The sequence below is a fragment of the Mycolicibacterium iranicum genome (genome assembly GCF_014190915.1).
Lineage (GTDB): Bacteria > Actinomycetota > Actinomycetes > Mycobacteriales > Mycobacteriaceae > Mycobacterium > Mycobacterium iranicum_B.
In genome coordinates, this window is the sequence record NZ_JACHVU010000004.1 from 401266 (window position 1) to 515139 (window position 113874).

At 66.7% G+C, this 113874-nt stretch carries 110 protein-coding genes, 2 tRNA genes and 1 pseudogene (2 of these 113 cut by a window edge); 52 read left to right on the forward strand and 61 right to left on the reverse strand.

Going from position 1 to position 113874, the window contains the following annotated elements; genetic code table 11:
* The 3 genes in view from FHR72_RS12270 to FHR72_RS12280 are tightly spaced (at most 47 nt apart) and all read right to left on the reverse strand, a layout consistent with a single transcriptional unit that may run on beyond the window.
* A protein-coding gene (locus tag FHR72_RS12270) for a MarR family winged helix-turn-helix transcriptional regulator (RefSeq protein WP_183468230.1) crosses the window boundary here: on the reverse strand, positions 1-353 show its 5' portion. Its footprint begins 133 nt before the window's first position; 353 of the gene's 486 nt are visible here — the first part of the coding sequence; the start codon lies at positions 351-353; its stop codon lies off the left edge, out of view.
* 47 nt (positions 354-400) lie between these two features.
* A complete protein-coding gene (locus tag FHR72_RS12275) occupies positions 401-880 on the reverse strand; it encodes a cupin domain-containing protein (protein ID WP_311736129.1) in 480 nt (159 codons plus the stop codon).
* Positions 853-1935, reverse strand: coding sequence for a GGDEF domain-containing protein (locus FHR72_RS12280; protein WP_183468231.1), 1083 nt, complete (start codon positions 1933-1935; stop codon positions 853-855). Before FHR72_RS12280 ends, FHR72_RS12275 begins: the two co-directional genes overlap by 28 nt.
* A gap of 163 nt (positions 1936-2098) precedes the next feature.
* Here FHR72_RS12280 and FHR72_RS12285 point away from each other — a divergent pair, with 163 nt between their 5' ends.
* The gene (locus tag FHR72_RS12285; protein ID WP_183468232.1) at positions 2099-3097 is read left to right on the forward strand and encodes an acetyltransferase Pat; all 999 of its coding nucleotides are present in this window, start codon (positions 2099-2101) and stop codon (positions 3095-3097) included.
* Positions 3097-3930 (forward strand): shikimate 5-dehydrogenase, encoded by an 834-nt coding sequence (locus FHR72_RS12290; protein WP_183468233.1) that lies wholly within the window; start codon positions 3097-3099, stop codon positions 3928-3930. Before FHR72_RS12285 ends, FHR72_RS12290 begins: the two co-directional genes overlap by 1 nt.
* A gap of 1 nt (position 3931) precedes the next feature.
* On the opposite strand, the gene FHR72_RS12295 is transcribed toward FHR72_RS12290, so the two are convergent.
* A complete protein-coding gene (locus FHR72_RS12295; protein WP_183468234.1) occupies positions 3932-4648 on the reverse strand; it encodes an LpqN/LpqT family lipoprotein in 717 nt (238 codons plus the stop codon).
* A 195-nt stretch (positions 4649-4843) separates the two neighbouring features.
* Here FHR72_RS12295 and FHR72_RS12300 point away from each other — a divergent pair, with 195 nt between their 5' ends.
* From FHR72_RS12300 to FHR72_RS12310, 3 genes are read left to right on the forward strand one after another with little or no spacing between them, the layout of a single operon-like run.
* On the forward strand, positions 4844-6319 hold the full coding sequence (locus tag FHR72_RS12300; RefSeq protein WP_183468235.1) for a PE-PPE domain-containing protein: 1476 nt from the start codon (positions 4844-4846) through the stop codon (positions 6317-6319).
* A 35-nt stretch (positions 6320-6354) separates the two neighbouring features.
* Positions 6355-7014 (forward strand): DUF5642 family protein, encoded by a 660-nt coding sequence (locus FHR72_RS12305; protein ID WP_183468236.1) that lies wholly within the window; start codon positions 6355-6357, stop codon positions 7012-7014.
* 28 nt (positions 7015-7042) lie between these two features.
* Entirely contained in the window at positions 7043-7711 is a 669-nt protein-coding gene (locus FHR72_RS12310) for a DUF5642 family protein (RefSeq protein ID WP_183468237.1), read from the forward strand.
* Here the strand turns inward: FHR72_RS12310 and FHR72_RS12315 are convergent.
* Entirely contained in the window at positions 7708-8316 is a 609-nt protein-coding gene (locus FHR72_RS12315; protein WP_183468238.1) for an alpha-ketoglutarate-dependent dioxygenase AlkB, read from the reverse strand. The two genes, FHR72_RS12310 and FHR72_RS12315, sit on opposite strands and share 4 nt — an antisense overlap.
* Before the next feature lie 33 nt (positions 8317-8349).
* Complete coding sequence (soxR, locus tag FHR72_RS12320; RefSeq protein WP_183468239.1) at positions 8350-8784, reverse strand: redox-sensitive transcriptional activator SoxR; 435 nt, start codon at positions 8782-8784, stop codon at positions 8350-8352.
* Between the two features lie 46 nt (positions 8785-8830).
* Between soxR and arcA the strand changes: the two genes are divergently transcribed.
* Positions 8831-10039 (forward strand): arginine deiminase, encoded by a 1209-nt coding sequence (gene arcA, locus FHR72_RS12325; protein ID WP_183468240.1) that lies wholly within the window; start codon positions 8831-8833, stop codon positions 10037-10039.
* A 40-nt stretch (positions 10040-10079) separates the two neighbouring features.
* Here the strand turns inward: arcA and FHR72_RS12330 are convergent, their stop codons facing one another.
* Positions 10080-10949 carry a putative endonuclease domain-containing protein gene (locus FHR72_RS12330; RefSeq protein WP_183468241.1) on the reverse strand — a complete coding sequence of 290 codons (870 nt, stop codon included), beginning with the start codon at positions 10947-10949 and terminating at the stop codon, positions 10080-10082.
* Positions 10950-11074: 125 nt separating this feature from the next.
* Positions 11075-12625, reverse strand: a complete 1551-nt coding sequence (locus FHR72_RS12335; protein ID WP_183468242.1) for a dolichyl-phosphate-mannose--protein mannosyltransferase — start codon at positions 12623-12625, stop codon at positions 11075-11077.
* Between the two features lie 24 nt (positions 12626-12649).
* On the opposite strand from FHR72_RS12335, the gene rsmI reads away from it, so the two are divergent.
* The gene (gene rsmI / locus FHR72_RS12340; protein ID WP_183468243.1) at positions 12650-13486 is read left to right on the forward strand and encodes a 16S rRNA (cytidine(1402)-2'-O)-methyltransferase; all 837 of its coding nucleotides are present in this window, start codon (positions 12650-12652) and stop codon (positions 13484-13486) included.
* Here rsmI and FHR72_RS12345 read toward each other — a convergent pair.
* The 5 genes from FHR72_RS12345 to metG form a co-directional block, all read right to left on the reverse strand.
* Positions 13436-14695, reverse strand: a complete 1260-nt coding sequence (locus tag FHR72_RS12345; RefSeq protein ID WP_183468244.1) for an aminodeoxychorismate synthase component I — start codon at positions 14693-14695, stop codon at positions 13436-13438. The two genes, rsmI and FHR72_RS12345, sit on opposite strands and share 51 nt — an antisense overlap.
* Before the next feature lie 7 nt (positions 14696-14702).
* On the reverse strand, positions 14703-15599 hold the full coding sequence (locus FHR72_RS12350; protein WP_183468245.1) for an RNA polymerase sigma-70 factor: 897 nt from the start codon (positions 15597-15599) through the stop codon (positions 14703-14705).
* Positions 15596-16768: an NAD(P)/FAD-dependent oxidoreductase gene (locus FHR72_RS12355; RefSeq protein WP_183468246.1), complete on the reverse strand. Its 1173-nt coding sequence runs from the start codon at positions 16766-16768 to the stop codon at positions 15596-15598. Before FHR72_RS12355 ends, FHR72_RS12350 begins: the two co-directional genes overlap by 4 nt.
* Before the next feature lie 104 nt (positions 16769-16872).
* On the reverse strand, positions 16873-18222 hold the full coding sequence (gdhA, locus tag FHR72_RS12360) for an NADP-specific glutamate dehydrogenase (RefSeq protein ID WP_183468247.1): 1350 nt from the start codon (positions 18220-18222) through the stop codon (positions 16873-16875).
* Between the two features lies 1 nt (position 18223).
* Positions 18224-19759 (reverse strand): methionine--tRNA ligase, encoded by a 1536-nt coding sequence (gene metG / locus FHR72_RS12365; RefSeq protein WP_183468248.1) that lies wholly within the window; start codon positions 19757-19759, stop codon positions 18224-18226.
* Between the two features lie 27 nt (positions 19760-19786).
* On the opposite strand from metG, the gene FHR72_RS12370 reads away from it, so the two are divergent.
* The 8 genes from FHR72_RS12370 to FHR72_RS12405 all read left to right on the forward strand — a co-directional run bounded on the left by FHR72_RS12370 (position 19787) and on the right by FHR72_RS12405 (position 28401).
* Entirely contained in the window at positions 19787-20638 is an 852-nt protein-coding gene (locus FHR72_RS12370; protein WP_183468249.1) for a TatD family hydrolase, read from the forward strand.
* Between the two features lie 93 nt (positions 20639-20731).
* Positions 20732-21859: a resuscitation-promoting factor gene (locus tag FHR72_RS12375; RefSeq protein ID WP_311736133.1), complete on the forward strand. Its 1128-nt coding sequence runs from the start codon at positions 20732-20734 to the stop codon at positions 21857-21859.
* Entirely contained in the window at positions 21856-22812 is a 957-nt protein-coding gene (gene rsmA / locus FHR72_RS12380) for a 16S rRNA (adenine(1518)-N(6)/adenine(1519)-N(6))-dimethyltransferase RsmA (protein ID WP_183468250.1), read from the forward strand. The genes FHR72_RS12375 and rsmA overlap by 4 nt, the downstream gene beginning before the upstream one ends.
* A 244-nt stretch (positions 22813-23056) precedes the next feature.
* Entirely contained in the window at positions 23057-24025 is a 969-nt protein-coding gene (locus FHR72_RS12385; protein ID WP_183468251.1) for a 4-(cytidine 5'-diphospho)-2-C-methyl-D-erythritol kinase, read from the forward strand.
* A 320-nt stretch (positions 24026-24345) separates the two neighbouring features.
* The gene (locus tag FHR72_RS12390; RefSeq protein ID WP_183468252.1) at positions 24346-25980 is read left to right on the forward strand and encodes a fatty acyl-AMP ligase; all 1635 of its coding nucleotides are present in this window, start codon (positions 24346-24348) and stop codon (positions 25978-25980) included.
* A 147-nt stretch (positions 25981-26127) separates the two neighbouring features.
* The gene (locus FHR72_RS12395) at positions 26128-26523 is read left to right on the forward strand and encodes a hypothetical protein (RefSeq protein WP_183468253.1); all 396 of its coding nucleotides are present in this window, start codon (positions 26128-26130) and stop codon (positions 26521-26523) included.
* A gap of 64 nt (positions 26524-26587) precedes the next feature.
* Complete coding sequence (locus FHR72_RS12400; protein ID WP_183468254.1) at positions 26588-27550, forward strand: efflux ABC transporter ATPase subunit, DrrA-related; 963 nt, start codon at positions 26588-26590, stop codon at positions 27548-27550.
* Entirely contained in the window at positions 27547-28401 is an 855-nt protein-coding gene (locus FHR72_RS12405; RefSeq protein ID WP_183468255.1) for an ABC transporter permease, read from the forward strand. Before FHR72_RS12400 ends, FHR72_RS12405 begins: the two co-directional genes overlap by 4 nt.
* 4 nt (positions 28402-28405) lie before the next feature.
* Here the strand turns inward: FHR72_RS12405 and FHR72_RS12410 are convergent, their stop codons facing one another.
* Together FHR72_RS12410 and FHR72_RS12415 are read right to left on the reverse strand one after the other, a co-directional pair.
* On the reverse strand, positions 28406-28900 hold the full coding sequence (locus tag FHR72_RS12410; protein WP_183468256.1) for an SRPBCC family protein: 495 nt from the start codon (positions 28898-28900) through the stop codon (positions 28406-28408).
* Positions 28897-29241, reverse strand: a complete 345-nt coding sequence (locus FHR72_RS12415; RefSeq protein ID WP_183468257.1) for an ArsR/SmtB family transcription factor — start codon at positions 29239-29241, stop codon at positions 28897-28899. The genes FHR72_RS12410 and FHR72_RS12415 overlap by 4 nt, the downstream gene beginning before the upstream one ends.
* Positions 29242-29333: 92 nt before the next feature.
* On the opposite strand from FHR72_RS12415, the gene FHR72_RS12420 reads away from it, so the two are divergent.
* Complete coding sequence (locus tag FHR72_RS12420; RefSeq protein ID WP_183468258.1) at positions 29334-30362, forward strand: 4Fe-4S binding protein; 1029 nt, start codon at positions 29334-29336, stop codon at positions 30360-30362.
* 30 nt (positions 30363-30392) lie between these two features.
* On the opposite strand, the gene pth is transcribed toward FHR72_RS12420, so the two are convergent.
* From pth to FHR72_RS12460, 8 genes are all read right to left on the reverse strand, one after another.
* Positions 30393-30971, reverse strand: coding sequence for an aminoacyl-tRNA hydrolase (pth, locus tag FHR72_RS12425; protein ID WP_183468259.1), 579 nt, complete (start codon positions 30969-30971; stop codon positions 30393-30395).
* A gap of 12 nt (positions 30972-30983) precedes the next feature.
* On the reverse strand, positions 30984-31664 hold the full coding sequence (locus tag FHR72_RS12430) for a 50S ribosomal protein L25/general stress protein Ctc (protein WP_183468260.1): 681 nt from the start codon (positions 31662-31664) through the stop codon (positions 30984-30986).
* Positions 31665-31813: 149 nt separating this feature from the next.
* Entirely contained in the window at positions 31814-32683 is an 870-nt protein-coding gene (locus tag FHR72_RS12435) for an oxidoreductase (RefSeq protein WP_183468261.1), read from the reverse strand.
* Between the two features lie 56 nt (positions 32684-32739).
* Positions 32740-33393 carry an LpqN/LpqT family lipoprotein gene (locus FHR72_RS12440; protein ID WP_183468262.1) on the reverse strand — a complete coding sequence of 218 codons (654 nt, stop codon included), beginning with the start codon at positions 33391-33393 and terminating at the stop codon, positions 32740-32742.
* Positions 33390-33743 carry an arsenate reductase (glutaredoxin) gene (gene arsC / locus FHR72_RS12445; protein ID WP_183468263.1) on the reverse strand — a complete coding sequence of 118 codons (354 nt, stop codon included), beginning with the start codon at positions 33741-33743 and terminating at the stop codon, positions 33390-33392. The genes FHR72_RS12440 and arsC overlap by 4 nt, the downstream gene beginning before the upstream one ends.
* A 1-nt stretch (position 33744) precedes the next feature.
* Complete coding sequence (locus FHR72_RS12450; protein ID WP_183468483.1) at positions 33745-34725, reverse strand: ribose-phosphate diphosphokinase; 981 nt, start codon at positions 34723-34725, stop codon at positions 33745-33747.
* Positions 34726-34834: 109 nt separating this feature from the next.
* The gene (gene glmU / locus FHR72_RS12455; protein ID WP_183468264.1) at positions 34835-36289 is read right to left on the reverse strand and encodes a bifunctional UDP-N-acetylglucosamine diphosphorylase/glucosamine-1-phosphate N-acetyltransferase GlmU; all 1455 of its coding nucleotides are present in this window, start codon (positions 36287-36289) and stop codon (positions 34835-34837) included.
* A 112-nt stretch (positions 36290-36401) separates the two neighbouring features.
* Positions 36402-36473: transfer RNA gene (locus FHR72_RS12460), tRNA-Gln, on the reverse strand.
* A 104-nt stretch (positions 36474-36577) separates the two neighbouring features.
* Between FHR72_RS12460 and FHR72_RS12465 the strand changes: the two genes are divergently transcribed.
* Positions 36578-37171: a TetR/AcrR family transcriptional regulator gene (locus FHR72_RS12465; RefSeq protein WP_183468485.1), complete on the forward strand. Its 594-nt coding sequence runs from the start codon at positions 36578-36580 to the stop codon at positions 37169-37171.
* A gap of 3 nt (positions 37172-37174) precedes the next feature.
* Here the strand turns inward: FHR72_RS12465 and FHR72_RS12470 are convergent, their stop codons facing one another.
* The 3 genes from FHR72_RS12470 to FHR72_RS12480 are packed head-to-tail and all read right to left on the reverse strand — an operon-like array spanning position 37175 to position 39462.
* Entirely contained in the window at positions 37175-37690 is a 516-nt protein-coding gene (locus FHR72_RS12470) for a hypothetical protein (RefSeq protein WP_183468265.1), read from the reverse strand.
* Positions 37687-38214 (reverse strand): hypothetical protein, encoded by a 528-nt coding sequence (locus FHR72_RS12475; RefSeq protein ID WP_183468266.1) that lies wholly within the window; start codon positions 38212-38214, stop codon positions 37687-37689. The genes FHR72_RS12470 and FHR72_RS12475 overlap by 4 nt, the downstream gene beginning before the upstream one ends.
* Positions 38215-39462 (reverse strand): C2 family cysteine protease, encoded by a 1248-nt coding sequence (locus FHR72_RS12480; RefSeq protein WP_183468267.1) that lies wholly within the window; start codon positions 39460-39462, stop codon positions 38215-38217.
* Between the two features lie 145 nt (positions 39463-39607).
* Here FHR72_RS12480 and mfd point away from each other — a divergent pair, with 145 nt between their 5' ends.
* The gene (mfd, locus tag FHR72_RS12485) at positions 39608-43207 is read left to right on the forward strand and encodes a transcription-repair coupling factor (RefSeq protein ID WP_183468268.1); all 3600 of its coding nucleotides are present in this window, start codon (positions 39608-39610) and stop codon (positions 43205-43207) included.
* 63 nt (positions 43208-43270) lie between these two features.
* Complete coding sequence (locus FHR72_RS12490; protein ID WP_183468269.1) at positions 43271-44320, forward strand: nucleoside triphosphate pyrophosphohydrolase; 1050 nt, start codon at positions 43271-43273, stop codon at positions 44318-44320.
* A gap of 90 nt (positions 44321-44410) precedes the next feature.
* Here FHR72_RS12490 and efeB read toward each other — a convergent pair whose 3' ends face one another.
* The 3 genes from efeB to efeU are packed head-to-tail and all read right to left on the reverse strand — an operon-like array spanning position 44411 to position 47770.
* A complete protein-coding gene (gene efeB / locus FHR72_RS12495; RefSeq protein ID WP_183468270.1) occupies positions 44411-45727 on the reverse strand; it encodes an iron uptake transporter deferrochelatase/peroxidase subunit in 1317 nt (438 codons plus the stop codon).
* Positions 45708-46871 (reverse strand): iron uptake system protein EfeO, encoded by a 1164-nt coding sequence (gene efeO, locus FHR72_RS12500; RefSeq protein ID WP_183468271.1) that lies wholly within the window; start codon positions 46869-46871, stop codon positions 45708-45710. The genes efeB and efeO overlap by 20 nt, the downstream gene beginning before the upstream one ends.
* Positions 46868-47770 carry an iron uptake transporter permease EfeU gene (efeU, locus tag FHR72_RS12505; protein ID WP_183468272.1) on the reverse strand — a complete coding sequence of 301 codons (903 nt, stop codon included), beginning with the start codon at positions 47768-47770 and terminating at the stop codon, positions 46868-46870. The genes efeO and efeU overlap by 4 nt, the downstream gene beginning before the upstream one ends.
* 178 nt (positions 47771-47948) lie before the next feature.
* On the opposite strand from efeU, the gene FHR72_RS12510 reads away from it, so the two are divergent.
* The 5 genes from FHR72_RS12510 (at position 47949) to FHR72_RS12530 (ending at position 52313) form a co-directional block, all read left to right on the forward strand.
* Entirely contained in the window at positions 47949-48698 is a 750-nt protein-coding gene (locus FHR72_RS12510; RefSeq protein ID WP_183468273.1) for a lytic transglycosylase domain-containing protein, read from the forward strand.
* A 72-nt stretch (positions 48699-48770) separates the two neighbouring features.
* On the forward strand, positions 48771-50081 hold the full coding sequence (gene eno / locus FHR72_RS12515; protein WP_183468275.1) for a phosphopyruvate hydratase: 1311 nt from the start codon (positions 48771-48773) through the stop codon (positions 50079-50081).
* A gap of 3 nt (positions 50082-50084) precedes the next feature.
* Positions 50085-50891, forward strand: a complete 807-nt coding sequence (locus tag FHR72_RS12520) for an FtsB family cell division protein (RefSeq protein ID WP_183468278.1) — start codon at positions 50085-50087, stop codon at positions 50889-50891.
* Positions 50884-51378 carry a DUF501 domain-containing protein gene (locus FHR72_RS12525; protein WP_183468279.1) on the forward strand — a complete coding sequence of 165 codons (495 nt, stop codon included), beginning with the start codon at positions 50884-50886 and terminating at the stop codon, positions 51376-51378. Before FHR72_RS12520 ends, FHR72_RS12525 begins: the two co-directional genes overlap by 8 nt.
* Positions 51375-52313: a Ppx/GppA phosphatase family protein gene (locus tag FHR72_RS12530; RefSeq protein WP_183468281.1), complete on the forward strand. Its 939-nt coding sequence runs from the start codon at positions 51375-51377 to the stop codon at positions 52311-52313. The genes FHR72_RS12525 and FHR72_RS12530 overlap by 4 nt, the downstream gene beginning before the upstream one ends.
* Before the next feature lie 11 nt (positions 52314-52324).
* Here FHR72_RS12530 and FHR72_RS12535 read toward each other — a convergent pair whose 3' ends face one another.
* Entirely contained in the window at positions 52325-52792 is a 468-nt protein-coding gene (locus FHR72_RS12535; RefSeq protein ID WP_183468284.1) for a DUF4383 domain-containing protein, read from the reverse strand.
* 73 nt (positions 52793-52865) lie between these two features.
* A complete protein-coding gene (locus FHR72_RS12540; RefSeq protein WP_183468286.1) occupies positions 52866-54758 on the reverse strand; it encodes a propionyl-CoA synthetase in 1893 nt (630 codons plus the stop codon).
* Between the two features lie 37 nt (positions 54759-54795).
* Between FHR72_RS12540 and FHR72_RS12545 the strand changes: the two genes are divergently transcribed.
* Entirely contained in the window at positions 54796-55668 is an 873-nt protein-coding gene (locus FHR72_RS12545; RefSeq protein ID WP_183468288.1) for an alpha/beta fold hydrolase, read from the forward strand.
* A 159-nt stretch (positions 55669-55827) separates the two neighbouring features.
* Here FHR72_RS12545 and FHR72_RS12550 read toward each other — a convergent pair whose 3' ends face one another.
* Genes FHR72_RS12550 through FHR72_RS12575 form a run of 6 tightly spaced genes read right to left on the reverse strand, consistent with a single transcriptional unit; the run spans position 55828 to position 63845 of the window.
* Positions 55828-56520 (reverse strand): response regulator, encoded by a 693-nt coding sequence (locus FHR72_RS12550; RefSeq protein WP_183468290.1) that lies wholly within the window; start codon positions 56518-56520, stop codon positions 55828-55830.
* Positions 56517-59060 carry a DUF4118 domain-containing protein gene (locus tag FHR72_RS12555; RefSeq protein WP_183468292.1) on the reverse strand — a complete coding sequence of 848 codons (2544 nt, stop codon included), beginning with the start codon at positions 59058-59060 and terminating at the stop codon, positions 56517-56519. Before FHR72_RS12555 ends, FHR72_RS12550 begins: the two co-directional genes overlap by 4 nt.
* Positions 59061-59081: 21 nt before the next feature.
* A complete protein-coding gene (locus tag FHR72_RS12560; RefSeq protein ID WP_183468293.1) occupies positions 59082-59942 on the reverse strand; it encodes a potassium-transporting ATPase subunit C in 861 nt (286 codons plus the stop codon).
* 2 nt (positions 59943-59944) lie between these two features.
* A complete protein-coding gene (kdpB, locus tag FHR72_RS12565) occupies positions 59945-62074 on the reverse strand; it encodes a potassium-transporting ATPase subunit KdpB (RefSeq protein WP_183468295.1) in 2130 nt (709 codons plus the stop codon).
* Positions 62071-63744, reverse strand: a complete 1674-nt coding sequence (gene kdpA, locus FHR72_RS12570) for a potassium-transporting ATPase subunit KdpA (protein WP_183468297.1) — start codon at positions 63742-63744, stop codon at positions 62071-62073. The genes kdpB and kdpA overlap by 4 nt, the downstream gene beginning before the upstream one ends.
* On the reverse strand, positions 63744-63845 hold the full coding sequence (locus FHR72_RS12575; RefSeq protein WP_183468299.1) for a potassium-transporting ATPase subunit F: 102 nt from the start codon (positions 63843-63845) through the stop codon (positions 63744-63746). Before FHR72_RS12575 ends, kdpA begins: the two co-directional genes overlap by 1 nt.
* Before the next feature lie 299 nt (positions 63846-64144).
* Between FHR72_RS12575 and FHR72_RS12580 the strand changes: the two genes are divergently transcribed.
* A complete protein-coding gene (locus FHR72_RS12580; protein WP_183468301.1) occupies positions 64145-64816 on the forward strand; it encodes a hypothetical protein in 672 nt (223 codons plus the stop codon).
* Between the two features lie 2 nt (positions 64817-64818).
* Here the strand turns inward: FHR72_RS12580 and FHR72_RS12585 are convergent, their stop codons facing one another.
* Together FHR72_RS12585 and FHR72_RS12590 are read right to left on the reverse strand one after the other, a co-directional pair.
* The gene (locus FHR72_RS12585; RefSeq protein ID WP_183468303.1) at positions 64819-65079 is read right to left on the reverse strand and encodes a hypothetical protein; all 261 of its coding nucleotides are present in this window, start codon (positions 65077-65079) and stop codon (positions 64819-64821) included.
* A 72-nt stretch (positions 65080-65151) separates the two neighbouring features.
* Positions 65152-65427, reverse strand: coding sequence for a DUF4235 domain-containing protein (locus FHR72_RS12590; RefSeq protein ID WP_183468305.1), 276 nt, complete (start codon positions 65425-65427; stop codon positions 65152-65154).
* Positions 65428-65533: 106 nt separating this feature from the next.
* Between FHR72_RS12590 and FHR72_RS12595 the strand changes: the two genes are divergently transcribed.
* Entirely contained in the window at positions 65534-66049 is a 516-nt protein-coding gene (locus FHR72_RS12595; protein ID WP_183468307.1) for a DUF6328 family protein, read from the forward strand.
* Positions 66050-66082: 33 nt separating this feature from the next.
* A complete protein-coding gene (locus tag FHR72_RS12600; RefSeq protein ID WP_183468309.1) occupies positions 66083-66937 on the forward strand; it encodes an SDR family oxidoreductase in 855 nt (284 codons plus the stop codon).
* Positions 66938-66943: 6 nt separating this feature from the next.
* Here FHR72_RS12600 and FHR72_RS12605 read toward each other — a convergent pair whose 3' ends face one another.
* Both FHR72_RS12605 and FHR72_RS12610 read right to left on the reverse strand, forming a co-directional pair.
* Entirely contained in the window at positions 66944-67642 is a 699-nt protein-coding gene (locus tag FHR72_RS12605; protein ID WP_183468311.1) for a pyrimidine reductase family protein, read from the reverse strand.
* On the reverse strand, positions 67639-68145 hold the full coding sequence (locus FHR72_RS12610; RefSeq protein ID WP_183468312.1) for a flavin reductase family protein: 507 nt from the start codon (positions 68143-68145) through the stop codon (positions 67639-67641). Before FHR72_RS12610 ends, FHR72_RS12605 begins: the two co-directional genes overlap by 4 nt.
* A gap of 206 nt (positions 68146-68351) precedes the next feature.
* Here FHR72_RS12610 and FHR72_RS12615 point away from each other — a divergent pair, with 206 nt between their 5' ends.
* The 3 genes from FHR72_RS12615 (at position 68352) to FHR72_RS12625 (ending at position 70959) form a co-directional block, all read left to right on the forward strand.
* Positions 68352-69533, forward strand: coding sequence for a zinc-dependent alcohol dehydrogenase (locus FHR72_RS12615; protein ID WP_183468314.1), 1182 nt, complete (start codon positions 68352-68354; stop codon positions 69531-69533).
* Between the two features lie 78 nt (positions 69534-69611).
* Positions 69612-70634, forward strand: a complete 1023-nt coding sequence (locus tag FHR72_RS12620) for a DNA topoisomerase IB (protein WP_183468316.1) — start codon at positions 69612-69614, stop codon at positions 70632-70634.
* 67 nt (positions 70635-70701) lie between these two features.
* Positions 70702-70959: a DUF7218 family protein gene (locus FHR72_RS12625; protein WP_183468318.1), complete on the forward strand. Its 258-nt coding sequence runs from the start codon at positions 70702-70704 to the stop codon at positions 70957-70959.
* 9 nt (positions 70960-70968) lie between these two features.
* Here the strand turns inward: FHR72_RS12625 and FHR72_RS12630 are convergent, their stop codons facing one another.
* Complete coding sequence (locus FHR72_RS12630; RefSeq protein WP_183468320.1) at positions 70969-71148, reverse strand: hypothetical protein; 180 nt, start codon at positions 71146-71148, stop codon at positions 70969-70971.
* A 91-nt stretch (positions 71149-71239) separates the two neighbouring features.
* Here FHR72_RS12630 and FHR72_RS12635 point away from each other — a divergent pair, with 91 nt between their 5' ends.
* Together FHR72_RS12635 and FHR72_RS12640 are read left to right on the forward strand one after the other, a co-directional pair.
* On the forward strand, positions 71240-71863 hold the full coding sequence (locus FHR72_RS12635) for a flavodoxin family protein (protein ID WP_183468322.1): 624 nt from the start codon (positions 71240-71242) through the stop codon (positions 71861-71863).
* Positions 71864-71887: 24 nt separating this feature from the next.
* On the forward strand, positions 71888-72199 hold the full coding sequence (locus tag FHR72_RS12640) for a DUF308 domain-containing protein (protein WP_183468324.1): 312 nt from the start codon (positions 71888-71890) through the stop codon (positions 72197-72199).
* Here the strand turns inward: FHR72_RS12640 and FHR72_RS12645 are convergent.
* Entirely contained in the window at positions 72178-73446 is a 1269-nt protein-coding gene (locus FHR72_RS12645) for an amidohydrolase (RefSeq protein ID WP_183468487.1), read from the reverse strand. The genes FHR72_RS12640 and FHR72_RS12645 overlap by 22 nt on opposite strands.
* A 540-nt stretch (positions 73447-73986) precedes the next feature.
* Between FHR72_RS12645 and FHR72_RS12650 the strand changes: the two genes are divergently transcribed.
* Together FHR72_RS12650 and FHR72_RS12655 are read left to right on the forward strand one after the other, a co-directional pair.
* Positions 73987-74943 (forward strand): AAA family ATPase, encoded by a 957-nt coding sequence (locus FHR72_RS12650; protein WP_183468325.1) that lies wholly within the window; start codon positions 73987-73989, stop codon positions 74941-74943.
* A gap of 140 nt (positions 74944-75083) precedes the next feature.
* A complete protein-coding gene (locus tag FHR72_RS12655; RefSeq protein WP_260155992.1) occupies positions 75084-77552 on the forward strand; it encodes a S8 family peptidase in 2469 nt (822 codons plus the stop codon).
* A gap of 115 nt (positions 77553-77667) precedes the next feature.
* On the opposite strand, the gene FHR72_RS12660 is transcribed toward FHR72_RS12655, so the two are convergent.
* The 5 genes from FHR72_RS12660 to FHR72_RS12680 all read right to left on the reverse strand — a co-directional run bounded on the left by FHR72_RS12660 (position 77668) and on the right by FHR72_RS12680 (position 85584).
* Complete coding sequence (locus FHR72_RS12660; protein ID WP_183468329.1) at positions 77668-77886, reverse strand: KTSC domain-containing protein; 219 nt, start codon at positions 77884-77886, stop codon at positions 77668-77670.
* 32 nt (positions 77887-77918) lie between these two features.
* Positions 77919-79685 carry an ATP-binding protein gene (locus tag FHR72_RS12665; RefSeq protein WP_221193410.1) on the reverse strand — a complete coding sequence of 589 codons (1767 nt, stop codon included), beginning with the start codon at positions 79683-79685 and terminating at the stop codon, positions 77919-77921.
* 97 nt (positions 79686-79782) lie between these two features.
* The gene (locus FHR72_RS12670) at positions 79783-80994 is read right to left on the reverse strand and encodes an SIR2 family protein (RefSeq protein WP_183468333.1); all 1212 of its coding nucleotides are present in this window, start codon (positions 80992-80994) and stop codon (positions 79783-79785) included.
* 512 nt (positions 80995-81506) lie between these two features.
* Positions 81507-84629, reverse strand: coding sequence for an MMPL/RND family transporter (locus FHR72_RS12675; protein ID WP_099961894.1), 3123 nt, complete (start codon positions 84627-84629; stop codon positions 81507-81509).
* Between the two features lie 319 nt (positions 84630-84948).
* Entirely contained in the window at positions 84949-85584 is a 636-nt protein-coding gene (locus tag FHR72_RS12680) for a TetR/AcrR family transcriptional regulator (RefSeq protein WP_011856886.1), read from the reverse strand.
* 104 nt (positions 85585-85688) lie between these two features.
* On the opposite strand from FHR72_RS12680, the gene FHR72_RS12685 reads away from it, so the two are divergent.
* Positions 85689-86558, forward strand: a complete 870-nt coding sequence (locus tag FHR72_RS12685; protein ID WP_011856885.1) for a metal-dependent hydrolase — start codon at positions 85689-85691, stop codon at positions 86556-86558.
* Between the two features lie 133 nt (positions 86559-86691).
* Here FHR72_RS12685 and FHR72_RS12690 read toward each other — a convergent pair whose 3' ends face one another.
* The 3 genes from FHR72_RS12690 to FHR72_RS12700 form a co-directional block, all read right to left on the reverse strand.
* The gene (locus tag FHR72_RS12690; protein ID WP_183468335.1) at positions 86692-87582 is read right to left on the reverse strand and encodes an alpha/beta fold hydrolase; all 891 of its coding nucleotides are present in this window, start codon (positions 87580-87582) and stop codon (positions 86692-86694) included.
* Positions 87583-87640: 58 nt separating this feature from the next.
* Positions 87641-88093 carry a PaaI family thioesterase gene (locus tag FHR72_RS12695; protein ID WP_082957820.1) on the reverse strand — a complete coding sequence of 151 codons (453 nt, stop codon included), beginning with the start codon at positions 88091-88093 and terminating at the stop codon, positions 87641-87643.
* Positions 88094-88275: 182 nt separating this feature from the next.
* Positions 88276-89472 (reverse strand): cytochrome P450, encoded by a 1197-nt coding sequence (locus FHR72_RS12700; RefSeq protein ID WP_067773639.1) that lies wholly within the window; start codon positions 89470-89472, stop codon positions 88276-88278.
* A 73-nt stretch (positions 89473-89545) separates the two neighbouring features.
* On the opposite strand from FHR72_RS12700, the gene FHR72_RS12705 reads away from it, so the two are divergent.
* Entirely contained in the window at positions 89546-90142 is a 597-nt protein-coding gene (locus FHR72_RS12705) for a TetR/AcrR family transcriptional regulator (RefSeq protein WP_067773641.1), read from the forward strand.
* Positions 90139-91189: pseudogene (locus FHR72_RS12710) on the forward strand (LLM class flavin-dependent oxidoreductase). Before FHR72_RS12705 ends, FHR72_RS12710 begins: the two are co-directional and overlap by 4 nt.
* Positions 91190-91237: 48 nt before the next feature.
* On the opposite strand, the gene FHR72_RS12715 reads toward FHR72_RS12710, so the two are convergent.
* From FHR72_RS12715 to FHR72_RS12725, 3 genes are all read right to left on the reverse strand, one after another.
* Positions 91238-91711 (reverse strand): DUF6188 family protein, encoded by a 474-nt coding sequence (locus FHR72_RS12715; protein WP_067773643.1) that lies wholly within the window; start codon positions 91709-91711, stop codon positions 91238-91240.
* A 78-nt stretch (positions 91712-91789) separates the two neighbouring features.
* Positions 91790-92461, reverse strand: a complete 672-nt coding sequence (locus tag FHR72_RS12720) for a TetR family transcriptional regulator (protein ID WP_067773645.1) — start codon at positions 92459-92461, stop codon at positions 91790-91792.
* Positions 92458-92970, reverse strand: coding sequence for a PaaI family thioesterase (locus FHR72_RS12725; RefSeq protein ID WP_067773704.1), 513 nt, complete (start codon positions 92968-92970; stop codon positions 92458-92460). The genes FHR72_RS12720 and FHR72_RS12725 overlap by 4 nt, the downstream gene beginning before the upstream one ends.
* Positions 92971-93073: 103 nt before the next feature.
* On the opposite strand from FHR72_RS12725, the gene FHR72_RS12730 reads away from it, so the two are divergent.
* The 3 genes from FHR72_RS12730 to FHR72_RS12740 all read left to right on the forward strand — a co-directional run bounded on the left by FHR72_RS12730 (position 93074) and on the right by FHR72_RS12740 (position 95480).
* The gene (locus tag FHR72_RS12730) at positions 93074-93766 is read left to right on the forward strand and encodes a TetR/AcrR family transcriptional regulator (protein ID WP_183468337.1); all 693 of its coding nucleotides are present in this window, start codon (positions 93074-93076) and stop codon (positions 93764-93766) included.
* Between the two features lie 502 nt (positions 93767-94268).
* A complete protein-coding gene (locus tag FHR72_RS12735) occupies positions 94269-94592 on the forward strand; it encodes a YegP family protein (RefSeq protein WP_030133890.1) in 324 nt (107 codons plus the stop codon).
* 9 nt (positions 94593-94601) lie between these two features.
* Positions 94602-95480, forward strand: a complete 879-nt coding sequence (locus tag FHR72_RS12740; RefSeq protein WP_050597092.1) for a TIGR02391 family protein — start codon at positions 94602-94604, stop codon at positions 95478-95480.
* Between the two features lie 69 nt (positions 95481-95549).
* Here the strand turns inward: FHR72_RS12740 and FHR72_RS12745 are convergent, their stop codons facing one another.
* From FHR72_RS12745 to FHR72_RS12755, 3 genes are all read right to left on the reverse strand, one after another.
* A complete protein-coding gene (locus FHR72_RS12745; RefSeq protein WP_067215230.1) occupies positions 95550-96860 on the reverse strand; it encodes a hypothetical protein in 1311 nt (436 codons plus the stop codon).
* A 128-nt stretch (positions 96861-96988) separates the two neighbouring features.
* Positions 96989-97321: a helix-turn-helix domain-containing protein gene (locus FHR72_RS12750; RefSeq protein WP_064403599.1), complete on the reverse strand. Its 333-nt coding sequence runs from the start codon at positions 97319-97321 to the stop codon at positions 96989-96991.
* Complete coding sequence (locus FHR72_RS12755; RefSeq protein ID WP_042509754.1) at positions 97311-98351, reverse strand: tyrosine-type recombinase/integrase; 1041 nt, start codon at positions 98349-98351, stop codon at positions 97311-97313. The genes FHR72_RS12750 and FHR72_RS12755 overlap by 11 nt, the downstream gene beginning before the upstream one ends.
* 414 nt (positions 98352-98765) lie before the next feature.
* Between FHR72_RS12755 and FHR72_RS12760 the strand changes: the two genes are divergently transcribed.
* Both FHR72_RS12760 and FHR72_RS12765 read left to right on the forward strand, forming a co-directional pair.
* Entirely contained in the window at positions 98766-99125 is a 360-nt protein-coding gene (locus tag FHR72_RS12760; protein ID WP_183468339.1) for a helix-turn-helix transcriptional regulator, read from the forward strand.
* A 262-nt stretch (positions 99126-99387) separates the two neighbouring features.
* Positions 99388-100251, forward strand: coding sequence for a hypothetical protein (locus FHR72_RS12765; RefSeq protein ID WP_183468341.1), 864 nt, complete (start codon positions 99388-99390; stop codon positions 100249-100251).
* A 3-nt stretch (positions 100252-100254) separates the two neighbouring features.
* Here FHR72_RS12765 and FHR72_RS12770 read toward each other — a convergent pair whose 3' ends face one another.
* The 3 genes from FHR72_RS12770 to FHR72_RS12780 all read right to left on the reverse strand — a co-directional run bounded on the left by FHR72_RS12770 (position 100255) and on the right by FHR72_RS12780 (position 102699).
* Positions 100255-100725 carry a transposase gene (locus FHR72_RS12770; RefSeq protein WP_183468343.1) on the reverse strand — a complete coding sequence of 157 codons (471 nt, stop codon included), beginning with the start codon at positions 100723-100725 and terminating at the stop codon, positions 100255-100257.
* Between the two features lie 80 nt (positions 100726-100805).
* Positions 100806-102368 carry an AICE element replication initiation protein gene (locus tag FHR72_RS12775; RefSeq protein ID WP_183468345.1) on the reverse strand — a complete coding sequence of 521 codons (1563 nt, stop codon included), beginning with the start codon at positions 102366-102368 and terminating at the stop codon, positions 100806-100808.
* A 133-nt stretch (positions 102369-102501) separates the two neighbouring features.
* Entirely contained in the window at positions 102502-102699 is a 198-nt protein-coding gene (locus tag FHR72_RS12780; RefSeq protein ID WP_183468347.1) for a helix-turn-helix transcriptional regulator, read from the reverse strand.
* Positions 102700-102886: 187 nt separating this feature from the next.
* Between FHR72_RS12780 and FHR72_RS12785 the strand changes: the two genes are divergently transcribed.
* Positions 102887-104110 carry a tyrosine-type recombinase/integrase gene (locus tag FHR72_RS12785; RefSeq protein WP_183468349.1) on the forward strand — a complete coding sequence of 408 codons (1224 nt, stop codon included), beginning with the start codon at positions 102887-102889 and terminating at the stop codon, positions 104108-104110.
* A gap of 8 nt (positions 104111-104118) precedes the next feature.
* Positions 104119-104192: transfer RNA gene (locus FHR72_RS12790), tRNA-Leu, on the forward strand.
* Positions 104193-104503: 311 nt separating this feature from the next.
* On the opposite strand, the gene FHR72_RS12795 is transcribed toward FHR72_RS12790, so the two are convergent.
* Complete coding sequence (locus FHR72_RS12795) at positions 104504-105868, reverse strand: hypothetical protein (protein ID WP_183468351.1); 1365 nt, start codon at positions 105866-105868, stop codon at positions 104504-104506.
* Between the two features lie 545 nt (positions 105869-106413).
* On the opposite strand from FHR72_RS12795, the gene FHR72_RS12800 reads away from it, so the two are divergent.
* The 7 genes from FHR72_RS12800 to FHR72_RS12830 form a co-directional block, all read left to right on the forward strand.
* Positions 106414-106809 carry a nitroreductase family deazaflavin-dependent oxidoreductase gene (locus FHR72_RS12800; protein ID WP_183468353.1) on the forward strand — a complete coding sequence of 132 codons (396 nt, stop codon included), beginning with the start codon at positions 106414-106416 and terminating at the stop codon, positions 106807-106809.
* Between the two features lie 144 nt (positions 106810-106953).
* On the forward strand, positions 106954-107706 hold the full coding sequence (locus FHR72_RS12805) for a dienelactone hydrolase family protein (protein WP_183468355.1): 753 nt from the start codon (positions 106954-106956) through the stop codon (positions 107704-107706).
* A 166-nt stretch (positions 107707-107872) separates the two neighbouring features.
* The gene (locus FHR72_RS12810) at positions 107873-109270 is read left to right on the forward strand and encodes an amino acid ABC transporter substrate-binding protein/permease (RefSeq protein ID WP_260156018.1); all 1398 of its coding nucleotides are present in this window, start codon (positions 107873-107875) and stop codon (positions 109268-109270) included.
* Complete coding sequence (locus tag FHR72_RS12815; RefSeq protein WP_183468359.1) at positions 109267-110040, forward strand: amino acid ABC transporter ATP-binding protein; 774 nt, start codon at positions 109267-109269, stop codon at positions 110038-110040. Before FHR72_RS12810 ends, FHR72_RS12815 begins: the two co-directional genes overlap by 4 nt.
* A gap of 43 nt (positions 110041-110083) precedes the next feature.
* On the forward strand, positions 110084-111613 hold the full coding sequence (locus FHR72_RS12820; protein WP_183468361.1) for an HNH endonuclease signature motif containing protein: 1530 nt from the start codon (positions 110084-110086) through the stop codon (positions 111611-111613).
* A gap of 166 nt (positions 111614-111779) precedes the next feature.
* Positions 111780-113438 carry an acyl-CoA synthetase gene (locus FHR72_RS12825; protein WP_183468363.1) on the forward strand — a complete coding sequence of 553 codons (1659 nt, stop codon included), beginning with the start codon at positions 111780-111782 and terminating at the stop codon, positions 113436-113438.
* A gap of 123 nt (positions 113439-113561) precedes the next feature.
* Positions 113562-113874: the beginning of a formate/nitrite transporter family protein gene (locus FHR72_RS12830; protein WP_183468365.1), read on the forward strand. 551 nt of this gene lie beyond the right edge of the window; the window shows 313 of its 864 coding nt (coding positions 1-313); its start codon is at positions 113562-113564; its stop codon lies off the right edge, out of view.

The following is a 113874-nucleotide window of genomic DNA, read 5'->3' on the forward strand; positions in this document are numbered from 1 at the left end:
CGCAGCGCCGCGCCCTTCTCGGTCAGTTGCACGTCGGTGGACCGTTCGTCGGCGGCATTGCGGGCCCGAACGATGAGGCCGAGCGCTTCGAGACGCTTCAGCATCGGCGACAGGGTGGCCGGATCCAGCTGCAGCGTGTGCGCGATCGCCTTGACGGACAACGCTTTCCGCGGTGCCGCCGGCTGATTGCGGTGGTCCCACAACGTCAGCATCACCAGATACTGCGGGTGGGTGAGCCCCAGCGGTTCCAGCAGTGGGCGATAGACCGCCAGCACCGCGCGGTTCGTCACCGCCAGCGCGAAACAGACCTGCCGCTCCAGCGCGAGGGGATCGGTGTCGGCGGAGACGGTCACCCTTACATGGTGCCCTAATTATTAGTGGGCTAGCAATGTCGGGTGGGTCACGCGCCGGTCGGCGGTGGGGTGCCGATCAGGACGGCGCTGAGCCGGCAGCCGTCCGGCCCGCCCCGCCACGCGTGGTCGACGCCCGCGAGCACCACCTGGTCGCCCGCCTGGAGGCGGTGCGCGCCGTCGTCGAGGACGAGGTCGACGCTGCCGGAGAGCACTGTCTGCAGGTCGAGGGTGTCGGTGTGGTGCATCGGCGTCTCGGAATCCGGACCCAGTTCGACGACCATCCACCGGACGAGCCCGGGGGCGATGCCCTGGTCGATCAGCGGCGCGTTGCCCGCCGGCCGGGCCGGGGGCGGGCTGGCCTCGGTGGCGTACGGGATGCCCATTGCGAAACCCGGCGCGAGCTGGTCCAGCGCCGCGTCCTGCTCGCTGACCACACACGACCTACCGTCCGAATCGACCCCCGTGATCAGCGTCCGCACTGTTCCTCGCTCCCTGAGATTCATGATGTCGAGCCGGGTGACGGCCACACCCCGTGATGATGACATTGATTGCCGCCGTTACGTTTTGCACGGTACATCGCCATGTCGGCGGCGGCGATGAGATGGTCGATGGCGTCGTTGCTGCGCGCCGACTCCCCGTGCAGTTCGGCGAATGCGGTGCCGACGCTCGCGGTCACCTTCGCCGGGAGGGCGGCGATCGCGTCGCACACGTCCTGGTACCGCAGCATCGCCCTCGGTGAGGGGGCGACGTCGGCGATCAGGAACTCCTCACCCCCGCTGCGGGTGATGACGGCCGTGGGTGTTGCCGTCGCGCGCAGTGCGTCGGCCACCGAGACGAGTGCCTGATCCCCGGCGAGGTGGCCGTGGGCGTCGTTGAGCGCTTTGAAGTTGTCGAGATCGACCAGCGCCACCAGCAGGTAGCGGTCGGAGTCGTAACGCCGCGCGAGCAGGCTGGTCATCTGCCGGCGGAACGCCCGCCGGTTCAGCAGCCCGGTCAGTGGGTCCAGGTCGGCGTCGACGAGGTCGCCCCGCAGGGCGCGCAGCAGGCTGTGGATCGCGACCGGCATCGCAATGTTGGCCTGCACGACGAGGAAGAAGTCGACGGCGCCCAGCGCGAGGCGGCCTTGGGCCGCGAGCTCGATCGCCTGGCTCAGGGCCACCGCGACCGCGACGAACACGAAAGCCAGCACCAGCCGCGTCGAGTGGAAGAACGCGACGTAGGCGCCGATGGTCGTGAAGGCGATGCATCCGAGCAGCGAGGCCAGCGGATCCGGATAGGCCAGGCACGCCAACGTGATCGATGCGGCCGTCGTCGCCGCGAACGCGCTCGACTGCACCCGGGAGGGCCACCGCCACAACCACAGCGCCCCGCCGGCCACCCCGCCCAGCACCGCCAGCCACATCATCGCCCGGGCTGGGTCGCTTTGCGGGCCGCCGGCCCCGGCCAACAGGATCAACAGGGCGGCGGCCATCGACAGCGCCGTGGCGGCCACGAAGAGGCGAACCGTGAGCGTCGCGCCGCGCGCGTCGAGGAACCCGCTGAACCACTCGTAGTGGCCCGCCTCTGGGTGATCCCGTTGCATTCACCACCATCTCGTCGCCGGTGCGCTTCACGCCATCAAACAGTGCCCGGGTTACCGGCGGGGGTGCTTCCCGGCGATCGCGATGCAATTCACAGCCCGGGGTTTGCTGACGGACCTGCCGCATCCTTGCCCGACGTTCCGACGCTTCCGTAGCCTCGAGAGTGTGTCCGGCCTGACCGCAGTTCGCGCCGATGACCTCGCGCCGCTGGCCGTCTTCCACGGGATCAGCACCGAGGCCCTGGTGCCGCTCGCCGCACACCTGCGCCCGCTGACCGCCGCCCCCGGCCAGGTGCTCATGCAGCAGGGGGAGCTGGCGGTGTCGTTTCTGCTGATCGGGTCCGGGCGGGCCGAGGTGACCCACACCGGGCAGGACGGCCACGAGACCGTCGTCTCGTTGGAGCCCGGTCTGATCGTGGGTGAGATCGCGCTGCTGCGCGACGCGCGCCGCACCGCCACCGTGGTGGCCACCGAGCCGCTGACCGCGTGGGTCGGCGGGCGCGAAGCGTTCGCCACGATGCTCGAGGTGCCGGGCGTGATGGACCGGTTGGTGCGGACCGCGCGGCAGCGCCTGGCGGCGTTCATCACGCCGATCCCGGTCCAGGTCCGCGACGGCAGCGTGTTCCATCTGCGGCCGGTGCTGCCGGGCGACAACGAACGCACCACCAACGGGCCGGTCGAGTTCTCCGGCGAGACCCTCTACCGGCGCTTCCAATCGGTGCGGTCGCCGTCGAAGTCGTTGATGGCCTACCTGTTCGAGGTCGACTACCTCGACCACTTCGTCTTCGTGCTGACCGACGGCCCGGACGGCCCTGTGGTGGCCGACGTGCGCTTCGTGCGCGACGCCAAGGACCCTGCCGAGGCCGAGATCGCCTTCATCGTCGGGGACGCCTACCAGGGCAAGGGGATCGGCACGTTCCTGATGGCCGCGATCTCCGTGGCCGCGGGCTACGACGGGGTACAGCGTTTCACCGCGCGTGTGCTCAGCGAGAACTATCCGATGCGGTCGATCCTCGACCGGTTCGGCGCGCGATGGCACCGTGACGATCTGGGTGTGGTGACCACCGAGATCCCGGTGCCCGCCGTTGAGGACCTGCCGCTGAGCCGCGACCTGGTGCAGCAGATCCGGGACGTGGCGCGCCAGGCGATCCGGGCGGTCGGCTGATGCCAGGCGGTGGCCGCAGGCCTGCGCTGAACAAGGACACCCGGCTGTGTATCTCGCTGTCGGGGCGGCCGAGCAACATCGGCACCCGCTTCCACAACCACCTGTACGACGTGCTCGGCCTGGACTACCTCTACAAGGCGTTCTCGACCACCGACATCGTCGCGGCCATCGCGGGGGTGCGCGCACTGGGCATCCGCGGATGTTCGGTGTCCATGCCGTTCAAAGAGGACGTGCTCGCCCTCGTCGACGAGATCGAGCCGTCGGCCGACGCGATCCGATCGGTCAACACGATCGTCAACGACGACGGAACGCTCACCGCCTCGAACACCGATTACCTTGCGGTGCAACGTCTCATCGGCGAGTACGGGCTGAACCCCGACGACCCCGTGCTCATCCGGGGCAGCGGCGGCATGGCCAAAGCGGTGGGAGCCGCCTTCGTGGGCGCCGGCTTCGGCGCCGGTTACGTCGCGGCCCGCAACGCCGAGAGCGGGCCGACCCTGGCCCGGCGGCTGGGATACGAGTATGTCCCCGAGGTCGGGTCGGTGACCGCGCCCATCATCGTCAACGTCACCCCCATCGGCATGGCCGATGGCCCCGATGAGCACGACGTCGCGTTCGGGGATACGACGATCGCCGCGGCGCACACGGTGTTCGATGTCGTGGCGATGCCGTCGGAGACGCCGCTGATCGCGGCGGCCCGGGCGGCAGGAACACGGGTCATCACCGGCGCCGAGGTGATCGCCCTGCAGGCCGCCGAGCAGTTCGAGCGCTACACCGGGGTGCGTCCGAGCGCCCAACAGATCGCGGAGGCCTCGGCCCTGTCGCGAGCCTGACTCAGGGCGTGATCGTCGCCTGCTCGTCGATCGCCGACGTGGCGTCCATCAACGGCATCGCCAGATCTTCGGTGCCCTCGGCGGTCACCTTGACCACGAACACCCCGTCCTGGATGGGCACCACCGCGGTCTTCTGCGCGATCAACCACGTGACCCCGTCCCTGGTGTAGAAGCCGCCGATCTGGGTGGCCTCATATCCGCCGAGGGTGCTCTTCTTGCCGGTGGGCGCACCCTCGTAGCCGGGAAGGCTGCGGGTCTCGGCGGGCGCGTACTCCAGCACCTTGGCCTGGTCCACGTTGCCGGTCAGTTTCACCACCCGCGCGACGATCATGGGAGGGGTGGGCGACGGGGGCTCGCCGGTGTAGACGATCGCGTCGAACGCGCCTTCGGGCGCCCGGTCACCGGCGGCCTCCCAGCCGGACGGCCGCGGCAGCGTGATCGTCGGTGCTCCGGGATCGCCCGGCAGCACGGGCGCCACGGTGATGCCGTTCTGTTCGGCGTACTGCTCGATGGTCATGCCGGGGTCCTGCGCCGGCGGCGTGGACGCGGGCGGCGGCGCCGACTCTGCGGGGCTGGAGGTCGCCGACGACTCCGGCGCCGTCTGCGAGGTGTCGTCGGCCTTGGTCGCTTCGCCGGCCGTGTCCGACCCGCAGGCCGCCAATCCGATTCCGAGTGCGACTGCGGTCGCGGCGAACCCTGCCCGCCTGGCGATGGTCATGTCATCTCCTGTCCGTCGGCCGAAGCCGGATCGCAGCGCAGCATATCGAGCGGAGGCCGACAATTCCGGTTCCTCGCGCCCGCGCCGACACCGAGGGGCCCCGCAGTCTTCCTCGATGTTTGCCGAAACCGCCCGGGCGCGCCGCGCCGGTGGTACATGTTGCCTGTACCGGCATGACACGTTGGGGGTCGGGACATGGCATGGATGCTTCGCCCGCTCATCTCGGTCTTCTCCGTGCTCACCGGCGTGGTGGCGCTGTCTCTGGCATGGCTGCTGCCGCCCGGAGTGCTCGCGCTGGCCGCCAACACGACCGCGCTCGTCATGGGCGGCACATTCCATCCGCTGCTGGGCCCGACGGATTCGCCGCAGTTCGTCACCGCCTACCTCGACAACGCTGTGACCGGTCACCTCGATCCGGCGTTCGGCGCCGAGTCGGGGGCGGTGACCAACGCGGTGGCGGTGTACACGCCCGAGGAGTTTTTCCCGCTCGGGCGGCTCACCTTCGAGAAGTCGCTCGCCGAGGGGCTGGCGAACCTCGGGAGATGCGTCGCCGCACAATCCGGATGTGTGTTCAACGACGACCCCGGCGTGCAGGCCGCGGTCGGCTCGGTCGCGCCGCAACCCGGCGACACCCTGCGAGTGTTCGGGTATTCGCAGAGCGCGGCGATCGCGTCTCTGCTGAAGCGCGAACTGATCGCCCACCACGGCCCAAACTCGCCGGCCGTGTCGTTCGTGCTGAGCGCAAACCCGATGCGGCCCAACGGCGGCATCCTGATGCGGTTCCGCGGCTGGCCGACCATCCCGATCCTGGGCATCCCGTTCCCGGGCGCCAGTCCCACCGACAGCCCGGACGGCGTCTATCAGACCGTCGACATCGTCCGGCAGTACGACGGCCTCGGCGGTGACTTCCCGGTCCGCCCGCTCAACCTGGTCGCCACCCTCAACGCGCTCCTCGGCTACGGCATGATGCACGGCGAGACGGTCGATGTCCCGTTGTCGGAGGCCCATTTCCAGGGACGCGAGGGCGACACCCGCTACTACCTGATCCAGACCGATCTCGTCCCCTTGCTGCAACCGTTCCAGTTCTTCGTCCCCAAGCCCATCCTGAAGGCGTTCGACGCCCCGCTGCGGGTGATCATCGAGGACGCCTACGACCGCGACGTCGGCCCCGGTGTCCCCACCCGGGCCAGCTGGCGTCCGTTCGGAGATGTCGTCGGCATGGCGGCCCGGCTCCTTGCGTCGCTGCCGGTCGCGGTGGACAACCTGACCGAAGGCTTCGGGTTGGGCCGCGTGCTCGGGACCGCCGCGCCGGGCACATTCGGGGTGGGCAGGCCCGGACTGCCCGCAGACGATTCCGAGGTTGACACGGAAAACACTGAGAGCGAACGAGTTTCGAGTTCCGTCGCCGAGGGCACCGAGGCCGCGGCGCCTGACCGTGGTGCCCCCCAGGACGAGGCGGCCGACGTGTCCGTCGACGAGACGGCCGTGCCGGGGACCGAACCCGCAGACCCCGCCGACGGCGGTGCGGGCGAGCAGCTTCCGGACGTCGACGAGCCGGCGGAGACCTCTACGTCGGAGGCGTCTGAGGGGGACGCTCCGGATGCTTCCCTCGGCGGTCCTGCCGACGGGGTGTCGGGTGAACCCGGGGACGACGCGGCGGACGCAGCCTGAGGCCGCCGGGCCTCCCTGCGTGATATCAACAGCGCGTGAGGCTCATCGCCGCGTGCGGGTTGGCGCTGGTCTGCGTCGCGTGCGCGGAGGCGCCGGAACCCGCACCGGCCCCGACCGCCCCGGAGCCGGTCAACCTGACGATCAACCCCGCCCGGATCGACCGGGCCCGCGACGCGCTTCCCGGCGGCTACGAAGTCACCGGCTACACCGGAGCGCCGACGCCGTTCGCCACCTGGGGCTTCCGCGAGGTGCCGGTGTCGGATCCGCCGCAGTGCGCCGCGCTCGGGGCGCCGCCCACCGATCCCGCGACCGCGCGGGGGTGGTCGGCCTCCGGGCCCGGCGGCATCGTCTTCGCCGTCGTGGCCCGGGCCGCGCCGACACCCGCGCCCGACCCCGCGATCGACGCGGCGTGCGCGCGGTGGACGGTGACCTCGGGGCAGACGTCGGGCACCGTGGACACCCTCGCCGGGCCCGACATCCGGGCCGCCACCACGACCGGGATGCGCACATCGGCCGTCACCACCGTCGAGGGCGGCACCGAAACACGGTCACACGCGGACACATTCGTCGCCCACCTCGACGACTTTGTCTGCTTCGTCGCGGTCGTGACCGACCCGGGCTCGCCTCAGCCGGCCCTCGCGCCCGCGTTCGCCTCGGATCTGCTCACCGAAACCGTCTCGACGTTGCGGGGCTGAACGCTGCGGCACCGGTACATTGGCGGCGATGTCGAACCCCCCGAAACATCTGGCGATCACCACGGCGGCGATGGTCGGGCTGTCGGCGGCGTGTAGCGCGGCACCGGAGGATTACTCCCGGGCCGACATCGCCCGGGTGGCCGAGGTGAAATCCAGCTTCGCGCCGCCGTTCACCGTGAACACCGTCGGTCCCGCGGCGATCGATCCCACGGTGCTCACGGCCCAGAAGTTGCCTCCCGGCCTCACGTTCGACCCCGCAGACTGCGGGAAGGCCGCGGAGTCCAACACCGTTCCCGAAGGTGTGAAGGGCAACATGGCGGCGACCACCGCCGAGGGTGACGGCGTGCGTTACATCGTCATCGCCGTCGAGACGTCGGAGGCGGTCCCGCTCAACACCCCGAGTGACCAGTGCGGCAAGGTCACCTTCGCCGGGGCCGGGGTCCGGGGCCTCGTCGAGGTGGTGGAGGCGCCGCAGATCGACGGGGTGCACACGGTGGGAACGCACCGGGTGCTGCAGACGGTGACCGCCGAAGGTCCCCGCACCGGCGAGCTCTACAACTACGTCGCGAACTTCGGCAACTTCATCGTCATCGTCACGGCCAACCCGCTCGTCGTCGCGGACCGCCCGATCGCCCAGATCGACACCGGACGGGCCCGCGAACTCGTCACCCAAGCGGTCGACCTCGTCCGGGGCTAGCGGACGTCGTGCGGCCGGAACTGGATGCTGATGCGGGGTCCGGTCGGCCGCGTGGTCTTGGGGACCGAGTGCTCCCACGTGCGCTGGCAGGAGCCGCCCATCACCAGCAGGTCGCCGTGGCAGTGCCGAAGCCGCAGTGACGGGCCCCCGCCGCGCGGTCGCAGCGCGAAAACCCTTGTCGCACCGAGACCGACGATCGCCACCATCGTGTCCTCGGTGCTGCTGCGGCCGATGTTGTCGCCATGCCAGGCGACACTGTCGTCTCCGTCGCGGTACAGGCACAGTCCCGCGGTGACGAACGGTTCGCCGAGCTCGCCGGCATAGGTGTCGTTGAGCCGCCGGCGGAGTTGTTTGAGCCGCGGGTGCGGGACCGTGTCCGCGACCAGGTTGTGAAAGCTGACCAGCCGCGGCACGTCGAGCACACGGTCGTACATCTGGCGTCTCTCGGCGCGCCACGGGATCTGATCGCGGAGTTCTGCGAAGAGGGTGTCGTCGGGGGTGTCGTCCTGGGACAGCCACCCGGAACGCACTTCGAGCCAGGCGCCGTTGCCGAGGTCGCGCCGGTCGGACTGCTCGAAGAGTGAGCTCTGCAAAGCCTGCTCCATGGTGCGCAGTCTATCGCACACGCGTTCGAAATCTCAGAGCCGAACCGCGCCGGGTCCTTCCTCGGCCAGGACGTCGCCCGGGTTGGCCAGGGCGCACACCTTCAGGCTCAGGCATCCGCAGCCGATGCAGCCGGTGAGGTTGTCGCGCAGGCGCTGCAAGTGCAGGATCCGCTGGTCGAGGTCGTCGCGCCAGCCGGCTGACAGACGGGCCCAGTCCTTGCTGGTCGGCACGCGGTCGGAGGGCAGCGTGGCCAGGGCCTCGCGGATGCGTGCCAGCGGGATGCCGAGGCGCTGAGACATCCGGATGAAGGCGACGCGGCGCAGCGTCTCGCGCGAATACCGCCGTTGGTTGCCGCCCGTACGGCGACTGGTGATGAGGCCCTCGCGTTCGTAGAAGTGCAGCGCGGACACCGCGACCCCGCTGCGCACCGCCATCTCGCCCGGCGTCAATTCCTGCGGCCACTCCATGACCTCAACCCTAGTTGAGGTGGCGGAGGGGGTTACGGTGCTAGGCGTGATGGATGCGGCGCTGGGATGCAACTCAGAGGTGGGCCGGCTGCGGGTGGTCATCCTGCACCGGCCGGGGCCGGAGCTGCAGCGCCTCACACCGCGCAACAACGACACGCTGCTCTTCGACGGGCTGCCGTGGGTGGCCAGGGCGCAGCAGGAACACGACGCGTTCGCTGACCTTCTGCGCTCCCGCGGCGTCGAGGTGCTGCTGCTGGGCGATCTGCTGACCGAGGCGCTGGCCAAGAGCGGCGCGGCCCGTATGCACGGGATCTCGGCGGCCGTGGATTCGCGGCGACTGGGCGTGCCGCTGGCCCAGGAGCTCTCGGCCTATCTGCGTACCCTGGACGCCCCGTCGCTGGCCCGGATCCTGATGGCCGGCATGACGTTCGACGAGCTTCCGTTCGGCGAGAACGAGCTCTCCCTGGTCCGTCGCATGCACCACGGCGGCGACTTCGTCATCGACCCGCTGCCGAATCTGCTGTTCACCCGCGACTCGTCGTTCTGGATCGGGCCGCGGGTGGCGATCACGTCGCTGTCGATGCACGCCCGCGTGCGCGAGACCTCGTTGACGGACCTGATCTACGCCCACCATCCGCGCTTCCTGGGGGTGCGCCGGGCCTACGAATCGCGGTCGGCGCCGATCGAGGGTGGCGACGTCCTGCTCCTCGCCCCGGGTGTGGTGGCGGTGGGAGTGGGGGAGCGGACGACACCTGCAGGCGCGGAAGCGTTGGCGCGCAGCCTGTTCGACGACGATCTGGCCCACACGGTGCTGGCGGTGCCGATCGCGCAGGAGCGTGCGCAGATGCATCTGGACACCGTGTGCACGATGGTCGACACCGATGCCGTGGTGATGTACCCGAACATTCAGGATTCGTTGACCGCGTTCACGATCCGTCGCGAGTCCGGCGGTGTGTCGATCGGGCGGGCCGCACCCTTCGTCGACGCGGCCGCCGACGCGATGGGTATCGGCAAGCTGCGTGTCATCGACACCGGACTGGACCCCGTCACCGCCGAACGCGAGCAGTGGGACGACGGCAACAACACGCTCGCGCTCGCCCCCGGTGTGGTGGTGGCCTACGAGCGGAACACCGAAACCAATGCGCGCTTGGCGGATTCGGGCATCGAGGTGTTGCCGATCTCGGCCTCGGAGCTGGGCACTGGCCGCGGCGGGCCCCGCTGCATGTCCTGCCCCGCCGGCCGCGACCCCCTCTGACTTCCGCCGAACTGAGATTCCCGGTCGTGGTCGCGGCCCCTCACACGACCATGGCGCCCGGCTCGCGTGCGAGCCCGCGCTCAGTCCACGCCCGCCGGACGCGTTCGATCACGTCATGCGGCCTATCCTCGGCGATCACCTTGACGTGCAGGTAGCCGCAATCGCGCAGACGCCGGAGTCGCCGCTCGTCCCACACGTACTGGTCACGGTCGGTCCGGTGCTGATCGCCGTCGTATTCGACCGCGATGAGCGCGTCCTCCCAGCCCATGTCGAGGTAGGCGAACGGCTCGCGGCTGCCGTCGTACACCGGGATCTGCGTGGCGGGACGCGGGAATCCGGCATCGATCATCAGCAGTCGCAGCATCGTCTCCTTCGGCGACTGCGCGCCGCCGTCCATGAGGTCGATCGCCGTGCGCAGGCGTCGGATGTGGCGGGCGCCCTTGTATCTCGCGATCACCGGGGCGACGTGTTCGGCCCGGAGTCCGGTGGCGCGGGCGAGGGAGTCGAGGCAGATCACCGCCGCGTCGCGGCGCAGATGGCGGCCCAGGTCGTAGGCGCATCGCTGAATGGTCGCGACGGGCATGTCGTCTACTTCGACCACGTCGTCGTAGAGGAAGTGGTCGTCGCGGGCGATGATGCCGTCGGGGACGTCATAGCTCTTCCAGATCAGGTCGATGGGGACGTCGTCGGGAATCCACTTCGCACCGTGGATCGCCGCGGCGGCTCGACCGGTGATCACACCACGCTCCCGCGACCACAGCCACGCGCCGACGGTCCTGGCCCGCAGCGTCCGGGGCACGTCCCGGCGGATGTGGACGTCGGGAAACATCGGCTCGTAGCGCCACCGCAGTTGACCGCGGGTGAGCTCGCCGGTCTTGATCGCCTGGCTGCCGAGAATGACGGGTCGCACGCATCGATCGTCACCCACTTCAGCGGGCCTACGCCGAACCTGGCGCCAGGGCTGTGGATAACCGCGATTCAGCGACCGGGAATCTCAGTTCGGCGAAAAGCAGTTCGGCGAGAAGCAGGGCGGCTCTAGCGCCAGGACGGCAGCCAGATCTGCATGTTCCACGTCTGCTGTGAGATCGGCAGGCCGGTGAGGATCGGGTAGAGCCAGGCGAAGTTCGTGATCACCAGCGCCACATAGATGCACACGACCAGCAGGCCCAGCGTCCGGCGCTCGGCGTTCTGGCCGGGTTTGTGCAGGATGTCGCCCAGGATCATCGCGATGATCATCACCAGGAACGGCGCCATCGTCGAGGCGTAGAAGAAGTACATCTGCCGGTCGATGTCGGCGAACCACGGCAGGAAACCCGCGCAGTAGCCCACCAGCAGCACTGCATACCGCCAGTCCCGCTTCACGAACGCCCGCCACACCGCCCACGCCAGCACGGGCACCGCGAGGAACCACATCGTCGGGGTCCCGACCAGCATCACCGCCTTGACGCACGACTGCGCGCCGCAGCCCGACACGTTCTCGGTGTCGATGGCGTACAGCACCGGCCGCAGCGACATCGGCCACGTCCACGGCTTGGACTCCCACGGGTGGTGGTTGCCGTCGGCGTTGGTCAGACCGGAGTGGAAGCGGTAGGCCGCATAGGTGTAGTGCCACAGGGACCGCAACGCGTCGGGGATCGGCAGGACGCTGTCGGGCCCGATCGACCGCCCCACCTCGTGGCGGTTCACGCCCGTCTCGGAGGCGAACCACGGCGTGTAGGACGCCAGGTACACCCCGAACGGGATGATCACCAGCGCGTACAGCGACGGGCCGACGTCGCGGCGGAACGTCCCGAGCCACGGCCGCGGCACCCGGTACTGCTTGCGCGCGGCGACGTCGAAGGCGACCGTCATCACCCCGAAGAACAGCACGAAGTACAGACCCGACCATTTCGTCGCGCACGCCAGACCGAGCAGCACGCCGGCGCCGAACCGCCACCACCGCACGCCCAGACGTGGACCCCACGGCGTCTCGGCGATCCGGCCCTCCAGGAACGCGGCGTGCATGCGTTCCCTGATCTGGTCGCGGTCGACGATCAGGCAGCCGAATGCCGCGACGACGAACACCGTCAGGAAGCCGTCGAGCAGCGCCGTGCGCGCGGTGACGAAGCTGACGCCGTCGGCGATCAGCAGCAGCCCCGCGATGCCGCCGACGATCGTGGACCGGCTGACGCGGCGCGCGATGCGGGCGACGAGCAGGACGAGCACCACACCGCAGACCGCACCCGAGAACCGCCAGCCCAGCCCGGTGTAGCCGAAGAGCGCCTCGCCGATTGCGATCAGCTGTTTGCCGACCGGCGGGTGCACCACCAGCCCGTAGCCGGGGTTGTCCTCGACGCCGTTGTTGTGCACCATCTGCCAGGCCTGCGGTGCGTAGTGCTTCTCGTCGAAGATCGGGGTGCCCGCATCGGTCGGTGAGCCGAGGTTGAGGAACCGCGAGATCGCGGCGAGCGCGGTGATCACCGCGGTCATCGCCCAGCCCTGCAGCCTGTCGAGCGGACCGAAATCGGCCAGCGGCACCACCGGGGCCGGGCTGATGACAGGGACCGCGCGTCCGCTCCTGGTCAGCTCGTCTGGCGGGGCCGTCACGTCTGCGATCGTAGGCTGTCTGGCATGACGGCCGGTCGACTGCTCGTAGGTGCCACCCCGCTCGGCCAGCCGTCGGATGCGTCGGCGCGGCTGGTGCGTGCGCTGGGCAGCGCCGACGTCATCGCCGCCGAGGACACCCGCCGGGTGCGCACGCTGGCCACCGCCCTGGAGGTGAAGCCGGCGGGCCGCATCGTGAGCCTGTTCGACCAGAACGAGGCCTCGCGGGTGCCGTCGCTCCTCGACGACATCCGCAGCGGCGCGACGGTGCTGCTGGTCAGCGACGCCGGCATGCCCCTCATCAGCGACCCCGGGTACCGGCTCGTCACCGCGTGCGTGGAGAACGACCTTCCGGTGCACTGCCTGCCCGGACCGTCGGCGGTCACCACCGCGCTGGCCGTCGCGGGGCTGCCCTCAGAACGGTTCTGCTTCGAGGGGTTCGCCCCCCGCAAGCAGTCGGCACGCGCCTCGTGGCTGGGGTCGCTGGCGTCCGAAACGCGCACCTGTGTGTTCTTCGAGTCGCCCCGGCGGCTCGGCGACTGTCTGCGCGACGCCGTCGAGGTGCTGGGTCCCGCCCGGCGGGCCGTGGTGTGCCGGGAGCTCACCAAGACCCACGAGGAGATCGTCCGGGGAACCCTCGGCGAACTCGCGGAATGGGCGACCGACGGCGTGCTCGGGGAGATCACCGTGGTGCTTGCGGGCGCGACGCCGTCCGCGGATCCGGACGCGTTGGTCGCCGAGGTGAACCGTCTCGTCGAGGACGGGATGCGCGTCAAAGACGCCTGCGCACAAGTGATCTCGACGAATCCGGGGTCACCGTCGCGGCGTGAGCTCTACGACGCGGTCCTGCGCGCCCGCGAGTGAACCGACGATCGGGGCAGCCTTGTGCAGGCACTCGTCCCACTCTCGGTCCGGATCCGAATCGGCCGTGATGCCCCCGCCGACGCCCAGTACCGCGGCCCCGCCGGGGCCGAACTCCACCGTGCGAATCGCGACGTTCAACTCGCATCCGGCCACGGGCGATGCCAGACCCACTGTCCCGCAGTAGATTCCGCGGCGATGCGGCTCCCATCCGGTCAGCAGGTCGCGCGCCCGGCCCTTCGGCGTGCCGGTCACGGACGCGGGCGGGAACGTAGCGTCCAGCAGCGAGGCCGTGGGCAGAGTCGTCGGGACCCGCGCAGCCACGGTGGACACCAGGTGCCACACCCCGGGCGCGGGACGGATCGCCAGCAGTTGAGGCACGGTCACCGACCCGGTGCGGGCCACCCGCCCGAGATCGTTGCGCACCAGGTCGACGATCATGATGTTCTCCGCGACGTCCTTGACCGAGGCGCGCAATTCGGCCGGGTCGGCGGAGCGGGGGAGAGTGCCCTTGATGGGGCTGGAGGTGACGTCCTCGCCACACCGGCGCAGGAATAGTTCCGGGGACAGCGAGGCCACCGCGCCCCAGGGGCCGGCCATGAACGCCGCACGCGCCGGCTCCGTCCTCGCGGCCGCCTCGGCGAAGAAATCCACCGGCTCTCCGTCGAGCGCGCCCGTGAACTGCGTGCAGACGCAGGCCTGGTAGACCTCACCCGCAGCGATCGCGTCCAGGCAGTCCAGCACCCCCCGCCGGTGTGCGTCACGGTCGGCGCCGGCCCAGCCGACGACGGCCACAGACCGCGGTCGCGGCGCCCGCAGCGCATCCGTCACCCAGTCGGACAACGTTGCGCCGCTGAGGCTTTCGTGCCACCAGGTGCCGTCGTCAGCACACCGCAGCACGGTGTCGGACCAGCCCCCGGCGGCCTCCGGGACGCGGGGGCCCAGGCCGTCGGCGCCGGGGTCCGGATAGGACAGGTAGCCGAACCAGCCACCGCCCACCGGGCCGTCGCAGCGGTCGCCGGGAGGCACGTCGAACACGTCGGACGTTGCCACCGGATCCGCCACGAGCGACGGTGCGATCACAGCCCTGGACCCGAACCAGTCGCCGATCAGTGCGGCGGGCGGCGCGAGCTCCAGCCGGTGCGCCGCCGCGGCCAGCGCGCGCAGCACCGACGGGGCGTCGCCCAGGTCGCCGAGCCGCTCGATGCGCACCGCACCATTATCGGCCGATGCGGCGGGGCACCATCACGCCCGCCAGCTTCTCCGGATTGCGCATGGCATAGAAGTTGGTGATCCTGCCGTCGACCACCTCGAAGGTGACGACCCCTTCCAGATGGTCGCCGAGGTAGAGGACCATGGCCGGTGCGCTGTTGTAGATCGCCTGTTCGACCCGGCCCTGGTCTCCGGCGAGCCGGATGAACCCCAGGATCAGCCGCGCCACGCGGTCGGCGCCCTCGACGGGTCGGCGTGCCGCGCTGACCTTGCCGTCGCTGTCTGCGGTCCACACCACGTCGGGCGCCAGCATCGCCATCAACCCGTCGAGATCGCCGGTGGCCGCTGCGGTGAAGAACCGCAGGGTGATCTCCGACGAGAGTTTGGGGTCGACCGGCTCGAACCTCCTGCGGCGGGACTGCACGTGTTCGCGTGCGCGGTGGGCCATCTGGCGGACGGCCGCCGTGGACTTGCCGAGCGTAGCCGCGATCTCGTCATGACCGAACCCGAACACCTCGCGCAGCACGAACACGGCGCGTTCGTCGGGGCTCAGGGTCTCCAGCACGACGAGCATCGCCATCGACACCGATTCCGCGAGCACCACGTCGGCCGACGGATCCGCCTCCGTCAGAAGCGGTTCGGGCAGCCAGGGGCCGACGTAGTCCTCGCGGCGCCGCGACTGCGCCCGCAAGGTGTTGAGGGCCTGCCGGGTGACGAGCTGTGCCAGATACGCCTTGGTGTCCGCGACCGTGGACAGGTCGACATCGGCCCAACGCAGATAGCTCTCCTGCAGCACGTCGTCGGATTCCGTGGCACTGCCCAGGATTTCGTAGGCAATCGTGAACAGGAGTGGACGCAGCGCAGTGAACCGTTCGGCGTGTTCGTCACCCGGCGCGCGCGTCACCGGACCGGCACCGCCTTGGCGGCCGCGATCAGTTCCGAGCGGTCGGGACCCTTGAGGGACTTGTAGGAACCCGGCTTCCTGGCCTCGCCGGCCAGCCACTTCACCGTGTACCGGCACACCTGCTCCTTGACGAACGCGCCGGTCCGCCCGCCGAGGTAGAGGTTGAGCGGAGTGTCGTCCTTGCGCTGCAGCTGCACTGTGCCGGCGTCACGCCCCAGGCTGATGCACTGGCCCGACATCGGCACCGTCGCGACCGCTGCTTCGCCGCCGGCGATCCGCGCCAGCACCGTGTTGGCGGCCTGGGCGCCGAGCGGCAGCCCAGCTTGGCAGCTCATCCGGTACGGAAGTCCCGACGGCGCCGCCGCATCCCCGGCGGCGACGATGCGGTCGTCATCGACACTGGTCAGCGTCTCGTCGGTGACGACGCGTCCCATGGCGTCGGTGGTCAGCCCGCTCGCTGCGGCCAGGCCCGGCACGCCGAACCCGGCCGTCCACACCGTGACCGCGCTGGGCAGGGTGCGCCCATCGGTCAGGACCACCGCGTCGGCGGTGACCGACGCGACGGTCGCGGCCACGGTCGTGACCCCCAGCTTGCCGAGCCTCTTGGTGACCGAGCGCCGTCCGGGTGCGCTCAGCGACGGCCCGACGATGCTGCTGACCAGCGTCACGCGGCGCCCGGCCTCGGCGAACTCCGCCGCGGCCTCGATGCCGGTCAGGCCGCCGCCGACGACCACGATCGGGGCCTGTGTCGGCACGTCGGCCAGCCGGGCCCGCAGTCGCTTCGCCTGCTCCAATTCGCTGAGGGGATAGGCGAATTCGGCTGCACCCGGCACTGCGTCAGGGATCGCGCCGGTGCTGCCGACCGCATACACCAGATAGTCGTAGTCCAGGACGCCCCCGGAGCCCAGCGTGACCCGGCGGGCGGCGGGGTCGATCCGTTCGGCGCTGTCGACCACCAGGCGCACCCCGTCGTTGAGCACCGCGCCGAAGTCCGCGACGGCCATCGTGCTGTTCGGGTCGCTGTCGGCGGCCAGTTGGTGAAGACGGATCCGTTCGACGAACTGCGGCCGGGGGTTGATCAGCTGCACCGACAGATCGTCACGTGACTTCAGTCGGTTGGCTGCCATGACCCCGGCGTATCCGCCTCCGATCACCAGGACAGTGGTCATTCTTCACTCCTTCGTGAGGTCGACTCCGCTTCGAGTCGGGCTGTCCTCAAGACACCGGCCGCCGACCGGGTGTGACACCTCCGCCGAAGAAGTGACCTAGATCACTAGACCACGCCGAGTGCGAGCATCGCGTCGGCGACCCGTGTGAAGCCGGCGATGTTGGCGCCGACCACGTAGTTGCCGGGCCGGTCGTACTCGTCGGCGGTGGCGATGCAACGCTCGTGGATGCGCCGCATGATCGCGGCGAGACGCTGTTCGGTGTCGTCGAACGACCACGAGTCGCGGGAGGCGTTCTGCTGCATCTCCAGGGCGCTGGTGGCGACTCCGCCGGCGTTGGCGGCCTTGCCGGGGGCGAAGATGACGCCGGATTCGGCGAACAGTTTCACCGCCTGCGGTGTGCACGGCATGTTGGCGCCCTCGGCGACGACCCGGCAACCGGATTTCGTCAGCCTCAGCGCCGCGTCGTAGTCGAGCTCGTTCTGCGTCGCGCAGGGCAGGGCGACATCGCACTCGACATCCCACACGCTGCCGTCGCCGACGAATCGCGCCGTCTCCGGGCGGGCCTCGGCATATTCGGCGATCCGGCCGCGCCGGATCTCTTTGATCTCCTTGAGGAGGTCGAGGTCGATGCCGCGCTCGTCGACCACGTACCCACCGGAGTCCGAGCAGGCCAGCACCGTCCCGCCGAGCTGATGGATCTTGTCAATGGCATAGGTCGCGACGTTGCCGGATCCGGAGACCACGACACGCTTGCCGTCGAAGGACTGTCCGTTCGATCGCAGGATCTCGTCGACGAAGAACACCGTGCCGTATCCGGTGGCTTCGGTGCGGACCTGCGCCCCGCCCCACGTCAGCCCCTTACCGGTGAGCGCGCCGGATTCGTAGCGGTTGGTGATGCGCTTGTACTGGCCGAACAGGTACCCGATCTCGCGGGTGCCGACGCCGGTGTCGCCGGCGGGTACGTCCGTGTACTCGCCGATGTGGCGGTACAGCTCGGTCATGAACGACTGGCAGAACCGCATGACCTCGCCGTCGCTGCGGCCTTTGGGGTCGAAGTCCGAGCCCCCTTTGCCTCCGCCGATGGGCAGGCCGGTGAGGGCGTTCTTGAAGATCTGCTCGAATCCGAGGAACTTCACGATGCCGAGGTAGACGGACGGGTGAAACCGCAACCCGCCCTTGAACGGTCCGAGCGCCGAGTTGAACTCCACCCGGAAGCCCCGGTTGATCTGGACCGCTCCGGCGTCGTCGACCCACGGCACGCGGAAGATGATCTGCCGCTCGGGTTCGCACAACCGGCGGATCACCGCCGAATCGACGTAGTCGGGATGCTTGTCGACGACGGGGCCCAGGCTGTCCAGCACTTCGTACACCGCCTGGTGGAACTCGACTTCGCCTGGGTTGCGCCGGGAGACCTCGTCGTAGATCGCGTGCAACGAGTTGTGCAGATCGGTCACATCACTCCGTCTGATAGCGGGGGAAGACGCCCGAGGGCGCCGGCAGCGCGGTACCCGGGACGAGCCGGGTGCCGACGGCGGCGAACGTGCGGTCGTCCACCGGCTGGCCGAGCAGGTCGAGCAGTGTCGCGGTCGCGGTGGGCATGACCGGCTGGCTGAGCAGCGTGGTGATGCGCACGACCTCCAACGTCGTGTAGAGCACGGTCGCGAAACGGTCCGGATCGCTCTTACGCAGCACCCACGGCTCCTGCGCCGAGAAGTACCGGTTCGCCGCGCCGAGCACCGACCAGATCGCCTCGAGTGCGAGGTGCATCGCCGTGGCGTCGTAGTGACCTCGCACCCGGTCCAGCAGGGCGTCGGCCGCAGCGAGCATCTCGGAATCCTCGGCGGTGAACTCCCCGGGCTGCGGGACGACGCCGTCGAGGTTCTTCGCGACCATCGACAGCGACCGCTGGGCCAGGTTGCCGTACTCGTTGGCGAGGTCGGCGTTGATCCGGCCGATGATGCCGTCCTCGCTGTAGCTCCCGTCCTGGCCGAACGGCACCTCGCGCAGCAGGAAGTAGCGCAACTGGTCGACGCCGAACGTGTCGACGAGGTCGTTGGGGTCCACCACGTTGCCGACCGACTTGCTCATCTTCTCGCCGCGGTTGAACAGGAAACCGTGGGCGAACACCTTCTTCGGCAGTGCGATGCCCGCCGACATCAGGAACGCCGGCCAGTACACGGTGTGGAACCGGATGATGTCCTTGCCGATCATGTGCAGGTCCGCAGGCCAGTACCGCTGGAACGCCTCGGACTCGGTGTCGGGGAACCCGACGCCGGTCAGGTAGTTCGTCAGCGCGTCGACCCACACGTACATCACGTGATCGGGATGGCCGGGCACCGGGACGCCCCAGTCGAACGTCGTCCGTGAGATCGACAGGTCGCGCAGCCCGCCCGAGACGAAGCTGACGATCTCATTGCGGCGCACCTCGGGCTCGATGAACCCGGGCTGCTCGGCGTAGAGAGCCAGCAGCCGGTCCGTGTAGGCGGACAGCTTGAAGAAGTACGTCTCCTCCTCGGTCCACGTCACGGGCGTCCCCGTCTCGGTGGCCACGCGAACGCCGTCGTCGCCGACGCTGGTCTCGCCTTCGGTGAAGAACCGCTCGTCGCGCACCGAGTACCAGCCCGAGTACTTGTCGAGGTACACGTCCCCGGCGTCGACCATCCGGTTCCAGATCGCCTTGGACGCCTCGTAGTGGTCGGCATCGCTGGTCCGGATGAAGCGGTCGAAGGAGATGTTGAGCTTCTCCTGCAGGCGCTCGAACACATCCGAATTCGCCCGCGCCAGCTCGGCGGTGGGGATGCCGAGCTTGGCGGCCGTCTCGGCCATCTTGAGCCCGTGCACATCGGTTCCGGTCAGATACCGGACGTCGAAGCCGTCCAACCTCTTGAACCGAGCGATCGCGTCGGTGGCGATGTATTCGTATGCGTGTCCGACGTGGGGATCGCCGTTGGGGTAGGCGATCGCTGTCGTGATGTAGTAGGGCTGGCTCATTTCAGCGTCAACCCTAGAGTGTGTCGGGTGAGCGCCACCAAGCAGCGACGCGAGCCGCCGCCGATCCCGGAGCCCCTCGGCCGGTTGGTCGACGCCCACACCCACCTCGACGCATGCGGCGCCCGCGACGCCGACGACGTGCGCGCCATCCTCGACCGGGCCGGCGAGGCCGGTGTGCAGGCCGTGGTCACGATCGCCGACGATCTGGAGGCGGCGCGGTGGGCGGCCGAGGCCGCCGACTGGGATTCCCGGGTCTACGCCGCGGTCGCGTTGCACCCGACCCGGGCGAACGCGTTGACGGCCGAGGCCCGGACGGTGGTCGAGCGACTGGCCCGGCATCCGAGGGTGGTCGCCATCGGAGAGACCGGGATGGACATGTACTGGCCCGGACGCCTGGAGGGGTGCGCCGAGCCCGCCGAGCAGCGGGAGGCCTTCGCGTGGCACATCGACCTGGCCAAACGGACGGGTAAGCCGCTGATGATCCACAACCGCGACGCCGACGCCGAGGTCCTCGACGTGTTGCGGGCCGAGGGGGCTCCCGAGACTGTGATCTTCCACTGTTTCTCATCGGGCGCCGCCATGGCGCGCACCTGCCTGGACGAGGGGTGGCTGCTCAGCCTGTCCGGGACGGTCAGCTTCAAGAACGCCCACGACCTGCAGGAAGCTGCGCGGTTGATTCCGCCGGGACAGCTTCTGGTCGAGACGGACGCGCCGTTCTTGACCCCGCACCCGTTCCGCGGCGCGCCGAATGAGCCCTATTGCCTGCCATACACTGTCCGAGCGCTGGCCGACCTGCTCGGCCGGCCCGCGGAAGAGCTCGCCGAGGAGAGTTCCGCGACGGCGGCGAAGGTCTACGGTCTGGCGGGTTGCTGGAGCTAGACCGATTCGTTACCGTCTCGTGATAAATCGCGCGGTGGCCACCCCCCACCCTTGCTGCTGCCCGCGCCAGGCAAAGTCGGGATAGACGACATTGTGAATGCTTTGACAAAACTTCATCAGACCCGTTCGCCCCTGCTGCGGCTTGTCGTCGCGTTGACTTTGCTGGCGTTGACGTTCGCCGGTGCGACCGCGGTCGCGGCGCACAAGACCGTCACCCTCACGGTCGACGGCGCGTCGGTCACGGTGCCCACGATGCAGTCGCGGGTGATCGACGTCGTCACCGAGAACGGCTTCGAGGTCGGGGAACGCGACGACCTCTTCCCGGCCGCGGACTCCCCGGTGCACCAGGCCGACACGATCGTGTTGCGCCGGAGCCGGCCGCTGGAGATCTCCACCGACGGAGGAGGCGCCGAGCAGGTCTGGACGACGGCATCGACCGTCGACGAGGCCCTCGCCCAGCTGCAGATGACCGACCGCGCGCCCGTTGCGGCGTCGCGCGGCAGTCGACTTCCGCTCGACGGTATGGAACTTCCGGTGGTCAGCCCCAAAAACGTGCAAATAGACGACGGCGGCGTGCTGCGCTCGGTGCGGCTGGCGGCGCCGAATGTCGCCGGTCTCCTGCAGGCCGCGGGTGCGCCACTTCAGCAAAGCGACTCGGTGTTTCCAGCACCTTCGACACCCCTTGCAGAGGGAATGACCGTCAAAGTCACGCGGATCCGGATCGAGAAGGTGACCGAGCGTCTGCCGCTCGCGCCGCACAACCAGCGCATCGACGATGTGACCCTGAACATGAGTCGCCAGATCGTGGAGAATCCGGGAAATCCCGGTGTTCAGGACGTCACTTTCGCTGTAGCGAAAATTAACGGAGTGGAAACGGGAAGGTTGCCAGTAGCCAATGTCGTGGTCACTCCTGCGCGCGACGGTGTGCTGAGAGTGGGCGCAAAACCGGGCACCGAGGTGCCTCCGGTGACCAACGCGGGCGCTTGGGATGCCCTGGCTCGCTGCGAAGCCGGAGGTAATTGGGCCATCAATACGGGCAATGGCTATTTTGGTGGCGTCCAATTTGATCAAAACACCTGGGAGCGCAACGGGGGTCTGAGGTATGCTCAGCGAGCGGATCTGGCAACAAAGGAAGAGCAGATCGCGATTGCTGAGGTAACTCGGGCGCGCCAAGGTTGGGGGGCGTGGCCGACCTGTAGTGGGAGGATCGGTGCGTCGTGACAATACGACTGCTCGGGCGAACTGAAATTCGGCACCTGGCTAAGTCAATTGACTTCAGGCCCAGGAAGTCGTTCGGTCAGAATTTCGTGCACGACGCCAACACGGTGCGCCGCATCGTGTCCGCGTCCGGCGTGAACCGAAACGACCACGTCCTCGAGGTCGGCCCCGGGCTGGGCTCGCTGACCCTGGCCCTGCTGGACAAGGGCGCGCGCGTGACCGCGGTGGAGATCGATCCGGTGCTGGCCGGCCAGCTGCACACCACGGTCGCCGCACATTCGCACAGCGAGGTCAACCGCCTCACGGTGCTCAACCGCGACATCCTGACGTTCAAGCCGTCGGACATGGAGGACATGCCGACCGCGCTGGTGGCGAACCTGCCCTACAACGTGGCCGTACCCGCGCTGCTCCATCTGCTGGCCGAGTTCCCGTCGATCCGCACCGTGATGGTGATGGTCCAGGCCGAGGTCGCCGAGCGTCTCGCCGCCGAGCCCGGCGGCAAGGACTACGGCGTGCCCAGCGTGAAGGTCCGCTTCTTCGGCAACGTCCGCCGCTACGGCATGGTGTCGCCGACGGTGTTCTGGCCCATCCCGCGGGTCTACTCCGGGCTGGTGCGCATCGACCGGTACGAGACCCCGCAGTGGCCCACCGATCCCGAGTTCCGCGAGCAGGTCTTCCACCTCATCGACACGGCCTTCGCGCAGCGCCGCAAGACCGTCCGCAATGCCTTCGCCGAGTGGGCTGGTTCCGGGAACGAGGCGGCGAGCCGTCTGCTGGCCGCGAGCATCACCCCCTCCCTGCGTGGGGAGACCCTGACGATCAAACAGTTCGTCACCCTGCTGCAGCGCAACGCCGACTGGCACGTGGTGCCGAAGCAGGAAGCCGAGGCCGCCGACGAATCCGCGGTGTCCGACGAGTCTGCGGTGTCCGACGACTCGCAGGTGCCGGCTCCGTAGCCACCGCACCCACAGCGTCACGAGAACGGCTCCGGCGACCGCGCCGGGGCCGTTCGTCGTCTGTGTGGAGTTGTCGTGCTGTGCGCCGCGATCGGCCGGTGCCGATACCGCCGATGATGTTGTCCTGAGGCGACATTCGATCGACCGCGTCTCAACGTCGGTGTCAGGCGCCCGATAGGCGGGGGACGGTGCGCGGCACGTCTGCGGTTCGCCGGGCGGCGCTGCGGAAGTTAATGTCGGTCGGGTGTCCGCGCGCGACGGTAATACGGCTTCCGAATGGGTGGCGACTGGCTCGGTCACGGTTCGGGTGCCCGGGAAGGTCAACTTGTACCTCGACGTCGGGGACCGTCGTGACGACGGCTACCACGAGTTGACCACCGTCTTCCACGCCGTCTCCCTGCTCGACGAGGTCACGGTGCGCACGGCGGACACTCTGTCGCTGGAGATGTCGGGCGAAGGCGCCGAGTCGCTTCCCGTGGACCAGCGCAATCTGGCGTGGCGCGCCGCCGAACTGCTGGGGGAGCACGTCGGTCGCGCCGCCGATGTCGCGATATCGATCGAGAAGACCATCCCGGTCGCCGGCGGCATGGCCGGCGGCAGCGCGGACGCCGCCGGGGTCCTGGTGGCCATGAACTCCCTCTGGGAGCTCGGTCTGCCCCGCCGCGATCTGCACGCCATGGCGGCCCAGCTGGGCAGCGACGTCCCGTTCGCGCTCCACGGCGGAACCGCCCTCGGCACCGGCCGCGGCGAGGAACTGGCGACCGTGCTGACCCGCAACACGTTCCACTGGGTCCTCGCGTTCGCGACGGGCGGGCTCTCCACCGCGACGGTGTTCGGGGAGATCGACCGCCTGCGTGCCGAAGAGGACCGCGCGCTGCCGCCGCGGCTCGAATCGCCGGAACCGCTGCTGACTGCGCTGGCTTCGGGCGATCCCGCGCAGCTGGCGCCCCTGCTGGGCAACGACCTGCAGCCCGCCGCGCTGAGCCTGGACCCGGCGTTGCGCCGCACGCTGCGCGCCGGCGTCGAGGCGGGCGCGTTGGCGGGGGTGGTGTCGGGATCGGGTCCGACCTGCGCTTTCCTGTGCACCTCTGCCGGCGCCGCAGTCGACATCGGCACCGAGCTGGCCGGTGCGGGGGTGTGCCGGACGGTGCGCGTGGCGAGCGGCCCGGTTCAGGGCGCGCGGGTCGTGCCGGCGCCCTCGACCGCCCGCTGACCGATAAAGTCCCGATCACAAACAGGTGTGACGCACGCCTCAATCGGCGCGCGCGTTTGGCAGTTACTTAAGAGTTGCTTAAGATGAGCGACGGTGAGAGCTAGCGGTCGAGTAGTGAACGCATCGAGTTCCCCCACCGGCGTCGCCGGCGGGCCGCGAACTCGTATGGGTGTCGCCTTCACCCCCGCTCGTGGGTCATCACCGATTCGAGACACAACCGCTCCCCAACTGTGTGCGCGCCTCCACGACAAGGCCTCTCAACAGGCGGAGCATGGCAAACGGGCATGTGTACCGGGGCAAATGTCGGCGAGGAGGTCGTGGTGAGCAGATTCACCGAGAAGATGTACCTGAATGCCCGGACGAGCAGTCGCGGGATGGTGACCGGCGAGCCTTACGAGCCGGTCCGCCACACCTGGGGCGAAGTCCACGAGCGCGCCCGGCGCATCGCCGGTGGCCTGGCGGCCGCCGGGGTCGGCCACGGTGACGCCGTCGGCGTGCTGGCCGGTTTCCCGGTCGAGATCGCGCCGACGGCCCAGGGTCTGTGGATGCGCGGTGCCAGCCTGACGATGCTGCACCAGCCGACGCCCCGGACCGACCTGGTGGTGTGGGCCGAGGACACCATGAACGTCATCGGGATGATCGAGGCCAAGGCCGTCATCGTCTCCGAGCCCTTCCTGGTCGCCGTTCCGGTGCTGGAGGAGAAGGGCATCAAGGTCCTGACGGTGACCGGACTGCTGGAGTCCGACCCCATCGACCCGATCGAGGTCGACGAGGACGATCTGGCGCTGATGCAGCTGACGAGCGGGTCCACCGGATCGCCGAAGGCCGTGCAGATCACCCACCGCAACATCTATTCCAACGCCGAGGCGATGTTCATCGGCGCGCAGTACGACGTCGACAAGGACGTCATGGTCAGCTGGCTGCCCTGCTTCCACGACATGGGAATGGTCGGCTTCCTGACCATCCCGATGTACTTCGGCGCCGAGCTGGTCAAGGTCACGCCGATGGACTTCCTGCGGGACACCCTGCTGTGGGCGAAGCTCATCGACAAGTACAAGGGCACCATGACCGCGGCGCCGAACTTCGCCTACGCGTTGTTCGCCAAGCGCCTGCGCCGTCAGGCCAAGCCCGGCGAGTTCGACCTGTCCACGCTGCGCTTCGCCCTGTCGGGCGCCGAGCCCGTGGAACCGGCCGACGTCGAGGACCTGCTGGACGCCGGAAAGCCGTTCGGTCTCGATCCGGGCGCGATCCTGCCGGCCTACGGCATGGCCGAGACCACGCTGGCGGTGTCCTTCTCGCCGTGCGGCGCGGGCCTGACCGTCGACGAGGTCGACGCGGACCTGCTGGCCGCGTTGCGCCGGGCGGTCCCCGCGACGAAGGGGCACACCAAGCGCCTCGCCGAGCTCGGTCCGCTGCTCACCGACCTCGAGGCCCGCGTCATCGACGACCACGGCAACGTGATGCCGCCGCGCGGCGTCGGCGTCATCGAGCTGCGTGGCGAATGCGTGACGCCGGGCTACATGACCATGGGCGGGTTCATCCCGGCCCAGGACGAGCACGGCTGGTACGACACCGGCGACCTCGGCTACATCACCGAGGAGGGCAACGTCGTCGTCTGCGGCCGCGTCAAGGACGTCATCATCATGGCGGGCCGCAACATCTACCCGACCGACATCGAACGGGCCGCCGGCCGCGTCGAAGGCGTGCGACCCGGATGCGCCGTCGCGGTCCGCCTGGACGCCGGGCACTCCCGCGAGACGTTCGCGGTGGCCGTCGAGTCCAACGCCTGGCAGGACCCGGTCGAGGTACGCCGCATCGAGCACCAGGTGGCCCACGAGGTGGTCGCCGAAGTCGACGTGCGCCCCCGCAACGTCGTCGTCCTCGGCCCCGGCAGCATCCCGAAGACCTCGTCGGGCAAGCTGCGCCGGTCGACCTCGGTCTCTCTGGTCACCTAAAACCCGCCGGCACCATGCACCTGCCGGCACCGTGCACCTGCCGGCACCGCACACCTGCCGGCACCATGCACCGCGAGCGCGCGTGTCTGCACGCCGACGCGCGGCAGACAGCGGTATTTCTCGCTCGCGGCGCGCGAAAGGGGGGACATGAACGGCAGCCCTGCCCGCGACATCGGGGAGGTCATCGGCCAGCTCATCGGTGGCGCGCTCGTCATCGGGCTCGTCGTCTGGTTCATCCTCGCGCTGGCGCGGCGCCCGTCCAAGGGCAGCGCGCAGGGCCGCTGGGCGCAGGCCGTGCAGATCTGCAGCGCCGACCCCCGGTTCCGGCTCGGCCAGGTGACGTCGGCGCAGGAGTATCCGCAGCGCGGCACCGCAGGCTGGGTCACCTGGTACGGCACCGGTCAGCAGCAGAGTGTGTGGTTCGAGCAGGTGTACCCCCGCCCGGGCGGCTGGGTGGTCGTGACGGGCGGACCGCGCCCCGCGGCGCCGGGCACCGACCCGAACACCTTCTATGTCGACCGCGTCCACGACGTCATCTACTGAGTCCCGCACGCAGCCCGGCGGTAAATGACTGGCTGATGTCGGGGGTCGCCCGTAGCGTCGAACCATGCCCTCCCCTCCTGCGATCGAAGCGGTCGACCTGGTGAAGAGGTTCGGCGACGAGACCGCGGTCGCCGGTGTCAGCTTCTCCGTGCCGCCCGGAACCGTGCTGGGACTGCTCGGCCCCAACGGAGCCGGCAAGACGACCACGGTCCGCATGATGACCACGCTGACCGAACCCACCAGCGGAACCGCCCGGGTGGCCGGTTTCGACGTGCGGACCCAGCCCGACGACGTCCGCCGTCACATGGGGCTCACCGGTCAGGTCGCGACGGTCGACGAACTGCTGACCGGGCGCGAGAACATCCGGATGATCGGGAGCCTCTACGGCATCCGCCGGAAGGACCTCGCCACGCTCGGGGACCAACTGCTGCACCAGTTCTCACTCGCCGATGCCGCCGACCGGGTCGTCAAGTCCTACTCGGGCGGCATGCGCCGGCGGCTCGACCTCGCGGTGAGCCTGCTCGCCTCCCCGCCGGTGCTGTTCCTCGACGAGCCGACGACGGGCCTGGATCCGCGCAGCCGCAGCGAGCTGTGGGAGGTGTTGCGCGGGCTGGTCGCCCAGGGCACCACGTTGCTGCTCACCACCCAGTACCTGGAGGAGGCCGATCAACTGGCCGACAACATCGTGGTGATCGATCGCGGGCGGATCATCGCCGAGGGATCACCGCTGGAACTCAAACAGCAGGCCGGCCGGGCCAGCCTGGTGGTCACCGTCGCCGAGGCCGCCGACCTCGACCCTGCCCGGGAATTGCTGTCCCGGACCGGCACCGAGGTGTTCGTCGACTCCGGCGCCCGCAGACTCACCGCCTCGGCCGACGGGCTCGACGACATGATCACGGTGGCCGGGTGGCTGCGCGACAGCGGAATCACCGTCGAGGACATCGGACTGTCCCGGCCCAGCCTCGACGACGTGTTCCTGTCGTTGACCGGACATCGTACCGACGACAGTGAGGAGGTCAGCGCATGACCGCGCTGGACACCCAGGCGCACGCCGCGGTCCGGCCCCGGCCGGTGCCCACGCGTCCCACCAATCTCGCGCAGCAGTCCTGGATCATGGTCAAACGCAACATGATCCACACCAAGCGCATGCCCGAGATGCTCAGCGACGTGACCGCCCAGCCGATCATGTTCGTGCTGCTGTTCGCCTTCGTCTTCGGTGCGTCGATCACCAACACCGGCGGTGCCTCCTACCGGGAGTTCCTGCTGCCCGGCATCCAGGCGCAGACCATCGTGTTCTCGGCGTTCGTGGTGGCATCGGGAATCACCGCCGACGTCGAGAAGGGCATCATCGACCGGTTCCGGTCGCTGCCGATCTCCCGTTCCTCGGTGCTGATCGGCCGCAGCATCGCCAGCGTCATCCACTCGTCGCTGGGCGTCCTCGTGATGGCCTTGACGGGGCTGGCCATCGGCTGGCGAATCCGCAACGGCGTCGGCGAGGCCATCCTGGCCTTTGCCCTGCTGTTGCTGTTCGGCTTCGGCATGATCTGGTTCGGCATCCTGATCGGGTCACTGATGCGCACGGTGGAAGCCGTCAACGGCGTGATGTTCACGGCACTGTTCCCGGTGACATTCCTGGCCAACACCTTCGTGCCCACCGAGCCGATGCCGCACTGGCTCAGGGTGATCGCCGAATGGAACCCGGTGTCCTCGCTGGCCCAGGCCATGCGTGAACTGTGGGGCAACGGCGGGCCCGCACCCGCGAGTGCCCAACTGCCGCTGCACCATCCGGTGTTGTCCACCGTCCTGTGGTCGCTGGCGCTCACGGCGGTGTTCGCGCCGTTCGCGCTCTACGCCTACAAGCGCAGGACGGGCGGTTAGCGGGTCAGACCGACGACAGCAGTTGTTCGAGCTTTTCCAGCTGGGCCTTGTAACCCCACTTCATCCCGAAGGCCGCCATCTTGGCCTTGGGGCCGATGCTGGTGATCGCCACGTGGAGGGCGACGGTCGTCGTGCCGTCGTGTTCGGTGAGCTGGACGTCGTTGGTGTGCTGGATCGTGGACCCTTCCTCTTCGCCTTCGGTCCATGAACGGGCGTCGTAGGTGAGTCGCGACGGGCCTTCGATCCGAGTGAAGGTGCCTGCCATCGGCCAGCGCGTCCCCTGGTACTTGCCCATGGCCTCACCGGCTTCCATCACGATGTATACCTCGCCGCCGACTCGAAGGTCGATCCTGCATTCGGGCACCAGGGTCTTCTCCGGCCCCCACCACTGCCGGAGCATTTCCGGATCGGTCCACGCCCGCCACACCGTCTCGATCGGCGCCGAGTAGGTCCGTTCGAAGTCGAGGTTCTTGGTCTTCTTGAAGATTTGCAGAATCATGGCTTCCCATCCGTTGTGGTCGTCGGCGTACTTTCGGCGATGGATTCGAGATATCCGCCCAGCGAATCCAGTCGGGTCTCCCACAGCTGAGCAAACGAACCGAGCCATTCGTCGATCTCCTCGAACGGCGCGGCCTCAAGGTGATAGATCCGGTGTCGGGCGAGGGCCTCGCCCACGACGATGCCCGAATCGCCAAGCACCCGAAGGTGTTTGCTCACCTGCGGTTGGCGAATATCGAGGGTTTCGGCGATCTCCCCGACCGAACGCGGCCCCGTGCGGAGCAGTTCGACGATCCTCAGTCTGCTGGGTTCAGCAAGTGCCCCGAATACCGCCGCCTGCATGTCCGTACGTTAAACCAGGGGAGATATTCCCGTCAAGGAATACGTCAAGTCGTAGGACCCTCCCCTGAGTATGTGTGGCTATACTCAGCTACGTGGAGAAGATTCCTGCCCGTCTGGCCGACCATCCGACCGTGCGTGCGGTGCGGTCCCGTCCGGCGCCGAAGCCGGGCGTGCTTGACGCCGCGTGGCTCCGGCAGGTGTGCCTCGACGCCGGTGTCGACGACGTCGGTTTCGCCAGTGTCACCGACCCCGCCCTGGAGTCCGAACGCTCCCATGTGGAGGCGGCGCTGCCGGGAGCGGCGAGCTACCTCTCGCTGGTGGTCAAGATGAACCGCGACAACGTGCGTTCGACCGCCCGCAGCGTCGCCAACCAGGAGTTCCATCGCAGCGGCGAGATCATGAACGAGGCCGCACACCGCATCACGCGGGTGCTGCAGGACGCCGGTCACCGGGTGGTCAACCCGTCGGCGACCTTCCCCATGGAGATGGACCGCTTTCCCGGCCGGATCTGGGTCGTCGCGCACAAACCGGTGGCGGTGGCGGCGGGCATGGGCGCGATGGGCATCCACCGCAACGTCATCCACCCGAAGTTCGGCAACTTCATCCTGCTGGGAACCATCCTGGTGGCCTCCGAGATCAGCAGTTACGCAGAGCCGCTGGACTATTCGCCCTGCCTCGAGTGCAAGCTGTGCGTGGCGGCGTGTCCGGTGGGCGCCATCAAGAAGAACGGTGACTTCGACTTCGTGGCGTGCTCGGTGCACAACTACCGGGAGTTCATGGGTGGCTTCACCGACTGGGCGCAGACGATCGCCGACAGTACCGACGCCGCCGACTTCCGTTCGCGGGTCAGCGATTCGGAGAACGCATCGATGTGGCAGAGCCTGTCGTTCAAGGCCAACTACAAGGCGGCCTACTGCCTGGCGGTGTGCCCGGCGGGGGAGGAGGTGATCGAGCCCTACCTCGACGACCGCAAGGGTTTCATGGAGCTCGTCCTCAAACCCCTGCAGGACAAACGCGAAACGCTCTACGTGCTCCCCGGTTCGGAGGCCGAGGCGCACGCGGTGAAGCGCTTCCCGCACAAGCCGGTCAAGACCGTGGACAGCGGGATCCGCGGACGCTGAGGCCGGCGAGGGCTGTCAGGGGGCGGCATGTCAGGCCCAGGCGTGCACCGTGTTCTGAGCCGGCTCGACCCCGAGCTCGATCAACAGCTCGGTCGCGTCGGCGGCCAGCTCGACGATGGTGCCCAGTTCCGGACGTTCGCGGGAATTGAAGTTCTCCAGCACGAAACTGGCGCCGGACTTCTGGCCCGGTGGGCGGCCGATGCCGACCCGCACTCGCTGAAAATCGTTGCTGCTCAACGCTGATCCCACCGACCGCAGACCGTTGTGTCCGGCCACCCCGCCACCGGCCTTGAGCCGGATGCGACCGAAGTCGATGTCCAGCTCGTCGTGGATGATGACGACGTCGGTGGGTGCGACCGAATAGAACTTCGCCAGCGGACCGACCTGACGCCCCGATTCGTTCATGTACACCCTTGGCTTGGCCAGTACCACCGGGCGGCCCGCGAGCCGCCCGGTGGCCACTTCCGCACCGGACTTCTTGTGCACCTTGAACGTCTCGCCCATGCGGTCGGCGAGGACGTCGGCCACCATGAACCCGAGATTGTGCCGGGTCGTGGCGTACTGCGGTCCGGGGTTGCCCAGGCCGACCACCAGGACGGTTTCGGCCATGATGCTGTCCGTCTACTCGGAGGCGGACTCGGCCGAGTCGTCGCCCTCGGCGGCGTCGGAGCCCTCGGCGTCCGCCTCGGCAGCCTCGGCGGCCTGCTCGTCGACCGACGCGCCACCGCCCTCGGCCTCCAGCTCCTCCTCGGTCGGCGCCGCGACGACGTTGACGACCAGGGTTTCAGGGTCGGAGATCAGCGTCACGTCGCCGGGCAGTTCGATCTGGCCCGCGGTGATCTGGGTGCCCTCTTGTGCGCCTTCGACCGACACCGAGAACTGCTCGGGGATCGACTGCACATCGGCCTCGATCTCGACGGTGTTGGCATCCTGGGTGACCAGCGTGCCGGGGGCGGCCTCGCCCTCGACGACGACGGTGACCTCGACGGTCACCTTCTCGCCGCGGCGGACCACGAGCAGGTCGGCGTGCTGGATGTTGCGGCGGATCGGGTGGATCTCGATCGACTTGGTCAGCGCGAGCTGCTCGCTGCCGTCGATGTCGAGGGTGAGCACGGCGTTGGTGCCGGAGTTGCGCAGCACGGCGGCGAAGTCGTGGCCGTTGAGCTCGAGATGCTGAGGGTCGGTGCCGTGACCGTAGAGAACCACGGGAACGCGGCCCTCGCGGCGGGCGCGACGCGAGGCGCCCTTGCCGGTGGTGCCGCGGACCTGTGCGGTCAGATTGTTGGGGGCGTTCTTCGCCATGGTGTGCTCCTGTGCCGGTGATGGGTCTCGGGCACGGCCAGGGTGCGCACCGAAGTGCTGGTTCCCGTCGATAACGGCGGCCCTGGATTCAGGCCACCCTCGCCGTGACGCGTCCGCAAGGGTAGCGCAGGCAGACGGTCAGCGAAAAATCAGAGCGGGAACTGGGTGCCCGTGAGCTGCTCGGACAGTGTCCACAGCGCGGTGGCCCTGGCGCGGTCGCGGGCCAGCGGGGTGCGCCAGTGCTGCACTGTGGCACCGCGCATCGAGAACCGGGGGCCGATGAAACTGTTCCCGGGGAGGTCCTGCGACGCCGCGTACAGCGTCTGGCGCGCCCCGAAATCGGCGTCGGTGGCCAGCAACCGATTTCCGGTGTCCCAGATGCGCGTCCCGAAGCGGCTCCCGGTCTGGCCCTGCAGGTTGGTCGACGAATATCCGGGGTGCGCCGCAATTGACGTCACCGCGGATCCGACGGCGTCGAGCCGGCGTTGCAACTCGCTGGTGAACAGCAGGTTCGCGAGTTTCGACTGGCCGTAGGCGGGCCAGGCCAGGTAGGGCCGGGACTTCCAGTTCAGGTCTTTGAGGCTGATGTAGCCGAGCAGGTGCATCATCGACGACACGGTGACGACCCGGTCGTTGATCTTGGGCAGCAACAGGTTGGTCAGGGCGAAGTGGCCCAGGTGGTTGGTCCCGATCTGGCTCTCGAACCCGTCGACCGTCTGCGCGTAGGGCACGGCCATGATCCCGGCGTTGTTCACCAGCACGTCGACACGGTCGATCCCGTCGGCGAAGGCCCGGACCGATGCGAGGTCCTGCAGGTCGAGCTTGCGGACCTCGACGTCGCCGGTCATGCCCGCCGCGGCGGTCCGGCCCTTCTCCAGGTTGCGCACCGCCAGGATCGTGGTGGCGCCAACACGGGCGAGCTCTCGCGCCGTCACGAGCCCGAGCCCGCTGTTGGCCCCGGTGACGATGACGGTGCGCCCGGCGAAGGAGGGCAGTTCGGCGGCGGTCCAGTCGCTCATGGCGAACACCCTAACCGGACGGTTGATCGGTTCACCGGGCGCAGCGGGACGGGCACTCAGGGAGCCTTGACCGTGAATCCCTTGATGATGGTCTCCATGTCGGGTGCTTCTGCGGCAGCTTTGTCCGCGTAGCCGGTGACCGTGAACTGCACCAGGTAGCGCTGCTTCTTCGGTGGTGTACCCGTGGCGATGACGATGCGGTTGTAGCTGTGCATGCGGGTGCCGTTGAGGTCGTAGCTGCCCTCGATCATCGAGGACGGGAAGCCCGCGAAGTCGGCGGTGGAGGTGTTGAGTTGCCGGAAGTTCTCCGACATCTGGGCGTCGGCGTTGGCGTGGCTGAGCGCCTCGGCGACGTCGAAGTCACCGTCGAGTTGGAACACCATCAGCATGGCCGTCGGGTACGTGTCGCCCTTGGCGATCATCCGGGTACCCGGCGCGAAATCAGTGCTCTGGTACGGCTTCCACCCCGCCGGGGTGGGCATGGAGACCGTGAGGTCGGTGAGTTTGTCGGGGGCGACAGGTTGACCGCTGACCCCCTGTTCCTCCAGGAATGCCGCGATGGGCTTTGGCGCGCCGGTTTCGGCGCTCGTCGATGTCGGCGCGGCACTGCTCGTCGACCAGATCGACTGATAGTCGGGCGTCTCGGTGGCGCACCCGGTCAGGGCCAGGGCCGCTGCCGCGGACGCGGCGATCCGAAGGCGAACGGTCACAGAATCTCTCGGACGTTGTCGAGCGGACGCGCCAAGCGGGTGCCCTTGTCGGTGACGACGAACGGCCGCTCGATCAGGATCGGGTTCGCGGCCATCGCATCGAGAAGCTCTTCGTCGGATGCCGACGCCAGATCCAGTTCGCTGTAGAGCGATTCCCGTGTGCGGACCGCAGCGCGGACGTCGATCCCGGCGTCGGCGATCATCGTCTTCAGTTCCGCGGGCGACGGCGGATTCTCCAGGTAGAGGACGATCTCGGGTTCGACCCCGTTGTCGCGCAGCAACTCCAACGTCTTACGCGAGGTGGAGCATTTCGGGTTGTGGTACACCACTGCCCGGCCGTCGCTGGGCATGTCAGGCCGATCCGTCGAAAAGTCCTGTCACCGAACCGTTCTCGAACACGGCGCGGATCGTGTTGGCCAGTAGCGGCGCGATCGAGAGCACGGTCAGCTGCGGGAACATCTTGTCCTCGCCGATGGGGAGCGTGTTGGTGACGATGACCTCGCGGGCGCCGCTGGCTGCGAGGCGTTCGCGGGCCGGGTCGGAGAGCACGCCGTGGGTCGCGGCGATCACGACGTCGGCGGCTCCGTCCTCCTTGAGCAGGCGTACGGCGCCGGCGATCGTGCCGCCGGTGTCGATCATGTCGTCGCTGAGGATGCAGGTCTTGCCCTTGACGTCACCGACCACCCGGTTCGACTTGACCTGGTTGGGCACCAGCGGATCGCGGGTCTTGTGGATGAAGGCCAGCGGGACGCCGCCGAGCGAGTCGGCCCACTTCTCCGCCACGCGCACACGGCCCGAGTCGGGGGACACCACGACCATGTCGTGGTCGGCGTAGTTCTCGGCGATGTAGCCGGTGAGCAGCTTCTGGGCCCGCATGTGATCGACCGGGCCGTCGAAGAAGCCCTGGATCTGGTCGGTGTGCAGGTCGACGGTCACGATGCGGTCGGCGCCTGCGGTCTTGTACAGGTCGGCGACCAGACGCGCGGAGATGGGCTCGCGACCGCGGTGCTTCTTGTCCTGCCGGGCGTAGGGATAGAAGGGCAGGATCGCGGTGATGCGCTTGGCGCTGCCCCGCTTGAGCGCGTCGATCATCAGCAGCTGTTCCATCAGCCAGGTGTTGAGCGGCGCCGGATGGCTCTGCAGGACGAATGCGTCGCTGCCGCGGACGGACTCGTCGAAACGGACGAAGATTTCCCCGTTGGCGAAGTCCCTCGCGGTCTGCGCGGTGACCGCCACGTCGAGTTCTTTGGCGACCTGCTCGGCGAGTTCGGGGTGCGCCCGACCCGAGAAGAGCATCAGGTTCTTGCGGTTGTCGGTCCAGTCGTGGCTCACGGGGCTGCCCTCGGCGTCGGGGTCGGGGATCGATACGGGGCCATCGTACGTAGCGCTGCTGTCCATACGCTGGCGGGTTACCAGAATGCCAATAAAGGGCGACGAAAAGCTACTCGCCGGTAGCTTGGCCGTCCGTGGCGCCCGCATTCTCGGCGGCTCGGGCCGCGGCGCTGCCGGGCCTCTTGCGCGCCACCCAACCCTCGATGTTGCGTTGCGGGCCCGCCGAGATGGCCAGCGCCCCGGGAGGCACGTCGTCGCGGACGACTGTGCCGGCGCCGGTGTAGGCGCCGTCGCCGACGGACACCGGTGCGACGAACATGGTGTCCGACCCGGTGCGCACGTGAGACCCGATCGTGGTGCGGCTCTTCGTTTCTCCGTCGTAGTTCACGAACACGCTGGACGCGCCGATATTGCTGTGCTCGCCGATGTCCGCGTCGCCGACGTAGGTCAGATGCGGCACCTTGGTGCCGGCGCCGATGGTCGAGTTCTTGGTCTCGACGAACGCGCCGAGTTTGCCCGACGCGCCGAGTGCGGTGCCGGGCCGCAGATAGGTGAACGGCCCGACGACGGCGCCGGCGCCGATCTGTGAGGCGCTGCCGTGGGTGCGGATCACCTGGGCGCCGTCGCCGACGGCGACGTCGGTCAGCGTGGTGTCCGGCCCGATCTCGCAGTGGGCGCCGATGCTGGTCGCGCCCAGCAATTGGGTGCCGGGCCGCACCACGGTGTCGCGGCCGAGGGTGACGTCGACGTCGATCCACGTGGTCCCGGGGTCGACGATCGTCACCCCGTTGCGCTGGTGTTTCTCGACGACCCGGCGGTTCAGCTCGGCGCCGAGGGCGGCCAGCTGGACGCGGTCGTTGACACCGGTGACCAGCGCGGTGTCGTCGATGTGGACGGCCTGCACGACACCGCCGTCGGAGCGGACGAGCGCGATCGCGTCGGTCAGGTAGAGCTCCTGCTGGGCGTTGTCGGACCGCAGCCGGCTCAGCGTGCTGCGCAGCGCCGCGATGTCGAACGCGTACACCGCCGCGTTGACCTCGGTGATGGCCTTCTGCTCGTCGCTGGCGTCGGCCTGCTCGACGATCCCGGTCACCTGACCATCGTCACCCCGAAGGATGCGCCCGTATCCGGTCGGGTCGGCCTGCGTCGTGGTCAGCAGAGTCGCACCGGCGGACGCCGCGTGATGGGTGGCCACCAGCTCACCCAACGTGGCGGCATCGAGCAGCGGCACGTCGCTGGCGGTGACGACGACGGTGCCGTCGAAGCCGTCGGGAAGCGCGGTCAGGCCGCACTCGACGGCGTGGCCGGTGCCCCGCTGCTCCTCCTGCACGGCGATCTGCACGGTCTGGCCGAGGGTCTCGCCGATCTGCGTCGCCGCGGGGATCACGCGCTCGCGGTCCTTGCCGACGACGACCACGAGGTGCTGAGGCGCGACCCCGGCGACAGCGTGCACGCTGTGAGCCAGCATGCTGCGGCCGCCCAGTGTGTGCAGCATCTTCGGGGTGTCGGACTTCATGCGGGTGCCGGCACCCGCCGCCAGAATCAGGACCGCGGTCTCACGCATCGATGTTCACGCCCTTCTCGAAACCAGCCCGCCCTGCTCCGCGAGCGCGCGTGTCTGCACGCTGACACGCCGCTTCTGGCTGTCTTTTTGCGCACGCTCGCCACATGTTGAGCTCCGTCGCCAGGACTCGAACCTGAACTATCTGAACCAAAATCAGAGGTGCTGCCGATTACACCACGACGGACCGATCACCCAGAGACTCTAGTCGAAGGACTTACTCTGAAACGCGTGGCCAGATCAGCACCGGACGACAGCACCCACGCCGCCATCCGGCCGCCGCGGGCGAGAATGACGGGCAGCGAGCGCCGCCAGCAGCTGATCGAGATCGCGAAGTCCCTGTTTGCCGAGCGCGGCTTCGACGGGACGTCGATCGAGGAGATCGCGCTTCGCGCCAATGTGTCCAAGCCGGTCGTCTACGAGCACTTCGGGGGGAAGGAGGGGCTCTACGCCGTCGTCGTGGACCGCGAGATGTCGGCGCTGCTCGACGGCATTACGTCCTCGCTGGCCGGCAACCGTTCCCGGGTGCGCGTCGAACGGGTCGCGCTGGCCCTGCTGACCTACGTCGAGGAGCGCACCGACGGCTTCCGGATCCTGATCCGCGATTCCCCGGCCAGCATCACGCAGGGCACATACTCCACCCTGCTCAACGATGCCGTGAGCCAGGTGGCGTCGATCCTGGCCGGTGACTTCTCCCGCCGTGGCCTGGACCCCGATCTCGCGCCGCTCTACGCGCAGGCCCTGGTCGGCTCGGTGTCGATGGCGGCGCAGTGGTGGCTCGACATCCGCGAACCCAAGAAAGAGGTCGTCGCCGCGCATCTGGTCAACCTGTGCTGGAACGGCCTGACGCACCTGGAGTCCGACCCGGTGCTGCACGAGGAATAGGCGTCAGACCGGCCGCAGGACGAAGTAGCCGAACGCCATCGCCGGGGCCCCGTCGGCGAGCCTGGTGCCGAACATGGCGGCGACGACCATCCGGTCCTCGACGACGCTGTGCAACCAGTCGGGCCGCCAGATGAGGTAGTCCACGGACTGCCCGTCGACGGTGACCTCGGCGTCGGCGGACAGACGGAGGCCGAAGGTGTCCAGGTACTCCCCGGCCATCGTGCGCAGCGCCACCGAGTCGTAGCCGTTCTTCCGCACGTACAGCTCTTCGGAGTCGATGCGATAGCCGGGCGCGACGGCGGCGATCGCCTCGTGGAGCGTGGCGCCGCAGCGCTCCTGGTCGGTGGGCTGCGCAGCGCTGAGCGGTTCGGCGGAGAGCTTTTCGATCTTGATGGGCAGCACGAGGGGCGCCCCGTTGAGAACGGGGCGTGTCGAAGGCAGATACACCCGCGTGTACGCGGTGAACGCGACGGCCACCACGAGGCCGACGGCCAGGACGGCGACGACGAGTCGCTTCATCGGGACTCCTCCGGGGTCATCACGAAGAAGCCGAGCATGGACTCGCGGTACCCCGGTGTCAGCGGCGCGTAGTAGCTGACCGCCACCACCGATCTGTCGTCGAACAGTGCGCGCGGCCAGGCTGTGCCCCAGGTCAGGTCGCGGAACGCGTACCCATCGAACTGCATTTGGGCATCGGTCTGCAGCCGCATCCCGAACGCCGCGAAGTACTCGCTCGTCAGCTTTTGCAGCGGGTACCACCCGCCCGGATGCGAGAACATCTGCTCCTCGGTGATGCGACTGCCGGGCTTCAGCGACAGCGCCGCGCCGCGCAACGTGTCGGCGACATCCGTCCGGGCGGCGTCGGAGACGGGCACCTGCGCCAGCGGGGTGACCGGGATCATCTCCAGCTTGTGCGCCGGAATCGGTTTGGCCCCAACGAGGATCGGTCGCTGGGACGGTAGGTACCACGATCGGTAGGCGCCGGCTGCGGCGGCCACGACGAGGACGGCGGCGATCACCGCGACCAGGATCCTGCGTCTCACTCAGGACCCCAATCGGCCGATGTTGATCATGCCGGTCGGGCCGAGGCCCAGACCGCCGAGCGGATCGGTCCCGATCAGGTCGCCCAGGCGCGCTTCGATGACCGGCGGACCGTCGTCCGGTCCCCACGGGTTGCGCAGCGTCACCACCGCATCGCTGCCCGTGCCGGCGATGCCCTCGATCGAATAGACGTGCTGGGCCTCAAGGAGCGGGCCGCCGAAGACACTGGTCGACAGCATCACCGGCTGGTTGCCGGTCAGCGCGTCGGCGATCTGGGAGTCGATGTTCTGGCTCGGGGTCATCCACTCCGTCGCCGGAACGATCCAGTCGCCGTTGTTGCCGGTGAGCGCTTCCAGGGCCGGTGGGGTGAAGCCGGATTCGATGCCTTCGATGCCCTTGCCGGGGGCCTTCATCTTCGCGTAGGCCGATTCGAGGACCGCGGGCCACAGCGGGGCACCCGGATCTGTGACCCCCGGCGTGGCGGTGTCGATCCCGCTGGCGCCGCGGGCGGCGATGTTGGCGTCGATGTCGGCCTGGGTGACGGCGATGTGCTGCCATTCGGACCCGTTCCACAACGTCACGTCGAACATGCCGGTCCGGGCGTCGTAGGCGATGCGGTCCCTGATCCACTGCGGGTCGGCGTTGGCGACGGCGCTCATCGTCGCGACGAGGTAGCAGTCCCCGATGCCGTCCTGGTTCACGTCGGACCCCGCGGGGTCGCCGCGGTAGAGATCCTCGTCGGTCCAGCCGAAGTCGGGCGCCGGCGCCGTGGCGGGCACGATGCCGGTGCGCAGCGCCTCCGCGGTCGCCGTATCCACCCGGCCGAAGGTGGCGAGCATGTTCTTCAGCGACGTGGTGTAGGCCGCCGCCAGCGTGGGCGACATCATCCCGAGGGTGTTGTGACCGGTGACGGTGCCGTCGTCACCGACCATGCCGCCCAGCGCGACGGCCTGTGATTTCATCGCCGAGATCTGGGCGCGGAGGGGATCCAGGTTGGCGCCGCCGAAGCGCAGGGCGGCGGCGTGGGCGGTCAGCGTCGTGAGCATCGCCTGCTGGCGCGTCAGCTGGGTGTCGGCCCGCGCGGTCGCGGCGTCGGCCGCTTCGCCCGTCCAGGCGGCGCGTAGGTTCTGCAGCTCACGCTGCTGCGACTCGATCTGCGCGGCCAGCGATGACGCCTTCTGGTCCTGCGCGGCCGCGGCATCCAGCAGACGCCACGGCCGGGTGCCCTCCACGACCGAAATCGTGACCACCGATACCCTCCCCAGCACGCATGAGCCTGTCGATGCTGAAGCTAACACCGCCGCAGACCCCCCTTGAGCACCAATTTCGCGGCACGTGGGCGGCGGCTACGCCCCGGCGGCGGGCCGGCGCAGGAGTGCCTACGATGGAGGCATCATGACCGCATCGGGGACCCTCCACGTCCACACCCCGATCGCGGGCCTCGTCGATGTGGCGCTGCGTGATCCCTCCCTCCAGGAAGTGGCTCGCCGCGCGGCCGACCGGCCTGCCGATCTCCACCTCGTCGGCCCGGCGAGCGCACGCCTGTACGTGGCGTCCGCGCTCGCGCAGTCCGGCCTGCTTCTCGTCGTCACCGCGACCGGGCGCGAAGCCGACGACCTGACCGCCGAGCTGCGCGGCGTCTTCGGCGACACCGTCGCGATGTTCCCGTCGTGGGAGACGCTGCCCCACGAGCGGCTCTCACCCGGCGTGGACACCGTCGGCGCCCGGATGATGCTGCTGCGCCGCCTGGCCAACCCGGACGATGCCCGCCTCGGGCCGCCGCTGCGCGTCGTCGTCACGACCGCGCGCTCACTGTTGCAGCCGATGGCGCCCGACCTGGCGCAGATCGAGCCGGTCACGTTGACCGTCGGCGTGGACGCCGACTTCGACGCCACCGTCGCGCGGCTGGTCGACCTGGCCTACACGCGCGTCGACATGGTCGGCAAACGCGGCGAATTCGCCGTCCGTGGAGGCATTCTCGACGTGTTCCCGCCGACCGCCGAACATCCGGTGCGCGTCGAGTTCTGGGGCGACGAGGTCTCGGAGATGCGGATGTTCGCCGTGGCCGACCAGCGGTCGATCCCCGAGATCGAGATCGACACGCTGATCGCCGTGCCGTGCCGCGAGATCCTGCTCACCGCCGACGTCCGCGAGCGTGCCGCCGCGCTCTCCGCCGAGCATCCGGCACAGGAGAACAGCGTGCCCGGCAGTGTGCCCGACATGCTGGCCAAGCTGGCCGAGGGCATCCCGGTCGAGGGGATGGAGGCGCTGCTGCCGCTGCTGCGGCCCACCGATTTCGCCACCCTGCCCGACCACATGCCCGACGGCACCCCGCTGCTGCTGTGCGATCCGGAGAAGATCCGCACCCGCGCCGCCGACCTGATCAAGACGGGACGCGAGTTCCTGGAGGCGTCCTGGTCGACGGCCGCGGTCGGGGGAGACGTGCCCATCGACATCGAGGCGCTGGGGGCATCCGGGTACGTCAGCTACCACGACGCCCGCGATGCCGCGCGCGAGGGCGGGCACGCCTGGTGGACCCTGAGTCAGCTCGACAGCGGGTCGGACGAGTCGACCGCGCTGGATCTGCGGCCGGCGCCGTCGGCGCGTGGCCAGCAGCACAATCTCGACGAGATCTTCGCGATGCTGCGCGCCCACGTCGCCACCGGCGGCTTCGGTGCCGTGGTCACCCCGGGCACCGGCACGGCCATGCGCGTCGTCGAGCAGCTCTCCGAGTCCGACACGCCCGCAACGATTCTCGAGCCCGGTGCCGCCCCCAAGGAAGGGGTCGTCGGCGTCATCAAGGGCCCGCTGCACGACGGTGTGGTGATTCCGGGCGCCAACCTCGTCGTCATCACCGAGACCGACCTGACGGGCAACCGGGCCGCGGCCACCGAGGGTAAGAAGCTGGCGGCCAAGCGCCGCAACGTGGTCGACCCACTGGCGCTGACCGCCGGCGATCTCGTCGTGCACGACCAGCACGGCATCGGCCGGTTCGTCGAGATGACCGAGCGGGTCGTCGGCGGGGCCCGCCGCGAATACCTGGTGCTGGAGTACGCCTCGTCGAAGCGCGGCGGCGGTTCGGACCGGCTCTACGTGCCGATGGACTCCCTCGATCAGCTGTCCCGTTACGTCGGCGGCGAGGCGCCCACGCTGAGCAAGCTCGGCGGCAGCGACTGGGCCAACACGAAAACCAAAGCGCGCCGGGCAGTTCGAGAGATCGCCGCCGAACTCGTCACCCTCTATGCGAAGCGTCAGGCCTCACCGGGGCATGCGTTCGCGCCGGACACCCCGTGGCAGGTCGAGATGGAGGATGCGTTCGGGTTCACCGAGACTGTCGACCAGCTGACCGCGATCACCGAGGTGAAATCCGACATGGAGAAGCCCGTCCCGATGGACCGGGTGATCTGTGGCGACGTCGGCTACGGCAAGACCGAGATCGCGGTCCGCGCGGCGTTCAAGGCGGTGCAGGACGGCAAGCAGGTCGCGGTGCTGGTGCCGACGACGCTGCTGGCCGACCAGCATCTGCAGACGTTCTCCAACCGCATGACCGGATTCCCCGTCACCGTGAAGGGGCTGTCCCGGTTCACCGACCCCGCCGAGTCCCGCGCGACCATGGAGGGGATGAAGGACGGTTCGGTCGACATCGTCATCGGCACGCACCGCCTGCTGCAGACCGGCGTGACGTGGAAGGACCTGGGGCTGGTCATCGTCGACGAGGAACAGCGCTTCGGTGTCGAGCACAAGGAGCACATCAAGTCGATGCGCACCCACGTCGACGTCCTGACGATGAGCGCCACCCCGATCCCGCGCACGCTGGAGATGAGCCTGGCCGGTATCCGCGAGATGTCGACCATCCTGACCCCGCCCGAGGAGCGCTACCCGGTGCTGACCTACGTCGGCCCGCACGACGACAAACAGGTGGCCGCGGCGTTGCGGCGCGAGATGCTGCGCGACGGGCAGGCGTTCTACATCCACAACCGGGTGCGGTCCATCGACCAGGCCGCCGCGAAGGTGCGTCAGCTGGTCCCCGAGGCCCGGGTCGTCGTCGCCCACGGCCAGATGCCTGAAGAGCAGCTCGAGAAGACGGTCGAGGGCTTCTGGAACCGGGAGTTCGACATCCTGGTCTGCACGACGATCGTCGAGACGGGCCTTGACATCTCGAACGCCAACACGCTGATCGTGGAGCGGGCCGACACGTTCGGCCTCTCGCAGCTGCACCAGCTGCGCGGCCGCGTCGGGCGGTCGCGGGAACGCGGTTACGCCTACTTCCTGTATCCGCCCGAGGTGCCGCTGACCGAGACGGCGTACGACCGGCTGGCCACCATCGCGCAGAACAACGAGCTGGGCGCGGGCATGGCCGTCGCGATGAAGGACCTCGAGATCCGCGGCGCCGGAAACGTGTTGGGCGCCGAGCAGTCCGGCCACGTCGCCGGCGTCGGCTTCGACCTGTACGTACGGCTGGTCGGCGAGGCCGTCGAGGCCTACCGCGCTGCCGCTGACGGGAAAACCGTTGCGACACCGGAAGAGCCGAAGGATGTGCGCATCGACCTGCCGGTGGACGCGCACCTGCCGCCCGACTACATCGGCAGCGACCGGCTGCGGCTGGAGGCCTACCGCAGGCTCGCGGCCGCACCCGACGACAGCGCGGTGGACTCGGTCATCGAGGAGTTGATCGACCGCTACGGTCCGCTGCCCGAACCCGCACTGCTGCTGGTGGCGGTGGCCCGGTTGCGCCTGCTGGCCCGTGCGCACGGCATCACCGAGGTGGGTGCGGTCTCGGCGTCGGCCTCGACGCTGCGGGTCTCGCCGCTGACGCTGCCCGACTCGGCCCAGCTGCGGCTCAAGCGCCTGTACGCCGGCGCGAACTACCGCGCCACGACCTCGACCGTGCAGGTGCCGATCCCGCGGGCCGGCAGCGGGGTCGGGGCGCCCCGGATCCGCGACCTCGAGCTCGTCGACTTCGTCGCCGGGCTGATCAAGGTGCTGCACGAGTGAGCGCCGAGAGCGCGCCGGTCGAGGAATGGATGCCCGGGGTCCGGAACTGATATAACCGGACCGATGACCGTCGTCCTCGTCGACCCACGCCGCCCGTCGCTGGTGCCTGTCGAGGCGATCGAATTGCTCTCCGGTGACGTGCAGTACACCGAGGAGATGCCGATCAAGGTGCCGTGGTCGCTGCCGTCGGCCCGGCCGGCCTTCTCCGGTGACTCCGACGATCAGGCCGAGGTCCTGCTGTCCTCGGATGCGAACCATCCGTCGGTGCGGGCCCGTGTCGCGGCGGGGGAGCGGGTGATCTCCGCGCCGGCCGCGCAACCGGGCGAACGCCTCGTCGACGCGGTGGTCATGATGGACAAGCTGCGCACCGCGGGCCCGTGGGAGAGCCGGCAGACACACGACTCGCTGCGTCGCTATCTGCTGGAGGAGACCTACGAGCTGTTCGACGCCGTGCACGGCGGTGACCTCACGGAGCTGCGCGACGAGCTCGGGGACGTGCTGCTGCAGGTGCTCTTCCACGCCCGCATCGCCCAGGAGGCCCCTCAGGACTCGTTCGATGTCGACGACGTCGCCGATGCGCTGGTGCGCAAGCTCGGCCACCGCGTGCCGGCTGTGCTTGCGGGCGAATCGATTTCGCTGGAAGACCAGCTGGCGCAGTGGGAGCAGCGCAAGGCGCTGGAACGTTCGTCGCGCGAGTCCTGCATGGACGACATCCCGACCGCCCAGCCCGCGCTGGCGCTGACCCAGAAGGTGCTCGCCCGCGCCGACACCGCGGGGGTGCCCTTGGATCTGATTCCCGCCTCCATCACCTCGGTGTCCGTGTCGGCCGACGTCGACGCCGAGACTGCGCTGCGCACAGCGGTTCTGGAGTTCATGGACGACGTGCGCGCCGCCGAGCGGGCCGCGGTGACGGCCCGGCGCAGCGCCGACGTCGCCGAGGAGCTCGACCACACCCCGCACGGGATGATCACCGAGGACGAGTGGCGCGCGCATTGGCCGGGCGCCGCCGAGGCCCCGAAGCTCGAGGACCCCGAGGCCCCCGCCGACGATGACCCCGAGACCGAGGCCCCCGAGACCGAGGCCCCCGAGGACCCTGCCGACGAGGTTACGTAACGCTGCGGCGGTTTTCGGCCCCGAATTCCGCCCTGGCGTTACGCAACTCGCGCCCGGCGGCGACCGGACCCGGACACGCCCCCTCGACCGTCAGTCGAACAGGGTCGAACCCCAGAACGTGGACGTGTCGCCCTCGCGAATGCCGGGCGGGCAGGCGAACACCGCGGAGCTGGTCGGTAAGACGTACTCGTTCATCGCATCGTCGCGCGAGATCGCATTCTGCATCGGCACGAACTGCGTGATGGGGTTGCGGACGAACGCGATGAAGAACAGCCCTGCGTCGAGGTGACCGAAACCGTCCGAACCGTCGGTGAAGTTGTACCCGCGCCGCAGGATCTCGATACCGCCGAGATGCTCCGGTGAGGCGAGCCGCACGTGGGCCAGCGTGTCGATGAGCGGTTCGTCCTTGGTGTTCTTCAGGTCGAAGTTCAGCTCTTCGAACTCGTCCTCGAGTCCCATCGGGGCGCCGCTGCCCTTCTGGCGTCCGATCACGCGTTCCTGTTCGAGCAGCGTCGTGCGGTCCCACTGCTCGATGCGCATCCGGATCCGCCGTGCGACCAGATAGGAACCGCCGGTCATCCAGTCGGGCCCGTCCCCGTCGGCCACCCAGACGTGCTTGTTCAGCTTCTCGGTCTCGTCGGAACGCAGGTTCGCCGTTCCGTCCTTGAACCCGAAGAGGTTTCGCGGGGTCGACTGGTCGCGGGTGGTCGAGGAGGTGCGGCCGAACCCCAGCTGCGAATAGCGCACCGCGACCGTGCCGAAGCCGATGCGGGCCAGGTTGCGGATGGCGTGCACCGCCACCTGCGGGTCGTTGGCACACGCCTGCACGACGATGTCGCCGCCGCTCTTGGCGGGGTCGATCTTCTCGTTCGGGAACTTCGGCAGGTCGATCAGCTCGGCCGGCTTCTTGTCGGCGATGCCGAACCGGTCGACACCGTCCTTGAGGAAGAACGACGGCCCGAAGCCGATGGTCAGGGTCAGCTGGGAGGCCGGCAGACCCAGCGCCTCACCGGTGTCCGACGGCGGCGAATACGGGTTCTGACCGGTGGAGCCGTTCGGGAACGCCTCCTTGCCCTGCGTCATCCGCTCGGCCATCTCGGTCCAGTCGGCGAGCATCTTGATGACGTCGTCGCGACTCTTCGTCGTCACGTCGAACGTCGCGAAGTGCATCCGGTCCTGCGCCTCGGTGACGATGCCGGCCTGGTGCACACCGCGGAACGGAACGGCGGTCTGCAGGTGGTCGGGCGTCTGCGCCGCCGACGCGCGGCCCGCCAGCGCTCCCGCGCCGGCGGCGCCGACCACCGCTGCGGTCACACCGGCGGCGCCGAACAGCTTGCGCCGACTCAGCCCGGACCTTTGCGGGTCGGGCTGAGCCGGCGGCGTCACGTCACTGGGGGGCGATGACACCCTGCACCTGGCTAACCTCCTTGCTCAGCGCGTCGATGGCGCGTGAGAGTTCCTGTCGCTCCGGCTCGGTCACCTTGTCGTACAGGACGAAACCGTCGCCTTCACGATACTTCTCCAGCAGAGCCTCGACCTCTTCGAAGCGCTGGTCGACACGTTTGCCGAGATCGGCGTTGCGCTCGTCGAGGATCGGCCGCACGGAGGCGACGGCCGTCTGCGATCCCTGCAGGTTGGCGTTGAAATCCCACAGATCGGTGTGGCTGAAGATGTCCTCTTCGCCGGTGATCTTGCCGGTGGCGATCTCGTCGAGCAGGCCCTGGGCGCCGCCGGCGATCTGGGTGGAGTCGACGGTGAAGTCCGGTGCGCTCACGCCCGCCTGCAGCTCCTTGGCGTCGGCCACGAGCTGGTCGGCGATCGCGTTGGTGTCGGGCTGCAGACCGGAGACCCACAGGTCCTTCTCCAGCCGGTGGAATCCGGTCCACTTCTGGCCGGGCTCCAGATCGGCTTCACGCAGGTCGATGCGCGGGTCGAGATCGTTGGGGAACGACTCGGCGACGGGCTCGATGCGCTCGAAGTAGGTGCGCGAGGTCGGGTACTGCGCCTTGGCGCCTTCGATGTCGCCGGCCTTGATCGCGGCCGCGAACGACTCCACGGCCGGGACGAACGCCTCGACCTGGCTGTTGACGTAGCGCTTGTAGCTGTCGGCGGCTTCCTTGAACTTGCCCTCGGTGTCGATCTGCACCTCTTCACCGGTGACGGTGAAGTCGCCGCGCAGACCGTCGCCGATCATGCCGGGCTTGCACGCCGTCTGGTAGGTGCCGGGCTGGCTGAGCTGGACGATCAGTTTGCGCTGCAGTCCGGGGGAGATGTTCTCCACCTCGCCCATCACCCGCTCGCCCTCGCCGTAGACGTAGAACTCGGTGACCTTCGAGCCGTTGTTGGTGATGACGAAGGTGTTGGCGCCGGTCTTGCCTTCGGTGCCGGACAGCTCGCACGAGGTGTCCGACGCGTCGACGGTGACCTCGGAGGGAGCGGTGCTGCCGCCGCTCTCCTCGCCGGCGCCGGTGTCTTCCTTGGCCTGGCAGCTGGTGAGTGTCAGTGCGGCCAGGGCCGCCGCGAGGACCGCGGCAGAGGATTGAACCTTCACGTAGTCGACCTTTCGGGTGATGGAGTAGACGGTGCGGGGGTCGGTGAGGTCGCGGGGCGCAGGAACAGCGCCAGCACGGCGACGAGGTAGAGCAGGTAGCCGGCCAGTTGCAGCACGGTGGGGGTCGGCGTGACGTTGAAGATGCCCTGGATGACCTCGCCGTACCAGGCGGACCAGTCGAACCAGGAGCTGATGTCGAACGCCCGGTTCGCCAGCCCGGGCAGCCAGCCCACGGTCTGGAGCGCGCCGATGCCGTAGGACAGGATTCCGGCGGCGACCACGATCAGGAAGATGCCGGTGTACTTGAAGAACTTCGCGAGGTTGATGCTCAGCGCGCCGCGGTACATCCCGTACGCGATCACCCCGGCGATGGCGACGCCGGCGATGAGCCCGATGAGCGGCCAGTTCGACTGGGCCTCGGCGTAACCGACCATGAACAAAGCCGTCTCGACACCTTCACGGCCGACGGCAAGGAACGCGAGCATCGCGACGGCGAGCGGCCCCGTCTCCAGGGCCCGGGTCATGCCGCTGCGCAACTCGCCGGACAGCGATGCCGAGGCCTTCTTCATCCACAGCACCATGGTGGTGACGATGGCGACGGCGATGAGCGACGCCACCCCGGCGATGGCCTCGGCGGCCAGGCCCGTGATGGTGTTCTCGCCGAACTGGATGGTCAGGAACACGATCAGCGTCATCGCCACGGCGGCGCCCACGCCGAGCCACACCCATTTCAGCGCATCGCGGCGGTCGGATTTGACCAGGAACGCCACCAGGATCGACACGACGATCGCGGCTTCCAGACCCTCACGCAAACCTATGAGTCCGCTGCCGAAAAGCTGTGAGGTGATGTTGGGAGCCGCGTAGAGGGTCGTGACCGCAAGGTCGGTACCAGCAACCATCGAATTGTCCTCGCTACGCGTCCGTTCACCCAGCCATGGCTACCCAAAGCTAGGTGTGGCTCACCTCAGTTCCAGAAGCGCACAGTGAATGTACACCCGTGCCGCGCGGGCCGGGATGAGTCTTTAGTCCTTCGTCACATGGGAGCATGGCTACAAGGAGAACGGGTTGAGGAGTCCGGTGACGCGGGTGCGTTGGCTACAAGGGATGGCGGTGATCGGCGCGACAGCGCTGCTCATGGCCTCCAGCTGTTCATGGCAGCTGGGTGTTCCCGTGCCCGACGGCGTCCCGCCGCCCCCGGGTGACGCCGTACCGCAGATCGACACCTACGCCAAGGGGCGACCGGCCGACCAGCTGCACGAATGGGCGGCCCAGCGGGCGCCTGCGCTGGGTATTCCGGTGACCGCGCTCGAGGCCTACGCCTATGCCGCGAGGGTGGCCGAGGTGGAGAACCCCGACTGCCACCTGGCATGGACGACGCTGGCCGGCATCGGTCAGGTGGAGAGCCACCACGGCACCTACCGGGGTGCGACGGTCGCGCCCGACGGGGAGGTGACGCCGCCGATCCGGGGCGTGCTGCTCGACGGCACGAACGGCAACCTCGAGATCATGGATCACGACTCCGTCAGCCACGACCCGGCCGTCGAGGACAAAGGGGACGAACCGTTCGCCCGCGCGATGGGGCCGATGCAGTTCATCCCCGAGACGTGGCGTCTGTACGGCGTGGATGCGAACAACGACGGTGAGATCAGCGCCGACAACATGGACGACGCGGCGCTGTCGGCGGCGGGGTACCTGTGCTGGCGCGGCAAGGACCTGTCCAAGCCCCGGGGGTGGATGGAGGCGCTGCGCGCCTACAACCACTCGGACGCCTACGCGCGCAATGTGCGGGACTGGGCGACGGCCTACGCGCAGGGACATCCGCTCTGAGGACGCCGGCCGACCGGCCACGATCTAGGCTCAAGGCCGGACAGTTCTGAGCAGAGACCAGGAGGCAAGAAAGTGCCCATCATCGAGCAGGTCGGCGCCCGCGAGATTCTCGATTCCCGGGGCAACCCGACAGTCGAGGTCGAGGTGGGCCTGCTGGACGGAACCGTCGCCCGCGCTGCCGTTCCGTCCGGCGCCTCCACAGGCGAGCACGAGGCCGTCGAACTGCGTGACGGCGGTTCGCGCTACCTCGGCAAGGGTGTCGAGAAGGCCGTCGAGGCGGTGCTCGACGAGATCGCGCCCGCGGTGATCGGACTCGGCGCCGACGAGCAGCGTCTCGTCGACCAGGCGCTGCTGGACCTCGACGGCACCCCGGACAAGTCGCGCCTCGGCGCCAACGCCATCCTCGGCGTCTCGCTCGCGGTGGCCAAGGCCGCCGCGCAGTCGGCCGAACTGCCGCTGTTCCGCTACATCGGCGGACCCAACGCCCACATCCTGCCTGTGCCGATGATGAACATCATCAACGGCGGCGCCCACGCCGACACCGGCGTCGACGTCCAGGAGTTCATGATCGCCCCGATCGGCGCGCCCTCCTTCAAGGAGGCGCTGCGGTGGGGTGCCGAGGTGTACCACGCGCTGAAGTCGGTGCTCAAGAAGCAGGGCCTGGCCACCGGTCTCGGCGACGAGGGCGGTTTCGCGCCGGACCTGCCCGGCACCCGGGCCGCGCTGGACCTGATCGGCACCGCGATCGAGGCTGCCGGCCTGAAGCTCGGCAGCGAGGTGGCGCTGGCGCTCGACGTCGCCGCGACCGAGTTCCACACCGACGGCACGGGTTACGCGTTCGAGAAGGAGACCCGCACCGCCGAGCAGATGTCCGCGTTCTACGAGGAGCTGATCGGCGCCTACCCGCTGGTCTCGATCGAAGACCCGCTCTCCGAAGACGATTGGGACGGCTGGGTGTCGCTGACCTCGGCCATCGGCGACCGGGTGCAGCTCGTGGGCGACGACCTGTTCGTGACCAACCCCGAGCGGCTCGAGGACGGCATCGAGAAGGGCGCAGGCAATGCGCTGCTGGTCAAGGTCAACCAGATCGGCACGTTGACCGAGACGCTGGACGCGGTGTCGCTGGCCCACAACGCCGGCTACAAGACGATGATGAGCCACCGCAGCGGCGAGACCGAGGATACGACGATCGCCGACCTCGCGGTCGCCGTGGGCAGCGGCCAGATCAAGACGGGTGCACCGGCGCGCAGCGAGCGGGTCGCCAAGTACAACCAGCTGTTGCGCATCGAGGAGGAGCTGGGCGACGCCGCGCGCTACGCGGGCGACCTGGCGTTCCCGCGTTTCAGCGTGGCCGACGACTCGCTGGGGCGAGGAGCCAAATAGCTCGTGCCCGAAGCGAAACGGCCTGATCCGAAGCGGCGTTCCGGAGGGGATGCGCGGGCCAAGAAGGCCCCCGCCTCCCGTCCGGGCAGGCCGGGCGACGGTGCGCGGGGCAAGCCGCGCACGTCGTCGCGTCGCGACACCCGGGGCTCCTCGGAGCCGAAGGCCATCGAAGCGAAGGCGGCCGAGTCCGCGGCGGGATCGAAGGCGGCCGGATCGAAGGCGGCCGGATCGAAGGCACTGTCGGGCCCGGTGGAGGACGCCGAGTTCGTCGATCTCGAGGACGGGGACGCCGGCGGTTCGATCCGCCGATCCATCGTCGCCTCGGCCGAGGCGGCCGCCGAACAGCGTTTCGGCTCCGCGGCGCGCCGGGCCGCGATCCTGGCCGCGGTCATCTGCGTGCTGACGCTGACGATCGCCGGGCCGGTGCGCACCTACTTCGGGCAACGCACCGAGATGAAGCAGCTTCAGGCCAGCGAAGCGCAACTGCGCGAACAGATCTCGGAGCTCGAAGAGCAGAAGGCCAAGCTGGCCGACCCGGTGTTCATCGCCGCGCAGGCCCGGGAGCGGCTGGGGTTCGTGATGCCCGGAGAAATTCCGTACCAGGTGCAACTTCCTCCCGGCGCGACCCAGCCGGGGGCGCCGGTGGACGATCCGACCGAGTCGAAGAGCACCGATCCCTGGTATACGGCGTTGTGGCACACCATCGCCGAGGCGCCGCACGGAGGCACGCCGACCGCCCCACCCATGCCGCCGGGGTCACCCGGCGCGCCCGAGCCCCTCGCACCCGGTGCGCCCCAGCCCGGTGGTTGAGCCGTCGGATCTCGAAGCGGTGGCGCGGCAGTTGGGCCGCGAGCCGCGGGGCGTGCTCGAGATCGCCTACCGCTGCCCCAACGGCGAACCCGGGGTCGTCAAGACATCACCCAAACTGCCTGACGGAACGCCGTTTCCGACGCTGTACTACCTGACCCATCCGGCGCTGACGGCCGCGGCGAGCCGCCTGGAGTCCTCGGGGATGATGCGCGAGATGACCGACCGTCTGGCCGCCGACCCCGAACTGGCCGCACAGTACCGGCGTGCGCACGAATCGTTTCTGGCCGAGCGGGACGCGATCGAACCACTGGGCACGACGTTCTCGGGCGGTGGCATGCCCGACCGGGTGAAGTGCCTGCACGTGGTGATCGCCCACTCGCTGGCGAAAGGCCCGGGGCTCAACCCTTTCGGAGATGAGGCGCTGGCCGTGCTGGCCGCCGAACCCGCGATGGCAGGAATTCTCGACAGGAAGGTGTGGACAGCGTGAACAGGGTTGCGGCGGTCGACTGCGGAACCAACTCGATTCGGTTGCTGATCGCCGACGTGGCCGACGGCCGCCTGCAGGACGTGCACCGCGAGATGCGCATCGTGCGCCTCGGCCAGGGCGTCGACGCGACCGGCGAGTTCGCCCCGGACGCGTTGTCGCGCACGCAGTCCGCGCTGTCCGCCTACGCCGATTTCATGCGCCGTCACGACGTCGGCGCCGTGCGGATGGTTGCGACCTCGGCAGCCCGCGACGTGGCCAACCGCGAGCAGTTCTTCGCGATGACGTCGGAGGTGCTCGGAGCCGTCGTTCCCGGCACGGTGGCCGAGGTCATCACCGGCACCGAGGAAGCCGAGCTGTCCTTCCGCGGCGCGGTCGGTGAACTCGACTCTGCCGCAGCGCCGTTCGTGGTCGTCGACCTCGGCGGCGGGTCCACCGAAGTCGTCCTGGGCTCCGACGACGTCGTCGCCGGCTACTCCGCCGACATCGGCTGTGTGCGCCTCACGGAGCGCTGCTTGCGTTCGGATCCCCCGACCGAGGACGAGATCGACGCGGCGCGGTCGGTGGTGCGGGACGCGCTGGGGGAGGCGCTGCGGGTGGTTCCGGTCGAGCAGGCACGCACCTGGGTGGGGGTGGCCGGGACGATGACCACGCTCGCGGCGCTCGCGCACAAGATGACGACCTACGACTCGGACGCGATCCACCTGTCCCGGGTGGGATTCGACGAGTTGCTGCCCGTGTGCGCCGAACTGCTGGCGATGACCCGTCAACAACGCGCGGTGCTGGGTCCCATGCATGAGGGCCGCGTCGACGTCATCGGCGGCGGCGCGCTGATCGTGCAGGAGCTCGCCGCCTTACTGGGGGAGCGGGCCGGCATCAGCGAGTTGGTGGTCAGTGAGCACGACATCCTCGACGGCATCGCCCTGTCCCTGGGCTGAGCGGTCGCCCCTCAGTGCGATGCTGCGCGGCGCAGCCGGGGCCGCCGTTTCGTGGGGTCGTGCTGACCTGCCAGCGTGACGGCCAGCAGTGTCATGACCGCGCCCAGGCCGAGGTGCAGCCAGTTGGTGGCGGTGTTGAGGGGGATGACGTGGGCGTTGCTGCCGAATTCCACCAGGATGCCGTAGAGCCACAGCCCCAGATACAGCGCGCCTCCGGCGAGCAGGTAGGCCCGCGCTCCGGCGTACGTGCGCGCGAAGAAGAAGCCTGCGGCGCCGACGGCCATATGGACGATGTTCAGCACTGCGCAGACGGCGAACGTACCGAAAAGCAGGGCGCCCGACCGCTGCCCGAACCAGCTCAGATTGTCGAGGTCAGACGTGATGCCCGGGATGAACCCCAGGACGCCGAGCATGAGCAGCACGACGGCGACGATGAGCGCGGCACCCTGCACCGCCATGTATTTCGGGGTTGTGGACATTCGCGCCTCCTTCACGTCGCTTATTGACGTGTGTGAATGGGAGATACCCATCCTGGGCGGCGCGTAACACCGGTCAGGAGCGCAGGATCGGCCTCAGCGCGTCGAGCACCGATGGATCCTCGATCGTCGACGGCACCGGCTCGTCCCGCCCGGCCGCCAGCCCGCGCATGGTCTTGCGCAGGATCTTTCCCGAGCGGGTCTTCGGCAGCGCGGGCACGACGTCGACGAGTTTGAATGCGGCGACCGCGCCGATCTCGTCGCGCACCAGTTGGACCAGCTCCTCGCAGAGGCCCTCGGTCGAGGCGCCCGACTTGACGACGACGAGACCCCGCGGGGCCTGGCCCTTGATCTCGTCGGCAACGCCGATCACGGCGCATTCGGCGACCGCCGGGTGGGTGGCCAGCACTTCTTCGATCGCCCCGGTGGACAACCGGTGGCCGGCCACGTTGATGACGTCGTCGATGCGGCCCATGACGAACAGGTAGCCGTCCTCGTCGACGTGGCCGCCGTCGCCGGTCAGGTAATAGCCGGGGTACTCGGTGAGGTACGCCGCCTGATAGCGGTCCTGGGCGTTCCACAGCGTGGGCAGCGTGCCGGGTGGCAGCGGCAACTTGATCGAGATCGCGCCTTCCTGCCCGGGGGCGCAGTCGTGGCCCTGCTCGTCGAGGATGTGCACGTCGTACCCGGGCATGGGCACGGTGGGGGAGCCCGCCTTGATCGGAAGTTGTTCGGTCCCCATCGGATTGGCGGCGATCGGCCAGCCGGTCTCGGTCTGCCACCAGTGGTCGACGACCGGGATGCCGAGCTTCTCGGCGGCCCAGTGGTAGGTGTCGGGGTCCAGACGCTCGCCGGCGAGGAACAGATATTTCAACCGGGAGAGGTCGTGGTCGGCCTCCGGACCGTGCAGGTACCGCCCCTCGGGGTCCTCTTTGCGGATCGCGCGGATCGCGGTCGGCGCGGTGAACAACGCCTTGACGCCGTGCTCGGAGGCGACCCGCCAGAACGCACCGGGGTCCGGCGTGCCGACCGGCTTGCCCTCGTACAGCACGGTGGTGGCGCCGAGCAGCAGTGGGGCATAGACGATGTAGGAGTGGCCGACCACCCAGCCGACGTCGGAGGCGGCCCAGAACACGTCGCCCGGCGCGATGTCGTAGATGTGGCGCATGCTCCACAGCAGCGCGACCGCATGCCCGCCGTTGTCGCGGACGATGCCCTTCGGCTTGCCGGTGGTGCCGGAGGTGTAGAGGACATAGAGCGGGTCGGTCGCCGCCACGGGCACCGGCGCCACGGGCTCGGCGCCGTTCTCGGCGGCCATCACGTCGGCCCAGTCCAGGTCGCGACCCTCGACCAGCTCGCAGCGCAGCCGATCACGTTGCACCACAACACAATGCGTGGGCGGATGCTCGCTCATGCCGATCGCGGCGTCGAGCATCGGCTTGTACTCGACGGCTCGGCTCGGTTCGATCCCGCACGAGGCGGAGACGATCACGGTCGGGCGGACGTCGTCGATGCGCACGGCGAGCTCGTGGGGGGCGAATCCGCCGAACACCACCGAGTGCACGGCGCCCAGCCGGGCGCATGCCAGCATCGCGATCACGGCTTCGGGGATCATCGGCATGTAGATGACGACGCGGTCGCCCTTGCCCACCCCGAGCTTGCGCAGCGCCCCGGCGAAGCGGGATGTCTCGTCGAGCAGCTGGGCGTAGGTGTAGACGCGCTTGGTGTCGGTGACGGCCGAGTCGTAGATGAGGGCGGGCTGCTCGGCGCGGCCGGCCTCGACGTGACGGTCCAGCGCGTTGGCGCACGTGTTCAGTTCGGCGTCGGGAAACCAGCGGTAGAACGGCGGCCGGCTGTCGTCGAGGATGCGCTCGGGGGCCCGGGTCCAGGTCACGGCCGTCGCGGCATCGGCCCAGAAGGCCCCGGGGTCGTTGATGCTGGCATCGAAGAGGTCGCGGTACCCGGACATATCAGCACCGTAGACCTTTCCGATTAGTCTCAGGGCCATGACGAACCAACCCCCGCCAATCGGAGGGGTGCGCCGCAGCCATGTCACCGTCAACGGGATCGACTTCCACGTGACCGAGGCGGGGCCCGAGGACGGCAGGCCCGTCCTCGCCCTGCACGGCTGGCCGCAGCACCACTGGGCGTACCGCGACCTGCTCGCCGACCCCCCGCCTGGCCTGCGCATCATCGTGCCCGATCTGCCCGGCTACGGCTGGTCCGGTCCGCCGCCGCACCGGTGGGCCAAAGAGGACGTCGTCACCGATCTGGTGGCGCTCGCCGACGCGCTCGGGCTGGACCGCTTCCTGCTGGTCGGCCACGACTGGGGCGGCTACATCGGGCACCTGTTGGCGCTGCGTATCCCCGAGCGCATCGACGCTTATCTGGCGCTGAACATCGCGCACCCGTGGGTGCCGCCGAAGGTGATGGCGCCGCACCTGTGGCGGTTCATGCTGTACCAGCCGGTGGTGGCCTCGATCGGCGTGCCCTTGCAGCGGCGCACGCCGTACCTGGAGAAGGTCGTGTTCCGCGTGGCGGCCCCGAAGCTGGACCGCGACACGGTGCGCGTGTACGCCGAGCGCTTCCGCGACCCGGCGGTGGCGCGCACGGCCCGCGACACGTACCGGACGTTCCTGACCCGCGAGATCCCGGCGGCGGTGCGCAACGGCGAGCGGCGCAGGTCGACGGTGCCGACGCGCGTGCTGTTCGGCCGGGAGGACACCGCGATCCACCCGGATCTGGCTTCTGCCGAGACCGCACGCGCCGACGACTACACGGTCGAGGTCGTCGACGGCGGGCACTTCATCCTCGACGAGCAGCCACAGCTGGTGCGAGCCAAGCTGATTGCGGTCGCCGAGGAGTTCCCGGCCCGCTGACCCGCCCGGCTCGTCGCCCGCCCTGCTTTTCGCCCGCCCCACTTTTCGCCGAACTGAGGTTCCCGGTCGTTGAATCGCCCGCGATCACAGCCTGGAACCTCAGTTCGGCGCACGGGGGCGTGGCGATCAGGGGCGTGGCGAGCAGCGGGGGCGTGGGGGTTACTGTTGGAAGCGGTAGCCCATGCCTGCCTCGGTGAGCAGGTGCACCGGGTGTGACGGGTCGTCTTCGAGCTTGCGCCGCAGCTGCGCGAGGTACACCCGGAGGTAGTGCGTCTCCTTGGCGTAGGCGGGTCCCCACACCTCCTTGAGGAGTTCCTCGCGGCCGACCAGCTTCCCGCGATTGCGGACCAGCATCTCGAGCATCCCCCACTCGGTCGGCGTCAGGTGTACCTCGGCGCCGTTCTTGGTGACCTTCTTCGCCGCGAGGTCGACGGTGAACGACGAGGTCTCGACCACCGGCTCGTCGGTCTCGGCCGCGGTGGCGCCCCGGCGCACGGCGGCCCGCAGCCGGGCCAGGAACTCGTCCATGCCAAAGGGTTTGGTGACGTAGTCGTCGGCGCCCGCGTCCAGCGCTTCGACCTTGTCGGAGGAGTCGGTGCGTGCCGAGAGCACGATGACCGGCGCCGACAGCCAGCCACGCAGGCCGCCCAGCACGTCGATGCCCGACATGTCGGGCAGTCCGAGGTCCAGGATGACCACGTCAGGTTTGTGGTCGGCGGCGGTCTTGAGTGCCTCTGTGCCCGTCGCCGCCGTGTGCACCTCGTATCCGCGCACCGACAGGTTGATCCGCAGCGCCCGCAGGATCTGTGGCTCGTCGTCGATGACGAGGACCCGGGTCTTGACGGCGTTCACTGCGGCGCCGCCAGATCGATCTCGACGGTCAGGCCGCCGCCGGGGGTGTCGTTCGCCGAGATGGTCCCGCCCATGGCCTCGACGAAGCCCCGTGCCACCGAGAGGCCGAGTCCGACACCGACGCCCGTGTTCTGGTCTCCGAGGCGCTGAAAGGGCGCGAACAGTTCGGTCTCGGCGCCACGCCGAATGCCGGGGCCTTCGTCGGCGACGGCGATGAGCACACGGTCGCCGATCCGCCCGGCCGTCACCCGGATGGGCCCGTCGGTCGAATACCGCAGCGCGTTGTCGACGACGTTGGCCAGCACCCGCTCCAGCAGACCGCTGTCGGCCAGCGCGACGGTGCCGCCGACCTCCACCTTCACTCGGTCCAGCCCGGCGCGTAAACCCGTGCCGCCGTGGCTGATACCGAGCAGCGCGCGGGGCACCGCCTCTTCCAGATAGACCGTGCGCAGGTCGGGCCGGACGACGCCGGCGGCCAGCCGGGACGAGTCGAGCAGGTTGCCCACGAGCGCCGTCAGCTGATCGATCGACTCCTCGACGGTGGCCAGCAGTTCCTCGGTGTCCTCGGCGGAGAAGTCGATGTCGTCGCTGCGCAGGCTCGACACGGACGCTTTGGCCGCGGCCAGCGGGGTGCGCAGGTCGTGGCTCACGGCCGACAGCAGGGACCTTCGCAGTTCGTCGGCCCTGGCGATCGCGTCGGCCCTGCCGGCCTCCTCGGTGAGCTCCTTCTGCCGCACGAGACCGGCGGCCTGGTTCGCCACGGCCCCGAGCACCCGGCGGTCGCGGGCGGCGAGCTTGCGCCCGGCCATTACGAGCCAGAACTCCTCGGGGTCGGACTCGGTGCCCACCTCGATCGCGGTGTCCGCCTCGTCGACCGTGACGCAGGGATCCGTTCCGGCGCAACCCACGACGTCGCCGCCGCGCGCCTCACCGCGGACGAGGCTGACGGACCGTTGCCCGTAGGCCTCGCGGACCCGCTCCAGCAACGTGTCGAGGTCGGCTCCCCGCAGCACCGACCCTGCGAACAGGGCCAGCAGCTCGGCTTCCCGTGCGGCCGAACGGGATTCACGCGCGCGGTTGGCCGCCCCGTCGACCAGAGCGGCCACGGCGACCGCGACGGCGAGCAGCACCACGACGGTGATCGCGCTGTCGGGTTCGGAGATCGTGAACGTGTACCGGGGTTCGACGAGGAAGAAGTTCAGCAGGCAGCCCGACAGCACCGCCGAAAGTGCCGCCGGGGCAATGCCTCCGAGCAGCGCGACCACCAGGACCCCGATGAAGAAGAGGGCGCTCTCGCCGCCGATGCCGAGAAGCGGATCGAGTAGCACGGTGATCGCGCAGATCACCGCCGGGACGACGACCGCTGCGAGCCACGACAGCACGTACCGGTCGCGGGGCGCGATCCGGTGCCACAGCGACGGCCCGCGGGCCTCGTCGTGGGTGACCATGTGGACGTCGATGCGGCCCGAGTTCTGCACCACCGCAGCGCCGATGCCCTCGTCGAAGATCCGAGCCCACCGCGACCGGCGTGAGGTGCCGATCACCAGCTGGGTGGCGTTCATCTCGCGCGCGAAGTCCAGCAGCGCCGCCGGCACCCCGCCCGCGCCGTCCCCCACGACGGTGTGCAGCGTGGCCCCGATGCCGGCAGCCAGTTCCCGGACCCGGTGCATCTGCGGCGCCGCCACCCCGGAGAGCCCGTCGCCGCGCACGACGTGCACGATCATCAGCTCGGCGCTCGACTTCGAGGCGATTCGGGACGCCCTGCGCACCAACGTCTCCGACTCTGATCCGCCCGTGACGGCGACGACCACGCGCTCGCGGGCCTCCCAGGTGGCGGTGATCTTGTTGTCGGCGCGGTACTTCTCCAGCGCGGCGTCGACCTGGTCGGCCAGCCAGAGCAGCGCCAGTTCCCGCAGCGCGGTCAGGTTGCCGGCGCGGAAGTAGTTCGACAGGGCGGCGTCGATGCGTTCGGGGCCGTACACGTTTCCGTGAGCGAGCCTGCGCCGCAGCGCTTCCGGGGTGATGTCGACCAGCTCGATCTGGTCGGCGGCGCGCACCACCTCGTCGGGGACCTTCTCCTGCTGTTCGATTCCGGTGATCTGGGTGACGACGTCGTTGAGGCTTTCGAGGTGCTGGACGTTGACGGTGGTGATCACGGTGATGCCGGCGGCGAGCAGCTCCTGGATGTCCTGCCAGCGCTTGGGGTTCCTGCTCCCGGGTGCGTTGGTGTGGGCGAGTTCGTCGACGAGCACCACCTGGGGGTTGCGGCGCAGGACCGCGTCGACGTCCAGCTCGGGGAAGTTGCGACCCCGGTACTCGATGAGCTTGGCGGGCACCGTCTCGATGCCGTCGAACAGCTCCGCGGTCTTTGTGCGGCCGTGGGTCTCGACCACCGCGGCGACGAGGTCGGTGCCGCGTTCGAGGCGGCGGTGCGCCTCGCCGAGCATCGCGTAGGTCTTGCCGACGCCGGGTGCCGCACCCAGGTAGATGCGCAGTTCACCCCGTTTGCGGTCCGACGGTCTCACGTGCCCATCATCCACCGCGTACGGATGTCACGGCCGTCACAGACGGTCCAGGGCCAGGTTGAGCTCCAGCACGTTGACCCGTGGCTCCCCGAGGAAGCCCAGCGTGCGGCCCTCGGTGTGCTCGGCGACGAGTGCACGCACCTGCTCGGGGTCCTTGCCGCGGGCGGCCGCGACACGCTCGACCTGCAGCTGGGCGTAGGCCGGGGAGATGTCGGGGTCGAGGCCGCTGCCGCTGGCCGTGACGGCGTCGGCGGGCACGGCGGGCTCGTCGGGCGCGGCGCCGCGCACCGCGACGATCTGTCCGGCGCTGTAGTCCTGCCCGGGTGCGGCGCACTCGACGCGGACGCCGGCGTAGGTGTCGACGAACGGGGTGGTGGTGGTCGCACACGGTTCGTTGACGCTCACGACCCGGGTCGGGTGGGCGACGACGCCGGTCGCGTCGCGGGGCCCGATCACCGACAGCACCGCGCCGACGCCTCCGCCGGTGCAGAAGGGCCGGGCGCCGTCGACGCCGTCGAGCCGGCCGACCGCGAGGCTGCGCGAGCAGACGAGCGTCAGCAGGCTGGGGGAGTCGGGCCTGTCGACGATGCTCTCCGGACCCAGGTTGCTCGCGCTGGTCGACAGCGGGTCGTAGCCGTCCCCGGCCGCCGACGGCCTGCCCTGGAAGTACCGGGGCAGCGGGTTGCCCTCGGCGTCGGTGTAGAGCTGGCCGATGAGGCTGCTGCCCACCGGCGTGCCGGCGACATGGAGGATCGAACCGTTCGCCTTCTCGGACAGCAGCGGTGTCTGCGCGATCAGCCACACCAGCAGCGGGTAGCCCAGCCCCAGCACGACGGTGAAGACGAGCAGCGCGCGCAGTGCTGCCCAGTGCTGGCGGACGACGGTGGACAGTGTCATGCTCACATCCCTGGGAGGAGTCGGACGATCAGATCGATCGCTGTGATGCCGAGGAAGGGGGCGACGATGCCGCCGATCCCGAAGACGGACAGGTTGCGGCTCAACAGTTTCGACGCGCTGCCGGGGGTGTACCGGACACCACGCAGCGACAACGGGATCAGGGCGACGATGATGATCGCGTTGAAGATGACCGCCGAGAGGATCGCCGACTGCGGACTGTGCAGTCGCATGACGTTGAGCAGTTCCAGCCCGGGGTAGACGCCGACAAACAGCGCCGGGATGATCGCGAAGTATTTCGCGATGTCGTTGGCGATGGAGAACGTCGTCAGCGCCCCGCGGGTGATCAACAGCTGCTTGCCGATCTCGACGATCTCGATCAGCTTCGTCGGATCGGAATCGAGATCGACCATGTTGCCGGCTTCTTTGGCCGCGGACGTGCCCGTGTTCATCGCCACGCCGACGTCGGCCTGAGCCAGTGCCGGTGCGTCGTTGGTGCCGTCGCCGGTCATCGCGACCAGCCGGCCGCCGGCCTGTTCTTTCTTGATCAGGGCCAACTTGTCTTCCGGTGTGGCCTCGGCGAGGAAGTCGTCCACCCCGGCCTCGTCGGCGATCGCCTTGGCGGTCAACGGGTTGTCGCCGGTGATCATCACGGTGCGGATCCCCATGCGGCGCATCTCGTCGAAACGCTCGCGCATCCCGGGCTTCACGACGTCCTTGAGGTGGATGACGCCGAGTAATTGCGCTGCGCCGTCTGTGATCTCGCCGACGGCCAGCGGCGTGCCGCCGGCTGACGAGATCGCCTCGACGATCACCTCGAGTTCGGTGGGGACGGTGCCGCCTCCGGTGCGCATCCACTCCGCGACCGCGTTGGTGGCGCCCTTGCGCAGCCGGTGTCCGGCGATGTCGACACCCGACATCCTGGTGGTGGCGCTGAACTCGATCCAGGTGGCGTCGTCCACGTCTCCCGAACGCCGACCGTCGACACCGCACTGCTGCTCGGCGAAGGCCACGATGGATCGACCTTCGGGCGTCTCGTCGGCCAGGCTCGACAGCTGTGCGGCGTCGGCGAGCTGTTCGGGCGTGACACCCGGGAGCGGCACGAACTCCACCGCCTGCCGGTTGCCCAGCGTGATGGTGCCGGTCTTGTCGAGCAGCAGGGTATTCACGTCGCCGGCGGCCTCGACGGCGCGGCCGGACATCGCGAGCACGTTGCGTTGCACGAGCCGGTCCATGCCGGCGATACCGATCGCGCTGAGCAGGGCGCCGATCGTCGTCGGGATGAGGCACACCAGCAGCGACACCAGCACGATGCCGGTGACACCGTTTCCGTTGAGCGCCAGACTGTCCGGGACACCGGGGTTGTCCGCCTTGGCGTACATGGCCAACGGCTGCAGTCCGGCGACCGCGAAGACGAAGATGATCGTCAGCGACGCCAGCAGGATGTTGAGGGCGATCTCGTTGGGTGTCTTCTGTCGGTGGGCGCCTTCGACGAGGGCGATCATCCGGTCGATGAAGCTGTCTCCGGGTTTCTGCGTGATCTTGACGACGATGCGGTCCGAGAGCACCGTGGTGCCGCCCGTGACGGCTGACCGGTCGCCGCCGGACTCGCGGATCACCGGGGCGGACTCGCCGGTGATGGCCGACTCGTCAACGGAGGCAATGCCTTCCACGACATCGCCGTCACCGGGGATGGTCTGGCCGGCTTCGACGACGACGAGGTCGCCCTGCTGGAGCAGCGGTGCGGCGACCTCCTCCTCGCCTCCGGAGGGGGTGATTCGGCGTGCCGTGGTGTCGGTCTTGGCTTTTCGCAAACTGTCCGCCTGGGCTTTGCCGCGTCCCTCGGCGACCGCCTCGGCGAGGCTGGCGAAGACCACGGTCAGCCACAGCCACACCACGATCAGCCCGGCGAACCACGTCGGGTCGACGAGGGCGAGCAGCGTGCTCCACACGGCACCGACCTCGACGATGAACATCACCGGGTTGCGCCACAGCGTGCGGGGGTCGAGCTTGCGCAGCGCCGCAGGCAGGGACGCGCGGAGCATGCCCGGATCGAGCAGCCCGATGCGCGTCGGCGTGGACGGCTGCGGCGACGTCTGCTGTCGGTGCGCGCCCTCGATGGTGGTCGATGTCATGAGTGGAGTCCTTCGGCGAGAGGCCCGAGTGCGAGCGCGGGCAGAAAGGTCAGGGCCACCAGGATCAGCGTCACACCGGTGACCATGCCCACGAACTGCGGGCGGTGGGTCGGCAGCGTTCCTGGCGAGTCGGGGGTCCTGCCCTGCCTGGCGAGCGCGCCGGCGAGGGCGAGGGCGACGATGATCGGCAGGAACCGCCCGAGCAGCATGGCCATGCCGAGTGCGGTGTTGTACCAGGTGGTGTTCACGCTGAGGCCGGCGAACGCTGACCCGTTGTTGTTGGCAGCCGAGGTGAAGGCGTAGAGCACCTCGGATAGACCGTGTGGTCCGGAGTTCAGCATGGCGGCACGCTGCCCCGGCATCGCCATCGCCGCGGCGGTCCCGGTCAGCACGATCAGGGGTGAGATGAGGAAATACGTTGCGGCGAACTTCATCTCACGAGGGGTGATCTTCTTGCCCAGGTACTCCGGCGTTCGGCCCACCATGAGACCGGCGACGAACACGGTGATGATCGCCAGGATCACCATGCCGTAGAGGCCCGAACCCACGCCACCGGGCGCGACCTCGCCGAGCATCATGTTGAACATCGTCATCATGCCGCCGAGGCTGGTGTAGGAGTCGTGGAACGAGTTGACCGCGCCCGTGGAGGTCAGGGTCGTCGCTGCCGCGAAGACGGCCGAATCCGCCGCTCCGAAGCGCTGTTCCACACCCTCCATGGAGGAGCCGACTGCCGTCGGCACGGTGCCGTGCGCCTGAAGCTGGAAGAACATCGTGAGGCTCACGCTGATCAGGGCAAGGACACCCATGACCGCCACGATCGCGTATCCCTGCCTGGGGCTGGCGACCATCCGGCCGAACATCCGGGGCATCGAGAACGCGATGATGCTGAGGAGGAAGATCTCGACCCAGTTCGTCCACGCGGTCGGGTTCTCGAACGGGTGGGCGGAGTTGACGTTGAAGAACCCACCGCCGTTGGTGCCGAGCTCCTTGATGACCTCCTGGCTGGCCACCGGACCGCCAGGGATGGTCTGGGTGGCTCCGGCCAGCGTGCCGATCACCTGCTCGTGGACGGCGAAGTTCTGGATGACGCCGCCGCTGATCAGTATCACCGCCCCGATGACGGCCAGGGGCAGAAGGATTCGGAAGCACCCGCGCACGAGGTCGACCCAGAAGTTGCCCAGTTCGCCCGTGCTGCGGCGCGCCAGGCCCCGCACAAAAGCGACCGCGACGGCCATACCGACCGCAGCGGAGACGAAGTTCTGCACGGTCAGACCGGCCATCTGGACGAGATGACCCTGCGTCGACTCACCTGCGTAGGCCTGCCAGTTCGTGTTGGTGACGAAGCTGACCGCGGTGTTCCACGCGAGGGCGGGGGTCATCTCCGTGCCCGGGGCGTGGAGGGCGAGCGGCAGCCTCCCCTGGACGAGTTGAAAGACGAACAGGAACAGCAGACCTACCGCGGAGAACGCGAGCACGCTGCGTGCGTACGCACCCCAGGTCTGCTCCGCGTCGGGGTCCGCACCGATCGCGCGATAGACGAGCCGCTCGGCGCGGGAGTCCCGGCCCGAGGTGTACACCCGGAACATGTAGTCCCCCAGGGGGACATGCACGACGGCCAGCGCCACGGCCAGCGACAGGAGAAACAGAATCCCGGCGACGTCGGTGCTCACTAGAACCTCTCGGGAAACAGCAACGCGGCGAAGAGGAAGGCGGCGATCAGCGCGGCGAGCGCCAGCCCGATCACGTTCTCGGTCACAGCCTTTCCGCCCATTTCTGGATGACGCCGAACAGGGCGAAGACGGCCACTGTCAGCGCGAGGTACAGGACGACAGACGTCACATCGAGCTCCCGAGTTTCGTGACGCGCCCACCGGTGGTGGTGGGCCGCGGAGGCCAAGGTATGCCCGGGCCGCCACGGCTGAGCTGGTCGTTGACGGGATCTTGACACCGGCGGCCGCCGTTTTTACGGGCCCTTTGCAGGCGTCAGGACAGCGTCAAAGTCTGAGAGCGACCCGTCAGGGTTCTGTATGGATCAGCCGCGACTGCCAGCCGCCGGGCGTACACCGAATGCATGACCATCCTGGACGTTCCTTTGGCCCCGCATCGTCTTTCGGCGTCGGTGCACGCGGTGCGGCGCATCCTGCCGATGGCCGGATGTGTCGTTCCGGCGGAGGTGCTCACCGACGCGGGCGTGGCGGGCTGGGTGCGGACACACGGGGTCGCCGTGTCTGTCTGCGGCGACGAGGAACTCGCTCTCGTACGCGCCGGCGGGGTGCGTCCCGTCCATGTCGTCCTGCGGTGCAGTCGGGGGACCGAGACGCTGAGACGCGCCGCCGCATCGGGCGTGGTCCGGTTCGTGGTGTCCTCCGATCGGCACGTCGACGTTCTCAGCGGATGCCCACAGCCGACGAAGCATGTCTACCTCGATGACCAGGGACCGGCGGTGGTGGGCGAGCGCCGGCTCGATGTGGTCGGGATGCACTGCGACGTGGACGAAGAGCGGGGGATCGCCGCGTGGAGTGCGGCGACCGAAAGGCTGCTCTCCCGCATGGCCCTGATGCGTTCGTGCGGCCTGATGCTGACAAGGATCAGCTTGACTGGCGGATCAACCGAACCCTGGTTGTCCGGCAACACCAGGGAACTGGTAGCGATCGCCTCGGCGGTCGACGACGCGCTGGACGACGGATGCGCACGCTGGCGCCTGCCACGGCCGGCGGTGTCGCTCGGGCCGCGCGGACGATGACCTCAACGCGCGACGAGCCCCGCTGCCTGCGCACTCGCCACCATCTCGGCCCAGGCGGTCTCCCCGGCCGCGAGCACGATCAGCGCGGTCGCCAGCGCAATCGACGACACCACCCAACACGCGAGAGCGGACGCGGAACCGGGTGACGCGAGCAACATCATGCCGATACTCGCCGCGAAGGCGAGCCCGGCGGTCAACCACGTCAGCCGCGTCTCGCGGAGGACGGTGTCGCGTGCCTGCGGGATGTCAACGGTGCCGACCATGCACTCACGGTGAGGCCACAGCCTAAGACTCGGCTCACCGGCAGCTGTGGAAAGGCCGTGAAATTTCGCTTGTCAGCTGGGCGGGAGCTCGTGTGTCATCGCCTGGTACCCGCGGGCACCGGCACGTTGCAGCAAGGCGCGGACGAGACCGGCGATCAAGCCCTGGGCCGCCGCCGCGACGATGACGGTCTTCATCGACTGTGTGAGGTCCTTCGGATCCGGCGGCTCGGGGTCGTTGTCCCCGATGCGCTTCCAGATCTGGCCGAAGATCGTTCCGGCCAGCAGACCACCTCCGACGCCGGTGGCCACCGACAGCGGCGTGTACAGCGATCTGGCGATTTTGCTCATCGTCACTCCAATGTCTCTGCGGCGCAGCGCGGGCTCAGGTCGTCTACCCCGGTGCGTGCGTGCCAAACCCGGTACAACGAGTTGCCGCCGGTGGGATCATCACCGGATGGGATCCGGCCGCCGGTACGACGACGAGAACTGGGATCGGGCACAGCGCGACGAAACCGAAACCCAACGGCTGGACCGGAACTGGGCAAGTCTGCTGCAGGAGCTGCGCGTGGTGCAGACCGGCGTCCAGCTGCTCACCGGCTTTCTCCTCACATTGCCGTTCCAGCAGCGGTTCGACATCCTCGACGACGGTATGCAGACCGTCTATCTGGTCACGGTGTGTGCGGCCATCGCGTCCACTGCTCTGCTGATCGCACCCGTCGCGATGCACCGGCTGCTGTTCCGCAGGCACCGGCTGGCGGTCCTGGTACGCGCGGCACACCGGTGTGCGTACGCGGGCTTGACGCTGCTGGCCTGCGCGGTCACCGGGATGACGGTCATCATCTTCGATGCCGTGGCCGGTCTCGCGGCGTCGGTCGTCGCCGGCGCGTGCGCGTTGGTGGTGTTCATGGCGTTCTGGTTGCTGCTCCCGCTGTCGATGCGGACAGGCACCGAGCACCCGACGCCCCCGTAGTTTCGGCCCTGGGACGGCGGGTACGCACGCGCCGTGAGCGAAGACGTGACGCCTGACGCAGTGATCCCCTACCCCGGCGAGACCGCCGACATGAACCCCACGCCGCGCGACGAGATGCGCGACTACGTGGGGACCGGGCTGCTGTCCGGCAAGAAAGCGCTCATCACGGGCGGAGACTCGGGCATCGGCCGAGCGGTCGCGGTGGCGTTCGCCAAGGAGGGGGCCGACGTCGCGATCGCCTACCTCGAAGAGAAAGCCGACGCCGACCACACCGTGTCGCTCGTGGAGGCGGCGGGCCAACGCGGGATCGAGCTGTCCGGCGATCTCGCCGATCCCGAGCACTGCCGTCATGTCGTCGCCGAGACGGTGAACCGGCTCGGCGGGCTCGACATCGTCGTCAACAACGTGGCGTTCCAGTCGCCGGTCGAGGATCTGACCGAGATCTCCGACGAGCAGTGGCGGCGCACGTTCGCGGTGAACATCGACTCGTTCTTCCACGTCACCAAGGCCGCGCTGCAGCATCTGCCCGACGGCTCGGCGATCATCAACACCGGTTCCATCAACGGGTTGCGCGGCAACAAGAGTCTGATCGATTACTCGGCCACCAAGGGTGCGGTCATCGCGTTGACGTATTCGCTGGCACAGTCGCTGGTGGACAGGAACATACGTGTCAACTGCGTCGCGCCGGGACCGGTGTGGACTCCGTTGATCCCGGCGACCATGGATGCCGAGAAGACCGAGTCGTTCGGAGAGCAGGTGCCGATGGGACGCGCCGCCCAACCTGATGAAATAGCCCCGTCCTACGTCTTTTTCGCCGCATCGCGGATGTCGTCGTACTACAGCGGCGAGGTCCTCGCGCCGATCGGCGGCGAAACGCTGCCCGGCTGAGAACTCTCAGCGCTGATAGGTGAGGAACAGGTAGCCGTCGGGATCGACCAGCAAGCGGCCCAGCCGCAGCGGGGTGGGGGACGTCGGCGCCCCGGGTCCATGCCCCACCGGTTGCGCGCCGGCGAGCCGCGGTGCCATCGTCACGCAGAGCTCGTCGACGAGATCGGCCGCGACGAGCTGATCGAGAAGCGTCGGGCCGCCCTCGCAGAGCACCCGGGTCATGCCGCGTTCCCGCAACTGGGCAACCGCGGCAGGGACGTCGACCTCGTCGTCACCCGCGACGAGCACGTCGCACCGCGTCTCCGACCGTTCCCGCGCGCCGCGGGCGCTGGTGACGAGAATCGGAGTGCGAGAACCGAACAGGCTGTCCGGGAGATCGCCGGAGCGCGAGACGACCGCTATGGGTGGCGGAGTGTCACCCAGGCCGAGCTGTCGACGCTGCGCGAGATGCTGCGGTCGTAGCCGGACGGGACCGTAGCCCTCGGCGCGTGCGGTGCCCGCTCCGACGAGCACCACGTCGGCGTAGGCGCGCAGCGCCAGCAGCAACTGGAAGTCGGCCGGGCACGACAGCGGCCCGGCCCGACCCGCGAAGGCCGCCGCGCCGTCCGCGCTGAAGATCATGTTGGCGCGCAGGCCGTCCGGCGCGGGGCGGTAACCGAAGTCCTCGACGGGTACACCGCCGGGTATCGACCTCATCTCGGTCATGCTTCATGTCCCGGCTCGATGTGGCGGACGTCGGAGAAGGTGATCAGCTCGCCGAGGTCCTCCGGTGCCTCGCCGGCCACCGGTTCGACGAGATGGCCGACGTGGTCGCCCACATCGAAACGGCGCAGCATCCGCCCGACGAACCATGCCGCCGCGCCGTCGAGGATCGGCATCCCCTCGGGTCCCGGGCTCCACGCGCACTCGGCGAACTTGTCGGTCGAATCACCGGTCTGCCCTCCGAACAGTTCGGCGACCTGCTGTTCGCGGCGCGGCAGCACGTGGACGGCGAGGTGTTCGGCCTGCTGAGCGACGGTGAAGGTGTGGTTCTTGCGGGACAGCCCGACGAGGAAGCGCGGCGGGTTGATGCTCGTCTGCGAGGTGAAGCCGACAAGGCACCCGGACAGGTGCCCCTCGGCGGCGGTGGTGACCACGAACATCGGGTAGTCCAGGAGGGACACCAGGCTCTCGAACGCGGCGCTGCCGTTCCCGCTCTCCCGACCCATGGCCGGATTCGTTGCCTGCGCACCGCGATTTCAAACCATCGTGTGACGGTGGCAGAGTGCCCAGAACGTGGAGGTGGGGTGAATGGGACGAAAGGTCATCGCGGCGAGCAGGTTTGGCATTCCGTTGAGGCCTGTCGCCGCGCGGACCGCCTGACGTCCCCGGCGCCGCGGAGTTTGGCCGGGCCCGCACCGGGTAGGCGCGATACATGAAGGCTGTTACCTGGCACGGCAAGAGAGACGTTCGCGTCGACAACGTTCCCGATCCGACGATCGAGGAGCCGACCGACGCCATCATCGAGGTCACCTCCACGAACATCTGCGGATCCGATCTGCACCTGTACGAGGTGCTCGGTGCGTTCATGAGCGAAGGCGACATCCTGGGGCACGAACCCATGGGCATCGTCCGGGAGGTCGGCACCGCGGTGTCGAATCTGTCCGTCGGGGATCGGGTAGTGATCCCGTTCCAGATCTCCTGCGGCCACTGCTACATGTGCGACAAATCCCTGTACACCCAGTGCGAGACCACCCAGGTGCGCGACCAGGGGATGGGTGCGGCGCTGTTCGGCTACTCGGAGCTGTACGGATCGGTCCCGGGTGGTCAGGCGGAGTACCTGAGGGTGCCGCAGGCCCAGTTCACGCACATCAAGGTGCCGGACGGGCCGCCGGACTCCCGGTTCGTCTACCTGTCGGACGTGCTACCGACCGCATGGCAGGCGGTGGAGTATGCCGGCGTCCCCGACGGCGGTTCCGTCACCGTCATCGGGCTCGGCCCGATCGGCGACATGGCGGCCAGGATCGCCCAGCACAAGGGCTATCAGGTGTTCGGAGTGGACATGGTGCCCGAGCGCCTGGACCGCGCGATTGCGCGCGGGATCCACACCATCGACGCCTCCAACGTCGACGGATCCGTCGGCGACGAGGTGCGCCGCCTGACCGACGGCCGGGGCAGCGACTCGGTGATCGACGCCGTCGGGATGGAGGCGCACGGGTCGCCGGTCGCCAAGGTGACGCAGCAGGCCGCCTCGCTGCTGCCCGACGCCCTGGCGAAGCCGCTGATGCAGAAGGCGGGCGTGGACCGTCTCGATGCGCTCTACAGCGCCATCGACTGCGTGCGTCGCGGCGGGACGGTGTCGTTGAGCGGCGTGTACGGCGGCATGGCGGATCCGATGCCGATGCTCACGCTGTTCGACAAGCAGATCCAACTGCGTATGGGGCAGGCCAACGTGAAGAAGTGGGTCGACGACATCATCCCGCTGCTGACCGACTCCGACCCGCTCGGTGTCGACACGTTCGCCACCCACATCCTGCCGCTGGACGAGGCGCCGCACGCCTACGAGATCTTCCAGAAGAAGCAGGACGGCGCCGTGAAGGTCATCCTGCAGCCCTGAGCTGGTGTGATGGAGTGAAATCCGACGTCGACGGGTACTCCGCAGGGGTAACTGTTGAGGTCGGAGAGGTGCCTGGCTTTGCGGCTCACACGAAGCAAACTGAACACGCCGGGGATCGTCCGGAAGCGGCGGGGCAAGGGTTTCGCCTACTACGGACCCGACGGCGAACTGCTGGCCGATCCGGACACCGCGCAGCGCGTGAAGGAACTCGTCATCCCGCCGGCGTGGAAGGACGTCTGGATCAGTCCCAGGCCCAATGGTCATATCCAGGCCGTGGGTACGGACGCGGCCGGGCGCAGGCAGTACCTGTACCACGCGAAATGGCAGCAGGAGCGGGCCGAGGAGAAGTTCGACCGCGTTCTGGAACTCTCGCTGCGACTACCGGAGTGGCGCGCGCAGGTGGCCAAAGACCTGGCGGGGCGTGGGCTGGAGCGCGACCGCGTGCTCGCGCTGGCGCTGCAACTGCTCGACCGGGGCTACTTCCGCGCCGGCGGTGAACAATCGGCCGAAGAGCACGAGCACTACGGGCTGGCGACCCTGCTGTGCGAGCACGTGTCCCTGAAGAACGGGGCCGTGGTTTTCGACTATCCCGCCAAGAGCGGTGTGCAGCGCAGCGTCGAGATCGACGACCCGGAGGTCGTTCGCGCGGTGCGGGCGCTGATGCGCCGCGAGGAACGTTCCGACCGTCTGCTCGTGTGCCGCAACGGACGGAGTGGCGGCTGGGTCGACGTGCGTGCCGACGACCTGAACGCGCGGTTCAAGGAGCTGGTCGGCGCCGAGTTCAGCGTCAAGGACCTCCGTACCTGGCACGGCACGGTGCTGGCCGCCGCGGCGTTTGCCGACGCAAAGGAACCGAGTTCGACGACCCGCATCAAACGCGAGACGGCGGCGGTCATGAAAGAGGTGTCGTCCGAGCTGGGCAACACCCCCGCCGTAGCCAGGGCCTCCTACGTCGATCCACGACTCGTGGACGGCTACGCGCAGGGCATGACGATCGCGCCGGCCGTCCGTCGGGCGTCCAAGGTAGGAGACCCCGACGAGGCACAGGCGATCCTGGAGAAGGCGACGCGGACACTGATTCGCCGAGTCGCCCGCAGTTGACGGGTTTGGTAGCTGGGGTGCCGGGAAATCCTCATATACAGCCGTATTGCTAGGAGGTTCAGGTTCAATGCCCAACGCATCGATCAAGAACGAGAAGATGTACGAAGATCTTCGGCGGGAAGGCAATTCGAAGGAGAAAGCGGCGCGCATCTCGAACGCGGCCGCCGCACGGGGGAAATCATCGGTGGGACGAAAAGGTGGACAGTCCGGTTCCTATTACGACTGGTCTGTCGGTGACTTGAAGAGGCGCGCAAAGGAACTGGGGATGTCGGGGTACTCGCACCTCACCAAGGACAAACTCATCTACAAACTGCGCAACTCCTGACCTGAGCGGTCAGTCGTTGCTGCGGGCCTCTGCGCCGGATTCGCCGGCATCGAAATTGTCATCGCTGCTGGAGCGTCCGACGTAGGGGCCGTCGGCAGGGTCGTCGTCTCCCTCGGAGGCGCGCGAACCCGCGACCTTGGGGTCGGCTTCGACGTCGGATTCGGCCTTCTCGGAATGGGGGTTGCTCATGGCCGGTGACTTGCCCCAACCCAGGTCTTTCAAACGTGTGACGTGATGACGCTGACCGTTTTGCGTAGGGGGCGTCGGGTATTCGCACGGCATGCCGGAAACGCAGCAATCCCTCCGTGCGCTCGCGCTCGTCTGCAGTCTGAAGCCGAGCCCCTCAGAGTCCAGCAGTGAGCTGATCGCCCAGCACGTGTTCGACACCCTGCGCAGCCAGGGCGTCGACTGCGAGTCTGTGCGCTGCGTCGACTACGACATCGCCCCCGGTGTGGAAGCCGACATGGGCGACGGGGACCAGTGGCCGCAGATCCGCGAGAAGGTTCTGCAGGCCGACATTCTGTTGCTGAGCACGCCCATCTGGCTGGGGCACCCGGCGTCGGTGACGCAGCGGGTGCTGGAGCGTCTGGACGCCGAGCTGTCCAACACCGACGAGCAGGGACGCCCCGCGATGGCGGGCAAGGTGGCCCTGGTCAGCGTGGTCGGCAACGAGGACGGCGCGCACAAGGTCGTCGCGGATCTGTTCCAGGGGCTCAACGACGTCGGGTACAGCATCCCGGCGCAGGGCTGCACGTACTGGAACGGCCCGGCGATGGAATCGACCGATTACAAAGACCTCGACGAGGTGCCCGAGCAGGTCGCCTCGACCACCGCGGCCGCTGCCCGCAACGCTGCGCATCTGGCGCGCGTGCTGAAGCAGTCGCAATACCAGCCCTACGAATGACACAGACAGAGAGAGGAGTCCCCGATGCCTGATACATCACAAGACCCCGTCGACCACTCCCGGACCACCCGCCAGCACGCCGGCGAGACGATGAAAGCCGGGGTGAACGCCCCAGGTCTCATCGCTGTCGGCCTCGGCGTGCTGTCCCTGGTGGTCGGCTTGTTCTCGTTCGCCAACAGCAGCACGGCCACCGGAATCGTCGGTGTCGTCCTCGCGGTCCTGCTCATCGCCGGCGGACTCGGCTGGCTCGCCCGCACGCACCACAAAGTGCAACTGCAGCAGCAGGATTGGCACCGGGAGAATCCTGAAGCCCACTACGAGCCGCCGACGAGCTGAGCGTTGCCGTCCGGTGCGACGAGCCAAGTCGTCGTGGCTAGGACGAGCGTCCGGATGGCGACGTCGAGCGTGGGTTGGATGACGGGCGCAAAGCGCGGGGAATGGTTCACGGCGATGTCGCGGGACACGCTGTTGTGCTCGACGGCCTGCCGATAGGCATCAGGGTCGACGCAGCCCACGCCCCAATACGTGTACGGCGCAGCCAGGTTCACAGGGATGGTGCTGAAGTCCTCGCTGCCTGTGCCCTGCGGCAGGTCCACGCATCGATCGCCGAACGCGTGGACGAATGCCTCACGTAGTCGGCTCGTCGTGTCGATGTCGTTGTCCGTCAACGGAAAGCGGTCGAACAACTCGAACCGGGGTTCTCGTGGCGATCCTGACGCGACGCATTCCGCGGACACCATCCGCGTGACTGCGTCGAGGATTCGTTGGCGGGTGTCCTCGCTGTAGCTGCGGATGTTGAGTTGCAGCAAAGCTTTATCGGGGATGACGTTGCTCTTGCTGCCGGCCTCGACGCTTCCAACTGTCAGGACGGCCGGCTCGACCGGGTTCACTTCGCGCGAGACCACAGTCTGCAGCCGCAGAATGATCATCGCCGCGAGGACGACCGGGTCCACGGCGGACTGCGGCATCGAGCCGTGACCGCCCCGGCCGAAGACGGTGATGCGCATGCTGTCCGCGGCGGCCATGAACGGCCCGGCGTGCAGACCGACAACGCCTGCCGGCAACGGCAGGGCGTGCTGCGCGAACGCGACGTCCACAGGCGGAACCAGTTGTGCCAGGCCGTCGTCCACCATCGCCTGGGCCCCGTCCGCCGTCTCCTCTGCGGGCTGGAACACCGTCACCAAGGTGCCTGACCACCGGTCGCGATCCTGTGAAAGCAAGCGAGCGGCGCCGAGGAGTGCAGCGACGTGGAGATCGTGTCCGCACGCGTGCATGACCGGGACCTGACGGCCCTGTGGGTCGGTTGCGTGCACGGTGCTCGCGTAGGGCAGCCCCGTTTCTTCACGTACCGGCAGTGCGTCCATATCGGCACGGAGCAGTACGGTCGGGCCGGGCCCGTTGGCGAGGATCCCGACGACTCCGGTGCCGCCGACGTGATCGTGCACGCGGTAGCCGGCGGCGTGGAGCACGTCGGTGACCAGTGCGGCGGTTCGGTGCTCCTGATGGGACAGCTCGGGGTGGCGGTGCAGGTCCCGGTAGAAGTCTTCCAACCACGGGCGGATACCCGGGAGGCCGTCGAGGATCGCGGCGGCGGCCGTGGACGAAGAAGTGGTCACGGCGACTCCTGCTGCCGAAGGTGTCGGATCGGGATACCTCCGTGCGTGGTGGGCAAACCGGGGGAGCTTTTCGACCCGGGGACGATCAGTGTGGCTCGTAGACGGCATGACAGCGCCCGTAGGATCACGCGCACGCCCCCATAGCCCAATTGGCAGAGGCAGCGGACTTAAAATCCTCTGAACTGGGCGTTTGTTGTGTTTGCTGGCGACGAGAAACACGGACAACTCGGCGCAAGCAGCGAATATGGCATTGGTTGCGCTTGTAAACATTGAGGGGGAGCGGTCTCGCTGCGGTATCCGTTGCGGTATTCGGTGGTGTCGAATGCAGCGAGACAGGCGGGTCGGCGGGCTGCAGGCTAAGAGGTGTCACGGGCGGCGGCTAAGCGGACAGTGCAGGTCAGAGAGTGTTTCACGCAACGTTGGTGTCGGTGTAGCCCGGTAGCCTCACTATCACCGAAGATAGGATCGCAACACTGACGGATGAATGAGGCTTGGGGAGGGCTGGAGATGGCGCGCGCGGACCTACTCCTTGATCTCGTGGAGGCTGAGCGTCGAGGCGATCGAGATCGCTTCCGAGTTCTGGTCGAGGCGGTGATCGCCGAGGAGCGTGCTAATCAACACCACCTGCTCGCTGACCGCCTCTCTGAACTCATCACCACTTCAGGGCAGGGTCTTGTCCGAGATGAGCGGGCCAGTGCGATACGCGACTTGGTGCAGGAAGTTGTACCTAACCGTCGTTTGGACGAGTTGGAACTCGCGTCGGTTCCGCGGCGGGTCGTGAAGGAGCTGATCGAAGAGCAGAAGCGCGCAGAACTATTGCGCAGCTACGGGATTGAACCGCGCAATCGGCTCCTGCTGTCCGGCCCTCCAGGAAACGGTAAGACTAGTGTCGCGGAGGCTATCGCCTCCGAACTGATGCTTCCGTTCTACGTGATTCGTTATGAGGGCGTGGTATCCAGCTTCCTCGGTGAGACCGCTGCCCGGCTCGACAACGCCTTCGAGTTTGCCCGTACCCGTCGGTGTGTCCTGTTCTTCGACGAACTCGACACCATTGCCAAGGAACGGTCGGACGAGCACGAGACAGGCGAGATCAAGCGTGTCGTGTCCACGCTGCTACTGCAGATCGACAGGGTGCCGGCGCACGTGATCTTCATCGGCGCAACCAATCACAGCGAACTGCTTGACCGCGCGGCGTGGAGACGCTTCCAGATTCGCGCCGAGCTGGAACCACCCAGCCGCGCCGAGGCGACCCGATTCCTTGAACGGCTCGCCGCACGCTTGGGCGGCGAGCTTGGCTTCGCCCCGCGGACTCTGGCCGACAAGCTCACTGGAGCGAGCTTCGCCGAGCTGGAGGAGTTCGCGTTAGACGTGCGCCGTCGGGCGGTCCTGGAATTGCCCGACGGCGACCTCCGACGGATCGTCCAAGAGCGTCTTGAGCACAGGCGCGATCAGGCAACGGGGTGACGGCGGAGCGCAGGCCGTTGCTGGCCTTCGGTCCTCCGGTCGTCGCTGAACGGCCCACCCAGCCCCAGCGGGACATGCCGCGCCTGTCTAACCCTGGTGCGGGCCGACAGGGGGAGCGTCTGACACCACAGTTCCGCGAGTTGAGTGCGGCGTTCGACGCCGAGCGGGCACGCCTGGCCGCCGACGCCGCGGATGAGGTCGATCCCGCCCTGGTAGTCGTGTTCGACCTCGCGGGCAGTGTCAAGGACTTCCGCAACGCGATCACCCAGATCGACGGACTGGAGTTCCTTTCCGAGCTGCTCGGAGATCGAACTGATCCCGACGACGATTTCCACATGACCGAACGGGTCATGGGGCGCACGGACAAGTCCGTCCCGCATTCGCTCTACCTTGTGATGTCCAACGCGAAGGCTATCGACGAACTCCTACGGCTGTTCGCGCTTTGGCAGGAAGATCCGTCAGTATCGTTCGAACGCGGATTGGGGAAGTTCAAGACAGCGTTCCAGCAATTGATCGCGATCCGGCGCTGGGGACCGGACGACCGAATCAGGGAGACCGGCCTTCGCGATCAGTGGCAGCAAGCCGTCGAACTCGTCGGCCAGTCCCTCAGCACAGTCATGGTTGAGATAGAGCTGTGGTACCGCCGCGATGCGCCACACCGCAGCGCGGCCGAGTCACACGTTGAGCACATCATCGTCGCCACCGGCGGACGCGTTATGGACCGCTCCGAAATCGGCTCTATCGGCTATCACGCGCTGCTGGCGGAATTGCCAATCCAGCAGGTGCAGTCGGTGTTGAATGACGGCGCGTCGTCGATCCAGTTGCTCACAACCGACGAGGTCATGTTCGTCAGCCCATTCACGCCGATGAGCGTCGCACCAGCCACCGTTGAGCCCGTCGCGGAAGTACGCCTTCCTCGTGGAGAGCGCGTGGAGGGGCTTGCGCGGATTGCACTGCTGGACGGCTTACCGTTCCCGAATCACGATGCGCTGGCTGGGAGATTACGGGTCGACGATCCCGACGGGCTGAGCGATAACTACCCGGTGTTCTCACGCAATCACGGCACTGCGATGGCGTCCCTCATAATCCACGGCGATCTTTCCGCGCGTGGCGAACCGCTGGACCGTCCGCTGTATGTACGGCCCATCATGGTTCCCCGCGAATACCCTGCGGGGTCCGAGCACGTCGTTCCGGATCAATTATTTACCGATCTCCTTCACCGGTCGATTCGCCGCATCGTGGAGGGGGAGCCTGGTCGGGAGCCGGCCGCGCCCAGCGTGCGAATCGTCAACCTGTCGATCGGCGCGCAGGCCAGGGCTCTGGCACGCCGGATGAGCCCGGTAGGGCGTCTCCTCGATTGGTTGGCTCACACCTACAACTTGTTGTTCGTCGTCAGTGCGGGCAATCACCTCGACCCAATCAAGATGCCCGCTGACGCTGCAAATGACATTGACACCGCACGATCAGCGGCGACCCGAGCTGTCTACGATACGACGCTCTTGCGAGGCGTTCTGCCCCCAGGCGACGCGATTAACGCGCTGACCGTCGGCGCGACACACGACGACGCCCTCGGAGATTTCGACGTTCCCGACACCGCGTGGGACATTACGCAGCCGGGTGGACCCGCGTACTACGGCGCCACTGGACCTGGTGTTGATCGATCCGTCAAACCCGACATCTACCACGTCGGTGGTCGGGCGCTCTACAGGCGCCCGATCATCGTCCCAGGGGAGGAAACGGTCGCAGTCGAACTTGCACAGACTGCGGTCAGCGGCCCTGGTGTCCAGGTCGCAGCTCCCGGTCGAGCAGGCGCGACGAACAACACGGTCTTCACCACGGGCACTAGCAACGCCGCGGCCTTGGTGACCCGCGAAGCCAGCCGGCTATTCGATGTCCTCGACGCCGGCCCGCCCAGCACCGAGGACGCACCACTGCCTGACGCGCAGTATCACCCGCTGCTTGTGCGGGCACTGCTTGCCCACGCGGCTAGCTGGGGTGAATGGGAAGCGACACTACGCCATGAATTAGGACTCGATAACCAACAGGCGCGGCGCCACGTAACAGCACTACTCGGCTACGGACGAATAGACATCGACCGGCTCGGGACGGGTGCAACGAATAGGGCTGTGTTGCTCGCTGGTGGGCACATCGTGCGAAACGAACGTCATACCTACGAGCTGCCGTTGCCACCTTCCCTTCGGGCCCGCGCGGAATGGCACCGCTTCACGATTACGCTCGCGTGCATGGTCCCCACTGTCGGTGAGCTGACCCGGTATCGCGGAGCGAAGGTCTATTTCGCCACGCCCGATACGGGTCTCGCAGGTGGAGACCGGACCGGCGGCGAGCACTTTGCGGTCAGACGGGGCAGTCTTCAGCATGAGATTGTGCAAGGAACCCGAGCAATGGTGTTCGGCGACGGGGACACGTTTCCAATCCATGTCGAGTGCATGGACGATGCACAGCGACTCCGCGTTGGCAGGACAGTGCGCTACGCGCTGGTCGTCTCCGTCGAGACCGCCGAGGAGACCTCGACCACTATTCACGATGAAGTACGAACGAGACTGCGCCAGCGGCTGCTCGACCGTGCACGAGGTCGGGTATCGGGCTGACCCTCACCGCCATGTGATTGTCTAGCAGTCGCTGCGCCAGTCTTGGCCGCGATTTGCCAGGACTAGTGTGGCTGAGTCGAGCGTCTCGCCAGTGGCATGAGGTAGTCGGTGACCCCTAGAAATCACGACAATCGTAGTTGGGCTTTATTTCGCGATTCATGTAGCTGCCCTTCGAGTCGGCAGTGAATAGTTCGTCGTAGGTCGACTGAGGTACGCCCGAATACACATATATTCGACCATTTGAAAATTCTACGTAGAGTTCTTCTGTGGCAGAGTCATAGCCAATTCGATAAATATTACTCGAGTCTACCGGTTCCATGTCTGGAAGTGTCATCTATGTCTCTCCTTTTGCGTTCTCGGGAGTGTCTATTGTGGGGGAAGCGGTCTGAGTCCATCCGGCGGTGATTCTAAATATGTATTTGAGGTCTGTGAACGCCAGTTGTAAATTGCGGCGTCATAGAGTGAAGCGGTTCGCTCATTATCTTGTCGCCACGCTTGTGCCAGGTCTGGATCAGTGCCTACTGGCTTATCAACTGCTTTATTAACTCGTATTCGCGAAGGCACGTGCATTGCTTCACCAAGCACTAACGCCTCTCCCGTGCGAAGCGCTGGAATTTGAGCTGCGAGACCGCCTAAATCGTCCGGAATTGCAGACGAGACGGCAGACTTATCTGATGGACTGGTGACGCGCAGTGCGATCATGGTGCCGCATTGGCTTAGCACTGCCGAGTCAATATCGGATGGTCTCTGTGTGACTACAAGCAGGCCCACGCCGTATTTGCGGCCCTCCTTGGCGATACGGGAGAAAATGGACGCGGCGGGACTTGTTCCAGTAGTGGGTAGGAAGCGATGCGCCTCGTCAACAATAATGAGAAGAGGCTGCTGTCGACTGCCAATGGGTAGATTCATGCCCCAAAAGAGCGTGTCATAAATTATCTGAATCATGGTTCCAACAATGGTTCCGATTATTTCGGATGGAATTCCTGAAACATCGATCGCGGTGACCTGTGAGTCAGAGCCTATCCACCCAGAGACCAGGGAACCCAGATCCTCCTCGGTCCTACCTGCTTCATCGGGATGCAGGGGATCGGCAGCGCTGAACATAAAACTGTATCGCGAATCTAAAAGTCGTGAGCGCAGCATGTCGAGTTGTCGGCTAATGCTACGGCGTTGACGATTATAAAACGGAGCTTGATTATAGGTTGATGCTGGCGGGTAAGTCGGCGGCATCAGCGACGCGGCGTCACCGTCAGTTTCGCGCGGCAGTCGGGTGGTGTCGTTTTGCCTGTTGGCTTCCGAAAACGTAGATCGCTCGATATCTTCCAGTTCATACCAGAGTTTCCGAATGCTGAATGGTATAGGGGAGTCTGCCGTGATTGATTCGGTGGGCAGCGGCGTCGGCAGGTGCCGAGCGGCCTCGAGCTTCATCTCTTGGACTCGACTGCGGATTGATTCAACGACCACAGGTTGCAGCGGGCCCATTGTGAGGTCTAACAGCTGTTCCAGAGGGAGGGCCCAATATGGAACGCGTAAGCGGGAAGGATCGGAGTTGGCCTCTGGTCCAGTAGTGATTCTTTGAACCCTTCCGCCGAGGGTATTGCCATATTCGCCGTGCGGATCGACAACGAGTACACGCGCGCTGGGGAAGCGGCCATCTGTGACCGATTCGAGAATCACGGCAATCAGGTTAGATTTTCCCGCACCGGTTGAACCGACGATGCAAGCATGCCGGCTTACCAGTGTCGATAGTCGCAGTGATGCGGGAATTCCGTCTGAATCGGCGATCCGACCGATTGTAATCGCGTCGTCGCGTGGTGTGTCGCGGGCGTAGATGAGTTGCAGGTCGTCTGGTGTAACTAGGTGGACTTCATCACCCACAGTGGGGAACTGTGCCACGCCTCGGTCAAAGGTGTCTCCGATGGACTCACCGAAAAGAGCAAGGCTCAACCACCGAAATCCCGAGAGACGGCTATCGGGGTCTTTTTCGAGGATAAATGAATCTTCATCAGATTCTGCATGTGGTAACGAATCGGCGCCGACTTGTGTACAAACGCCGTACAGCTGTGTATAACCGAGTGGGATACGCAGAAACGCTCCAATTTGCCCAATACGATATGAGTGCCCATCCACCATGATTAGGGTTGTGGGGGTCTCTCGAATGCGGACTGTTACGGTGCCTCCGCGCACCGAAGCGACTTGGCCAATAAAAGTTGTTTGCCGACTTACCGGCCTACCCATAATTTCCAACTATCGTGTCAAGAAATTTTGCGAACCACTTGAAGTCGCCGAGGCGGAAACTGCCAGTCAAACTGGGCTTGTCGTCGCCCGGCAAGGAGGCGTCTGAGTCGAATGGAATGTCCATTAGAGGCGCGAGTCTTCGATCCACCGGCTCATGGAGTCGCCACTCTCCGGTAACTCCTCCAACGGCCGCGCGGCGGCGCCCGTATACAACCAAGTTTGAACTACCCTTCGCGCGGGATATCAGATCGTGGTCGTCGGCAGGATCAGCAAACTGGAGCGAAAAGACGTGTAGTCGATCACGGACGTCGAGTGCGTCAAAGATTACTGAATTTATGTGCTCGTCTCCGAAGCTATAGCCAAGAGTAATTAATATCCCATCTTCGCGTTCTGTTAATACACGGTGAAGACGCTCCAGCATTGCGACGTACGGCTGCTTTCGGCTCTCATCATATTTATGGGAGGAGGGCAAAATTAGTTCCCCATCCCCATCTTCGAGCCCCCGTGCTATTCGCCGAGATCCATCCTTGAGGGTGACCCACGACCAGTTTACTGAGCCGTGAATCTTCCATAAGCGGACCCACTGGCGACCGGGGGCGAGCTCCTCATGCCGCAAACTCTGCGGGTGGAAGAAAGGCTGACGACTTCCGACGAAACCGTCAAAAGTCGCTACGCGTTCATCCTCAAGGCCGCGCTCAATCAGAGTGTCGTAATTGGTGGTGAAGATTTCGACCGGAGTAGGACGGTCAGTGCGCCTTATCCAACGAGCCAGCGCATGGTGGGGTAGTGACTGGGGGATCCGACTATCTTCGGGCCTAGCTACTCGAGCAACCGTCCTGCGGATCGCGGCCTCGAACTCTCCCAGTCCTGGAACATCGAGGCCAGCTAGCGTGTCGTGGGGTCCGGCAGCAGCCATTTTGAGGCGTACAGCGGTGAGTATTAATTCGATATTCGAATACGTATGCTTCGCTTCCACGTCTGCGGCGATACTCTCCCAGGCCGCACCGTACTTTGCCCCAAGAGCGCGCACAGCCTCCTCGCACAACTGGCCTAGTGGAGCGATCGCAGGTATGAGCGGCTTGCCGGATGGATCGCTGACCGCACAAGACGCGCCTGCGCCGAAAAGTAGCGCAATTGGCTTGTCATGGGATGCCAGCAGCGCGCGGAGTTTCTCGACCTCGCGACGCGGGTCATGCGTTGCCATGGTGCCTTCCGTTTCGGGTTGAATGCCTGACGGAATGCACCCCCAGAACTGCTATCCGTCCTACATGATCAATGTCCTCACAGTCCGCATATCTTCAGCGTGGCGAAATTTGATTAGCTTCAAGCCTGGATGCGCTAGCCGAGAAAGCCAGCCTGGATGTGCCTCGGATGGAGCGCGAGCCGCGACAGCGTCCAGGGTGATGCGGTGTTTCGGTCGAGATCCTCGTGACCTACCGTCTCGCGACAGTGAACGCTGCTCGGCGATCTTGAACGAAGCGTATACCGAGGCTTCGGCAACGTCGTGGTGCGCGTCTAGCGGCAAGATCCCCAACGGTTGGAGTCCTCGCCATCCTCGCAAGAGCGCTGCAGGGTAATTGTCTTCGCAGAGGTGTCTCCGAATTTCGTCCGTCGATAGGTCGCCGATCCATACTGGCGCAGGGGTCGTATTCATTCGGGGTGAATACGCCCTCACGCTGGTCGGCATGTAGCGCCGGGTATTGCTCTGTTCGCTTCTCACCTCTCCTGGACCAGCACGTGAGGTGCGTCCTTCATGCCTCCTGCGTTGGTCTGACCACGTCGCGGGTTTGTTGCTTTGGTCGGCCACCAGCTGGCTTCGCGTAGGAGTGTGGCGATGGCGGGCACGGTGAGGGTGCGCACGAGGAAGGTGTCGAGCAGCAGCCCGAAGCCGATGATGAGGCCGGCTTGGATCATGATGGCGACTGAGCCGACCATGAGGCCGAACATGCTGGCGGCGAATATCAGGCCAGCGGAGGTGATGACGGCTCCGGTGTTTGCCACGGTGCGCAGGACGCCGACGCGGATGTTGGTTCCGGATTCTTCGCGGAGCCGTGAGACGAGCAGCATGTTGTAGTCGGCGCCGACGGCGACGAGGATGATGAACGCCAGCAGCGGTACGGGCCAGGCGATTTCGTGGCCCAGTCCCCATTGGAAGACCACAACGCCGATGCCGAGCGAGGCGAGGTAGTTCAGCACGACGGTGCCTAGTAGGTAGAGCGGTGCTAGGAGCGCTCGCAGCAGTAGGACCAGGATGACGCCGACGATGATTATGGTGGCGATGGCCAGTTGTGCGAAGTCGGCCCATAGGAGTCGTTGGATATCGGAGTTTACGGCGGGGAAGCCGGCGACGGATACGGTGGCGTCGGCGAGTGACGTGTTGGGTCGTGCGGTGTTGGCGGTGTCGGTGATGCGGCTGGCGAGGTCCATGGCTTCAACGCTGTATGGGTCGTGGCTGCTTTCGATCATGAACCGCGCTGTTTTGCCGTCCGGTGAGAGGAATTGTTCGGCGACGTCGGTGAATTGCCGGTTCTCGAATGCGTTGGCGGGCAGGTAGAAACCGCTCGAGGAGTCGGAGTCGGCCGCTGCGCGTGAAGAGTTTTGTAGTTGGGTGGCGATCTGGCTCATGCCGGACAGCATTTCGATGTTGCTGTCGGCGAGGGTGCGGACGCCGGTGGCGAGTGCTTGGGCGCCGGAGGCGAGCTGTCCGATTCCGTCCTGTAGTCGGCGGAGGTTGGTGGCCAGGTCGGCGGGGTCACCGAGGGCTCCGAATGCCTTGTCCAGCGAGGCGACTGCGTTTTGGACGTTGGCGAGGGTGCCACCGACCGTGGCGTTGGTGGCGGGATCGTAGCGGTCCCCGAGGTCGGCGATCTGGTTGAAGAATCCGCTGTCGCGCAGAGTGACCAGGATCTGCACCTGGTCGCGGATTTGGGCGCATTGCGGGGTGGTGGCACACCACGGTGAGGTGTTGAGGGCGCCGACGAGTGGGTCGAGTTGGGTGATCGCGTTTTGGGCTTGGTTGGCCAGCGGTCGTAGTCCTGGGCCGGATTGGATGGCTTGGTCGACGGCGGGCGCGGTGGCGGATAGCTGGTGCAGCAGTGGCCGGAATTGGTTGACCTGAGTTCCTGCGGATTGGGCTTGGGTGAGGATTCCGGCCAGTGGTGTGAGGGCGGTGCGCACGGTGCTGTCGAGTTGGGCGAGGCCGTCGGCGAGCTGGTCGGCGCCGCCGGTGAGTTTGGCGAGGTCGTCTTTGCGTGAGTTGCCCTCGGCGACCGCGCCGGCCATTTTGTCGCCGATCTGGCCGTTCTGCCAGGCCAGTTCTGCTTGGTCGAGGCGCTCTCCGGTGGGGCGGGTGACTCCGGAAACTTTGGTGACGCCGGGGATCTGGGAGACGCGGGAGGCCATTTCGTCGAGGTCGGCCAGTCCTTTCCCGGTCCGCATGTCGGTCGGGTTTTCCACGACGAGGAATTCGCTGATGACGACGTCTTTGCGGAAGTGGCGGTCCAGCAGGTGGTAGCCCTGGTTGCTGGCTGTGGTGGCTGGTTGTCCCTTGCGGTCGTCGTAGCTGATTTTGATGGTTGCGGCGGCTGCTGATAGGGCGAGCAGGATGACCAGGCTGACGATGAGTAGTGGCACGGGACGGCGGACCACGGCGACGGCGACGCTGTTCCAGTAGCGGCGGGTGCGGTCGGGTTTGGGTTCACCGATGCCGCGTTCGGCGGCTAGCGACAGCACGGGTGGCAGCAGGGTGACGGTGGCCAGAAATCCGAACAGCACGGCGATGGCGCACGCGGGGCCCAGGGCGGCGAAGACGCTGAGCCGCGCGAAGACCATGGCCAGGAACGCGAGTGCGACGGTGGCGGCGGAGGCGAGGATGACACGCCCGATGCTGGCGGTGGCGTGGATGATGGCCTGATCGGCGGGTAGTTGGGCGCGGCGCTGCTCGTGGTATCGGCTGATCAGGAACACGGTGTAGTCGGTTCCGGCGCCGAGCAGGATCGCCGTCATGAAGGCGACGGTGAACTGGGAGACCGGCATGCCCATCTCGCCGAGGGCGGACAGCACGCCGCGCCCGACCGCCAGGCTCAACCCGATTACCAGCAGCGGTAACAGCGCGGTGAACACCGACCGGTAGACGATCAGCAGGATCAGGGCGATCACGCCCGCGGTAGCGATTGAGATCAGCAGCAGGTCGTGCTCGGCCGAGGCGATCATGTCGCTGAAGGTCGCCGGTGGTCCCGTCACCTGCACGGTCGTGGTCGAGCCGGTGAACACCTCCGCCGCGATGTCGCGCACCGCGTTGACGGATTCTGCGGCAGTGGGGTCTCCGAGGGTGCCGGCGACGCCGACGGGCAGGTACCAGGCTTTGCGGTCGACGCTGACCGCCTGGGCTTCGGTAATCGGATCGGCCAGTAGGTCCTGCACCAGCAGGACGTGGTCGCCTTCGGTCTGCAACCGGCTCACGAGTTCGCCGTAGCGCTGCCGTGCAGTCGGAGTCAACCCATTGGGGTCTTCCATGGCGACAAACACCATGGTTTTCGAGCCTTCTTCGCCGAACGCGGCGCTCATGCGGTCAACCGTCTGCAAGGACGGCGCATCGCGAGGAATGAGGTCCACCGACTGTTGGCGCACCACGGTTTCCAGCTGGGGAAACAGCAGCGCGAGAACCACCGCGGCGCCGAGCCATACCCCGATGACCAGCGCTTTGTGCCGGAGGGTGAATCGGGCTAGCGCTGCCAACCGTTCGCTGTACTCGCGGGTGTCGGCCGGGTCGGGTGATCCGTTGGCGCCCCGACCAGAACGCGTGGCCTGGCTTGGGGAATCTGCAGTGCCGTCGGTCACTAGACCTCCACTGGTAGCGTAGCGATACTGTCGGTATCGCTACGCTACCGCATGTAGTGCAAGTGGTGACGGCGTCGTAGGACGCCAGGCCGCGCAATGCGCGACTGGGGAAGGACAGGCGGCCGCTATCGAGTCCAGCGCCGGCCGCCGGTCACAGCCGGCAGGGAATGGTCGAACACTCAGTTGGCTTCTGAAGCCAGGCCGACGTTGTTCAGTCGACGGCATTGGCCTTGGATGTTGTTCAGGTCTTGCTGTTGCTGGTCTCGGACGTTGACATCGAGCGCACGGACGGCCACATCGCGTAGCGGGGCCGCTAGCTCTAGGTTTGCGCTTCGGTTGTGGCCGACTGGCCCGTGTTCTGCAGCAGCACGTAATTGCCTAGGCTGCCCAGGAAACCTGCGCAGTGCTGAACGAGTTCATCTGTGGTGAATTCCAGTTCTCCGTCGAGTCGGCGGCGCAAGACTTCGAATAGCCCTCCCACGCCCAAGGTCGAAGCCAAATGGGCAACCCCCACGGCAGAGTCGGCGATGTCGAGGTGAAGTCTGGCTTCGCGCAAGACAAGGTCGGTGAAACCTGCCATTAGTTCGCTGCGTAGCTCTCGGAGCAGCGGCTCGGTTGCAGATTCCACGAACAGGATCCGACCCAGCCGCGGGTCGTTGTCGATCATGCCGACCAGCCTGCGGATTGGCGCGTACGCCAATACCTCCGGTGGCTCGCCGGCATCGGGGATCGCGTCGACTATCACCTCCTGGAAGGTGGCATAGAGCTGCTGGTAGACAGCCCGCAGGAGTGCGTCTCGGTCGGAGAAGTGCTGGTAGAAGTACCGTGACGTGACACCCGATTCAGCGCAGACGGCAGTCACAGTGGCGGCGGCAACGCCGCGCGTGCCGATCAACTCCGTTGCGGCCTCGATGAGACGGGTGCGCCGGTTCCGGTGACGCTCCTCGGCGGACATTCCGCTATACACCCGCGCCGAAACCACGTGGATAGCTTGCCATCTAATTCTGACAAGGCTTAGAGTCAGATTGACAGCGCGTCCTTGGCGAATGGGAGAACAACATGAGCGACGATTCGTCCACACGGCCCACCGCACGGGTCGTCCCGAAGCCCCGCCGTGTTCGATTCGATATGCCTGCTGGGACCAGTCGGCAGCACTTCGTTGATGGCGACTTGGTGATGAGCCACTTTGTGTCCACCTTGTCGGCCACGTTCCCCGAAGGCGAAGACTTCTTTATCCGGTCAGTCCGCGAGTACCGGGACCACATCAGCGACGCTGACCTCAAGGAGGCGGTCAAGGGGTTTATCGCACAAGAGGCCACCCACCGACACCAGCATCGGCTGCTCAACGATCGGCTTCAAGCAATGGGCTATCCCACCGAGGGGATCGATCGGCATGTCAAGAAGCTGGTTGGCCGACTTGAGAAGCGTTTTTCTCCCAAGATGCGCCTGGCTGTGACGGCCGCCCTCGAGCACTACACGGCGACATTCGCCGAGATCATTCTCACCAGCGACGAAGCTCAAGAACTGATCGGCGACACCGAAGTGCGGCCTATTCTGCTCTGGCACGCACTGGAAGAATGCGAGCATAAGGCCGTTGCTTTCGATGTCTACGAGACGGTCGGTGGAAGCGAACGCACCAGGGTCTGGGGGATGCGGATCGCCAGCCTCCTCTTGTTCAGCGAGTTGGTCATCCAGACCACCCGCTCTCTGGCTGGTGACCGTTCCGCCTACAACCCGGTGCGCTTGCTGCGCAGCCTTCGAGCCTTCCGTCATAACCCGCTATTCAGCCCAGCAGCAATTGCGCGCTTTCGCTCCTACACCCGCGCCGGATTTCATCCCGACGACTGGGACAGCGCAGAAATCCTCGAACGCTGGACCAAGGAACTCTTCGACGCCGATGGTGGCCAGCAAGTGCGTAGTGGCGTCTAGCTCGACCAGAGCCCGGCACAGTTCAAAGTCGGCCTTAACCGAAGAACACTTCATGGGCTCCGCTTCGCGCGCTGTGAAGTCAAGATCGGTTCTGACTACTGGCCGATCGATGGTGCTCGACCAACGTCGCGACCTACAGGAGGTTCCGGCCGAGGAACTCGGTGACGGCGCAGCCGAAGGCGTCGTTGTCGTCGCCGGCGATCATGTGTCCGGTGCCGGATACGTCGACGGTCTCGGCGTGGGGAACCAGTTGCTTGAACTCGTCGACGGTGGCTTGGGAGACCACGTCGGACAAGAGGCCCCTTACGAGAAGTGTTGGGGCATTGACCCGTCGGGCTCCGTCGATCAGCAGGTGGCTGATTGCGTCGAATTGCTCCGTTCCCGTGGTCGATTCGTCGCGGAGAAAGTCGAAGTTGGAGTGAATGAATGCCGGGTCCCACCGCCAGATCCAGCGGCCGTCGTGACGCTGCCGTAGCACCTTGCGCAGGCCGTCGACGTTGGCCGGGCGCGAGCGATGGGGGTTGTACGCGGCGATCACCTCTGCGGCGTCAGAGAGGGTGCTAAAGCCATCGGGATGTGCGGCCATGAACGTCACCACGCGACGGGCGCCCTGGAATTCAAGTCGCGGGGTGACGTCGACCAGGACGACCGCCGCCCACGACGCCCCGGATGTCAACAGATGCGTGCCGAGCACGGTCATGCCCCCAAGGGATGCACCTACGACCGCAGGGGCGGTATAGGCGCTGAAGTGCTCGCGCACGGCGAGAAGATCGGTCGCGAGTCGCTCGAGGTCGTACCTGCCGGCTGGGTCCCAGTCGCTGTCGCCGTGACCGCGGGTGTCGTAGGCGACGACTGTGTATCCGCATGCGTGGAGGCGACGCGCTGAAGCGCTCCACGCGTGCCGGTTCTGGCCGCCGCCGTGCAGGAGCAGCACGACGGGACGGGCGTCCCCGTGGTCGTAGCAGTCGGCGGCCAGGGTGATCCCGTCCTGGGTTCGGACCCGATGCTGCACGGCGGAGGTCATGACACCTTCCTGGCAAGATCGGAGTCCGCCCGAAGCGTGCGACCGGCTACAAGCACCTTCATTGTGCGTTGCCCGCGGCGTTCACGATCGTGACCGTGCCCTGGGCTACGCAGACGGCTTTGTCTCCGTTGCTGATGTCGATGCGCGCTACTCCACTGCGCTTGCCCAGTGACACGATGTCGGTGACGGCGACACACACCCCGCTGGACACGGGTCGCAGCAGGTTCAGCTTGAATTCGGTGGTGGCGACCCATGATCCGGCCGGAATGACGGGGTAGAACACGACTCCGAGACAGTGGTCGACCATCGCCGATAGACATCCGCCGTGCAGGGTACCGAAGGGTGTGAGCAGTTCGGCGCGGGTTTCCATCTCTGCCACCAGCCGACCGGCGGCGAGTTCGGTGTGCCGAAAGCTCAGGAACGTCGACAGTCCACCCGCCGTGTTCGCCGATCTGAGCAGCTGGTCGGCGATCTGCTCATCGAAGTGCGCGAATGTCACTGCCACCACCAAGCCCCTTTCTCCTGTCCGGTCATGGGTTCGATCACCGTTCGAGCCTGCGAATCGTTTGAGCATGTCGCCGAATGCGCCGAATCCGCCGACGTCGCCGTGCGCGGCGGAGGGCTCGACCTCGACGGCGATGGACCTGGCCGTCGCGGTGAAGCACACGACGCGTCGTCGAAAAGGGGCACGGGCTAGACCGGTGTGGTCCAAGTGATGGGCAGCGATGTGTAGCCGCGGATCGGCCCGGACCGCAGCCGCCGCGCCGATTCAAGATCGACCTCCCAGTCAGGCACCCTGTCCAACAACGCATCCAGAGCGATGCGGGCCTCCATCCGCGCCAGCGCCGCACCCAGACAGAAGTGAATGCCGCGACCGAAGGCGACCTGGTGCTCACTGGTGCGCTCGATGTCGAACACGTCCGGATCGGGGAAGGCACGCTCGTCGCGGTTGGCCGACCCGAACAACAGCAGCACCTTCTCACCTTGACGCATCGTCGTCTCGTGCAGGGTGACGTCGCAGGTCAGGGTTCGTGAAAGTCCCTGTGCAGGTGAGTCGTAACGCAGCAACTCCTCGACCGCAGGCCCCAACAGTGTTCGATCGGCGGCCAGGCGTCGGCGGGTTTGCCGATGCTGGGCCAGCACGACCGCGGAGTTCCCCAGCAGATTGGTGGTGGTCTCGTAGCCCGCGACGAGCAGCAGCGCGCAGAAGCCGAGGACTTCCTCGTCGGTCAGTCCGATCCCGTCGACTGTGGCGTTGGCCAACGCCGACATCAGGTCCTCGCGGGGGTTCTTGCGGCGGTCGGCGAGAAAGTCGGTGAAGTAGGCGTAGATCGCGGCGGCGGCGGTCAGTGCGTCGGTGGTTTGTCCGTGGTTGACGTCGACCTGGACCAGTTGGCTCGACCACACTCGGAACTGATCACGATCCGTGGCGGGAACGCCGAGCAGATCGGCGATCACCGCGGCAGGCAAGATCGCGGCGAAGTCGGTCACGAAGTCCGCTGACCCCGACCCCTCGTCGAGCCGCTCGAACAACTCCGCGGCCATCTGTGTGATGGCGCCCTGCAGCCCGGCCACCCGCCGGGGAGTGAACGCCCGGCTCACCAGGGCACGCAACTGGTCGTGGCGCGGAGGGTCCATCACGATCATCATCGGCAGGAACGAGCCGATGAAGTCCGATCCCGGCGGGGTGGGGAAGATGCCGTCCACCGAGGAGTACGTGCCGTGATCCAGTGCTGCGGCCTGGACGTCGGCGTGCCGGCTCAACACCCAGGTATGGGATTCCTCGGCGCGGTACACCGGAGCCGCGTCACGCAATAACCGATACGTCGGATAGGGGTCGTTGAGGATCGTGGCGTCGAACGGGTCGTAACGAATCTGCACCGAGACCACAAGACCTCCTACCATCAAAGTAACGACGGTTTAGACTGGCAGTCTAAACCGGCCGAACGGGACAGGTGGGGCAATGCGCAAGATTCCACGTCAGATCTCTGACCGGCTTCCCGCCGCGGCGGACTTGTTCGCCGAGAAGGGGCTCAACGACTCCAAGATCGAAGACGTCGCCGCGGTGACCGGTGTGCCGAAAGCGACGCTGTACTACTACTTCGCCGGCAAAGAGGACATCCTTGCCTTCCTGCTCGAAGACCTCCTCAAGGACATCTCCGATGCCGTGACCACGATCGTGAACACCGACGGCACCGGTGCCGAACGCCTCGAACTCGTCATCCGCGCACAACTGCGGGCAATGGCGCAGCGGCCAGCGGTATGCCGTGCACTCATCGGCGAACTGGGACGAGCGGCCCGCATGCCGGCCATCGCCGAGATGATCAATACCGCCTACCAACAACCCGTCGAAACTCTGCTCGTCGAAGGGGCCCGCGACGGATCCCTCGTCGCTCAGCCCGATGCACGATCGACGTCCATTGCGCTGTTCGGCGCGGTCACCATCAATGCACTCATGTACCTGGTCACCGGTAACCACCTCGACGAGACGGTGGTCGCCGGCACCCTCAGCGCCGTCATGTTCGACGGCCTGCGCCCGCGCACAGGAGACCAGTCATGAGCACCTACGGCCTGTCGGTTCTCGGCGCGGATTTGAAGTCACTGGCCCAGACCGCCCAGGCCGCCGATGCGGCCGGGTTCGACGCCGTATGGGCCTCGGTAGTTCTACTCCCGGTCCGGATCGATCTCCATGGCCGCGATGGCCAACAGCACACAGAACTGCCGGATCGGTTCCTCCATTCTCTACGCCGTCGGCCGAAGCCCCCTGGTGCTGGCCACCGAGGCACGCGATCTCGACGAACTCTCCAACCGACGACTGGTACTCGGCATCGGCAACGGCACCAAACGGATGATGAGCGACTGGCACGGCGTGCCCGACACCTCCGCACCCGCCCTGCGGATGGAAGAACTGGTGATGCTGCTGCGCCGGATATGGAACCTGCATGAAGGCCCGATCCATCACGAGGGCCGTTTCTACAGAATGAATCTCACCCCGACCGGCGACGTGGGACCCTCCAGCCGGCCGATCCCGATCGTCACTGCCGGTGTCCGGCCCCGGATGTGCGAGGCGGCCGGGCGGGTGGCCGACGGCCTGGCCGGACATCCCCTGTTCACCACCACCTACGTCGAGGAGATCGTCCGGCCCGCTATCGCCCGGGGTGCCGCGCACACCGGCCGCGACCCCAATGACGTGGAAATCATTTCCATGGTGATGTGCGCCATCCACGACGACGCCGAGGTTGCCAGGCGCGAACTGGCGCAGCAGATTGCGTTCTACTCCTCGGTCAAATCCTACGAGACGGTACTCGATGTGAACGGATTCGCCAGCGAAGGCCGAACCATCCGGGAAGCATTCGCCCAGCGCGATTTCCCGGCGATGTTCGCCGCGGTGTCCGACGAGATGATCGACACCATGGGCGTCGCCGGGACGGCACACGAAGTCCGTGAACAACTGAGACGCTACGACGGCGTCCTCGACCACATCATGCTGTATTCACCGTCGGTCGGCATCGCTGCGGAACGCGTGCAGCAAAACGTCGACAGCATCATCGGGGAATGCTCGCCCGCCTCGATGTCGCGAGGGCGGTCCGGTCCACGTTCAACCTGATCCACGCATTGCCGCCCACGTCGACCCGTCGCCGCGTCCGCGGCCGCATCAGTGGCTCTGCCGCGCCGACCCCGCCGATGATTGCGTGGCGCTGTTGACGATGTTGACGATGTTGGCGTCGTCGGTGTCGGGGAGGTCATGGCGGACCACGCGAACCCGTCCTTGAGGTAGGCAGGCCATGTAGCCGTGGCGCATGCCGTAGAGTTCCCACGCTGTCTGTTCAGTGTCGGGATCGACATCGATGCGATGTCCGCGCGAGAAGCTCAGGTGTAGTCCTCCATCGTCGCTAGAACAGGCCTGGGTGCACACTGCGCCGGCGAGGTTCAGCAGTGGGCGTTCGTGGGTCGCGATCCTGAGGGGGTCAATGCGCACCGCCTCGATGGGGTAGGTGTCGACGGCCGGAAGGGTCAATAGCAGGGGGCAGGAGATGACGATTTCGTTGTAGTCATCGAAATCCAGAACCAGGCCGCCATGCAGCGAGAGGCGTTGTACGACAAGGTTTTCGATCCATTGGGTGTACATGGCAGTCTCTTTTCGACGCATCGTTGAGCCGTATCCCCAAAGAGTACGCTAAGTAGCGCTGCGATACCAGTAGTATCGTTATCGGTTGGCGGTGGGCCGAGCGGCGTTGGTCACGACGCGCCTGGTGGCTCGGTCAATGCGGTCGCGGGTGTCGGCGGCTGTCGCGCGGTCGCCGCTGAAGGCCACGAGGTTGGCCAACCAGATGTCGGAGATGACCCCAGCGACGTGCAGATCGGCGGGGGTGGGTTCGCCGCCCCTGAGCGTGCGGGCTAGCAGGATCTGGATCTCATCGGCCGCGCGGTCGAGTTCCGCGGCGGCGCGGGTGTCTGCGACGGCGAAGGCCCGTGTCATGGCCGTCGTCAGCCATGGGTCGCGCTGCCAGCGGTCATGCAGATGTGCGGTGAGCCGTTCGAGCCGTTCCAGCGGTGTGCCCTCACCACCCGCCCAGTCGCCGGCCGAGTCGAGTCGACGGAACTCGCGCGTCAGCGCTGCTACCAGCAAGTGGGTTTTCGCCGGGAAATAGCGGTAAAGCGTGCCGACGGCGATGCCGACCCGCTCGGCAACCGTCCGCATCTGAACCGCCTCGTAACCACCCGCCGCGGCCACGGCCAAAGCTGCATCCAGAATCGTTTCCCGGCGCCGTGCGGAGGCGCGTGAACGCGACGCGTTAGCGGCCCGCTTCTCTGTAGCGACCGAGTTCGCTTCCGAAGGCAGGGTTTTCCCGCGGCTGCGCGCCTGAGGGAAAGTCATGACGGCCCCGGGTCCAGACCGCCGCGGCGCGAGAACTGCTCCAGAAGATCGCCGAAAGCGCTGACATCGCCGTGTGCGGCGAAGTGCTCAGGGCTGACGACAATGAACACTGCACTGGCGGTGAAGCGGGCGATCCCGCCCTCACCCGTGCCTGTCGCCGTGACATGCAGCGCCCGCCCTTCACGAGAGACGATGTGGGCAGTAATCCGGTGGGTCTGATGCAGCGGCACCGGCCGCAAATATTCGACCGTCAGGGTGCGGGTCACCGCCGGGGTGCCGGCGATCCACAACGTGAAGCCCAGGACGTCATCACAGGCGGCGGCCACTGCCCCGCCATGAGCCAGGCCCGGGGCTCCCATATGGCGCTCGTCGAACGTCACATCGGTGTACACCGCGTCGCCGCTGCGATGCACCACCAACCGCAGTCCGTGGGGGTTGTCCGGGCCGCAACCCATGCAGGTCGTGGTGTGCGAGGGTAGCCGCTCCGGCGGCAACACGCTTTCGGGCACCATCACCCTCCAATACGAGCGGTTTCGCTGCGCTACCGTTAGTACCACACTGCTAGACTGCAGTGACAGCATCGCGTGAAAGATCGGCCGCCGAGGTGAAAGAGTGAGCGACAGCCAGTCAGTGCCAGTCCCTGACGACGACGTGGACCCTCGGCGCATCCGGTCACGCACCCGGCTGCTGGATGCTGCTGCAACGCTACTGAGCACCGGTGGGGTGGAAGCAGTCACTATCGATGCCGTCACCAAAGCATCCAAAGTGGCCCGAACCACGCTGTACCGCCACTTCCACAGTTCGTCGCATTTACTCGCAGCCACGTTCGAACGCCTACTTCCACAAGTGACCACTCCGGCACCGACCAGCGGACCCCTCCGTGAGCAGCTGATCGAATTGCTCAGCCGCCAAGCCGCACTCTTCAACGACGCACCGCTGCATGTCACGACACTCGCGTGGCTCTCATTGGGGCCCACCGGCTCCACTAACGAAGCGGATGAGCGCCACACATCCGGGGCGCTACGGGCCCGAGTCGTTGACCAGTACCGTCAACCATTTGACGCCATACTCACCAGCCCGAGAGCACAAGCCGAACTCGACGACTTCGACCGGGAACTGGCGCTCTGCCAACTCGTCGGACCACTCGCCTTCGCCCGAATGACCGGGCTTCGCACCATCACTCACAATGACTGCGCGAACATCGTCGATGACTTCCTCGCCGCCCACCGCAAGACCGATAGCGACGCCAAAGAGTCGAAGATCGCCACCAAGAAGACGGGCCGCCCCGCGCGCTTAGCTCGCTAGGCACAACGAAATCACAGCGTCCAGCCGGCTGGTCTTCGGGCCCTTTTCGCCTTCTCGCAAATCGCGTCGGCGATGGCATCGAAGGACCGTTCGTCGCCATCATCGGCGAGGCCGTGCGCGCAGATTCCATGGGCATCCGCGTGACGATTCGTGCCGGCAAAGTGAGTGCACCACCTCAGTGTTCGGACCGCCGTTTCCCGCGTTGAGAACTCTTCCCCCTACGTCCGTGAGGTGTCTCGCGGGCAACCCCTCGCATCCGCGGTCTCGCAATCCTTGGGACGCGGGGTGTCTGCGCCGCGGATCTTTATCCGGATATCGTCCGTCGTTAAGTGATCGTGCTTATTGGCAGAGGGGTCGAATTCCGAGTGGGGTGAATGCCCAAATCAGAGGTCTGTTCGAGGACGAGTTTGTTCGCTGCGTCGCAAGCGCTGGCTGTCGGTGTCTCTTGATAAGACTGTTGCGAGCTGACTGCGTACCTGTGGTCAACAGGCAGGAGGATCCGATGTACTTCAAGGTCACGGTCACTGGTGACGCCAACCGCTATCCCACGTGGGCCTTGTACGGCGACAACCATGAGATGGTCGCCTGGGCAGGCGAAGGCTTCGAATCGCAAGCCAACGCCACCAGAGCGGCAAATGCCTTCAAGTCCGGCGGGTCCGCAGCACGGTATGAGACATTCCAGGACGTCGGCGGAAGCTGGCGGTGGCGCGCATGGCGGTCGAGTGACAAAGTTGCCGCCTCAGGTGAGTCGTTCGCCAGCTCTTACAACGCGGAGCGCGCCGCCGAGAACGTGCGGGCGAACGCGCCGTATGCGACTGGGCCCTGAGCTGCGTACATGGGTGACAATGACGATCTGAAGTTGAATCCACGGTTCCTGCGGCGAGCAGCGGAACAGGTGCGCGACTTTGAGCGGGCGTTCAGCGCCCTGCTCGAGCTGTGTCAGTTCACCGCTGGGCTTCGGGCGATGGCTGGTCCCGACCTGCCTGACGAGGTACTTGCCGGCTACGCCAGTCTGCCCGCCGTGACACCGAGATCTGATGTGTCAGACGACGAATGGGTGGCGGCGAAGGGCCGCTGCTCACGGACAGCTGGCCGTATTGCGCATCTTCCCGACATCACCGGTGTGCGGATATCCCGCCCGGGATTCGGCGGTCCGGTTAACCCGTTCGAGATGTGGATAACTGTCACCCAGCCGCACTCGCTCGTACAGCCGGACGACATCCTCGCCGCGTCCGAACACACCATCGGCATCCTTGAATCGATGGTCGACCGTGTCGATGTCACCGGCGACATCAGCATCGAGGATATGCACCCTTTGGTCTGGGGCGCGGCTCGAGGCCAATGGCGCATCGAGTTGTACCGCGAAGCGGTGTCATCCGCCGTGGGCGCTGTCATCGACCACGTCCGCCAGCTCACCGGAAGGACTGACCTCGACGACAAGGACGTTTTCACGCAGGCCTTCTCGCAGAGTCCACCCAAGGCTGGTGCTCCGCGATTGCGCTGGCTCGGAGGTAATCAAGACCAGACCGTCATATCGATGAACCGCGGCTTGTTGAGTTTCTCGACGGGCGTCCATGCTGCGATCCGAAACCCAACCACCCACGACCGGACGCAGCTATCGGCGCAGGAGGCCGCCGAGAGGCTCGCCGCTTTAAGCCTTCTGGCGACTTGGGTGGAGAAGTGCAGGCTCGACAGCGTCGACGCCACGCAGTGAACAATCACTCGCGAGAACTCAAGCGCTGGAACCGCCGCCGCGAAATCCATCTGAGGCACAGCGATACGGTCAGCGGGCTCTTTCGGCGATGTAGGCGGTCCAGTCGCGGGCAGCAAGTCTGGCCCAGTCGGCGGCGTTTTTGTCGGTGAGCCCGAGCAGTTCGGCCAGGACTGGTGCGGGCATGTCGCCGGAGAGGTGGAAGAGGGTCGCTTTGCGGTTCTCGTAGGGCTTGATCCCGATGGCGACGAGCTGGGAGCGGATGTTCTCGGTGGCGAGGTGCGCTGCAGGGTTGCCGCCGGGGAACAGCCAGCCGGTTCCGCGTGAGGCGTAGAGGCTTTTGCCGCGGTGCTCGAGGTGCTCACGGATGAGGTCGTCGAGGAGCGGCGGCATCTGGACTGGAATCTTGCTGAAGGTGACGTGCACGGCCCGGTCGTCGGTGATCGCGACCTGACTGGTGCGCATGGCGACGATGCGTGAAAGCGGCTGTGCGAACAGCAATGTGAGCAGGCCCGCAATTCGTGTATAACGGCGCACGGTCGTGTCGTGCAGCAGACGCTCTACGGCCGCCCACCGCTGCGTATCGGAGACGGTTACTGAGGGCGGTGACTGCGGGACGTCGGGGACTCGGAGTTTGGTGTTGGTGCGGGATTGGCGTAGCCAGACGATGAAGGCGTACTCATGGTTCAGCATCCTGCCGACGTGTTCTTGGTAGCGCTCCAACAGATCCTGGGTCGCGGTCGCCGCACTGGCGTCATGGCGGGCGAGGAAGCCCACGAACTCGATCGCGACGCGGATGCGCCGTCGACACGCATCGGCCATCGACTTGGTCAACCGGTCTTCACGGGCGGCCTTGCGCATTCCTCGCAGCACCTGCCAGTGCGCGAATCGGCGAATCAAGGCGGCGTCCTCGGCGGGCAGTTCGGCGACGATGTCTTCGATCCAGGGCAGCATCCGTTCGATGCGGATGTCGAACGGTTCCAGGACACCGACCGCGACGAGAAGACTGCGAAGGTAGTCGTGGGCACGATCCGAGGGCAGGGTGCGGAAGGTGTCGTGGCTGATGTCGACCGCGCCGCAAGCCATCTGCCCGAGAAGTTGGGGGCCGATGCCAGGTTTCTTGCGCAGCCACCACAGCCCTGTTTGTGGGCGTTCGGAGTTCACCAGCTCGTCGAAGACCGGCCGCAATTGGCGGTGAATCTGGCCGGTCGTCGGGTCGGCGAGCAAGTCGCTGAGGCGTTCACGCAGGAAGCATCGCGCGCACCGATTGTGCCCGTAGGGATGGTCTTCGCGCCCGCATTCGCGGCACCCGAAGATCGACTCGACACCGGCACATGACGCGCACACCACCGTCTCGCCGCGTCGCCATGCCAGCGGCCGCACGACATGGCAGCCCGGACAGGTTTCGGGGTGGTAGTGCCGCCTGCGACGGCAGCCGACACAAATGCGACACCCATGCGTCAGCCGGGTCAGGTAGTTGGTGCTTGCGCACTCCCAGCAGGCTCGTCGATTCACTCGTTGTCGCCGGGGCGGCGGATCCTGGCGCGGATCGGCCGCAGGTCGCCGATCCCGGGCCCGCTGTCGTTGACTGCGGGTGCCTCGCGGATCTGTTCTTGGGCGAGCTCGAACAGATCGTTGGGGGTGCACGCCAGGATGTCGCACAGCGCCGCCAGCAGGTCGAGATTGATGCGCTGTGGAGGCTTGGTAGCGATCCGGTGAACCATCTGTCGGGAGATCTCCACGCCACGTTCGTGCAGCGGTGCGACGAGGTCGGTGGTGGCGAACATGCCGTTCTCGGCCATCAGGCGGCGCAGGTTCCACCGGAGGACGGTTCTAGTGCTCATCCTGGCTCCCTTCAGTCGTCGCGGATCCGTAGACGCGGCGCAGCGCCGCCTGCAACGTTTTGGTCTTGAAGTCGTTGGACACCGAGGTGTAAATCGCGGTGGTCGAGGCGTAAGAATGTCCGACCTGCTCGGTAACGAACCGTTCCGGGTAACCGAACTCGATCAGGTGGGTCACATAGGAGTGCCGCAGGCAGTGCAGGGTGAGGTCTTGAGGCAGACCGGCCTGCGCCCGCAAGTAGGCGAATCGCTTGTCCATTTGCTTGGTCGCCACCCGCTGCCGACGCTCAGTCAGCCACAACTCTTGACGGCTGCCGGGACTCAGAAGCGGCCGGGCTTGATCGACCCATTGGCGCAGTCCGTCGATCACCCAGTCGAACTCGGGAACGGCCAGCACCGTGCGACGCCGAGGGGCGCTGCCGCGGCTGGACTTGGCATACCGGACGTGGACGGCGCCGAACGTTCCCCACGCCGGCATCCGCGGGTTGGGACGCAGGTCGGCCACGTCGAGGTAGCACAGCTCTCGACGGCGTAACCCGAAGGCGTAGGCCGTCTTGATCATCTGCGCGTCGCGCAACGCCGCCAACGCGCCTTTGCGACCCGAACGCGCAATGATGTCCACTCGATCGGCAAGGAACGCGAACAACGTTTCCACCTCGTCGTAGGTGAACGGCCGGCGGGCGGGCTTGCCCTCGTATTCGACCAGATGCGCCGCGGTGTTGAAGTCATGGCAGACCTGCGACGGGATCCTTTCGAACCGCTGCTCGCACTGCGAGATCCAGCCATAACGGCCATCGAGTAGGTAGTCACAAAACAACCGCAGCGTCATGTGGTAGCCGCGAATTGTCGAGGGCGCCTTGCGGTTGTTTCCCGACATCAGAGCCGCCGTGAAGTCCTCGACATCGCCGGCCGTCCAATCCCACGGATGCGTCTCGGCGAACGCAGCGAACCGTCGCACGAACGCCAATCGCGATTCGATCGTGGCCTCGGCAAGCAGCCGGGACTTCTGCTGGCGTCGCCACCCCGACAGCATCGCTTCAAAGACCGCGGACGGTTCATCAAGATGGACCACGCCCGCGGCGAGAACGAGGTGCGCCGAACCTGGAACGCTCAACTGAAGGCCTCCAGACGGTCAACTCACAGTTGTCAATGTCAACGGCAAGTTACCACGATCTGGGCCGAAATCGCTCATCAGCACAAACGGGAAATGGTTCAATGGCGGCTTGGCGGCTCTCGCCCCAAGCGCCACCCGCGTGCGTCAACTTTAAGTTGATTGGCGATCTTCGCCCCCAGAATGCAAGAGGTGTGTGGTTTCGAGCGTGGGCAGCCAGGACGGGTGGTGCCGTCGCACGACAAGCTGGGCAGGACGTTCGTTGTACTGCTGCAGGTGCGGGTAATTCTTGGGCACGCGGGAGCGCTGAGCAGAGGTCCGCGGCACACTTGGAGTGTGGCCACGATAGGGACGACGAAGGCTCACCATGTTGAGCGGTTGGCGGGAAACCTGCTCAGGCTTGCGAGGGCCGAAGCCGAGATGTCGCAGCGAGAACTGGCGGCGGCGGCTCACGTCGCCGAGACGGTGATCGCTGGAATCGAGTCTGGTGCTCTCCAGCCGTCCCTGCCGGAACTGGCGAGGCTCCTCGCCGCGGTCGACCTCGAGATGCGGACAAGGCTGGCTCCTTACGACAATCACGACGACGTACTCGATGCCACCGCGAGCCGCCTGACCCCTGACCAACATGCACGCCGCCGCGACAAGCTGGACGCATTCAGCGAGGCCCTGCGCACAGGACTGGATGCCGCCGACTAATCACGCGCTTCTCGGCCTGCGAAGCGGTGGCCGTAAATCCGAGTTCTGTTCACTCGCGTGACCGGTGATGAGTGGCGCTGCGGCCGGTGATTAAGCACGCCAGTCGCCGCTCGGCATTCGCGTCCAGGCTCCACCGGATGTCACGCAGTTGAGTTGGGTGTGCTGACGGCATTCATGACCGCCGGCTGCGCGAAAGAAATTCTGGGCCCAATGTGCCTGCGGTGGTGGACCTATTGCGGCTCTACTTCGTAGTTTGGCGGACATGGGCGCGAACCAGAAGCTGCAGGCGCGATACCGGGCAGTCGAACTGCAGCGCAAGAGAAACGAGGAGCGGGCCCGCCGCGATAGAGCCAATGCGGTTAGCGCCGAGGAGATCCGGGCAATCCTACACCGAGTAGGAGCCGTTGATACCTGGGAGCGCAAGCGTTTCGACCACGCGGCCGAGAGCATCCGCGCTGATGCGGTGAAGAGGCGGTCAGGTCACTTCCGTGGGCTGCAGACCGTCGTCGAGCAGATGCGGGGCCGCGGCCAGACCTTGGCGCAGATCGCAGAGCTCACCGGTGTGGATCTCCGCGAGATTCAAACCGCGCTGCGGCGTGCGCGGTCCGGTGATACGAGCAGGCAGAATTCATCAGCTTCGACGGGAGCGAGAAGAAGACCCGACGTCGGCTCACCCGGCGTCGATCCGCGGCCAGATGATGCGGTGGACGAATCATTAAGCAGCGGCACGGGTGCCTACGATCCCACGCGGTGCATCCGCTGCGATGCAGCGATGCTCGATGAGGATGCTGCTCCTCGTCGCGGCCGTCGCCGGCTGTACTGTTCGGATCAGTGTCGTCGCGACGCGTCGGCGGCACGCAACGCCGCCCAGCGATATGGGGCGCCTATTCGCGTGATCCAAGTACCGAAAGCCGCGAATTCGCGAAAGCGCCCGGCAGAAACGTCTGAGCCGCACCAGACCGTCGCACCGATGGACGCTGCCGCAAGCGTCCTGGACGACGGCGAGGCTTTATGCGGGTTGCTCGCTCGGGTAGCGGAGCAGGCTCGGCTCAAGAACCTTGACCGTGCCACACTGACGGCTGCGCGGGAGCTGTCCAATGCCGTTCATCCGCATCGCGATTGGTGATGATTACCTGATTCGGCGACGCCTGCGTCTTGGCTCTCCAAGAGAACGTCGTGCGGCGGGACTGCACCCGGTCATGCTGGAGATGGTACGGCCAGCGGTGTGGATTGCCGTCTGGGCGAGGTCCTCGGCGAGGTAAGCGACGCTGGCCTCCAGCTTGTAAACGGCTTCCTTGCGTGCTTCGGCGATCATCCCGGCCACGTCCTCAGGATGAGGAAGAATTCCGTTCTGCCGGCCAAAATCTTCGATCACGACGTCGATGGCGTCGTCGAACTGGGTGGCCAACCGTTGGGCGTCGGTGTCGGCGTGTTCCTCGATGAAGTCGTCGCACTCGTCGGGGGTCCAGGACGGCGGAAACGGCAGATGCGTTCGGTAGAGGTGTCGGATCGTGGCATCGAGCCGGCCGGAGAACACGATCTCGGGCCAATCGCTGACCGCGGCAACCGCCAACTTCTCCAGGTCGTCGTCCAGGCTCATCGCAGCTGCTCCCTCCAGGATCGTCCTGATAGTGCCTGCAGGCACCGACAGCTCGTCGAATCTGGGACCAGAGCATGCCTTTATGCGGAGAGGTCGTCACGGTGTTCGTCCGTGTGTGAGGGCTCGGGGTGTTCGGGGCCGGGCTCTGCGGCAGGGCTGGGCCGTAGCAGCAAGGGACGCGAGGATTGCGAGGCTTGATGGGCAACTACATCTTTGGACGGTGGATAGATGGTCCACAGCAAGACATTGCGATGGTTGCGGGCCCCGTCGTCCTCGATAACCCATCCCAGTTTCCGTAGCGCCGGCGCATGTCTGCGGAGCAGACTCGTCACCTCGCGGCCGTTGCGGGGCCACTCCTTCGGGCGCCGCCAATGGTCGTCAGCCGGGGTGACGGCGGTATGTAGGTCGGCTCCGGACTTGCTGCGTAGCGGCTCTCGGATGTGGTGGCGCAGCTGTTCGATGAATGAGTTGCCTGAAAGGCTGTCCTCCGAGAGCTGGTCCGCACGTGAGGTGTAGCGCCGTAAGCCATCAGTCGACAGAACCTGGTCGACCGCCGCCAGCACGCGACCGAAGTCCGCCATGCGTGGCGCATCGTTGATTTCGATGGTTTCCAGGCGGTGATGAACATTCGCGGCCAGTTCGAATAGCCCACTCAAAATGCCTGGTAGGGCCGCGTGCCACAGCTGTCGCATCGTGGCCTCCGGCTGTCGCATGTGACGCTCTATGCGTCGCAAATCGATCATCGCCATACGTTCGGCGAGGTCGGGTCGTACCGCGCCGACGTCGATGCCGTTGATGATGACGCAGCGCCGAAACTTGACCACGGAGAGGTCAGCGTCGGTGTAGAGCGCGCGCTTGACGTTGCCGTCGCCGGTGGCGGCGCGACACAGCGAGTCCGATAACCAAGGCGGGATCGCTGAGAGGTTGTCCAGGGCGACAACCCAAGAGCCGGCGGCGGCGGTCACCCAGGAGTCGGCGTCGCGAGGTGACTGGCGCAGCGGAACGGGGGAGGGGTCGATGAGGTCGACCAGCATGCGCGTCGTCGTGGTCTTGGCGCTTCCTTGCTCGGCAAAGAGCGCCAGGACCGGATGCGGCAAATCGCACTGGATTAATGCGGCTATGAGCGCTGCGATCAGCACGGGACGGTCTTCAACGGCGATGTTGATGAAATCCCACAACCCGTTCACATCGCCGGTGGGAGGCGGTAGCGGCATCGCAGCTGTCAGCTTGGTGCGCAGAAAGCGCACCGGGGCTGTGTCGATGACCGACCAGGTGCTTGCGCAGATGCGAATGACCTTCCCGTCGGTTCTTCCTGTGTCGATGTAGCTGGTTCCGTGGAGTTCAGCGACGCGGAGATGCAGCCTCTCGGGTGGCTGATTGGCGGCCAGGCCCTCAAGGACCAGGGTGGCGTCGGTAAGGGCTTGGCCGCCGGCGACGGTGCCGGTTTCGGCGAAGTAGCGGGAGGCGAGTTCGGCGCGCAGGCCGGCCTTCCCCGCACGCAGCAGAATCGCCAAATGAGGGCGGGCACGGTCAGCGCCGAACGGCTCTCCGTCCTCTGAGACGCCGAGGAGATACCGCTCTTGAGCCATGGCTACCAGGCGCGCGGCCACTGACTTCTTGTCGCTCTCGTTGCTGGCGCTCACAGGTTTTCCTGCCTGCGGTACTCCTGCAGGCGAGCATGACGGGCTATTCTCATGGCGAGCTTCCGGTTGAGCGATCGGGTGGTTCGAACGAAAGGCCTCGGCTAGACCCCGAGGTCTTTCTCATGCGCAGGCATTACGCGGCATCGCCACCTCCGCGCCGAGTTGCGCTCTCCCGCTGCGAGATCCATCGCAGAACCTCGTCGCGTCGATACACGACCCGGCGGCCTAAGGTGAAGCTTGCTGGACCGATATCCGAATGACGCCAATACCTGAGCGTTCCAACCGGGACACCGGTTATGTCCGAGACTTCCTTCGCTCCTAGCAATTCCATCAGATTCCTCCCGAATCTCGATTGTCTTGACTGAGCCAACAGTGACCGGGTAGACATCGACGTGTCCACCACCGCACCCACATTCACCGAAAAGTCGTTCGGGTCATCCTGATGCGACCTAAGTGGACGCCGACCGGCGACTTGCAAAGCGGATGAGTACCACGGATTGCTGCGGTAGGGTCGATTCGTGATCACCCGGAACGAACGGGCAGGAATCGACGACCGCTGGCACAAGCGCGTCAAAGAATCAGATGGCGCCATGCGCACCGAGCGGTCCGCGGTCTACGGCAAGGTGTCGCGCTGGCGTGTCAGGTGGGTCGACAGCTCAGGCACTGAACGCACTAAGAGTTTCCAGCGCAAGCCGGATGCGCAGGCCTACCTAAATCTGCTGACCGCCGATGTCCAGCGCGGTGAGTATGTCGATCCGCGGAAGAGCGCGGAGACGTTTGGATCGGTTGCCGAGCAGTGGTTCGCCACCAAACAGCACCGTAAGCCGAAAACCGTTGCTGGCTATCGTTCGTTGCTCGACACCGTGGTGCTGCCGAAGTGGGAAGGTGTTCCACTGAAAAGGATTGATTACGAATCTTATTCGACGTGGCTGGGGTCGCTGTCTGTCGAGGGTGGGCAGCGTGGAACCGGCCTGTCGGCGAGTCGGATTACCCAAGCGCATCAGCTGGTAGGTGCTGTCCTCAAGTACGCCCAGAGAACGGGCAAGGTCGCTAAGAACGTTGCACTCGAGATCAAGCGGGACGAAGACCTTCCCGAGCAAGCCGAGCGTGAGCGGCGCTACCTGAGTCACGCCGAGCTGTTGATGCTGGCCAAGGCCGCTGATCGGTTCGAGACGCTGACGCTGGTGCTGGGTTACTGCGGACTGAGGTTCGGCGAAGCCGTTGCGTTGCGGCGCCGGCATGTGGTGGATCGGATGCTGACGGTGCGCTCGTCCGCAACCGCGGTCACCGGTAAGGGCATCGTGGAGTCGACGACCAAGACGAAGCGCGATCGTCACGTTCCAGTGCCTGAACCTGTTTGGAAGAAGCTCAAGGCTGAGCTACCCGCCGACCCGAACGCGCTTGTCTTCCCCAGCCGCAAGGGCGGGTTCCTTCCCCTCGGTGAGTACCGCTGGGCATTCGATAACGCCTGCGAAGACGTCGGCATCGAAGGGCTGGTACCTCACGGCCTGAGACACACCACGGCGTCACTGGCGATTAGCGCAGGCGCTAACGTCAAGGTCGTGCAGAGACTCCTGGGGCACGCGACCGCCGCGATGACGCTGGACCGGTATGGCCACCTGCTCAACGACGATTTGAGCGACGTGGCTGATGCGCTTGGCAAGGCCATCGACAGCACTGCGGTATTACTGCGGTACCCAGGACGTCAGAAGAAGGCTGAAACAGGCCAAAGTACCCTCTGAGCTGCGACGCCCCCATAGCCCAATTGGCAGAGGCAGCGGACTTAAAATCCGCCAAGTGTCGGTTCGAGTCCGACTGGGGGCACCGCACGCGGCCCGCTCGGGGACGTCCAGTACAGCGCAAACGGGCTGCCGCCCAACACGGTCGCTACGGCAGCTTCGTGTCTAGACCTGGTACCCGGCCCCTATCCCTAGCCGCGAAATGCGGTAACGCGACATTCATGGGCGATGAATGTCCATTATGGGCAGACCCCATCTTCAGTGATTACCCCTGGGCATCATGAGTTACCGATAAGGCAACTTCCTGATCACCAGCAGGCTGGTGCTAGACGAGCTGAGAGAAGCGTGGCAATCCACGGCCATGGTGCACGCTGCAGAGAAACGCGTTCCATTTTGTCAGTCAAACGTCTCCGCGAATGCTCGCCATCTGATGCCGTTGGCACGGTTGAATGCCACCTGCCAGGTGGCATTTGCCCAGATTGCGAAGGCCTCGTTGTCACCGGACGGTGCCGGAGGCGTCTCTTGCTCCTTGCCTGGAATCGTACTGCCGACCACTAGGACGCCGGCCCCGTCTGGACTTTCGACGGCCCCCGCCATCGACTGCCAGCTGGCAGCCCCCGTTAACGAATTGTCGCTCACGCGTTGCCATCTAATGCCGTCATCAGACCACCACATAGCTGCGTCCATTTGTCGTGGGTCCCCGAAGTCGTCTTCGCCGAAGGCTAGCCAAACACCGTGCGTATACATGATGTCAGATACCTTCTGTGCGCCCTTAACCTCGGCGAAGCCTTCTAGCTTTTCCCAATGCTGACCATCAGCCGAGGACCAGATGGCTCCATCCCGTGCCCACCGGTTCTCCTCCTCGGTATGGGCAGTGTCATAGTCTGGGTCCTCGCTGCGGTCCGTTCCTGCTGCAAACCAGCGCCCATGTTCGTAGTTCACCGAGTAGATTTGCACCTTCGAACTCGGGCCGAACGAAAACTTAATCCATGGGTCTGCTCCATTCCGAAACCAGGCGACAGCGGTGCCATCGACGCCCCCCACTACCACCTGCCTACTTCCGTCCTGGGCGAAACCGTCGAACCACCCTGCTTCTGGCATATCCAAATCAACTGCTTCTTCTAAAGACTCGGTATCTGTACGCATCCGCCAGGCCTTACCGCGGCTGATGTCATCCGGCGCAGTGTCCCATCCGACCAAAACGACGCCGTTGTCGGTCCTAGTCACTGCCGAGACGACGCGATGCGCGACCTTTCCTCCGTCGATTTCGATGCCGCCGAGAAGTCGACCGATGTCCTCGTTCCACAGGCGTCGCCACGAATGCCCGTCTGGCGAGGTCCATATCGCACCATCCAAATATTCGTCGGTGTCAGCTTTTCGGTACCAGCCGACTGCGACGAATTGTTTGCCGTCATGCACGACGTCAGTCATGGAATAGCGGCCCTCGGCCGACACAAGGCTAACGCTCTGATTCGATGTCGTTTCAAACCCGTAGCACTGAAGAAACCAGACGGCCGAGAAGGTGAGGCCCGCCGTCAGTGCACTAGAAATGATGACGTAGCCCAGTGGCGCATGATCGGCCGATAGATTGACCCGTTCATTGCGTATGTAGCCGATGACACGCGGGATTACTGTCGTCATGATTACTCCGACGACCGCCCCGCCAAGGACACCGCCCAGGCCATATCCCCATTGCAGGGAAACGAACGCCAGTGCCGCCGCGGCGAAAGTGCTAATGGCGATTAGTCTGAGCGCAACCATGTCCTCCCCCTTTACATTGATTGTGCAAAGTGGAAAGTAACACTTGAGAATCAATCACGCGCAGAACTCGGTGCGACGTGGAGGCGCCGCAGTTGCCTAGCGTGTGCCCGTAACCGGCTTGTGTTTGTCAGCCGTAGAGCAGATGCAGGTGAACCGCTCGGTCGCGTTGCCCAAAGAGGGTACGCCGCGTCGACCGGGGCAGTAGGCGGGAATCTATGCATAGGTTGGCTGTTGCTGCACCCCGGTTGAACGAGACGGGCAGCCGATAAGCCGCAACGGCCGTACAAGCGCACTGCTTCGTCGTCAACTCTGAGGCCCGCTGGCCGGACCTCGACCGCAAATGCTCACCGACGAAGGCACTTCAGGTCATTGGCCGCTGCTGCGGGCCGCCTGCAAATTCAAGCTTTCCCCGGCCTTGATCACCGTCTGGTCGTGGATGTAGTGAGATCGCTGGAGCCGATCAATCAGTTGTCGTTGTCGCTGGCCGCTCCCTGCGTCGGTATCGCGTCCGCAAGAAACTAGAACCGATACCTAAACTCCGAAGAATGCGCATGCCTCGCCGAATAGCAGCGTTCAACAAGCGAGTCACCAATCCGGCGGCCCGGACGCTCACACCGTGGCTTCCAAACCTCGGGACGCTCGAGCACGTCGGACGGAAGTCGGGTAAGCGATATCGAACGCCCCTTCTGGTCTTCAAGACCCAGGATGGCTATGCCACCCTCATCGGCTACGGGCCACAGACGGACTGGTTGAAGAATGTGCTCGCCGGCGGACCGATTGTGCTGCGCAAGCGTGGACGCAATATCGCGCTCGTCAATCCGAAGGTGGTGAGCAAGGCCGAGGCCGCCGCCCTCGTCACGCCGCGTTCTCGGCCGCTCTTCCGAGCATTTCCCTACGACGAGGCAGCCGTGCTGCTGACGAACGCCGGCCCCTCGCGCTGACCGTCGTACTGCACGCGGACTGTGAGCGAGAAACGGGTAAAGCCCACGTTCGGTTCGAGGCCGACTCGGCAACCTGTCGGCCCACCTTCGGCCGAGAGCGAACGACCGCATGGGCAAGCCGACCGCTCGATAGCGTGCGTGCTGATGATTGCCACGCGTGAAGTCACCTATGACGTCGACGGCATGACCATGGCCGCCCACCTTGCCCTGCCGAGTGGCGACGGGCCGTGGCCGGCTGTCCTCATCGGACACGACGGGGTCGGCCTCGACGATTACCAACGGGGTCGCGCCGACGATCTCGCCGCACGCGGTTATGTGGCGCTGGCGATGGACTATCACGGCGGCGAGGTGTACTTCGGCAGGCCGGAAGCGATGCTGGCCCGAGTGCTATCTCTGCTCGATGATGCTGCGCGGATGCAGGCCGTTGGCAGCGCTGCGCTCGACGTCCTTCTCGCGGTTCCCGGCGTCGCCCCGGACAGACTCGCAGCCCTCGGCTACGGCGCCGGCGGCAGTATCGTCCTCGAACTCGCCCGAGCCCGAGTGCCGTTCAAAGCCGTCGCCGTCGTCCACCCCGGCGTGCCAAAGGTCGTGACCGAGGACTGGGCCGAAGTGACCGGCGCCTTCCTCCTGTGCACCGGCTCCGAGGACCCGCTGTGCACCCCTGACCAGCTCCTGACGTTCGGCCGCGAGCTGCAGGCCGCCGGTGTCGACTGGCGCGTGAATGTCTACGGCGGCGCCGAGCACGCCTTCTGGGCCCGCCCGACCAACCCCGACGGGTCGCCCATCGAGGGCACCGCCCACACCGCGGCCACGGTGCCCGGCGTCGGCTATCACCCGGCGCATACTCCGCGCGCCTGGCGTGCGGTGCTCGACCTGTTTGATGAAGCGCTCGCCTGAGGCACGCCCACCAGTCAAATCTCTTCGACGGAGCCAGGTCAGGACTAGCGTGTGACTGCCCGCCCGGGCCAGATGGGAGACAGTCATGCGTAACGGTTGGCCACTGCACGACGACGCGCCACGGCGGCGACAACCCGCCGGGGGCCTGGCCGTCGCCGTTCTGGCGATGCTGCTGGGGCTCCTGGGCACGGCGACGCTTGCGGCGCCGTCCGCGCAGGCCGACGGCGAAACGTACGTCATCGCCACCGACACCACGTTCGCCCCGTTCGAATTCCAGGACAACGACGGCAACTTCGTCGGCATCGACATGGACCTGATCCGTGCCATCGCCGAGGATCAGAAGTTCAACGTCGACATCAAGCCGCTCGGATTCGACGCGGCCCTGCAGGCCGTCCAGGCCAATCAGGTCGACGGCGTCATCGCCGGAATGTCGATCACCGACGAACGCCGGCAGGTCTTCGACTTCTCCGAACCGTATTTCGAATCCGGCATCCAGATGGCGGTGCTCGAAGACGACGAGGACATCAAGTCCTACGAGGATCTGCGTGGTAAGCGGGTGTCGGTCAAGAACGGCACCCAGGGCGCGGATTTCGCGAACTCGATCAAGGACCGGTACGGCTTCGAGGTCGTGTCGTTCGCCGACTCGTCGACGATGTTCGACGAGGTCAAGACCGGCAACTCGGTCGCCGTCTTCGAGGACTACCCGGTGCTGCTCTACGGCATCGCCCAGGGCAACGGATTCAAAACCGTGACACCGAAGGAAGATCCGACCGGCTACGGCTTCGCCGTCAACAAGGGCCAGAACGCCGAACTGCTCCAGAAGTTCAACACCGGCTTGAACAACCTCAAACAGTCGGGCCGCTACGACGAGATCATCGACGCCTACCTCGGCGAGGACGCCACGGCCGCCGACGACTCGTTCTTCGGACTGATCAAGAGCACCCTCCCGCTGCTGCTCGAGGGTCTGAAGATGACGATCATCCTGACCGTCGTGTCCATCGCCATTGCTTTGGTGCTCGGCACGTTCTTCGGGCTGATGCGTGTGTCCCGATCCATCTGGCTGCGCGCCGTCGGCACCACCTTCGTCGACATCTTCCGCGGCACACCGCTTCTGGTGCAGGCCTTCTTCATCTACTTCGGCATACCGTCGGCCCTCGGGTTCCAGATGTCGGCACTGACGGCCGGCATCATCACGTTGTCGCTCAACGCCGGGGCCTATATGACCGAAATCGTCCGCGGCGGCATCCTGTCCGTGGACAAGGGGCAGATGGAAGCCGCCCGCAGCCTCGGCATCGGGTATCTACCCACCATGCGGAAAGTGATTCTGCCGCAGGCGATCCGCACGATGATCCCGTCCTACATCAACCAGTTCGTGATCACACTCAAGGACACGTCGATCCTGTCGGTCATCGGTATCGCCGAACTCACGCAGACCGGCCGGATCATCATCGCCGGCAACTACAAATCCTTCGAGATGTGGCTGATCATCGGCATCGTCTACTTCATGGTGATCATGGCGCTGACCAAGCTGTCCGACCGGGTCGAGAAAAGGATCGTGAAATGAGCCAGCTGATTCCGGAAGCGGCGGCCACCGAGCCGCAGGGCAAGGTCAAAATCCGCATCAAAGGCCTGAAGAAGTCCTTCGGTGATCTCGTCGTCCTCGACGGCATCGACACCACGGTCAAGCACGGTGAGGTCGTCTGCGTGATCGGGCCGTCCGGGTCGGGCAAGTCCACGTTCCTGCGGTGTCTGAACAAGCTGGAGGACATCACGGGAGGGACGGTCGTCATCGACGACTTCGACCTCTCCGACCCGAAGGTCGACCTCGACCAGGTGCGTCAGCACATCGGAATGGTGTTCCAGCACTTCAACCTCTTCCCGCACATGACGGTCATCGAAAACGTCACGCTCGCACCGCTTCTGACCAAGAAGATGGACAAGGCGGCCGCGGAGAAAAGGGCCCTCGAACTGCTCGAACAGGTGGGGCTCGGCGACAAGGCCCACGTCAAACCCGCCACCCTGTCGGGCGGTCAGAAGCAGCGTGTCGCCATCGCGCGGGCGCTGGCGATGAACCCGTCGATCATGCTGTTCGACGAGGCCACCAGCGCGCTGGACCCGGAGATGGTCGGCGACGTTCTCGAGGTGCTGCGCGAATTGGCCTCCGGCGGCATGACGATGGTGGTGGTCACCCATGAGATGGGTTTCGCGCGGGAGGTGTCCTCCCGCGTGCTGTTCATGGCCGACGGCAAGATCGTCGAGGACGACACCCCGGCCGAGGTGTTCGACAACCCCAAACATCCGCGGCTGCAGGAGTTCCTGTCGAAGGTGCTGTAGCTCCGGGTGCAGGAGTTTGCCCGCCGCAGTTGTCGGTGGTCGAATGTATGTTCGAAGTATGTCGACGACGGGTGGACTGCAGGCAGCGGTTGCCGCGCTGCGTGCTGCCATCGACGACTTGGCCGGCTGCGAGGTGGACCTGCTGACCCGCGCCGATCTCGTCGAGGCCCTCGATGAACTCGAAACCCTGTCGTGCCGGCTGCCTTCGGTCGGTCACCGCATGTTGGCCCGGCTCCAGGCCGAGGCCACGCCGCAGGAGATGGGCGCCAAGTCGTTCAAAGAAGTGCTGTCGGTGCGGTGGCGGATATCCACCGGCGAGGCCCACCGGCGGCTCACGGAGGCCGCACTCCTCGCGCCGCGGCAGGGGCTGACCGGACCTTCGCTGCCTCCGGCGCTGCCCGCCACGGCAGCCGCTCAAGGGCTCGGGCTGATCAACGGCGAGCATGTCGAGGTCATCCGCAAGGCCGTCGACCGGTTGCCGGGGTTCGTCGACCCGGTCACCCAAGAGCAGTTCGAGGTGCAATTGGTCCGTACCGCAGTCGGTAACGGCCCCAAGGAACTCGAAGACTGCGCCGATCGGATCCTGTTCCTGCTCGACCAGGACGGACCTGAACCCGACGACGCCGATCGCGCCCGCAAGCGGGCGGTGTCGAAGAGCAGGCAGCGCGACGACGGCATGATCGACCTCAGGGCCACGCTGACGCCCGAGGCGTGGGCGGTGTGGGAAGCGATCTTCGCGAGGTACGCCGCGCCCGGCATGTGCAATCCCGACGACACCGAACCGTGCACGTCGGGGACTCCGTCACAGGCCCAGATCGACAACGACGGACGCAGCCTCGCCCAGCGTCAACACGACGCCATGGTCGCCGCCGGGCGCATCGCCTTGATGAGTGGTGAACTCGGGCAACTCAATGGCCTGCCGGTGTCCATCATCATCCGCACCACGCTGCAGGACCTCGAGTCTCGGGCCGGAGTCGGCGTCACCGGGGGAGGAACCGTGATGCCGATCGCCGACGTGATCCGTGCGGCCGGTCACGCCAACCACTATCTGGCGGTGTTCGACCGCGCCACCGGGTCGGCGCTGAACCTGTTCCGCGCCAGGCGGACTGCGTCCCCGGCGCAGCGGATCATGGCGATCGCCCGTGACGGTGGATGTACCAAGCCGTGCTGCACCGTCGGCGCCTACGGTTCTCAGGTGCATCACGTCACCGCAGATTGGGCCGACGGCGGCAACACCAACATCGACGAACTGGGCCTGGCGTGCGGACCCGACAACCGCAGCGTCGGGCAGGGCGGGTGGAGCACCCGGATGAACGACCGCTGCGAGGTCGAATGGATTCCGCCTCCGCAACTGGACACCGGCCAAGCCCGGGTCAACAACTATCACCGGCCCGAACGGCTGCTGCAGCCATCTGAGAGCGAGACGGAAGCTCTGCGCGACAACGGTATTGACGTGTCCACGGACGACTCAGGGCCCGATCGGGTCGACCGAAACGAAACGGCGGTTCCCCACTCGGACGGCGATCCGCATCAGCCCGGCGGACCCGCACCCCCGGACAATCGAGCCGCGTGACGGCCCAGGCCGCCGGCTGCTCGGACCGGCCGGAGCGGCGACGACTGGCGTCCCCGAGCGTCGACAGCATCGCAACAGACTGACAACGCGCGATGTCGACCAGTGAGTTGACAGCTGTCGACGCTTGCTAGTTTGCAAGCAGACGACACGGCGAGGAGGCCTCCGGATGAATGACGTGCTGGGCAATGTGCGGCAGAAGCTGCAGCAGGTGTCCGAGTCGGGGCGGGCGGTGAAGCGCCTGGTGGACACCGGCATCATCGATTTCTCCGATCTGAAGTCATCGGTGCAGACGGCGAAGATGTCCCGCGTCTACGGTCCGCAGGCCACCATGACGATCCAGGGCGGACGCAAGTACGCCGAGTTGCCCGCGATCGTCGACGAGCGCGGCACCCTGACCTACCGGCAGGTCGACGATCAGTCCTGGGCATTGGCGCACGGATTGCGCAGACTGGGTGTCGCCGCGGGCTCGGTCGTCGGGGTGCTGTGCCGCGACCATCGCGGCCTGGTCATCACGATGGCCGCCTGCGGGAAGCTCGGCGCCCGGATGGTGTTGATGAACACCGGCTTCGCCAAGCCGCAGTTCGCCGAAGTCTGTCAGCGCGAGAACGTCGCGGTGGTCCTGCACGACAGTGAGTTCCTCGGCTTGCTCGACGCGCTGCCCACCGACATGCCGCGGGTGCTGACCTGGGTCGACGACGGCACCGACGTGCCGCAGGGGGTGCCGACGCTCGACGACATCGTCGCGACCAGTTCCACGGAACCGCTGCCGCCGCCGGACAAGGCCGGCGGGTCGGTCATCTTGACCAGCGGCACCACCGGCCTGCCCAAGGGGGCGCCCCGCGATAGCGTGTCACCGTTGGCCACGGCCCAGATCGTCGACCGAATTCCGTTCCCGCACAAGGGAACCATGGTGATCGTGTCACCAATCTTCCACAGCACGGGCTGGGCCACCTATACCGTGGGCGCGGCGTTCGGCAACAAGGTGGTGACCGCCCGTCGGTTCAAGGCCGAGGCGACGCTCGAGCTCATCGCGACGCACAAGGCCGACATGCTGGTCGCCGTCCCGACGATGCTGCACCGCATGGTCGAGCTGGGCCCAGAGATCATCGGCAAGTACGACACCTCGTCGCTGAAGGTGATCCTGATCGCCGGATCGGCGCTGAGCCCGGAACTGTCGAATCGGGTGCAGGACACGTTCGGCGACGTCCTCTACAACATGTACGGGTCCACCGAGTGTGCGATCGCCAGCGTGGCGACCCCGGCCGAGTTGCGCGCCGCGCCCGGCACCGCGGGCCGCTCGCCGATCACCTGCGAGGTCGTCCTCTACGACGAACACGATCAGCGCATCGAGGGCCACAACCGGCGCGGGCGGATCTTCGTCCGCAACGGAGCGCCGTTCTCCGGATACACCGACGGCCGCCACAAGCAGATCATCGACGGCTACATGTCGAGCGGGGACATGGGCCACTTCAACGACGACGGGCTGCTGTTCGTCGACGGCCGCGACGACGACATGATCGTCTCGGGCGGCGAGAACGTCTTCCCCCAGGAGGTCGAGAACCTGCTCGAGGCGCGACCGGACGTCGCCGAGGTCGCCGTGGTGGGCGTGGACGACGTCGAATTCGGGAAACGCCTGCGCGCGTTCATCGTCGCCGAGCCGGGTGCGGCCAAGGACCCCGCCGAGATCAAGCTCCACGTCAAAGAGAACCTGGCCCGCCACAAGGTCCCCCGGGACGTGGTGTTCGTCGACGAACTCCCGCGCAACGCCACGGGCAAGCTGCTGCGCCGGGTTCTCTCCGAGATGGAGGTCGACAGCTCGAGCTGACCTGTCCTCACACGCCGCCGCGACGGCTGTGAGCGGGTGGCAACACAGGCGCATCGACCTCGTTGCCGATCGGCAATACGCACCAGGAAATCTGCCGGGAGTTGCTCAATCCGGAAGGTTCCCATGTCCTACGTCACTCCGCGCGACTTCGTCGGCAAGATGATCGATGCCGGCGAAGCGAAAGCCCTCATGTCCACCCGCGACACCCTGATCCGCGCCTTCATGGCCGGCGCGATCCTGGCGCTGGCCGCTGCGTTCGCGGTGACGATCACGGTGCAGACCGGGAACGCCCTGCTGGGTGCGGTGCTGTTCCCGGTCGGGTTCTGCCTGCTCTACCTGCTGGGGTTCGACCTGCTGACCGGCGTGTTCACGTTGGTGCCGCTGGCACTGCTCGACAAGCGCCGGGGAGTCACCCTCAAGTCGCTGATGCGTAACT

What these genes read in the sequence shown, in the direction of transcription:
- FHR72_RS12295 (WP_183468234.1), bottom strand. Translation starts at nt 4,648, where the DNA reads ATGACCATCGCCAGGCGGGCAGGGTTCGCCGCGACCGCAGTCGCACTC.
- FHR72_RS12715 (WP_067773643.1), bottom strand. Translation starts at nt 91,711, where the DNA reads ATGTACACCCAATGGATCGAAAACCTTGTCGTACAACGCCTCTCGCTG.
- FHR72_RS12280 (WP_183468231.1), bottom strand. Translation starts at nt 1,935, where the DNA reads ATGCAACGGGATCACCCAGAGGCGGGCCACTACGAGTGGTTCAGCGGG.
- FHR72_RS12560 (WP_183468293.1), bottom strand. Translation starts at nt 59,942, where the DNA reads ATGACACTGTCCACCGTCGTCCGCCAGCACTGGGCAGCACTGCGCGCG.
- FHR72_RS12805 (WP_183468355.1), top strand. Translation starts at nt 106,954, where the DNA reads ATGATTGCCACGCGTGAAGTCACCTATGACGTCGACGGCATGACCATG.
- FHR72_RS12820 (WP_183468361.1), top strand. Translation starts at nt 110,084, where the DNA reads ATGTATGTTCGAAGTATGTCGACGACGGGTGGACTGCAGGCAGCGGTT.
- FHR72_RS12750 (WP_064403599.1), bottom strand. Translation starts at nt 97,321, where the DNA reads ATGAGCACTAGAACCGTCCTCCGGTGGAACCTGCGCCGCCTGATGGCC.
- FHR72_RS12615 (WP_183468314.1), top strand. Translation starts at nt 68,352, where the DNA reads ATGAAGGCTGTTACCTGGCACGGCAAGAGAGACGTTCGCGTCGACAAC.
- FHR72_RS12595 (WP_183468307.1), top strand. Translation starts at nt 65,534, where the DNA reads ATGGGATCCGGCCGCCGGTACGACGACGAGAACTGGGATCGGGCACAG.
- FHR72_RS12490 (WP_183468269.1), top strand. Translation starts at nt 43,271, where the DNA reads ATGACCGTCGTCCTCGTCGACCCACGCCGCCCGTCGCTGGTGCCTGTC.
- FHR72_RS12590 (WP_183468305.1), bottom strand. Translation starts at nt 65,427, where the DNA reads ATGAGCAAAATCGCCAGATCGCTGTACACGCCGCTGTCGGTGGCCACC.
- FHR72_RS12400 (WP_183468254.1), top strand. Translation starts at nt 26,588, where the DNA reads ATGCCCTCCCCTCCTGCGATCGAAGCGGTCGACCTGGTGAAGAGGTTC.
- FHR72_RS12575 (WP_183468299.1), bottom strand. Translation starts at nt 63,845, where the DNA reads ATGGGCGGAAAGGCTGTGACCGAGAACGTGATCGGGCTGGCGCTCGCC.
- FHR72_RS12435 (WP_183468261.1), bottom strand. Translation starts at nt 32,683, where the DNA reads ATGAGCGACTGGACCGCCGCCGAACTGCCCTCCTTCGCCGGGCGCACC.
- FHR72_RS12780 (WP_183468347.1), bottom strand. Translation starts at nt 102,699, where the DNA reads ATGGAATTGCTAGGAGCGAAGGAAGTCTCGGACATAACCGGTGTCCCG.
- FHR72_RS12290 (WP_183468233.1), top strand. Translation starts at nt 3,097, where the DNA reads ATGCCAGGCGGTGGCCGCAGGCCTGCGCTGAACAAGGACACCCGGCTG.
- metG (WP_183468248.1), bottom strand. Translation starts at nt 19,759, where the DNA reads ATGAGCCAGCCCTACTACATCACGACAGCGATCGCCTACCCCAACGGC.
- FHR72_RS12720 (WP_067773645.1), bottom strand. Translation starts at nt 92,461, where the DNA reads ATGACTTTCCCTCAGGCGCGCAGCCGCGGGAAAACCCTGCCTTCGGAA.
- FHR72_RS12815 (WP_183468359.1), top strand. Translation starts at nt 109,267, where the DNA reads ATGAGCCAGCTGATTCCGGAAGCGGCGGCCACCGAGCCGCAGGGCAAG.
- FHR72_RS12635 (WP_183468322.1), top strand. Translation starts at nt 71,240, where the DNA reads ATGCCGGAAACGCAGCAATCCCTCCGTGCGCTCGCGCTCGTCTGCAGT.
- FHR72_RS12665 (WP_221193410.1), bottom strand. Translation starts at nt 79,685, where the DNA reads ATGGTGGATGGGCACTCATATCGTATTGGGCAAATTGGAGCGTTTCTG.
- FHR72_RS12770 (WP_183468343.1), bottom strand. Translation starts at nt 100,725, where the DNA reads ATGAGCCTGGACGACGACCTGGAGAAGTTGGCGGTTGCCGCGGTCAGC.
- FHR72_RS12395 (WP_183468253.1), top strand. Translation starts at nt 26,128, where the DNA reads ATGAACGGCAGCCCTGCCCGCGACATCGGGGAGGTCATCGGCCAGCTC.
- FHR72_RS12740 (WP_050597092.1), top strand. Translation starts at nt 94,602, where the DNA reads ATGGGTGACAATGACGATCTGAAGTTGAATCCACGGTTCCTGCGGCGA.
- FHR72_RS12670 (WP_183468333.1), bottom strand. Translation starts at nt 80,994, where the DNA reads ATGGCAACGCATGACCCGCGTCGCGAGGTCGAGAAACTCCGCGCGCTG.
- FHR72_RS12795 (WP_183468351.1), bottom strand. Translation starts at nt 105,868, where the DNA reads ATGGTTGCGCTCAGACTAATCGCCATTAGCACTTTCGCCGCGGCGGCA.
- FHR72_RS12660 (WP_183468329.1), bottom strand. Translation starts at nt 77,886, where the DNA reads ATGACACTTCCAGACATGGAACCGGTAGACTCGAGTAATATTTATCGA.
- efeU (WP_183468272.1), bottom strand. Translation starts at nt 47,770, where the DNA reads ATGGTTGCTGGTACCGACCTTGCGGTCACGACCCTCTACGCGGCTCCC.
- glmU (WP_183468264.1), bottom strand. Translation starts at nt 36,289, where the DNA reads ATGCGTGAGACCGCGGTCCTGATTCTGGCGGCGGGTGCCGGCACCCGC.
- FHR72_RS12580 (WP_183468301.1), top strand. Translation starts at nt 64,145, where the DNA reads ATGACCATCCTGGACGTTCCTTTGGCCCCGCATCGTCTTTCGGCGTCG.
- FHR72_RS12625 (WP_183468318.1), top strand. Translation starts at nt 70,702, where the DNA reads ATGCCCAACGCATCGATCAAGAACGAGAAGATGTACGAAGATCTTCGG.
- FHR72_RS12765 (WP_183468341.1), top strand. Translation starts at nt 99,388, where the DNA reads ATGGGCGCGAACCAGAAGCTGCAGGCGCGATACCGGGCAGTCGAACTG.
- FHR72_RS12585 (WP_183468303.1), bottom strand. Translation starts at nt 65,079, where the DNA reads ATGGTCGGCACCGTTGACATCCCGCAGGCACGCGACACCGTCCTCCGC.
- mfd (WP_183468268.1), top strand. Translation starts at nt 39,608, where the DNA reads ATGACCGCATCGGGGACCCTCCACGTCCACACCCCGATCGCGGGCCTC.
- FHR72_RS12465 (WP_183468485.1), top strand. Translation starts at nt 36,578, where the DNA reads ATGACGGGCAGCGAGCGCCGCCAGCAGCTGATCGAGATCGCGAAGTCC.
- FHR72_RS12410 (WP_183468256.1), bottom strand. Translation starts at nt 28,900, where the DNA reads ATGATTCTGCAAATCTTCAAGAAGACCAAGAACCTCGACTTCGAACGG.
- FHR72_RS12735 (WP_030133890.1), top strand. Translation starts at nt 94,269, where the DNA reads ATGTACTTCAAGGTCACGGTCACTGGTGACGCCAACCGCTATCCCACG.
- FHR72_RS12415 (WP_183468257.1), bottom strand. Translation starts at nt 29,241, where the DNA reads ATGCAGGCGGCGGTATTCGGGGCACTTGCTGAACCCAGCAGACTGAGG.
- kdpB (WP_183468295.1), bottom strand. Translation starts at nt 62,074, where the DNA reads ATGACATCGACCACCATCGAGGGCGCGCACCGACAGCAGACGTCGCCG.
- FHR72_RS12470 (WP_183468265.1), bottom strand. Translation starts at nt 37,690, where the DNA reads ATGAAGCGACTCGTCGTCGCCGTCCTGGCCGTCGGCCTCGTGGTGGCC.
- FHR72_RS12605 (WP_183468311.1), bottom strand. Translation starts at nt 67,642, where the DNA reads ATGACCGAGATGAGGTCGATACCCGGCGGTGTACCCGTCGAGGACTTC.
- FHR72_RS12310 (WP_183468237.1), top strand. Translation starts at nt 7,043, where the DNA reads ATGTCGAACCCCCCGAAACATCTGGCGATCACCACGGCGGCGATGGTC.
- FHR72_RS12800 (WP_183468353.1), top strand. Translation starts at nt 106,414, where the DNA reads ATGCGCATGCCTCGCCGAATAGCAGCGTTCAACAAGCGAGTCACCAAT.
- FHR72_RS12430 (WP_183468260.1), bottom strand. Translation starts at nt 31,664, where the DNA reads ATGGCGAAGAACGCCCCCAACAATCTGACCGCACAGGTCCGCGGCACC.
- arsC (WP_183468263.1), bottom strand. Translation starts at nt 33,743, where the DNA reads ATGCCCAGCGACGGCCGGGCAGTGGTGTACCACAACCCGAAATGCTCC.
- FHR72_RS12810 (WP_260156018.1), top strand. Translation starts at nt 107,873, where the DNA reads ATGCTGCTGGGGCTCCTGGGCACGGCGACGCTTGCGGCGCCGTCCGCG.
- FHR72_RS12690 (WP_183468335.1), bottom strand. Translation starts at nt 87,582, where the DNA reads ATGACCTCCGCCGTGCAGCATCGGGTCCGAACCCAGGACGGGATCACC.
- FHR72_RS12685 (WP_011856885.1), top strand. Translation starts at nt 85,689, where the DNA reads ATGAGCGACGATTCGTCCACACGGCCCACCGCACGGGTCGTCCCGAAG.
- FHR72_RS12705 (WP_067773641.1), top strand. Translation starts at nt 89,546, where the DNA reads ATGCGCAAGATTCCACGTCAGATCTCTGACCGGCTTCCCGCCGCGGCG.
- FHR72_RS12535 (WP_183468284.1), bottom strand. Translation starts at nt 52,792, where the DNA reads ATGTCCACAACCCCGAAATACATGGCGGTGCAGGGTGCCGCGCTCATC.
- FHR72_RS12610 (WP_183468312.1), bottom strand. Translation starts at nt 68,145, where the DNA reads ATGGGTCGGGAGAGCGGGAACGGCAGCGCCGCGTTCGAGAGCCTGGTG.
- FHR72_RS12650 (WP_183468325.1), top strand. Translation starts at nt 73,987, where the DNA reads ATGGCGCGCGCGGACCTACTCCTTGATCTCGTGGAGGCTGAGCGTCGA.
- FHR72_RS12300 (WP_183468235.1), top strand. Translation starts at nt 4,844, where the DNA reads ATGGCATGGATGCTTCGCCCGCTCATCTCGGTCTTCTCCGTGCTCACC.
- FHR72_RS12545 (WP_183468288.1), top strand. Translation starts at nt 54,796, where the DNA reads ATGACGAACCAACCCCCGCCAATCGGAGGGGTGCGCCGCAGCCATGTC.
- FHR72_RS12640 (WP_183468324.1), top strand. Translation starts at nt 71,888, where the DNA reads ATGCCTGATACATCACAAGACCCCGTCGACCACTCCCGGACCACCCGC.
- rsmI (WP_183468243.1), top strand. Translation starts at nt 12,650, where the DNA reads ATGACGGCCGGTCGACTGCTCGTAGGTGCCACCCCGCTCGGCCAGCCG.
- FHR72_RS12825 (WP_183468363.1), top strand. Translation starts at nt 111,780, where the DNA reads ATGAATGACGTGCTGGGCAATGTGCGGCAGAAGCTGCAGCAGGTGTCC.
- soxR (WP_183468239.1), bottom strand. Translation starts at nt 8,784, where the DNA reads ATGGAGTGGCCGCAGGAATTGACGCCGGGCGAGATGGCGGTGCGCAGC.
- FHR72_RS12315 (WP_183468238.1), bottom strand. Translation starts at nt 8,316, where the DNA reads ATGGAGCAGGCTTTGCAGAGCTCACTCTTCGAGCAGTCCGACCGGCGC.
- FHR72_RS12405 (WP_183468255.1), top strand. Translation starts at nt 27,547, where the DNA reads ATGACCGCGCTGGACACCCAGGCGCACGCCGCGGTCCGGCCCCGGCCG.
- FHR72_RS12630 (WP_183468320.1), bottom strand. Translation starts at nt 71,148, where the DNA reads ATGAGCAACCCCCATTCCGAGAAGGCCGAATCCGACGTCGAAGCCGAC.
- FHR72_RS12355 (WP_183468246.1), bottom strand. Translation starts at nt 16,768, where the DNA reads ATGACCACTGTCCTGGTGATCGGAGGCGGATACGCCGGGGTCATGGCA.
- FHR72_RS12680 (WP_011856886.1), bottom strand. Translation starts at nt 85,584, where the DNA reads ATGTCCGCCGAGGAGCGTCACCGGAACCGGCGCACCCGTCTCATCGAG.
- FHR72_RS12540 (WP_183468286.1), bottom strand. Translation starts at nt 54,758, where the DNA reads ATGTCCGGGTACCGCGACCTCTTCGATGCCAGCATCAACGACCCCGGG.
- pth (WP_183468259.1), bottom strand. Translation starts at nt 30,971, where the DNA reads ATGGCCGAAACCGTCCTGGTGGTCGGCCTGGGCAACCCCGGACCGCAG.
- FHR72_RS12755 (WP_042509754.1), bottom strand. Translation starts at nt 98,351, where the DNA reads ATGCTGTCGGGGTGGCGACGCCAGCAGAAGTCCCGGCTGCTTGCCGAG.